80 protein-coding genes, 1 tRNA gene and 1 pseudogene (1 of these 82 only partly in view) are annotated in these 115,343 nt (G+C 68.9%); 46 read left to right on the top strand and 36 right to left on the bottom strand.

All coding sequences use genetic code 11. The features are described 5' to 3' along the window. Window positions 1-299: 299 nt before the first annotated feature. The 4 genes from AAFU51_02895 (at window position 300) to AAFU51_02910 (ending at window position 3,963) form a co-directional block, all read left to right on the top strand. Window positions 300-1,799, top strand: coding sequence for a M1 family aminopeptidase (locus tag AAFU51_02895; protein ID MEO1570194.1), 1,500 nt, complete (start codon window positions 300-302; stop codon window positions 1,797-1,799). Window positions 1,800-1,942: 143 nt separating this feature from the next. Beyond that, window positions 1,943-2,701, top strand: coding sequence for an HAD hydrolase family protein (locus tag AAFU51_02900; GenBank protein ID MEO1570195.1), 759 nt, complete (start codon window positions 1,943-1,945; stop codon window positions 2,699-2,701). Window positions 2,702-2,755: 54 nt separating this feature from the next. Beyond that, window positions 2,756-3,640, top strand: a complete 885-nt coding sequence (locus AAFU51_02905) for a L,D-transpeptidase (GenBank protein MEO1570196.1) — start codon at window positions 2,756-2,758, stop codon at window positions 3,638-3,640. Then, the gene (locus AAFU51_02910; GenBank protein MEO1570197.1) at window positions 3,637-3,963 is read left to right on the top strand and encodes a hypothetical protein; all 327 of its coding nucleotides are present in this window, start codon (window positions 3,637-3,639) and stop codon (window positions 3,961-3,963) included. Before AAFU51_02905 ends, AAFU51_02910 begins: the two co-directional genes overlap by 4 nt. A gap of 24 nt (window positions 3,964-3,987) precedes the next feature. Here AAFU51_02910 and AAFU51_02915 read toward each other — a convergent pair whose 3' ends face one another. The 9 genes from AAFU51_02915 to argB all read right to left on the bottom strand — a co-directional run bounded on the left by AAFU51_02915 (window position 3,988) and on the right by argB (window position 16,168). Next, complete coding sequence (locus AAFU51_02915) at window positions 3,988-4,578, bottom strand: ABC transporter substrate-binding protein (GenBank protein MEO1570198.1); 591 nt, start codon at window positions 4,576-4,578, stop codon at window positions 3,988-3,990. A gap of 149 nt (window positions 4,579-4,727) precedes the next feature. Beyond that, window positions 4,728-5,360: a response regulator transcription factor gene (locus tag AAFU51_02920; protein MEO1570199.1), complete on the bottom strand. Its 633-nt coding sequence runs from the start codon at window positions 5,358-5,360 to the stop codon at window positions 4,728-4,730. A gap of 72 nt (window positions 5,361-5,432) precedes the next feature. After that, complete coding sequence (locus AAFU51_02925) at window positions 5,433-7,235, bottom strand: histidine kinase (GenBank protein ID MEO1570200.1); 1,803 nt, start codon at window positions 7,233-7,235, stop codon at window positions 5,433-5,435. A gap of 173 nt (window positions 7,236-7,408) precedes the next feature. Then, window positions 7,409-8,977, bottom strand: coding sequence for a DEAD/DEAH box helicase (locus tag AAFU51_02930; protein ID MEO1570201.1), 1,569 nt, complete (start codon window positions 8,975-8,977; stop codon window positions 7,409-7,411). A 234-nt stretch (window positions 8,978-9,211) separates the two neighbouring features. Then, on the bottom strand, window positions 9,212-9,973 hold the full coding sequence (locus AAFU51_02935; GenBank protein ID MEO1570202.1) for a hypothetical protein: 762 nt from the start codon (window positions 9,971-9,973) through the stop codon (window positions 9,212-9,214). Further along, complete coding sequence (locus tag AAFU51_02940) at window positions 9,970-11,844, bottom strand: BatD family protein (protein ID MEO1570203.1); 1,875 nt, start codon at window positions 11,842-11,844, stop codon at window positions 9,970-9,972. The genes AAFU51_02935 and AAFU51_02940 overlap by 4 nt, the downstream gene beginning before the upstream one ends. A 17-nt stretch (window positions 11,845-11,861) precedes the next feature. Continuing rightward, the gene (locus tag AAFU51_02945) at window positions 11,862-12,605 is read right to left on the bottom strand and encodes a hypothetical protein (GenBank protein ID MEO1570204.1); all 744 of its coding nucleotides are present in this window, start codon (window positions 12,603-12,605) and stop codon (window positions 11,862-11,864) included. Window positions 12,606-12,720: 115 nt separating this feature from the next. Beyond that, on the bottom strand, window positions 12,721-14,040 hold the full coding sequence (gene argH / locus AAFU51_02950; protein ID MEO1570205.1) for an argininosuccinate lyase: 1,320 nt from the start codon (window positions 14,038-14,040) through the stop codon (window positions 12,721-12,723). 163 nt (window positions 14,041-14,203) lie between these two features. Then, window positions 14,204-16,168, bottom strand: coding sequence for an acetylglutamate kinase (argB, locus tag AAFU51_02955; protein ID MEO1570206.1), 1,965 nt, complete (start codon window positions 16,166-16,168; stop codon window positions 14,204-14,206). 140 nt (window positions 16,169-16,308) lie between these two features. Between argB and fsa the strand changes: the two genes are divergently transcribed. The 5 genes from fsa to AAFU51_02980 all read left to right on the top strand — a co-directional run bounded on the left by fsa (window position 16,309) and on the right by AAFU51_02980 (window position 21,049). Beyond that, window positions 16,309-16,977, top strand: a complete 669-nt coding sequence (gene fsa, locus AAFU51_02960; GenBank protein MEO1570207.1) for a fructose-6-phosphate aldolase — start codon at window positions 16,309-16,311, stop codon at window positions 16,975-16,977. Window positions 16,978-17,220: 243 nt separating this feature from the next. Next, on the top strand, window positions 17,221-17,829 hold the full coding sequence (locus AAFU51_02965) for a sigma-70 family RNA polymerase sigma factor (protein MEO1570208.1): 609 nt from the start codon (window positions 17,221-17,223) through the stop codon (window positions 17,827-17,829). Between the two features lie 164 nt (window positions 17,830-17,993). Next, window positions 17,994-18,860 (top strand): hypothetical protein, encoded by an 867-nt coding sequence (locus AAFU51_02970; GenBank protein ID MEO1570209.1) that lies wholly within the window; start codon window positions 17,994-17,996, stop codon window positions 18,858-18,860. A gap of 391 nt (window positions 18,861-19,251) precedes the next feature. Then, complete coding sequence (locus AAFU51_02975) at window positions 19,252-20,646, top strand: NfeD family protein (protein MEO1570210.1); 1,395 nt, start codon at window positions 19,252-19,254, stop codon at window positions 20,644-20,646. A 1-nt stretch (window position 20,647) separates the two neighbouring features. After that, window positions 20,648-21,049: a GNAT family N-acetyltransferase gene (locus AAFU51_02980; protein MEO1570211.1), complete on the top strand. Its 402-nt coding sequence runs from the start codon at window positions 20,648-20,650 to the stop codon at window positions 21,047-21,049. A gap of 1 nt (window position 21,050) precedes the next feature. On the opposite strand, the gene AAFU51_02985 is transcribed toward AAFU51_02980, so the two are convergent. From AAFU51_02985 to AAFU51_03010, 6 genes are all read right to left on the bottom strand, one after another. Beyond that, window positions 21,051-21,563 (bottom strand): PaaI family thioesterase, encoded by a 513-nt coding sequence (locus tag AAFU51_02985; GenBank protein ID MEO1570212.1) that lies wholly within the window; start codon window positions 21,561-21,563, stop codon window positions 21,051-21,053. 59 nt (window positions 21,564-21,622) lie between these two features. After that, on the bottom strand, window positions 21,623-23,089 hold the full coding sequence (locus AAFU51_02990) for an MBL fold metallo-hydrolase (GenBank protein MEO1570213.1): 1,467 nt from the start codon (window positions 23,087-23,089) through the stop codon (window positions 21,623-21,625). A 114-nt stretch (window positions 23,090-23,203) separates the two neighbouring features. Beyond that, entirely contained in the window at window positions 23,204-23,473 is a 270-nt protein-coding gene (locus tag AAFU51_02995; protein MEO1570214.1) for a hypothetical protein, read from the bottom strand. Window positions 23,474-23,766: 293 nt separating this feature from the next. Next, window positions 23,767-24,930 carry a Fic family protein gene (locus tag AAFU51_03000; GenBank protein MEO1570215.1) on the bottom strand — a complete coding sequence of 388 codons (1,164 nt, stop codon included), beginning with the start codon at window positions 24,928-24,930 and terminating at the stop codon, window positions 23,767-23,769. A 200-nt stretch (window positions 24,931-25,130) separates the two neighbouring features. Continuing rightward, window positions 25,131-27,281, bottom strand: coding sequence for a glutamine synthetase III (locus AAFU51_03005; protein ID MEO1570216.1), 2,151 nt, complete (start codon window positions 27,279-27,281; stop codon window positions 25,131-25,133). A 96-nt stretch (window positions 27,282-27,377) separates the two neighbouring features. Next, the gene (locus tag AAFU51_03010; protein ID MEO1570217.1) at window positions 27,378-27,866 is read right to left on the bottom strand and encodes an Lrp/AsnC family transcriptional regulator; all 489 of its coding nucleotides are present in this window, start codon (window positions 27,864-27,866) and stop codon (window positions 27,378-27,380) included. Window positions 27,867-28,292: 426 nt separating this feature from the next. On the opposite strand from AAFU51_03010, the gene AAFU51_03015 reads away from it, so the two are divergent. From AAFU51_03015 to AAFU51_03040, 6 genes are all read left to right on the top strand, one after another. After that, entirely contained in the window at window positions 28,293-29,177 is an 885-nt protein-coding gene (locus tag AAFU51_03015; protein MEO1570218.1) for a sugar transferase, read from the top strand. Window positions 29,178-29,476: 299 nt separating this feature from the next. After that, window positions 29,477-30,295: a TolC family protein gene (locus AAFU51_03020; protein ID MEO1570219.1), complete on the top strand. Its 819-nt coding sequence runs from the start codon at window positions 29,477-29,479 to the stop codon at window positions 30,293-30,295. Then, a complete protein-coding gene (locus AAFU51_03025) occupies window positions 30,292-32,772 on the top strand; it encodes a hypothetical protein (GenBank protein MEO1570220.1) in 2,481 nt (826 codons plus the stop codon). The genes AAFU51_03020 and AAFU51_03025 overlap by 4 nt, the downstream gene beginning before the upstream one ends. A gap of 124 nt (window positions 32,773-32,896) precedes the next feature. Continuing rightward, complete coding sequence (locus tag AAFU51_03030; protein MEO1570221.1) at window positions 32,897-34,222, top strand: glycosyltransferase; 1,326 nt, start codon at window positions 32,897-32,899, stop codon at window positions 34,220-34,222. Between the two features lie 3 nt (window positions 34,223-34,225). Further along, a complete protein-coding gene (locus tag AAFU51_03035) occupies window positions 34,226-35,737 on the top strand; it encodes a lipopolysaccharide biosynthesis protein (protein MEO1570222.1) in 1,512 nt (503 codons plus the stop codon). 54 nt (window positions 35,738-35,791) lie between these two features. Beyond that, window positions 35,792-37,306, top strand: coding sequence for an O-antigen ligase domain-containing protein (locus AAFU51_03040; GenBank protein ID MEO1570223.1), 1,515 nt, complete (start codon window positions 35,792-35,794; stop codon window positions 37,304-37,306). On the opposite strand, the gene AAFU51_03045 is transcribed toward AAFU51_03040, so the two are convergent. The 3 genes from AAFU51_03045 to aat all read right to left on the bottom strand — a co-directional run bounded on the left by AAFU51_03045 (window position 37,303) and on the right by aat (window position 42,659). Next, the gene (locus AAFU51_03045) at window positions 37,303-40,851 is read right to left on the bottom strand and encodes an AAA family ATPase (protein MEO1570224.1); all 3,549 of its coding nucleotides are present in this window, start codon (window positions 40,849-40,851) and stop codon (window positions 37,303-37,305) included. The genes AAFU51_03040 and AAFU51_03045 overlap by 4 nt on opposite strands. 89 nt (window positions 40,852-40,940) lie before the next feature. Continuing rightward, window positions 40,941-41,894, bottom strand: coding sequence for an N-acetylmuramoyl-L-alanine amidase-like domain-containing protein (locus AAFU51_03050; GenBank protein MEO1570225.1), 954 nt, complete (start codon window positions 41,892-41,894; stop codon window positions 40,941-40,943). Window positions 41,895-42,011: 117 nt separating this feature from the next. Beyond that, the gene (aat, locus tag AAFU51_03055; protein MEO1570226.1) at window positions 42,012-42,659 is read right to left on the bottom strand and encodes a leucyl/phenylalanyl-tRNA--protein transferase; all 648 of its coding nucleotides are present in this window, start codon (window positions 42,657-42,659) and stop codon (window positions 42,012-42,014) included. Between the two features lie 180 nt (window positions 42,660-42,839). Between aat and AAFU51_03060 the strand changes: the two genes are divergently transcribed. The 9 genes from AAFU51_03060 (at window position 42,840) to AAFU51_03100 (ending at window position 54,091) form a co-directional block, all read left to right on the top strand. Next, complete coding sequence (locus AAFU51_03060; protein ID MEO1570227.1) at window positions 42,840-43,838, top strand: SDR family oxidoreductase; 999 nt, start codon at window positions 42,840-42,842, stop codon at window positions 43,836-43,838. A 59-nt stretch (window positions 43,839-43,897) separates the two neighbouring features. Further along, window positions 43,898-44,818: a complex I NDUFA9 subunit family protein gene (locus AAFU51_03065; GenBank protein ID MEO1570228.1), complete on the top strand. Its 921-nt coding sequence runs from the start codon at window positions 43,898-43,900 to the stop codon at window positions 44,816-44,818. Window positions 44,819-44,964: 146 nt separating this feature from the next. Then, complete coding sequence (locus AAFU51_03070) at window positions 44,965-45,684, top strand: ferritin-like domain-containing protein (protein ID MEO1570229.1); 720 nt, start codon at window positions 44,965-44,967, stop codon at window positions 45,682-45,684. Window positions 45,685-45,688: 4 nt separating this feature from the next. Continuing rightward, on the top strand, window positions 45,689-46,516 hold the full coding sequence (locus AAFU51_03075; protein ID MEO1570230.1) for a ferritin-like domain-containing protein: 828 nt from the start codon (window positions 45,689-45,691) through the stop codon (window positions 46,514-46,516). 101 nt (window positions 46,517-46,617) lie between these two features. After that, window positions 46,618-49,200, top strand: a complete 2,583-nt coding sequence (locus tag AAFU51_03080) for a M14 family metallopeptidase (protein MEO1570231.1) — start codon at window positions 46,618-46,620, stop codon at window positions 49,198-49,200. A 183-nt stretch (window positions 49,201-49,383) separates the two neighbouring features. Next, window positions 49,384-50,337 carry a mechanosensitive ion channel domain-containing protein gene (locus AAFU51_03085; protein MEO1570232.1) on the top strand — a complete coding sequence of 318 codons (954 nt, stop codon included), beginning with the start codon at window positions 49,384-49,386 and terminating at the stop codon, window positions 50,335-50,337. A 271-nt stretch (window positions 50,338-50,608) separates the two neighbouring features. Next, complete coding sequence (locus AAFU51_03090) at window positions 50,609-51,136, top strand: hypothetical protein (GenBank protein MEO1570233.1); 528 nt, start codon at window positions 50,609-50,611, stop codon at window positions 51,134-51,136. A 45-nt stretch (window positions 51,137-51,181) separates the two neighbouring features. Further along, entirely contained in the window at window positions 51,182-52,126 is a 945-nt protein-coding gene (locus AAFU51_03095; protein MEO1570234.1) for a hypothetical protein, read from the top strand. A 45-nt stretch (window positions 52,127-52,171) separates the two neighbouring features. Continuing rightward, on the top strand, window positions 52,172-54,091 hold the full coding sequence (locus AAFU51_03100) for a hypothetical protein (protein ID MEO1570235.1): 1,920 nt from the start codon (window positions 52,172-52,174) through the stop codon (window positions 54,089-54,091). Between the two features lie 30 nt (window positions 54,092-54,121). Here AAFU51_03100 and AAFU51_03105 read toward each other — a convergent pair whose 3' ends face one another. Together AAFU51_03105 and AAFU51_03110 are read right to left on the bottom strand one after the other, a co-directional pair. Continuing rightward, window positions 54,122-54,583, bottom strand: a complete 462-nt coding sequence (locus tag AAFU51_03105) for a hypothetical protein (protein MEO1570236.1) — start codon at window positions 54,581-54,583, stop codon at window positions 54,122-54,124. Window positions 54,584-54,609: 26 nt separating this feature from the next. After that, window positions 54,610-56,352, bottom strand: coding sequence for a SpoIIE family protein phosphatase (locus AAFU51_03110; protein MEO1570237.1), 1,743 nt, complete (start codon window positions 56,350-56,352; stop codon window positions 54,610-54,612). A 758-nt stretch (window positions 56,353-57,110) separates the two neighbouring features. Here AAFU51_03110 and AAFU51_03115 point away from each other — a divergent pair. From AAFU51_03115 to AAFU51_03125, 3 genes and pseudogenes are all read left to right on the top strand, one after another. Next, window positions 57,111-58,028: pseudogene (locus tag AAFU51_03115) on the top strand (universal stress protein). 43 nt (window positions 58,029-58,071) lie between these two features. After that, window positions 58,072-58,311: a hypothetical protein gene (locus AAFU51_03120; protein MEO1570238.1), complete on the top strand. Its 240-nt coding sequence runs from the start codon at window positions 58,072-58,074 to the stop codon at window positions 58,309-58,311. A gap of 145 nt (window positions 58,312-58,456) precedes the next feature. Further along, a complete protein-coding gene (locus AAFU51_03125) occupies window positions 58,457-60,064 on the top strand; it encodes an NADP-dependent isocitrate dehydrogenase (protein MEO1570239.1) in 1,608 nt (535 codons plus the stop codon). An 11-nt stretch (window positions 60,065-60,075) separates the two neighbouring features. Here AAFU51_03125 and AAFU51_03130 read toward each other — a convergent pair whose 3' ends face one another. Next, window positions 60,076-60,567 (bottom strand): metallophosphoesterase family protein, encoded by a 492-nt coding sequence (locus tag AAFU51_03130; GenBank protein MEO1570240.1) that lies wholly within the window; start codon window positions 60,565-60,567, stop codon window positions 60,076-60,078. 88 nt (window positions 60,568-60,655) lie between these two features. On the opposite strand from AAFU51_03130, the gene AAFU51_03135 reads away from it, so the two are divergent. Further along, complete coding sequence (locus tag AAFU51_03135) at window positions 60,656-61,093, top strand: BLUF domain-containing protein (protein ID MEO1570241.1); 438 nt, start codon at window positions 60,656-60,658, stop codon at window positions 61,091-61,093. A 38-nt stretch (window positions 61,094-61,131) separates the two neighbouring features. On the opposite strand, the gene fabF is transcribed toward AAFU51_03135, so the two are convergent. Both fabF and AAFU51_03145 read right to left on the bottom strand, forming a co-directional pair. Further along, complete coding sequence (gene fabF, locus AAFU51_03140) at window positions 61,132-62,397, bottom strand: beta-ketoacyl-ACP synthase II (GenBank protein MEO1570242.1); 1,266 nt, start codon at window positions 62,395-62,397, stop codon at window positions 61,132-61,134. A 160-nt stretch (window positions 62,398-62,557) separates the two neighbouring features. Next, the gene (locus AAFU51_03145; GenBank protein MEO1570243.1) at window positions 62,558-62,797 is read right to left on the bottom strand and encodes an acyl carrier protein; all 240 of its coding nucleotides are present in this window, start codon (window positions 62,795-62,797) and stop codon (window positions 62,558-62,560) included. Between the two features lie 284 nt (window positions 62,798-63,081). On the opposite strand from AAFU51_03145, the gene metK reads away from it, so the two are divergent. The 8 genes from metK (at window position 63,082) to dld (ending at window position 73,317) form a co-directional block, all read left to right on the top strand. After that, entirely contained in the window at window positions 63,082-64,284 is a 1,203-nt protein-coding gene (gene metK, locus AAFU51_03150) for a methionine adenosyltransferase (GenBank protein ID MEO1570244.1), read from the top strand. 107 nt (window positions 64,285-64,391) lie between these two features. Next, a complete protein-coding gene (locus AAFU51_03155; protein ID MEO1570245.1) occupies window positions 64,392-65,669 on the top strand; it encodes an adenosylhomocysteinase in 1,278 nt (425 codons plus the stop codon). A gap of 206 nt (window positions 65,670-65,875) precedes the next feature. Next, window positions 65,876-68,260: a UvrD-helicase domain-containing protein gene (locus tag AAFU51_03160; GenBank protein MEO1570246.1), complete on the top strand. Its 2,385-nt coding sequence runs from the start codon at window positions 65,876-65,878 to the stop codon at window positions 68,258-68,260. An 89-nt stretch (window positions 68,261-68,349) separates the two neighbouring features. Continuing rightward, a complete protein-coding gene (locus AAFU51_03165) occupies window positions 68,350-68,949 on the top strand; it encodes a Uma2 family endonuclease (protein ID MEO1570247.1) in 600 nt (199 codons plus the stop codon). A gap of 149 nt (window positions 68,950-69,098) precedes the next feature. Further along, window positions 69,099-69,383 (top strand): hypothetical protein, encoded by a 285-nt coding sequence (locus AAFU51_03170; GenBank protein ID MEO1570248.1) that lies wholly within the window; start codon window positions 69,099-69,101, stop codon window positions 69,381-69,383. Window positions 69,384-69,440: 57 nt separating this feature from the next. After that, window positions 69,441-70,553: a radical SAM protein gene (locus AAFU51_03175; GenBank protein MEO1570249.1), complete on the top strand. Its 1,113-nt coding sequence runs from the start codon at window positions 69,441-69,443 to the stop codon at window positions 70,551-70,553. 221 nt (window positions 70,554-70,774) lie between these two features. Beyond that, on the top strand, window positions 70,775-71,524 hold the full coding sequence (locus AAFU51_03180; GenBank protein ID MEO1570250.1) for a tryptophan-rich sensory protein: 750 nt from the start codon (window positions 70,775-70,777) through the stop codon (window positions 71,522-71,524). Window positions 71,525-71,616: 92 nt separating this feature from the next. After that, window positions 71,617-73,317, top strand: a complete 1,701-nt coding sequence (gene dld, locus AAFU51_03185; protein ID MEO1570251.1) for a D-lactate dehydrogenase — start codon at window positions 71,617-71,619, stop codon at window positions 73,315-73,317. 63 nt (window positions 73,318-73,380) lie between these two features. Here the strand turns inward: dld and AAFU51_03190 are convergent, their stop codons facing one another. The 3 genes from AAFU51_03190 to AAFU51_03200 all read right to left on the bottom strand — a co-directional run bounded on the left by AAFU51_03190 (window position 73,381) and on the right by AAFU51_03200 (window position 76,932). Beyond that, the gene (locus AAFU51_03190) at window positions 73,381-75,726 is read right to left on the bottom strand and encodes a TonB-dependent receptor (protein ID MEO1570252.1); all 2,346 of its coding nucleotides are present in this window, start codon (window positions 75,724-75,726) and stop codon (window positions 73,381-73,383) included. A gap of 83 nt (window positions 75,727-75,809) precedes the next feature. Further along, on the bottom strand, window positions 75,810-76,160 hold the full coding sequence (locus AAFU51_03195) for a peptide chain release factor-like protein (GenBank protein ID MEO1570253.1): 351 nt from the start codon (window positions 76,158-76,160) through the stop codon (window positions 75,810-75,812). 64 nt (window positions 76,161-76,224) lie between these two features. Then, entirely contained in the window at window positions 76,225-76,932 is a 708-nt protein-coding gene (locus tag AAFU51_03200; protein ID MEO1570254.1) for a hypothetical protein, read from the bottom strand. Window positions 76,933-77,113: 181 nt separating this feature from the next. Between AAFU51_03200 and fdxA the strand changes: the two genes are divergently transcribed. Then, window positions 77,114-77,467: a ferredoxin FdxA gene (fdxA, locus tag AAFU51_03205; GenBank protein ID MEO1570255.1), complete on the top strand. Its 354-nt coding sequence runs from the start codon at window positions 77,114-77,116 to the stop codon at window positions 77,465-77,467. Between the two features lie 70 nt (window positions 77,468-77,537). Here the strand turns inward: fdxA and AAFU51_03210 are convergent. The 3 genes from AAFU51_03210 to AAFU51_03220 form a co-directional block, all read right to left on the bottom strand. Next, window positions 77,538-77,624, bottom strand: a tRNA-Ser gene (locus AAFU51_03210). An 85-nt stretch (window positions 77,625-77,709) separates the two neighbouring features. Further along, window positions 77,710-80,709: a S8 family peptidase gene (locus tag AAFU51_03215; GenBank protein MEO1570256.1), complete on the bottom strand. Its 3,000-nt coding sequence runs from the start codon at window positions 80,707-80,709 to the stop codon at window positions 77,710-77,712. A gap of 435 nt (window positions 80,710-81,144) precedes the next feature. Continuing rightward, window positions 81,145-84,720 (bottom strand): S8 family serine peptidase, encoded by a 3,576-nt coding sequence (locus AAFU51_03220; GenBank protein MEO1570257.1) that lies wholly within the window; start codon window positions 84,718-84,720, stop codon window positions 81,145-81,147. A gap of 409 nt (window positions 84,721-85,129) precedes the next feature. Here AAFU51_03220 and AAFU51_03225 point away from each other — a divergent pair, with 409 nt between their 5' ends. Beyond that, window positions 85,130-89,845 carry an ATP-binding protein gene (locus AAFU51_03225; protein ID MEO1570258.1) on the top strand — a complete coding sequence of 1,572 codons (4,716 nt, stop codon included), beginning with the start codon at window positions 85,130-85,132 and terminating at the stop codon, window positions 89,843-89,845. A 186-nt stretch (window positions 89,846-90,031) separates the two neighbouring features. On the opposite strand, the gene dapB is transcribed toward AAFU51_03225, so the two are convergent. Continuing rightward, a complete protein-coding gene (gene dapB / locus AAFU51_03230) occupies window positions 90,032-90,793 on the bottom strand; it encodes a 4-hydroxy-tetrahydrodipicolinate reductase (protein MEO1570259.1) in 762 nt (253 codons plus the stop codon). A gap of 339 nt (window positions 90,794-91,132) precedes the next feature. Between dapB and AAFU51_03235 the strand changes: the two genes are divergently transcribed. From AAFU51_03235 to AAFU51_03265, 7 genes are all read left to right on the top strand, one after another. Further along, window positions 91,133-93,259 carry a caspase family protein gene (locus AAFU51_03235; protein MEO1570260.1) on the top strand — a complete coding sequence of 709 codons (2,127 nt, stop codon included), beginning with the start codon at window positions 91,133-91,135 and terminating at the stop codon, window positions 93,257-93,259. Between the two features lie 90 nt (window positions 93,260-93,349). After that, window positions 93,350-94,078: a hypothetical protein gene (locus AAFU51_03240; GenBank protein MEO1570261.1), complete on the top strand. Its 729-nt coding sequence runs from the start codon at window positions 93,350-93,352 to the stop codon at window positions 94,076-94,078. A 144-nt stretch (window positions 94,079-94,222) separates the two neighbouring features. Further along, window positions 94,223-94,930: an energy transducer TonB gene (locus tag AAFU51_03245; protein MEO1570262.1), complete on the top strand. Its 708-nt coding sequence runs from the start codon at window positions 94,223-94,225 to the stop codon at window positions 94,928-94,930. Between the two features lie 100 nt (window positions 94,931-95,030). Further along, on the top strand, window positions 95,031-95,531 hold the full coding sequence (locus AAFU51_03250) for a hypothetical protein (protein ID MEO1570263.1): 501 nt from the start codon (window positions 95,031-95,033) through the stop codon (window positions 95,529-95,531). Between the two features lie 232 nt (window positions 95,532-95,763). Then, window positions 95,764-98,970 carry an ATP-binding protein gene (locus AAFU51_03255; GenBank protein MEO1570264.1) on the top strand — a complete coding sequence of 1,069 codons (3,207 nt, stop codon included), beginning with the start codon at window positions 95,764-95,766 and terminating at the stop codon, window positions 98,968-98,970. Window positions 98,971-99,065: 95 nt separating this feature from the next. Next, a complete protein-coding gene (locus tag AAFU51_03260; protein ID MEO1570265.1) occupies window positions 99,066-99,578 on the top strand; it encodes a DinB family protein in 513 nt (170 codons plus the stop codon). 64 nt (window positions 99,579-99,642) lie between these two features. Beyond that, on the top strand, window positions 99,643-101,280 hold the full coding sequence (locus tag AAFU51_03265; GenBank protein ID MEO1570266.1) for a hypothetical protein: 1,638 nt from the start codon (window positions 99,643-99,645) through the stop codon (window positions 101,278-101,280). Between the two features lie 83 nt (window positions 101,281-101,363). Here AAFU51_03265 and AAFU51_03270 read toward each other — a convergent pair whose 3' ends face one another. The 6 genes from AAFU51_03270 to AAFU51_03295 form a co-directional block, all read right to left on the bottom strand. Further along, complete coding sequence (locus AAFU51_03270) at window positions 101,364-102,314, bottom strand: Rossmann-like and DUF2520 domain-containing protein (GenBank protein ID MEO1570267.1); 951 nt, start codon at window positions 102,312-102,314, stop codon at window positions 101,364-101,366. Window positions 102,315-102,610: 296 nt separating this feature from the next. Beyond that, window positions 102,611-103,393 carry an AmmeMemoRadiSam system protein B gene (gene amrB, locus AAFU51_03275; GenBank protein ID MEO1570268.1) on the bottom strand — a complete coding sequence of 261 codons (783 nt, stop codon included), beginning with the start codon at window positions 103,391-103,393 and terminating at the stop codon, window positions 102,611-102,613. A 259-nt stretch (window positions 103,394-103,652) separates the two neighbouring features. After that, complete coding sequence (locus AAFU51_03280; GenBank protein MEO1570269.1) at window positions 103,653-106,787, bottom strand: M36 family metallopeptidase; 3,135 nt, start codon at window positions 106,785-106,787, stop codon at window positions 103,653-103,655. A 798-nt stretch (window positions 106,788-107,585) separates the two neighbouring features. Then, entirely contained in the window at window positions 107,586-110,150 is a 2,565-nt protein-coding gene (locus tag AAFU51_03285; protein ID MEO1570270.1) for a S8 family peptidase, read from the bottom strand. A gap of 177 nt (window positions 110,151-110,327) precedes the next feature. Further along, entirely contained in the window at window positions 110,328-111,362 is a 1,035-nt protein-coding gene (gene gluQRS / locus AAFU51_03290; protein MEO1570271.1) for a tRNA glutamyl-Q(34) synthetase GluQRS, read from the bottom strand. A 145-nt stretch (window positions 111,363-111,507) separates the two neighbouring features. Further along, window positions 111,508-113,373 carry a T9SS type A sorting domain-containing protein gene (locus AAFU51_03295; GenBank protein MEO1570272.1) on the bottom strand — a complete coding sequence of 622 codons (1,866 nt, stop codon included), beginning with the start codon at window positions 113,371-113,373 and terminating at the stop codon, window positions 111,508-111,510. A 197-nt stretch (window positions 113,374-113,570) separates the two neighbouring features. Between AAFU51_03295 and AAFU51_03300 the strand changes: the two genes are divergently transcribed. Then, window positions 113,571-115,343, top strand: the 5' portion of a protein-coding gene (locus AAFU51_03300) for an FtsX-like permease family protein (protein ID MEO1570273.1). The gene runs 630 nt beyond the window's last position; 1,773 of the gene's 2,403 nt are visible here — the first part of the coding sequence; its start codon is at window positions 113,571-113,573; its stop codon lies beyond the right edge, outside the window.

The raw sequence follows: 115,343 nt of genomic DNA on the forward strand, positions 1-115,343 counted from the left end.
GAATCCCTGGACAGCGAATCCCTGGACAGCGAATCCCTGGACAGCGAATCCCTGGACAGCGAATCCCTGGACAGCGAATCCCTGGACAGCGAAGCGGCGTGACGGCTCCCCCCGTTCTTGTACCGCTTCCGCGCTCGCCTCTAGCGAGGACGAGCGCCCCCCTCCTCAGAACTGTCCCCCTCACCCATGAGGGGGACAGCTTCTCGACCCTTCAGGGGGAGAGAAGCAGGGGGAGCTGGGCAGCCCTCCTCCTCACTCTCGTCCTCCTGCTCGCCGCGTGCGACCGCGACCCGCAGGCGGTGCGCCCTCAGGACGGCGTAGACGTGGAGAGCTACGAGGTCTTCCTGAACGTCGATCCTGGCGAGCGAGTCCTCCACGGGCTGTCGCGCATCGTCCTACGCGAGGTGTCGGGACAGGACACGCTGCGCATTCGCTTCGACGACGAGCACGCCGTGCGTTCTGTCCAGGTCGACGATTACGAGGTGAACACGACCTACGAAGCAGGGCATCTCTACGTCCCATTTCCGAAGGGCAGCACCTTCATCGACGTGGAGTACGTCCTCGAAGGGCCGCAAGCTGGGCTGTTCTACGAGGATGCCCACGGGCAGACTGTTGTATTCACCGACTCGCAGTTCCTGCGTGGGGCATCGTGGCTGCCCGCCGTCCACCACCCTGCCGACCCAGCGACGCTAATCCTCGAAGTCACCGCGCCCGACTCCCTCGATGTCGTTGCTTCCGGGCGCCCTCGACCCGCGCCGCCGTTGAGCGTGAGCGCCCATGAGCAACGCTGGACCTACGCTGTCGATGCCGCCGTGCCCGTCTACACCTTCGCCTTCGCCGTGGCCGACTTCGCCACGACCGAGCAGGCGGTCACGCTGCCCTCCGGCACGACGGTGCCGATCCAGCACCACCTGCTCGGGGCCGACACGACCGACGCGCGCTGGCTCGTCCGCACGCCCGAGGTGCTCGCCTACTTCGACTCGACGCTCGGGCCGTACGCCTTCGACACCTACGCCACCGCGCAGGTGCCCATCCCGTTTGCCGGCATGGAGAACGCGGCGACCTCGTTTCTACGGCATGACCTCTACGGTCAGAGCTATCGCGGCCAGAACGTGGTCGAGGAGGTCAACGTCCACGAGGTCGCCCACATGTGGTTCGGCAACCGTGTCACGATCCGCGACTACGCCGACCTCTGGCTCTCCGAGGGCATCGTGAGCTACCTCACGACGATGTTCTATGAAGCCGCCGACGGCCCCGCCATGGCCCGCGAGCTGCGCGTCCGCATGGCCGAGTTCAGCGCCTCCAACGACCTCCATGATGCCCGCCAGCCGCTCGTGCCCGGAACCGTCACGGACCCGATGGACCTGGTCGGCGCGACGGTCTACCTCAAGGGCGGCTGCGTGACGCACCTGCTGCGCCTCACGCTCGGCGACGACGCGTTCGCCCGCGCGCTCCGCCGCACCTACGCGGAGTACGGTCTCGCCCAGCGCCCGCTCTCGACCGTCGCCTTCCAAACACTGCTCGAAGCGGAGTCAGGGCGCGACCTCGACGCCTTTTTCGACTATTGGGTCTATGGGACGCAGGTCCCTACGCTACGCACCGGCTGGGATAACACAACGGGCCTGCTCACCTGGAGCATCGAGGACGATGCGGGCCTGCTCGACGGCCTCGCCGTGGACCTGCAGATCCTGCAAGAGGGCGAAACCCAAGCCGTCGCACTTGCCGACGGCGAGGTGACGCTCACCGGCGAACGACCGCCCACAATCCGGCCCGTCGGTGTCCCGATGCGCCTACGGTGATCAGCGACGGCGCCAGGAAGCAGCAGGACGACCAGCTGAGGAAGAGACGAAGAGCCGGGGAGAAATGCCACGAGGCTTGACCCGCCTCCGAGGTGTCCACACCTTTTCGACCCTCGACCCTCGACCCTCGACCCCCGGCAGGCGTGATCCAGCTTTTCCTCTCCGACATCGACGGCTGCCTCTCGGTGCCGTACCAGCCCTGGGACCTCGCCCGGCTGGCCGAGTTCGCCGCCCTGGCGAGGGAGCCGCACGCGCCACGCCTGGGCCTCTGCACGGGCCGCTCCTACAGCTACGCCGAGGCGATGGCGCAGGCGATCGACGCGCGCGGCCCGGTGCTCTTTGAAAGCGGCGCCGGGTGGTTCGACCTGGCGAGCGCCGCCACACGGTGGCACCCCGCGCTCACCGAAGACGTCCGCGCTGCCCTCGCCGAGGCCCGGCGGTTCCTCGAGCACACGCTCGTCCCGCGCTTCGCGGGGCTCTCGGTGGACGGGGCGAAGCAGGCCCAGGCGGGCTTCGTGGCGCCTAGCGAGGCCGTTATCGAGGCGACGCTGCCTGAGGTGGAAGCATTCGTAGCGGACCAACTGGGGGGCGGCTTCCATGTGTTTCACACCGAGGTGTCCGTGGACGTGGTCCCACACGCGCTCACCAAGGCCCAGGCGATGCGGTGGGTGGCCGACGAGGAACAGCTACCTCTCGACGCCCTCGCCTTCATCGGCGACACCGGCGGCGACATCGAGGCACTGGAGACCGTTGGCCATGGCTTCGCGCCAGCAAACGCGACACAATCGGTGCGATCAAGTGCCGCACGGCTGCTTGATGGTGCGGTTCTTGATGGGGCGCTGGAAGCCTTCCGCTGGTGCATGTCGTATAATGCGTCAAGCTCCACTCCTATCGCGGGTTAGATCCTGGTCTTCGGGCCTTCGCATACCTGCTTCCCTTCTAGCGTTTCGGTCGCCATGCGACGCCTTCCTGCTGCCAGCGCCCCGCTGGTCGTCGGCTGCCTCGCCCTCCTGCTGAGCGCGCTCCCGCTGAGCGTGCCCGCGTCTCATGCCCAGGACCGCGCCTCCGGTCCCGCTGAGGTGGCATCCGCCTTCCCCGTCCCGCTCCTCCAGGGCACCACGAGCGCGACGGCCACCCCGCGCACGCCCCACCCCAATGACATCGTCGAGGGGGTCAACATCAACCTCCCCGTCTACTACCCCGTCGATCGGGGTGTAGGGGTCTTCGACGCACCCGGCGGGCAACGCATCGGCACGCTCGAATACCGCTACGCGGTGCAGGGCCTCCGGCGCTCCGGCGGCTTCCAACTGGTCCGGCAGGGCTTCGTGGAAGGCTGGGTCCGCACGAACGACCTCTCCAACCTCTGGCTCAAGGTGTCGAAGGAGCAGCGCCTGCTGTTCGTCTACGAGGGCCACGAGCTCGTTCGCACGATGGAGATCGACGTGTCGATGAACCCGACCGACGACAAGGTCCGCCGCTCTCGCCTCGGCGAGCACGAGCACTACCGCATCCCCGAGGGCACCTACTTCGTGACGCGCCTCAACGGCCGCTCGAAGTACTACCGCGCGTTCGTACTCAACTATCCCAACGCCGAGGATGCACAACGAGGCCTCCGCGAAGGGCTCATCTCGGCGCAGCAGTACGCCACCATCGTACGCGCCGAGGAGGAGTTCCGCGAGCCACCGCAAAACACAGCGCTCGGTGGGCTGATCGAACTGCACGGCCACGGTTCCGGCAATCAGCGCGCCTGGACGCGCGGCTGCGTCGCCCTCCGCAACGTGCACATGGACATGCTCTGGGACAACGTTCGCCCCGGCACGCCCGTCGTGATCGAGAAGTGACCGCAGCGTGGGTCGAACGGTTCGATCCGCCGTGGCTCTCGGTCGACGGGGAGCACGCCCGGGCCCTGGAGCGCGAACTCGGTCGGGAAGTCCACCCCGACCATGTGCTCTTCGGGCGGTGCACGGCCGCACACGCGTTTGCCCAGCGCACCGACTGCGACGATGTGGCGTTTGCCCTGGACGAAGGGTTTGCCATCGTCCACCTGACGTGGAAAGGGCGGGCCGAGCAGGGCGTCTGGCCCGGCACGAGCCTCTTCGAGACGCTAGAGGCTCTGCAGGCACAGATGGCCCTCGACCACGAGGACTGGACCCGCGACGACTAGCGATGCTCCAGGCTCCGGGTAGGGCTACCCGCGGGCGAGGCGGCGCTCCAGGCTGCTGAGCAGCGCGTCGTAGCCGCGGCGGGCAAGCACGCGCTGGAACGAGCGGCGGTAGTTCTCCGCCGTGCTCACGCCGTCGATCGAGAAGTCGGTGATCACCCAGGCTCCTTCGCGTTTGGCGAGGTCGTAGACGACTTCGGTGCGCACGTCCTGGAGCGACGCCGTCGTCGTGGCGGTCGCGGTCGTGCCGCTCACGTCGATGTCGCCGTAGGCCACGGTGGCGCGGTAAAGGTCGAGGTCGGCGAGCGACTGGGCACGGATGACGCCGGAGAAGACCTCGACGAAGCGCGTCTTTTGCTCGTCTGTGAGGGTCTCCCAGGTGTCGCCGAGGGCGAAGGCACTCATCGCGCGGAAGTCGATCACGTCGTTGACGACGGTGCGGAGGCGTTCGCGCTGCGCGTCGGTGTACGACGTGCCGGTGCCGAGGATGGCCTTGATCTCGCCATCGCGGTCTTGGAGCATCTGCCGGATGGCAACGCTGTCCTGGGCAAACGCAGGCAGCGCGAGAGCAACGGCGAACGCAGCGAGGCCGAACAGGCGGAGGGTCATACGGAGCATGGAAGCGAGCAAGATTGGTGGGGGGTTCAACCGAGCACCAAGCCGCCGGTTCAGCGCAAGAGGTCACACGGGGAACGTCGAGCGCGTCGGGGAGCGCCTGGACATCGCGGGCCTGTCCGAAAGAGGAGCGAGGCTCACTGAACCTGGGTTCACTGAATCAGGTCGTTTTCGAGCGCGTAGCGCGTGATCTCGGCGTTGCTCTTCATGTTCATCTTCTGGAGCAGCCGCAGCCGATAGGTGCTCACCGTCTTCGGGCTGAGCGCAAGCTCTTCGCTGATCTCGTTGATGAGCTTGCCCGAGGCGAGCAGCCGCAGCACCTGATACTCGCGGTCGGAGAGCGCCTCGTGGGGGGCCTCCTCCGGGTCCGAGTCCATCGCGTCGAGGAGCGTCTCGGCCATCTGCGGGCTCACGTAGCGCCGCCCCTCCGCCACCTTGCGGACGGCGCGCACGAGGTCGGTCGGGGCGCTGTTCTTGGTGAGGTAGCCCGTCGCACCTGCTCGCAGCACCCGCACCGCGAACTGGTCCTCCGGGTGCATCGACATCACGAGGATGGGCATCGCCGGAAACTCGTGGCGGAGCTGCTTCACGAGATCGAGGCCGTCGAGGCCGGGCATCTTGAGGTCCATCACCACGAGGTCGCCCTGCCCCCCCCGGAGCAGTCCCACGAGTTCCTCGCCGTCGGCGGCCTGGCCGGTCACCTTCAGGTCGAGGGCTTCGTTGACGATCTCGGCGAGGCCGCGGCGGACCACGGCGTGGTCGTCGGCGATGAGGACGCGCGTCATGGGGAACGAAGGGGAGAGCGAGAGAAGCAGCGCGGTAAGATGCGGCGAGCCAGGCGGATCCGCAACGAGAAACTAGCCCGCCGCCGAAGCCGACCCAGGGAGCGGCACCGTCGCGCGGACGTGCGTGCCCTGGCCAGGCACGCCGTCGAAGGTGACCGCGCCGCCGAGGATGCCTGCCCGCTCGCGCATGCCGAGCATACCCAGCGAGCGGGTATGCGCGATGGCCTCGGGGTCCAGACCCTTGCCATCGTCACGGATGTGAAGAACGAGGGCCTCGTCCGTCTCTTCGAGGTGCAGTGTCACCGCCGAGGCCTCCGCGTGGCGCGCGACGTTGGTGAGCGCCTCCTGCGCGATGCGGAAAAGCGCCGTCGCGGCCTCCTCGGGGAGGTCGGCCTCGTCATGGCGGAGGTCGTCCGTGACCGAGCAGGCGAGGCCCGTGCGCTGGGCGAACTGGCGCGCCTGCCAGTCGAGCGCGCTCGCCAGCCCGATGTCGTCGAGGATGCCGGGGCGTAGCGCCTGCGCGATCTGCCGGACGCGCTGGATCGTCTCGTCCACCTGCACGTCCACTCGGCCCAGGCGCTTCAGTACGGTGGCGTCGTCGGCTGTGGCGAGGTGGCGGACCACCCAGGCGGCGTCGAGGCGGATCGAGGTGAGCATCTGGCCGAGGCTGTCGTGCACCTCGCGCGAGATCACCGTGCGCTCCTCCTCGCGGATGTGCTGGAGGTGCGCAGCCAGCTCACGCAAGTCGCCCCGCGACGCCTCCACGGCCGCCTGCGCTGCAACGAGGTCCGTCACGTTGGCCGCGATACCGATGACGCCGGTCATCAGCCCCTCGTCGTCGAAGACCGGGTTGAACCAGAGGTCGAAGGCGTGGTCGTTGAGGGAGACGAGCGACTTGCCCGACGCGCCGTCGAGGGCCGCGCTGAGTGCCTCCATGATCTCCACGTTGTCGCCAAAGAACTCGGGCACGAGCGCGCCTTCGAGCTCCTCCCGGGTGCGCCCGATGTCTTCGAGGCCCTTGCCTTCGATCAACTCGAAGCGGGCGTTGCCGTCGAGCGCAAACACGATCACGGGCATCGCCGAGACGATGTGGCGCATGAGGCGCTCCTGCCGCCGCAGCGCCTCCTCGGCTTCGACCAGGACGGTCTGATCACGGACGAGCGCGAGCACCTCGTCGGTGCCGATGGAGACGCAGCACACTTCGTGGTGGCGCGGGAGGCTGTCCACGATGGTCGTATGCCGAAACGTTACGGGCAAGCCCGTCATGAACGCCTCGATGGCCGCCTTCGCGTACGGCGGCTTCATGTCGTCCGGGAGCACGTCCTGGGCGTACTTCCCGACCACGTCGGGCGGCAGCAGCGCCGTGGGAAACAGGTCCGGGACATGGAAGTCGCGGATGAGCCCCGTGCTATCGATCCGGACGATGGCGTCCGGGAGCGCCTCGATGAGCGCCCGCAGCCGCGCCTCACTCTCGCGCAGGGACACAACGTTATGTCCAGGAGCCTCGTCGCAGTCGAAGCGCGCCCACGCCCGGGCGAGCGTCCGCTCCACGGTAGCAGCGTCGGCGTTCGCGGCGAGCACCTCGGCGGCCCCGGCCCGCAACGCCCGCAGTTCGCGGGCCTCTGCGTTCTCGTCACCCAGCAGCGCCACCACAGGGGCTAGCCCGCTTGCGGCGTTGAGTGCTGCCTTGAGCGCACTGCCGACGCCCGTGCCAGGGGCGACAACCACCGTGGGCGTGCCCGCCGCGAGTGCCTGTCGTAGCGGTTCCGCGTCGGTGTAGGCGTCCGTCGGGTAGACGCTCGCTAGCGCCTCCGGCGGTGCCCCATCATGTGCAGCAGCAGGCGCAAACCAGGCGAGGCGTCCGACGGGTTCCATGCGGAGGGGGCGTGGGTCTAAGGTCCAGAGTCGCAGGTCGGCTCCCCCTGTCTCGCTCCCCCCCTAAGGGGTCGCGAAACTGTCCCCCTCACGCACGAGGGGGACAGCCTGAGGAGCGGAGCGAACGTACGTGAGCGGAGGCGACGCAGGACAGGGGGAGCTGACGAGGCCCATCAGTCGCGGCGGCGTCCGCGTCCTCGGCCCCGGTCGTTGTCGCGGCGGCTCTTGCGCTTTTCCTTCGGGTCGTCGTCGAGGAGGTCGTCGGCAACCTCAGGGGTGTAGGCGTCCTCTGCGTCTTCGCCGTCGGGCGTGAGGAGCGTGGCGGGCTTGCCGTGGAGCGAGGCGCGGTAGAACTCGTCGAGGAGCAGCGCCAGGACTTCCGGCTCGCCCTCCTTGACGAGGTTCTGCACGAGCGGGATGAAGCGGCCGATGCGCTCCTGCTCCAGGCGCGAGAGCTCGCGGTAGGCGTCTTCCAGCTGCGCGAGCGTTCGCTCAGCCACCTTGGCGGCCACGTCCTCGTCGGTCGGGATCTCGATCTTCTCGAAGTCGATCTCGTACTTCCGCTCGACGATCTTGAGTTGGTTGATGTCCTCCTTCGTGGTGAGCGTGACCGCGACGCCGGTGTTGCCCGCGCGGGCGGTGCGCCCGGCGCGGTGGATGTAGTACTCCCGGTCCTGCGGGACGTCGTACTGGAAGACGTGGCTCAGGTCCGAGATGTCGATCCCGCGCGCGGCCACGTCCGTGGCGATGAGGAAGCGAAGTTCGCCGTCGCGGAGGCGCTGCATCGTCTTCTCGCGCTGCTTCTGCGAGAAGTCCGACGAGATCGGCGCGGCGTCGTAGCCGAAGTTGGCGAGGAACTGCGCGAGGTAGTCCACGTCGCGCTTGGTGTTGGCGAAGATGATCGCGCTCTCGGGGTTCTCCAGCTCGATGAGCCGGGCGAGGACGCGGTCCTTCTCCATCTGCGTCACGTGCACGTAGCGGTGCGTCATCGCGTCGACGTGGACGGTGCCACCGGAGACGCCGATGAAGCTCGGCTCGCGCAGGAACTCGCGGGCGACGCGCTGCACGCTGTTCGGCATCGTAGCCGAGAACATGTGGCTCATGCGGTCGTCGGGGAGGAAACGCTTGAGCTGCCTCATCGCCGGGTAGAAGCCCATCGAGAGCATCTCGTCGGCCTCGTCGAGGATGAGCACGCGGAGCGCGTCGAGGCTGAGCGTGCCTTTGTCGAGGTGGTCGAGGATGCGCCCCGGCGTGCCGATGACGAGGTGGGCGCCGGCCTTGAACGCCTCGATCTGCGGGCCGTACTTCGTGCCGCCGTAGACGGCCACCACGCGGAAGCGCTCGTCCTCGGGCTGGGCGTTGTTCATCTTTTCGAACTCCTCGAAGATCTGCCGCGCCAGCTCGCGCGTCGGGCAGAGCACGAGGGCCTGCGTGGCCGCCTCGTCGGGCATCAGCAGGTCGAGGAGCGGCAGGAGGAACGCGCCCGTCTTGCCGCTGCCCGTGCGGCTCTGCACCACGAGGTCGTGGCCTTCGAGCATGTACGGGATCGTCTTGGCCTGGACGGGCATCAGGCTGTCCCAGCCGAGGCCTTCGAGGCCGGTCTGGAGGAACGAGGGCACGGACTCTGTGGTCGCCTCGGGCAGCTCAGGGCTGGGTTCGGGGAAGGGCGACTGGTTGGCGTCCTCACCTTTGGCTTCGGCCTGGGCCTTCGAGGTAAGGTCGATGACGAACGTACGGGACATGGAACAGGGTGGCTCAGCGATGGAGATCTCGGTCGGGGGGTCACGCAGGCTCGACCGAGCACCCCGCCAGGCACTCCTTCCGCGCTACGCAACGGCAACTACACCCCGCTACTCGCCAGCGTGGCGATTGCAGCCAGGGCACATCAGCCGTTCCGTACGCCTCACTCCTGGGTTCGTTCGGTGAAGAGCACAAGCGGGTGGGTCCGCTTCCGGTCAGGCCTGAATCGACCTTCGCTACAGCCGTCCGAGTGCCGCCGCTGGCAGCCAGCCCTGGGTGCCGTCGGGGAGGCGGACAGCCTGCCAGGAACCGCGCGCGTCGCCGAGGCGCACGGTCACGCCCTCCGCTACAGCAGGGCCCTCGGTGCTGCCGCCGAGCGTGGCCGCGAGCGGAATCGGGTCGAGCACGACGGCACGAGGAGCCTGCCGCTCCGCCGAGGCGAGCGCGGCCGTCGCGAGGAGCAGCACGGCCAGCGGAAGCACCACGACAAGGCCGCGCCGGATCGCGGTCTTCTGCGTTTCGGGAAGGGTGTCGCCGCGCCAGAGCCGCCAGCCAAGCAGGGCCAGCGCACTGAGCCACAACAGCAGCCCGAGCACGAGCAGCGCGCCGAGCGTCACCGCGTCCGCGATGCGCGCCGCCGTGCCCCCGAGGGGATCAGCGAGAACCGTCGTCTGCTCGGCGTCCACCAGCGCCCGCGCCTCGGCGAGGTGGACCGCGACGGCGCGGTCGTGGGGCAGCAGTTGCCCGGCGCGGGCGAGGTGCAGCACGGCCCGCCCCAGGTCGCCCGCCGCGAGGTGCACCTGCCCGAGGTTGTGGTGTAACGCCCCGCTCGCCACGCCCGCGTCAAGCAGCGAGGTGTACGTCGCTGCCGCCGCTGCGCAGTCGCCCTCGTCGTAGAGCGTCCCGGCGAGTTCGAAGAGCCGATCCGCCTCGTCTGAGTCGAGAGGAACACCCGGCAGCACTTGGACAAGAACCAGAGCGATCAGGAGCACCATCATGCGGACTCCTCCTGATGGGCTGGCGTCGCCTCGTGGACACTCTCGATGGCGGCGCGGGTGCGAGCCACGACGGCGTCGGCGGCGCGGGCTTGGTCGGGGGCATACTGCACCCGCTCGGCTGCGGCGAGCGCCTCGATGAGCGCACGACGATGCGAGTCGGTGAGGCCCTGCGCGCGGAGAGACATTCTGTCAAGCGCGTCGTCGAGGACGTCGCGGGGGAGCGCTTGCGCGGGCACGGCGAAGCGAGCAGCGAGATAGCCGCGCACGGCGCGTTCGGCTTCGGCGCAGGCCGTGCGTGGGTCGGCTGCCTGCCGGGCCGCATCGAGGCGAGTGGTGGCATCGGCGAGCGCCTCGCGGCGGCGCGCTTCCGGCGAGGCGGCGCGGGCCTCACGACGACGAACGAAAAGGGCGAGGCCGAGCAGCGCCAGCAGCGGCGTTCCGATGGCGCCCCAGAACCACACCGACCGGTGCAGCGGCCGCGCCAACCGCGGCGTGATCCAGCGCGCCAACGGCAGCAGGTCAGCGATGGGTGCCTCCGCGCCCGAAACGATCTCCGCGTCGGCGAGGCCCGCCTCCGGGATCGTGCCCGCTGGGCCGTTCACGTCAAGCGGGACGGGGTCGGAGACGAGCGTCTGGTAGCGCTCCGCCTCCGGGTCGAAGTAGGTCCAGCGCACGGGCGGTAGTTCGAGGCGACCGCCGCGCTGCGGGACGAGCGTGTAGACGAACACCTTGCGTCCGCGAAGCGGAGCCGAGCGTCGGTCGAAGAATTCCTCGGCCGAAGGTGGATAGACCGCGACACCGTCGGGCGCGTCCCAGGCGGGCGCGGACAGCGTGGCCAGGTTGCCCGTGCCGCGCACCTCGACCTCCATGCGGATTGGCTCGCCCGCCTCGATACCGTCGCGCAGGGCGTGGTCGTCCAGCGAGATCTGCATCGTGAACGCCCCAACCCCCCCGTTGAACGACGCCGGGGCCCCAGCGGGCAACGGCACCGCCTCGATGGCAATCGGCTCCGATTCGATCGTCTCGCGCTCGAAGTCGGAGAAGAACGGGCTGCGGAAGAGGCCGCGCTGCGGCGTCCCGCGATAGGTACCCACCTCGAAGGCGACCGGCTCGATGGTGAGCGTGCCCGTGCGTGCGGGGAAGAGCGCCACACGCTTGGCCGTCACGACGCGAAGCTCGCGCCCATCGATGGTGTCCTGGCGGGGCAGCGTCGCGCGGTCAGGCACCTCGAGTTCCTCGCGCCAGAGGCCCTCGGCGTCCCACGGCCCGAGGATCTGCACGTCGCGCGGCTGCACCGTGACAGGGTCGTAGGCGAGCACGTAATCGACCACGACCTGCTCGCCGACGTAGGCCCGCACTCGGGGCGGCGTGGCGCGGACGAAGAGGTCGGCCGTGGCGTCTGTCGGCGGCTCGTCGGACTGCGTGAGGCCGTGCTGGCTGCTCGTCGCGCCGCTGTGGGCGGCGGGCGGCGGACGCTGGCCCTGCGGGACGATCTCGACGGTGATCGGGTCGGTCGTGTAGCGCTCCTTGCCGATGGGCACCTGCACCGCGCTGAAGGTCGCGCGGCCCGGCTTGAGGGGGCGGTAGATCCACGTCAGCGTGAGGACGTGCTCGGTGCGCCCGTTGTAGTTCTGGTAGGTGTACGACTGCTGCGGCGTCGGCAGCGCGAGCGACAGCCCCTGCGTGCTCGGCGGCTCGATCTCGCCGACCGAAGTGAGGTCGCCGCGCAGCTCGACGCTAAAGAGCACCTGGTCGTTCTGCCCCGCCGGGTTGGGCGACGCCGACGCGCTCACTCGCACGTTCTGCGCCAAGGCGCTGCCTGCCAGCACCATGCCACCGACCAGCACCAGCCACCACGAACTACGGACCACGGACAACACGCTCCCCCTCACCAGTCCTTCTCGATGCGGCGGGGCGGCGCGCGGCGCTGCTGCACTTCCTGGAGCAGTTCCTCCTCGTCGGCTTCGAGCGCGCCGAGGATGCGCAGGGCCTCGGCCTCGCTCATCGTGCCGGGCAGTACCTCGGCGGTACCGGCAGGCGTCGCGTTGCCGTCCGTCTCCTCGCCGTCCTGTGGGTCTCCTGACGCCCCCGCTTGGTCGTCCCCGTCTTGCTCGTCGCCATCCTGCGGGTCGGTGGGCTGCTGGTTCGTCGCGTCCGACTCCGCCTCGCTGTTCTCGTCCTCGAACTCCGGTTGCGGCTGTTCGTCAGGCTCGCTTTCATCGGGCTCCCCCTCGTCGCCGGGTTGTGGCTGGCCGTCCTCGCCCGGCTCCTGCTCGCCTTGCTCGGCGTCCCGTTCGTCCTGCTGCTCGCTCTCGCCGCCGCCCTGCTGGTTCTGGGCGTCCTCGTTCTCGCCGTCCTGGCCGTCTTCCTGCTCGGCCTCGTCGCCGTCGCTACCCTGCTGCGGGTCTTGCTGCTGCTGGCGGATCAGTTCGAGCAGCGTCTCCAGCTTCGGGTGCTCCGGCGTGTTCGGGTTCGGTGCCTGCGCGAGAGCCTCCATTGCTACGGCCTCAGCCTGCGCCCCATCGCCGTCGATGTAGAGCTGCGCCGCACTGTGATAGGCGTCCGCGAGCGACGTTTGCGCTGCCGCTGTGGGCAGAACAAGAAGCGCGAGCAGGACAACGAGGTGACGCACGAGCGGGGGGAGGTTTCAGGAGCGACCAGAGAACGAGTGGGCCGCGGCGAACCGTATGGACGCGGATGAATGCGCGAGCGCCGAGGTGGGTTCGCGAGCGTTTGTCTGGGCGAGCCTACTCAAACCGCGCAGCAAGGTCGGCGAGCGCCGCACGCAGCGGAGCCGTCACGACGTGGCCCGGCGTGCCCGGCGTGGCGTAGGCGGCCAGCGCCTCCGCATCGGGCGGCGTCGAGAGGGCGTCGAGGCGACCAGCTACGGCGCGGTAGGCGTTGCGGAACGGCACGCCGCGCTGCACGTCGGCCAGCGCCTCGTCGGTGGCGAACAACTCGGGCGAGAGGGCCGCGCGCATCCGGTCGCGGTCGAAGGTGAGGGCAGGCAGCCCCGCGGCGAGGGCGGCGAACAGGTCGAGGCTGAGCAGCGTCGCGCGCATCGTGGCCTCCTTCGTGAGTTGGAGGTCGCGGTGGTAGCCGCCCGGCAGGTTGGCCGGCAGCGTGAGCAGCAGGTGCAGTTCGGCGGTGAGGCGGTGGTAGGTCGCCCGCGCGAGTTCAAGCACGTCGGGGTTGCGCTTCTGCGGCATGATCGACGAGCCCGTCGTGTGCGCCTCGGGGAGCGTGACGAAGCCGAACTCGGCCGTGGCGAAGAGCACGAGGTCGGACGCGAGCCGGTTGGCCGTCGCGCCGAGCTGCACGAGCGCGTGGACGACCTGGGCGTCGAGCTTGCCGCGCGAGAGCTGCACGGCCGGCGTATGGACTTGCATGCCCTCAAGTCCACCGCCGAAGCCCAGCCGCTCGGCGACGCCTTCGCGCGGAAGGTCGAGGCGTGGCACGCCATACCCGGCGGCGCTGCCCCACGGCGAGACGTTGGTGGCTGCCCGCGCTTCGGTGAGCGTGCGAAGATCGGCGACGAGCAGTTCGGCATAGCTGGCCGCCCAGAGGCCCGCCGTGGTCGGCATCGCGCGCTGGAGGTGGGTGTAGCCCGGCATCAGCGCGTCAGCGTACGTGTCGCCATGGTTGAGGAGGGCTTCCGTGACAGCCGCAGCCTGCTCGGCGACGGCGGCGAGCGCGTCGCGCAGCCAGAGGCGCAGCGCCACGAGCACCTGATCGTTACGGCTTCGCCCCGCGTGGATCTTCTTGCCCGCATCGCCCAGACGGGCCGTGAGCTCGCGTTCGAGGACCGTGTGGCAGTCCTCGTCCTCCACACGCACGATGAGCGTGCCCGCCTCGGCCTCAGCTTTGATCGCGTCGAGCGCCTCGGCCACCTGCCGATGCTCGTCCGCCGTCATTACGCCGATCTCGGCAAGCGCCCACGCGTGCGCCTCGCTCCCGACGCAGTCGTAGGGCAAGAGCAGCGTGTCCCACCGCCAGTCGTCGCCGACGGTGAAGCGGACGACCCAGTCGTCGGGGGTAGCAGCGGAGGTCTTGGACCAGATAGCCATGGGAAAGCAGAAGTGAGAAGTTCGAAGGGTGATGTGGGAGGTGCCGGCTGGCCACTTCGTAAATCGACGCAGTCCCCCTACCCAAGTCATCCCCGAGCACGCGGAAAGCGAAGCTTCACGGAGTAAACCCATGAGGGAGCGCGGCGTCAGCGCAGGATAAAAATCAGGACGCCCCCCCGAAATAGGCTTCGACAATCGCCCGGTAGACGGTCACCGCGCGCTCGACCTCAGCAGCCTCCACGTGCTCGTCGGGCGTGTGCGAGAGCTCGCTGCGGCCGGGGCCGATCTTGACCGTCGGCACGTCGTGGAGGAAAATCCAGTCCGAGGCTGTGGGCGACCCGAACGGCGTGGCGTCGGCGACGAGGCCGGGCAGGGCGCGCTGGCAGGCCTGGGCGATGCGCGCGTCGGCGGGCGTGGCGCACGGGATCAGGCGACGGCTGTAGACTTCGACCTCGCTCTCGACAGCGTCGCTGATGAGAGCGATGAGACCGCCATGGGGGTAGGTCGGCGTCGAGCGGATGTCGAGCGTGATCGTGCAGCGGTCGGGCACGACGTTCTTCGCGCCGCCCGCCTCGATGAGCGTCGGTGTGACCGTCGGGAGGCCGAGGAACGCGTCGGGGCGGTCGAAGGTGAGCGCCTGCAGCGCGGCGAGGTCACGTGCGGCGACGTGGATCGCGTTCTCGCCGAGGTGCGCGCGTGCGGCGTGCGCGGTGCGGCCCGTCGCGTGGAGGCGGAGGATGAGCAACCCCTTCTGCGAGAGGCAGGGGCGCAGCCCCGTTGGCTCGCCCACCAGTGCCGCAGCCGGTTGCGGCATGGCGGCACCAAAGAAGTCGCGGCGGAGGTGTTCGACGCCGTTGTAGTCCTTGCTCGCCTCCTCGCACGCGGTCAGCGCGACGACGAGCCGCCCGCCCGCCGGCTCGAAACCGTCGCGGGCGAGCGTGAGGAGCGCCGTCAGCATCGCCGCACCGCTCGCCTTCGCATCGACGGCCCCGCGCCCGTAGACCTTGCCGTCCACGAGGGTCGGCTCGAAGGGGGGATACGGGTGGTCCGACGACGGCGGCACTACGTCGAGGTGCGAGTTCAAGAGCAACACGTCGTCGCCGGTGCCGAGGCTCACGACCACATTGTCCGCCACACGGTCCACCGTCACGCACGAGCCGCCGTGCTCGCGGGCGTACGCCTCCACGAAGTCGGCAGTCTCCCGCTCCCGATTGCTCAGCGACGGGAAGCGGATGAGGGCAGCGTGGAGGTCGAGGATTGAGGGTCGCAGGTCGAGGGTCGTAGGTCTGCCGAATCCCTCTTCCAGCCCTTCGCCCTTTTGTTCGTCCGCCCCTTCCAGTGCAAGCCTTGTCCCCCCGCCCAGTCCTGTCGGAGCCGCAATGCGCACAGTGCCAACGCCGCGCCGCAGCGCCTCGAAGCCAACGTCGAGCTTGACGCGCATCCCGGCGTTGAGCCAGCCGTCGCGCTTGCCGGCCTCGGCACCGTCGGGCGTGATCGCGTCGAAGCGCGTCGTGGGATCGCTGAGGTTGCGGTAGACGCCGCCCGCCTCGGCGGCGAAGACGAGCGCCTCGGCTTGCAGCGCCGCGGCGAGTTCGAGCGCGATCGTGTCGGCGTTGACGTTGTAGAGCGCGCCGTCCGCGTCCATGCCGATAGGGCCCATAACCGGCACCAGCCCTGCGTCGAGGAGCGTCGTCAGCAGGTGTGTGTCGACCTCCTCGACCTCGCCGACGTGCCCGAAGTCGATGGTTTCGCCGTCGACGGTCCACGGGGGACGGCGGCGGACCCGCACGAGTGCCCCGTCAGCGCCAGTCAGCCCGACCGCGCGAACGCCCGCCGCCTGCGCCGCCGCGACGAGCCGCGCGTTGAGCCGTCCGGAGACTTCCCAGAGCAGTACGTCGAGGTCGAGTGCTGTCGTGACACGTCGCCCATGGACCATGCGCGGCGTGTGGCCGAGCCGTTGCGCCAGTGCCGTCGCCTGTGGCCCGCCGCCATGCACCATCACAATACGGTTGGGCACGACGCGGTCGAGGCCCGCCACCGCGTTCCAAATGGCGGCAACGGCGGCCTCGTCAGCGAGCAGCGCGCCGCCGAGTTTCAGCACGGTCGTGAAGCGTGGCGTGGCAGTCATGAGTCGTCAGAGGCGAGGAGTGCGAGTATAGACACCCTACGCGTGACGAGGCCGCGAACTCGCACGCCGCGCCTGCGTGTGCCCCGTCGGACGTACCATGTCTCTACCCCTTTCCGCTTTCATCGCCTCCTCCGACCGCCATGCAGTTCTTCATCGACACCGCCTCCCTCGACGAGATCCAGGAAGCCGCCGACATGGGCGTCCTCGACGGCGTCACGACCAACCCCTCGCTCATGCGCAAGGAGGGCGCGAGCGACTTCCACGCGCATATCCACAAGATCTGCGAGATCGTCCAGGGCCCGGTTAGCGCCGAGTTGGTCGCCACGGAGTACGACGCGATGGTCGCCGAGGGCCGCGAGCTGGCGAAGATCCACGAGCATGTCGTGGTGAAGGTGCCGCTCATCCTCGACGGCATCAAAGCCATCAAGACGTTCACGGAGGAGGGCATCCGCACGAACTGCACGCTCTGCTTCAGCCCCACGCAGGCGCTCATCGCGGCGAAGGCGGGCGCGAGCTACATCAGCCCCTTCATCGGCCGCCTCGACGACATCTCGACCAACGGCATGGAGCTGATCCGGCAGGTCGTGACGATCTACGAGAACTACGGCTACGAGACGGAAGTCCTCGCCGCCTCGATCCGCCACCCGATGCACGTGGTGGAAGCCGCCGAGATGGGCGCGGACGTGGGGACGATGCCGCTGGGCGTGATCAAGAAGCTGCTCAAGCACCCGCTCACGGACAGCGGCCTAGAGCGCTTCCTCGCAGACTGGCAGGCCTACCTCGACGCGACGGGCCAGGAGAACGCGTGAGGGCTCGTCCCCGGCGGACACGCCCACGCTGCTGGACGGGGCACGGCTGGCGAGCGGGGTCTACGTGGTGCGGGCCGAGGGCGCGACGTTCGCGGCGACGCAGCGGATCACGCACCTCAAGTGAGGCTGGGGCGGATGACGCAAGGCGCTCGCCCCCAGCGATCTCGGGACTGCGTAGCGCGGTCGGGCCTGTGTCCGTAGTTTCGCGGGTCCACCGTCCCTCGTTTCGCGACCGCGCCCCGCATGGCCCGCCCGTCCGACACCGCTCCGTCCGCGTCCAGCGAGCAGGACCGCACGCTCGTGGAACAGGCGCTCGGCGGCGACCAGCGTGCCTACGAGCAGCTCGTCGACAAGTACCAGGGCGCGCTGCGGCGGCACGTCGGGCGCATGGTGCGCAATCAGCGCGAAGTCGAAGACCTCGTCCAGGAGGCGTTCATCAAGGCGTTCTCGTCGCTAGAGTCCTACCTCCCGACCTACGCCTTCTCGACGTGGCTCTACAAGATTGCCACCAACCACACAATCGACTACCTCCGCAAGAAGAAGCTGCCGACGTTTTCGATCGACAAGCCGCTGCAGGCCAAGGACGGCGAGATCCACTACGAGCTCCCGGACCAGACCTACCGGCCAGACCAGCACGTGGTGCAGGATCAGCGCCGCGAGTTGATCGAGGCGGCCATCGCGCAACTGCCAGAGAAGTATCACCGCGTGATCGTGATGCGGCACCAGCAGGAGCTGAGCTACGAAGAGATCGCGGCGGCGCTCGACCTGCCGCTTGGGACGGTGAAGGCGCACATCTTCCGCGCCCGCGCCCAGCTCTACAAGTTCCTCAAGGACCAGCGGGCCGATCTGTAGTCAGGATTATCGGCTGATACGCTCAGCGTTCGTCAGCGCCGACGGCTGACCGGTGCCCGGTGGTGACCGTTTCGAAGAACGTGGGGAGGCGCAACAGGGTGTAACTCTCACGAACGGCACCTCGTAGCGCTCAAGCTATGACCCACATTCTAGCCTTTCCCGCTTTGTCTCTGCTCCTAGCAGCCTGGGTGCTTCCCGCGCCCGAGGTACACGCGCGGATGCAGCAGCAATCGTACACCTTCGAGGCCAGCGCAGGCGACGAGCGCTCCCTGGAGGCCTCGCTCGACATCGGCCTCGGAAGCGTGCGGCTGCGGGCCATGAACGACCGCGCGTTCATTTTCCGGGCCGAGGGCGTGCTGCGCGACGAGGCCCTCCGCCCGTCGTTCGAGTACGATGCCGACGGCGCACACGGCGAGGTCGTCCTCGACGTGGACACGGGCGAGGGCGTGTCGCTCGGCGGGTTGCGCGGCGCCGAGGAGAACCGCTGGGCGCTCTTCGTCTCGGACGATGTCACGCTGGACCTCGACCTGGCCCTGGGCGTCGGCGAGGCCGACCTCGACCTGACCGGCCTGCGCGTGGAGCGCTTCGAGGTCGCAACCGGCATGGCCCGCACACGCGTCCTCTTCGACCGGCCCAACGCAGTGCCTATGAAGATGCTCAGCGTGGAGGCAGGCATGGCGCCTGTCGAGTTGCTCGGGCTGGGCAACGCGCGCTTCGAGCGCCTCGAGTTCGAGGGCGGGATGGGCTCGTTCCGGCTCGACTTCTCCGGCGACGCCTTCCTCGCAGGGGCCCGTGCCGATATCGAGGTCGGCATGGCAAAGCTGCACCTCGTCCTCCCGGACAACAAACCCGTCGTGCTCGTGGCGCCCGACTCGTGGGTGTCGCGTGTGCGCATCCCCAACGGCTACATCAAGCACGACGAGGGCGTCTGGCACAGCCCGTCTGTGCGCGACCCGTCGGACGCGCTCCGCATCGAAGTGGAGGCCGGCATGGGGAGCATCGAGTGCGTGCTGGCCTCGGACGCGCGGTAGGGCTGGCGGCGCAGGCTTAGCACAGCAGCGCGTAATCGGATCTTGGCGGCCTCGTAGTCCAGGCTCTACACGGTTGCACCCTACCCTGCGACCCATTTGCCCAAGACCGACCGCGCCGCTCTAGCGCCTCTCTACCCTGCGCAATCGACGAAGCCGCGTGCCGACACGCGCACCAGCACAAACGCCACTGCACCCGGAACCGGGATCGAGGTGATCGTAGGCGGGGTGCTTGGATACGCGCCCGGTGACGTAGCCGTTGGTGCCGGCTCCGGGCTGCCAGTCGGGGCGCTTACAGGCTACCTCGGCAGGCTCGTGCAGCGATGACGCCCGAATCTTCGGGCCGGTGCGAGCGTAGCAGAACGCCCTGTTTTGTCCTGAGTCCCTTACCGTCATGCGCGCCGTCTTCGTTGCTCTGCTTGCGATGCTCCTGAGCGTCCCCGTCGTCACTTCGGAGGCGACGGCCCAGGACGCTAACCTCGCCCCGCTCGCGTTCGCTGAACCGCTCAGCGACGGGTCGGTCTACGAGGTGCCCATCGAGGGCATGATCGACAACGCGCTCGCGCGCTACCTCGACCGCGCACTCACCGACGCCGAGGCAAACGACGCGGCACTCGTCGTGATGCACATCGACACGTTCGGTGGGCTGGTCGACGCCGCCGACGAGATCCGCAAGCGGCTCCTCGACACGCCCATCCCGACGGTCGCCTTCATCGACCGCAACGCGGCCAGCGCGGGCGCGCTGATCTCGTTCGCTGCTGACAAGATCGTGATGGCGCCGGGCTCGTCCATCGGCGCGGCGACGGCCGTAGACGGCGCAGGCGAGAAGGCCCCGGAGAAGATCCAGAGCTACATGCGCGGGCTGATGCGCTCCACGGCCGAAGCCAACGGGCGCGACCCCGACCTCGCCGAGGCGATGGTGGACGAACGCATCGTGGTGGAGGGCGTCGTGGATGAGGGCGAGCTGCTCACGCTCTCGACCAGCGAAGCCGTCAGCCTGGGCCTCGCCGACGCGGAGGCCCCGACGCTGGACGCGCTCCTGAAGCTCCTCGCTGTGGACGACCAGGCGTTGGTGGAGCACCGCGCGAGTCGTCCGGAGCAGATTCTGCGCTTCCTCGGCTCGCCCGTGGTCGCGTCGATCCTGATGCTCATGATGATGGGCGGGCTCTACTTCGAACTGCAGACGCCGGGCGTGGGCTTCGCGGGCGCCATGGCCTTCGTCGGCGCGTCGATGTTCTTCGCCCCGCACTACCTGCTCGGCCTCGTCGAGAGTTGGGAGATCGTGCTCTTCTCGGTCGGGGTGTTGCTCTTGTTCGCCGAGATATTCGTCGTGCCCGGCTTCGGCGTGGCGGGCATCCTCGGCATCGTGTGCACCGTCGGCGCGCTCTTCGCGGCGCTCGTCCCCAACGTGGGCCTCGACTTCCCCGATGGCCTCGCCATGGCCCGCGCCTCGGCGACGCTCGCCGCGACGCTGGTGCTGCTGGTCGCGCTCGCGTTCTCGCTCGGGCGGATGCTGCCCACCTCGAAGCGGTTCGGCGCGCTCGTGCTCAACCCTGAGCTCACAGCCGCCGAGGGCTACACCTCCGCCGCGAGCGACGACGGCCTGCTCGGCCTGACGGGCCGCACGCTCACCGGGCTCCGGCCCGCCGGCGTGGCCGAACTGGGCAGCCAGCGCGTGCAAGTCGTCTCGCAGGGCACCTTCATCGACGAGGGCGTCGAGGTGGAGGTCGTCAGCGTGCGCGGCGCGCGCGTCGAGGTGAAGCCGGTGGTCCGCGAGACCCCGGCGTAGGATGCCGCCGCTTGCCCTCGCTTTGTCTGCGGAGCCCACGGCGCAACCCGCCGAGGTGCAGGCGCTGCTCGGCCAGACCGATTGGGCCGATGGGCGTTCCCTCGACGGGATCGAACGCCTGCTTGCAGCCGGCCCCTACGTCACGGCTCGTGCCCACGGGCAGCTCATCGGGTTTGCCCGGGCGCTGTCTGATGGGCGCTACCGGGCGCTGATCGAGGACGTGATCGTCGACGCCGAGTGGCGCGGGCGCGGCGCGGGCGAGGCACTCGTGCACCTGCTCCTCGACACGCACCTGAGCAATGTGGCGCAGGTCCACCTCGGCTGCGAGGAGGCCAATGTGGCGTTCTACGAGCGCTTCGGCTTCGAGCGCACCACAGGGCCGCGCATGATGCTGATTCGCTAGCTCACCCGAGCCGCGCCAGGCCGCGCTCGCCGAGCACCGCGAACGTGCCTGTCCCCTCGGCATGGAGCGTGCCGTCGGGCCCCACGAGGCGGACCGTGACCGCCATGCGACCTTCGCCGTCCGGGAGGGACGCTGAAGCCTCCGCCGTGGCGACGATGCCTAGCGGCAGCATCGCGAGGAACCGGCATGTGATCTCGGCAGCGACCGAGGGCTTGCCACGCAGCAGCGCCGCCGTACCCATCGCCTCGTCGAGCACCGCCGCCATCGCGCCGCCGTGGACGTGGCCGGGCGGTCCCTCCGCGCCGGGACCAAACCACACGCGGACGACCGTGTGCCCGTCACCACGCGCGGGGTCGTGGTAGTAGCGCAGCAGCAGCCGGTCGGGGTCGTCGTCCAGGAACGAGCGCGTGCCGAACATCTGGTTGAACTGGACGAGCGGGGTCCAGCCCGGCTCACCGTCCAGGGCCTCCGGGGCGAGGTCTACCGGCCACGGCGCGGAGTTAACAGTGTTCATCGTCTGTGGACAAGCCGAGATGGATAGGGCACCAGGCCCCAGTGGATGGAGGACATCCGTCAGACCTCGTAGACCTCGCCGTGCGCGGGGATAAGTACGTCCGTCTCGGGGTGGAAGAACCGGATGTTGTCGGCCATCCACTCCTTCGCCTCGGCGTCGCCGTGGACGAGCAGGACGCGCGCTGGGCGCAGGTCCTCGACCACCTTCAGGAGATCGCGGCGGTGAGCGTGGCCGCTGAACCGGTAGCGCTCGACCTCACAGCGCAGCGGCTGCGGCCCCTCGAACGTGTCGATCACCACCTCGACGTCTTCGCCCGTGCGCGCCCGTTCTTGGGCGGCGGCGAGCATCCGGCCGCCCGGCGAGTCTTCCTTCGAGAAGCCGACGAAGTAGATGCTGTGCTTCTCGTGCCCGGCCACGAGCGTGGCGAGCTTGTTCGAGAGCGTGCGTTCGAAGAGCATCCCGCTCGACACCACAAAGATGCCAGGCTCGTTGAGCAGCTTCGGGAGGCGGCTGTCGCTGCGCGGAACGCGGCGCTGGTCCACGGCGGCCACCTCGAAGTCCTCGTCGAGGCGCGGCGAGGTGTGGCGCGTCTGATCGTAGACGTTGGCGAGCGCCCGCATCGACCCGGCGGTGTAGACCGGGAGGTCGGCGGGGAGCATCTTGCGGCGCTTGAAGCGGTCGACCATCGCGAGCACCTCCTGCGCGCGGCCGAGCGCGAACACGGGCACGAGCGCTACGCCGCCCCGCTCGATGGTGCGGGCGAGTGCCTCGCCAAACGCCTTTTCGGTCGCCTTGCGCGAGCGCAGTTCGGCATCGGGATCGGCCCCGAGTGTGGTTTCCAGGACGAGCAGGTCGAGCGGGCCGCGCGGGAACTCGGCGCCGGGCTGAATGACCTGATTCTGGAGGCTCACGTCGCTCGTGTAGAAGATGCGCCGGAGCCCGTCGGGCGTGTCCAGTTCGAGGAAGACGCCGACTGCGCCGAGGACGTGTCCTGCGTGGTAGAGCCGCGCCGAGATCGCGTGGCCGGGCGGAGTTGCGGCGGCGTTGAGCGAAAAGTCGGTGTCGAGCGGGTGCGTCTCGTAGAGGTACGACAGTGCCTCAGCCGTCTCGACGTCGAAGACAGGCGCGGCGGTGGAGGAGCCCTCGCGGAGGCGCCGCTTCTGGAGACGGGCCGAAGACGGCAGCAGGATGTCGGCGAGGCGGGCCGTCGGGCCGGAGACGTGGACGCGCGCTTGCGGGAAGCGCTGGATAAGCACCGGCAGCGCACCGAGATGGTCGTGGTGCGCATGCGTCACGATGACCTGCTCTACCGGTCGCCCGTCGAGCAGCTTGAACGCGGGCAGCGCGCGGAAACCGTCTTCCTCCGGGTCCATGCCCGCGTCGAGGACGATGCCCGTGTCGGCCAGTTCGAGGTAATGGCACGACGCCCCGATGACATCGTCATCGCCAAGGTTGAGGTAGCGCACCCGGAGCGAGGCGGGGATATCGGACGCCGTGCGAGGCGTGTTTGCGGAAGTCGGTTGCATTCGTCGTCCAACCGGAGGAGCCGGGGGCGGTTTCATCGCCGTCCGCCTCTGCACGACATCTGCACGGGTGGGGTTACACGACCACAGCCTAAACCCCTCCGCGAGGCAGGGCGGCTACATTCCCTCGCGTGGTGGCTCGGGCATGGCGTCGGCCTTCTTGTAGATCGCACCCGCGCGCGCCTTTTTCTTGGCAGCGCTCCACCTCGCCCTCCAGACGGGGCCGAAGCCATAGCTCGGCGCCACGATGCGGCGCGGTCGACCTGGAGCGGGACCGCGCTTCTCCCGGTGCTCGCGCATCCAGCGACGGCGCTGCTCGCTGGGGGAACGGACGCTACGGGGAAGCGCTAGCCAGACCACGGCGCACAGCGCAACGGCCAGACCCATGCACACCAGCATGGACACAAGTGCTGATACAATCATAAGAGCGACCGAAATGTTTGGTGGCCGTGCCTACGGCAATGCCCTACGGCACCGTGACCCCCTACGGTTACGCCCTGACGCGGCGCGGCCCGTCCCAGCCGAAGCCAGAGCGGGCCGCCCGAACCGTACAGTGCGGCGGTTGATTGGTGTCGCGGTGAGGCCACCGCCCCACAGTGGCACTCAAACACCGCTGCACTTTGCTGCCTCACGAGCCGTATCCCATGGTGAAGGTGTTCAACCGAGCGAGCCGCGTCGTATCACAGCGGTTCCGTGCCGCGTTCCAGGATGGCGAGGTACGGGCTATAGAGATACGTCATCCGATACGAGCCGCCCGTGACCTCGCGGGTGATGCCGAGCCGAGCCATATGATCGAGCGCGACCCGTGCCGTCGGTTGAGAGAGGCTACTCCGACGTGCTGCCTCCTTGATGGTGAGCAGAGGTTGACGCTGCAGCACCTCATGAACGCGGAGGGTAGAGCTAGCCGCGCCACCTGTCCCTTCGCGAATGCGAGCGCGGTCCCGCTCGAAGAGCGCGAGGATGTCGCGCGCGGTATCGACGGCCTGTTTCGAGGTTTCCTGTACGCCCCGCAGGAAGAACCGCAGCCATGCCTCCCACTCGCCATGCGTGCGGACGCGCTGGAGGCGCTCATAGTATTCGTCGCGGTGGGTCTTGAAGTAGAGGGAGAGGTAAAGCAGCGGCTCAGCGAGCACGTCCTCGGCGCAGAGCAGAAACGTGATGAGGAGCCGACCGACGCGCCCGTTACCGTCGAGGAACGGGTGGATCGTCTCGAACTGGACGTGCGCGAGCGCCGCCTTGATGAGGACCGGCGTACCCGGCTCATAGAGGTAATGCTCGAAGCGATCGAGGCACACCATGACCTCGCTGACAGGCGGCGGGACGAAGCGGGCTGTGCCTGGGCGGCTTCCGCCGAGCCAGACCTGCGAGCGTCGAAATTCGCCAGGTGTCTTGTCTGCGCCGCGACCGTCCTGGAGCAACACGCCGTGGATCTCCCGGATCAACCGGAGCGAGAGCGGAAAGCCGCTTCGCAGCCGCTCCAGCCCATGATTCAGCGCGGCGACGTAGTTGGAGACCTCCCGAACGTCATCCAGCGGGACGCCGGGCGTGCGATCATCTTCGAAGAGCAGCAGGTCGCTCAGCGACGACTGAGTCCCTTCAATCTGTGAGGACAGGACGGCTTCCTTGCGAACGTAAAGGTAGAGGAACAGCTCGCGATCAGGGAGTAGGGTTGAGATACCGTCGAGGCGTCCCAGAGCGCGGTTGGCACGCTCCATCAGGTCATAGTCCGCTGATCCGAGTTCGAGCTCAGGCGGGAGCGGGTCGGGAATAAACGCGCGCACCGTCTCCCCGCCAGCCGTGAGCGAACGGTAGGTGCCGGTCGGCGATGTGGTCTCTTCGGACATAGCGAACACAAAAGACTTTCGAATCGGAGCGATTAATTTAAAAGAATGCGACTCTTCTTTTAAATACGACGCCTAAAACGCAGCGCGGCCCGCCCCAGCCGAAGCCAGAGCGGGCCGCCCGAACCGTACAGTGCGGCGGTTGAGTGGTGTCGCGGTGAGGACACCGCCTCACAGCAGCACGGCGACGCCGCCGCCCTCTCCTACTTGACGAACAGCATCTCGCGATAGGTGGGCAGGGGCCAGAGGTCATAGGGCACCTCGCCCTCCAACTCGTCGCAGGCCGCGCGGACCTTCGCCATCGCTGGGACCACCTTCGTGACCATGTAGCGCGACTCGTCCTTGGCCTTGTGCGCACCTGCGATAGCCCGCTTCAATGCCGTCGACGCCTTCTGGAGCGTGTTGATGGCAGTGTTGACGTCCTTCGCGATGGCCGCCATGCCGTCGAGCTTGAGGCCGTCGCCCGCCTCGTCCATCGTCTCGACGAGGTCCTTGAGGTAGCTGATCGCTGCCGGGAGCACCATCGTCTTGGCGATGTTGAGCGTGGTCGCCGCCTCGATGTTGAGCGTGATGGCGTACTGCTCCGAGAACACCTCGTGGCGCGAGGCAAGTTCGGCCTCGGAGAGCACATCGTAGGTCGAGAACACGGCGACGTTCTTCTCGGCCATCATCTGGTCGAGGGCGTCCGGCGTGGTGCGGAGGTTGAGCAGGCCGCGCTCCTCCTCGGCCTCCTTGTGCCACGCGTCAGAGTAGCCATCGCCGTTGAAGATGACCGGCATGTGCTCGGCGATGGACTCGGCGATGACGGCCTGGAGCGCGGCTTCGAGGGCCTTCTTGCTCTTCTTCTTGCCGAGCGTGTCCTTGAGCTTCGTCGCGAGGTCCTCGATGGCTTCCGCTACGATGGTGTTGAGGACCGTCAGCGGGAAGCTGATCGACTGGCTCGACCCGACGGCGCGGAACTCGAACTTGTTGCCGGTGAAGGCAAACGGCGAGGTGCGGTTGCGGTCGCCCGCGTGGCGCGGCAGCTCCGGCAGGACGGGCGTGCCGAGGCCGAGGAAGCCCGACTGCTTGCTCTCGGTGGCCTTCCCGCTCTCCGCGATCTGCTCGTAGACATCGGTGAGCTGGTCGCCGAGGAAGATCGAGATGATCGCGGGGGGCGCTTCGTTGGCACCGAGGCGATGGTCGTTGGCCGCCGTCGCGATCGAGATGCGGAGGAGATCCTGATGCTTGTGCACGGCCTGGATGACGGCGGTGCAGAAGAAGAGGAAGACGATGTTGTCGTGCGGCGTGTCGCCTGGCTCCAGGAGGTTGAGGCCGGTGTCGGTCGCCATCGAGAAGTTGCAGTGCTTGCCGGAGCCGTTGATCCCGGCGAAGGGCTTCTCGTGGAGCAGGCACGCCATGCCCATGCGCTTGGCGGTGCGCTGCAGCGTCATCATCATGACCTGCTGGTGATCCGCGGCCACGTTGGTGTCCTCGAAGATCGGGGCGATCTCGTACTGGCCGGGCGCGACCTCGTTGTGGCGCGTCTTGACCGGGACGCCGAGCCGGTAGAGCTGCTCCTCGACGGCGTTCATGAACGTCATCACGCGCTCCGGAATCGAGCCGAAGTAGTGGTCGTCGAGTTCTTGGCCGCGCGGCGGCTTCGCGCCGACGAGCGTGCGGCCAGCTGTCATCAGGTCGGGGCGCTGCTCGTAGAAGCCCTCGGCGATGAGGAAGTACTCCTGCTCCGAGCCGCAGGTCGAGTAGACGCGGCCGACCTTGTCGCCGAGGATGCCGAGCGCGCGGGTCGCCTGCTTGTTGAGCGCCTCCATCGAGCGGAGGAGCGGGATCTTGTGGTCGAGCGCCTCGCCCGTCCAGGACGTGAAGGCTGTCGGGATGCAGAGCGTGCCGACGCCGTTGTGCTCCACGATGAAGGCGAAGCTGGTCGGGTCGTAGGCCGTGTAGCCGCGCGCCTCGAAGGTGGCGCGGAGGCCGCCCGACGGGAAGCTGGAGGCGTCCGGCTCGCCCTGGAAGAGCTCCTTGCCCGAGAACTCGGCGATCGCGCCGCCGCCCTGGTTGGGCGTCACGAACGAGTCGTGCTTCTCGGCGGTGCGGCCGGTGAGCGGCTGGAACCAGTGCGTGTAGTGCGTCGCGCCGTGCTCGACGGCCCACTCCTTCATGGCGAGCGCGATGGCGTCAGCGACGGTCGCGTCGAGCGGCTCGCCCTTTTCGACGGTCGCCACGACGCGCTTGTAGACCGACTTGGGCAGGCGGGCCTTCATCTGCGTGAGGCCGAAGGAGCGCTCCCCGAAGATCGAGGGGATGTCGAGGGCGGCTTTGCCGTTTTTCGAGACGGCGGTGGAGGTGGCGGGCATGGGCTTCTGGGAGTGTGAGGGTCTGGGAGGACGTGGGTCGGGAGGACGCCGGGCGAGGTCGGGCGTGCACGTTCACGCGTGCGCACCTCTTGTACCTCATTCGCCGTTTTGGTAGAGGATCATCGGCTCGACGTGGAGCTGGCTGGTCTCCTTGAGCGACGTGAGGACGATGGAGGTCTGGGTGCCGCGCACGCCGGGGATGCGCTGGAGGCGTGCGAGCAGCTTCTCCAGCGTGGACGTGTTGCGGGTGCGCGCCTTGATCATGTGCGACCCCTCGCCGGTGATCGAGTGCAGTTCGAGGACCTCAGACATCTCGCTCACGCGTTCGATGAAGGCCTCGTAGTGCTTCGAGCCATCCACGGAGACACGGATGAAGGCGGTGATGTCGAGGTGGAGCCGCTTAGGCGTGAGGACGGCGTGGTAGCCGGAGATCACGCCCCGCTCTTCGAGCTTGCGCATGCGCTCCGAGACGGACGGCACCGACAGCCCGACGTGCTCGGCGATCTGGTTGCGCTTGATGCGGCCGCTCGCCTGGAGCAGCGCCAGGATTTGGGCGTCGATCTCGTCGATTTTTTCTACGGACATACGGGCCAGGGCACTAAACGGTGGCTTAAGAGGAAAACGGCGGCACTGAAAAACTAGGCGTGCCGCGAAGACTTATCCAGAGGTCTGCCTAAAAAACAAAGGCGATCCACGATAGGTTCACAAAATCCAGGAGCGCATACCTGGACAAATCGCATGGAAGCGCTACCGGCGCGTACCTCCGTGGAGAGGCGGTCCGGGGAGGGCCGCTGCAGACGCCAACGGCGGAGCCTATGGGTTACAAACCGGCACGGTGAAACCGATGGGGGCACCCAGCGCTCGTTTCCGCTTGGAGGGGAGCGGTGGCACGCCGATACCAGCGGCCACTCACCACCGCGCCCTACCACCGCGCACACCACCATACCTACTCCAATGCTAGCTGCTCACGCCAGAGAAGCTTTGCCGCTCTCTGTGCCCTCACCTTCTGCTGTGCTCCCTCGTCGCCCTGACCATCTCGCGAAGGCCTTCCGGGCTCCCCGGGACGGCAAGGCCGTGGAGCACCTCGCCTTCCGCGAGGCGCTGCCCGAGGCGTCGGCGCCCAACTCGTCCTGGCTTCGCCGCAAGGTCAAGCGCGCGCTCGACATCGCCCTGGCTGGCACCGCCTTGCTCATCCTGAGCCCGATCCTCCTCGCCGTCGCGGCAGCCATCCGTCTCGAGTCTCCGGGGCCTGTGCTCTACGCCTCGAAGCGCGTCGGCAGCCGCTATCGCGTGTTCAAGGTCTACAAGTTCCGCTCGATGTATCAGGACGCCGACCAGCGGCTCAAGGACCTGATGCACCTCAACCAATACACCGCGCAGGAGGAGGGAGATCAGGTGGTTCCTAGATCGCTGGACACCTGCGCCGAGTGCGAGCGTCTCGGCACGCCGTGCTCGTCGCAGATGATCGACAAGGACGGTATGCCTGTCTGCGAGAAGCTCCTGCTCGCGCGCAAGAAGCAGCAGGCGAGCAACGTCTTCGTGAAGCTTCAGAACGATCCCCGCGTGACGCGCGTCGGTCGCTTCATTCGCAACACCTCCATCGACGAGCTGCCGCAATTGCTCAACGTGGTCAAGGGCGACATGAGCCTGGTCGGCAACCGACCGCTGCCGCTCTACGAGGCCGAGCAACTCACCGCCGACCCGAGCGTGCTCCGCTTCGACGCGCCCGCCGGGCTGACCGGCCTGTGGCAGGTCACCAAGCGCGGCAAGTCCGACATGTCGCCAGAGGAACGGATCGCCCTCGACAACAGCTACGCCGAGGATCATACCCTCGGCGGCGACTTCAAGATCATGTTCCAGACTATCCCCGCCATGCTTCAGAAAGAGGACGTGTAACAGGTCGTTTCTACCGACCGTCCGTATTACACATTCACCGCCCCGCTCCACGATTGGTAATCGAGGGGCGGGGTGTCGTTGGTCGGCCTCTGGAGGAATCAGGGCCGCGCAACCGGCGAAAAGACGCCAAAAAGACCACTGCCGGTCCTATCTCGTTGTCAAGGACCTAGCAGAACTGGGCAACGCTGGAACGCGGAGGATGAGGTCCACTTGGTCATGGCGGAGCGGAATGGGGTTTGCCAAATCAGAGGTCCCGCCATCCCGTCTCGTCCGTGCTACGTCTCTTTTCCCGGCTGCGAATGCCCCTCCGGCGCGCGGTGCTGCTCCTCGGCACCGCGCCCGTGCTGTGCGCGATTGCCACCGCCCAGCCGCTCCCGGCGCCGCCCCTGCCCGCTGCGCTGACTACCAATTCCGGGCCGATGCTCGCCGCAGACCTAGCCCCTTTGCCTCCCTTGGACGTGGTGCTCCTGGCAGCACGGGACCACTCGCCGCGCCTGCGCATGGAGGCCGCTGCGGTCACCCAGGCTAGCGCCAACCTGCGGGGCGCGAGCGCGCTCTGGCTCCAAGGCATCACCGTCGGCGCCTCGACCAACTATGGCTCCACCGGCAACGCGACGCTTGACGAGGTCACACTGGGCACCCAGACCACCATCGGGATCCGGCTTTCGCTCTACGACCTCTTCGGGCGGCGCCACGACGTGCGAGCCCAGGAAGCCCGCATCACGCAAGCGCGCGAGCAAGAGCAGATGGTCCAGATCGAGGAAGACCGGTTTGTGACGCAGCTGTACCACGAAGTCGTGCTGGCCGAGCGGCTGGTCGGCGTCCGCAGCGAGGCGCTGCAGGCTGCACGCAGCCACTATGCCGTCGCCGAGCGCGCCTTCTCGCAGGGGCACCTCTCCGTTGCTGATCTCGCGCAGGTCACGCAGACCAAGGCCTCCGCCGAGGCCACCTATGAGTCCGCGAGCGCCGAGTACCGCAACGCCTACGCGCAGCTCGAGCTCGTCGTCGGGACCTCGCTGCGCGCCCTCACCGAAGAGCCGGTCGTGCTGCGGAGCGGGAGCACGCCCCCCCACGAGCACGGCGGCGGGCAGGCCATCACCGAAGACGACGGCCGATGACGCCCCGCTCTATCCTGCGCATGCTGCGGCAGCGGTGGCTCTGGCTGCTGCTCGGCCCCGTCGTAGCCGTGGCATTGGTGCTCTTCGCCACACGCAACGCGCCCGACACCTATGCCTCGGAGTCGGTGCTCTACACCGGCCTCGTCTCGGGCTACACCATCGAGTCCTCGGCCAACGACCGCGTCGACTACCTCACCGTAGCCAACGCCTTCGACAACCTCGTCAACCTCGTCAAGGCGCGCACCACCGTCGAGGAGGCCGCGCTGCGGCTGCTCGCCCGGCAGCTGGTGACGGAGCCCGAGCGCCTCGCCGTCTTCGACTCGGAGCGTGCGCCCTACATCCTGGCTCTCATCGACGGATCGCGGAGCGAAACACGCGTGCTCGAACGCCTCCGCGCGGCCAAGCACCGGCCTGAGAGCGAGGTCTACGAGTTGCTCCTCCAGGGCAACACCCCTTTCGCCGTGGACGAGATCCAGAAGCAGCTCGGCGTGTCGCGCGTGGGGGCGTCCGACCTCATCAAGATGCGCTACGTGTCCATCGACCCGCAGCTGTGCCAGTGGACGCTGGAGGTGCTGCTGGAGGTAGTCACGGCACGGCACCAAAGCATGAAGACGCGCGAGACGGGCAACGTGGTCGCCTTCTTCGAGCGCGAGGTCAGCCGAGCGGAAGACGAACTCGCCAACCGCGTCGAGGCGCTGCGGGCATTTGGCGTCGACAACCGCGTCATCAACTACAACGAGCAGACGAAGGCCATCGCGGGGCAGAAGGAGGCCATCGCGGCCGAGCTTCAGCAGGAGCTGCAGCGCCAGGCTGCCGCCGAGGCAGTCGTGCAGGAGTTGGAGGCACGGATGGTGCAGCAGCAGACGCTCGCCGTGCGCAGCGACACCATGCTCGTGCTGCGCAACCAGCTCGCCGAGGCCACCACGGCCGTCGTGCTCGCCGAGGCAGGCGGCGTGCCGCGCCCCGACCTCCGCCGCCGTGCTGACAGCCTGGAAGCCGAGCTTACCCGGCAGGCCGCCGCGCTCTATGACCTCGCCAGCTCGCGCGAAGGCCTCAACCGCGAGAACATCGCTGACGCCTGGCTCCAGAAGCTCCTCGACGCCACAGACGCCCGCGCTCAGGTCGTGCTCCTCGAACAGCGCCTCCAGGAGTACGGCCGGTACTACGACGAATTCTCGCCGCTCGGGGCTACCCTCACCACCCTGGAGCGCGAGGTCAGCACGGCCGAGCAGACCTATCTCGAACTGCTCAACAGCCTCAACATGGCGCGGATGCACGAGCAAAACATCCAGATGGCCTCGCGCCTCGACGTGGTCGATGCGCCGTTCTTCCCGGAGGAGCCGGAGGGGTCGAACCGCCTCCTCCTGGCCGTCGGCGCGATGGTGGGCTGCTTTGGATTGCTCGCGACGATGTTTGTGCTGATCGAGCTGTTCCACCCGACGATCCGCTCCATCGAGCGCGCCCGCTCGATCACGAAGCTTGAGGTGGCCACAGCCTACCCGCCGATCCAGGTGACCCCGCCCCGCCTGCTTGCGCGGCTGCGCAGTCGGCTTTCTCGGCAGGAACCAGACGAGCACGACGCCTTCGTCTACGAAGAGGAGCACGACGCTGAGAGGGCGTCGGCGCGCTCGCGGTTTGGGTGGCAGCGCCTCCTCCGCAAGACCGACCCGCTGGAGACGACGCTTGCGGCCTCGCCCGACGTTCCCAGGCGTCGGTCGCCACACGACGACCTCCACGACGTGCTGCGGAGGCTCGACCTGCACCTCGTCCGTGCGGTGAAGCTGCACCTTCTGGACCGAGAGCGCCCCGAAGCACAGGGCGGACCTCTGCGCCTGACGGTCGTGGGCGCGCTGCCCGAGGACGGCGTCGCCCTCATCGCCACGCGCCTCGCGATGATGCTCCGCGATGACCACGAGCGTGTTCATCACGTCGCCCTGACCACGCGCACCGACCCCAGCCAGGCCCCAGTCCCGGGCGACTTGCTCGGCCCTGGCTTTGCCACTGATGTGGCACGCTCGGTGGTGTCCGACCTCCAGGTCTACGAAGGAAGCTGGAGCCCGCGTGCAGGCTCGGTCGAGGCGAAGCACTCCCATCCCTCGGAAGCCAAAAACGGCACCAGGGCGAAGCGTCGTCGCCGGAAGGGTGGGAACGCCAAGACCGAGGTCCTGGCCGCGGACTCGGCCTCAGCCTCGCCGGCCCCCGACGTGTCTGGAGCCGATGTCGTCGTGATCGAGCTGCCGCCGATGGTCGAGCATGCGGCCCCGCTGCAGGTCGTCCGCGATGCCGACCTCGCCCTGATGGTGCTCCGCGCCGACCGCACCTGGACCGATGCCGACCAGCACGCGCTCAGCGCGCTCAAAGCCGCGCACCCGCACCCCATCCTGCTGGTGCTCACCGAGATGAACCGCGATTTCCTTAACGGCCTCACCGCACGCGGCCTCCCGATCCCGCCCTTCCTACGCCCCATCTTCGGCTAAACGCAGCGGGCTGCTCCCCCCGCATACCCAATTGGGCCAAGAAAATCGCCGCCGCCCATCGCCTCAGACGCAGGCTGACACGGTTTTTGCCCAAGGACGAACTCACCACAGGCCTCGCTCCGCCATGTTCGACTCGTTTTCCTCCTCGGCGCCGGAAGCCGCGCGGCTAGCTCGCGCCCCCGGGGCGCTCGCGCCTCCGAAGCACACCGGGGACATCCTCGACGCCGACCTCGTGTGCGTCGCGCTGCCAACGTGGGACGGCGACTATATGAAGTCGACCGTGCACCTCGTGCGAGCGCTGGCCGCGCGCCACCTCGCACCGGGGCGGCAGGCGCTCTACGTCGACTATCCGTTCACGGTCAAGGATGTCGTCCAGACGCTCCGGGGCCGCCAACGAGCCCCGCTGCAGCGGATGGCTGGGCCGCTCATGCCGGGCGGCGAGGACCGCCTGCGCCGCATCGAGATCGGCGACGGGAGGGCGGTGCACGTCCTCACGCCTCCCGTGACGGCGCCCGTGAACGGGCTGGCGCCAGGCATCGCGTACGACGCGCTGCTCGGCCTCAACGGGCGCGTCGTCGGGGCCGCGATCCGGCGGGCGATGCAGCGGCTCGGGATGAGCGCGCCGGTGGTGGTCAACGCGTTCAACCCGTTCCTGGGTGTTCCGCTTGCAGGGCGCCTCGGCGAGCGGCTGCTAGCCTACTACTGCTACGACGAGATCAGCGCCGCCTCGTGGAACCGCCGCCATGGCACCCGCCTCGAAGCGCGGTTTCTCACGCAGGCCGACGTGGTCGTCGTGTCGAGCGAGGCGCTTCTGGCCAGCAAGCGCGAACACCACGACCGCGTGCGCCTCGTCAAGAATGGCGTCGACTTCGATCTCTTCCACGAGGCCTACGACGCCGATCCCACTGCCGAGGCCGACCCCACTGCGCGAGCCGAGCGCCCGTGCGTGGGCTATCTCGGCAGCCTCGACGACCGGCTCGACTACGACCTGCTCCACGCCGTCATCCAGGCGTCGCCGGACTGGCGGTTTCTCTTCGTCGGGCGCCTCGTCGACGAGCGGGCGCACGCGCTGGACTCGCACGCGAACGTCGACCTCGCGGGGGCGCAGCAGCCCGCTGCGCTACCGGGCTTTCTCCGGCAGATGGACGTGGGCACGATCCCCTTCGCACGCACGGCCTTCACGGCGAACATCTACCCGCTCAAGATCAACGAGTACTTGGCGGGCGGGCGGCCTGTCGTCATGACGCCGTTTGCCGACCTGCGCGAGTTCGCCGGGCTGGCCACGGTGGCCGAGACGGCGGAGGCCTTTCGGACGGGGCTCGCCGAGGCGCTTGTGCCCGCGGCCCTGGAAGTCGTCGCCGCGCGCATGGAGGCAGCCCGAGGCAATGCATGGCCGGGCCGGGCCGCGGCGTTCGCGTCGGTGCTTCAGCGGGCTCTCCCCCCTGCCTAGCCGATGCCGTCCTTCGCCTCCATCGTAGCGCTGGCTCAACGGCCGCAGGTGCTCGCCATCGTGACACAGCTCACGGGGGCCGGCTTTGCGTTCGCGAGCTTCGTGCTGCTGGCGCGGACGCTCGCCCCGACCGACTTCGGCGCGTGGGTGCTCTTCCTGACGGCCGTGACCTTCCTCGACATGGTGCGGCACGGGCTGGTGCAGTCCGCGCTCGTGCAGCGCTCGGCGGGCTCCACGCCTGCGCAGGAGCGCACGCTCATGGGCGGCGCGTGGGTGCTCGGGCTGGTGACAACGTCGGTGCTTGCGCTCGGCGTCTTCGCGATCGGGCGGCTGCTCCCCAGCGCGGGGGCGTTCTGGCTCTTCTTCGACTGGTACCCGCTTCTCGCCGTGGCGGCCCTTCCCCACCTCGTGGCGACGTGGAACGGATTGGCGCGTGAGCACTTTGGGCGGCTGCTCGTGCTCAAGGTGATCCTCGCCGGAGGCTTCGCCGTGTTCGTGGTGGCCAACTTCCTGGCGCCCCACCTGCACTGGGCACAGGCCGGCCTCAGCGGCATTGCCCGGGCCTACGTCGGCATCCACCTCGCCGCCAGCACGCTCATGCTGGCGCTCGGCTGGACCCGCCTCCGCACGCTGCGCCTTGCCACACACCGTGCCGTACGGACGCTCTATCGCTTCGGCCGCTACAGCGTCGGGACGGCGCTTGGGAGCAATCTCCTCCGCAGCGCCGACCAGTTCATCCTCGGGCTCTGGCTCGGCCCGGCCGCCGTCGCGTTCTACGGCGTCCCGCAGAAGCTGATCGAGATCGTCGAGATCCCCCTGCGAGGGCTCGCGCAGACGGCGATGCCGTCGCTCTCCCGCAAGGCGCGACGCGGCGACACCGAGACGTTCGCGCGCTATCTCCACGCGTGGGTCGGTGGGCTCTCGCTCGCGCTGGTGCCGCTGCTCGTGGTGGTGTTTGTGTGGGCCGAGGCCTGCTGCGTGGCGCTCGCCGGCGAAGCCTACCGCGACGCCGCCCCGCTGCTGCGGCTCTTCGTCGTCTATATGGCGCTGCTGCCGCTCGACCGCTACCTCGGGCTCGCGCTCGACGCGCTCGGTCGCCCGGCGCTCAACATGATCAAGGTGGCCGTGATGGTGACCGTCAACATCGGCGGCGACATCGTGGCGCTCGCCGTGCTGGGCTCGGTGGAGGCCGTCGCGGGCGTGACGATTGCGATGACCCTCGTGGGCGCCACGCTCGGTGTCGGCTTTGCGAAGCGGTTTGTGCCCTTCAGCGTCCGCGCGACGATCAAGGCTGGCCCGCCCGCGCTGCTCTTCCTCCTGCGCGGCCGGGCTGCCGCCGATGACCTCGACGACGAGGCAGACATCCCGGCGGAGAACCCTGAGCCTACGCCGCTGGACGACGAGGCCACACGTCCTTCGGCCAAGCCGTCGGTTCTGAGCGATGGGCGTGCCCCACTGAGCCACATCCATCCCGCCCCCCCAAGCCCTCCTCTCCAGGAGGGGAGCTTGTCCTAGGCGACACCCGAAGTCGCCCCATCCGATCCCTGCGTCCCGCACCGTCCGCCAACGATGCCTGCGCTTCTTCCTGCACCACCGCCTTCGCGCCCGCGCCTGCTCGCGGGGCTCGACGCGGCCTTGCAGACGGCCTGGCTTGGGCCGCTGCTGACGGTGCTCGTCACGTTCGGCGGGTCGCTGCTGACCGGATTGCTCGTCATCAAGGCGGGATTCGTGATCGGGATCGTGCTCGGCGCACTGCCGGCGGTGCTGATCGTGGTGGGCATCGTCTACGCGGTGCCGATCTCGGGGCTCTACGCGGCGGTGGCCGTGAGCTTCTTCGGGCCTGGGCTCTCGCGCTACGTCCCCGCGCCAACCGGGCTGATGCTCGACGGCTTCCTCGTGCTCACGCTCGCCGTGATCGCGGTACGTTGGCGCGAAGGGCGCTACGACGCCGATCGGCTCAAAAACGTGTTCGTGTTCATGGCGGTGGCGTGGCTCGGGCTTACGGGGCTGCAGATCGCCAACCCGCTCTCGCCGGGGCCGGTGGCGTGGTTCTACGCCGGGCGCGGGACCACCTTCTACGTCATCCAGACGGCCCTCGTCGCGCTGCTGCTCATCCAGCGGCAGTCGCAGCTGCAGCGGCTCATCTGGATCTGGCTGGGGCTCTCGTTCGTGGGCACGCTCTGGGGCGCGAAGCAGCTCTTCCTCGGCCTCGATGCTGCCGAGCAGGCGTGGCTCAGCGTGCCGGGCAACCTCTCCACGCACGTCCTCTTTGGCAAGCTGCGTGTGTTCTCGTTCTACTCCGACGCGGGGCAGTTCGGCGCAGCGCAGGGCTGCGTCGGCATCGTCGGGCTGATCCTCGCAGTGGGGCCGTATCCGCTGAAGAGGCGCCTCCTCTACGGCGTGCTCGGGCTCGCGGGCGTCTACGGCTTGCTCATTTCTGGCACGCGCGGCGCAATGGCCGTCCCGGCGGCCGGGGCGCTGACCTACCTCGTGCTCAGCCGCAACATCAAGATGATGGTGGCGGGCTCGCTAGCGATCATCGCACTCTACAGCGTGCTCATGTTCACGTCGATCGGGAGCGGCATCTATGCCGTGCAGCGCTTCCGGGCAGGGCTGAAGGAGGGCGGCGAGAACAACTCGCTGAAGGTGCGCCACGAAAACCAAATGCGGCTGAAGGGATGGCTCGCCGGCCACCCGCTCGGCGGCGGCGTTGGCTCGGCAGGGTCGTGGGGCCAGCGCTTCGCGCCGGGCACGTTCCTCGCAAATCTCGCGCTCGACTCGTGGTACGTCCGCATCATGGCCGAGTACGGCGTCTTCGGGATGCGGCTCTACATCCTGGGGCTGCTGATCGTGCTCGCGGTCGCGGCGCGGCGCATGCTCGCCGTGAAGGACCGCGCACTCCAGCACACGCTGCTGGCGCTCCTCGCAGGCGCGTGCGGCATCGCGGCGGCGAGCTACGGCAACCAGGTCCTCGGCCAGATGCCGACCTCACCGTTCATCTACGTGAGCGTGGCGGCGTGCTACCTCGCGCCGTACTTCGACCAAGAGATCGAGGACAGCGCCGAGGCCAACCAGGCGGCTTAGCTGCCCGCCCCGATCAGGTCGAAGTGGCCGTCGAGGACGCGGTCGAGGCGGCCGGTGCGCCAGCCACGGACGGCGTCGCGGACGAGCGGCGACGGGGCCTCGCGGTAGCGCCGGACGATCTCGGGGCGCCCCGCCTCCGTGGCGGCGGCGAGCGCGGCGTGGCAGACCGCGGCTCGCTCCGCAGGCGCGGCGGGCAACGGCTCGGGGCAAGGCACGACGGTCACGCGCGCTACGGTGCGGTCGTAGCCATTCTGGTTCCCGTCCTTTGGCGTCTCGTGGACGTGCAGCCCGGCCTCGGCATCGAGCAGCCGCCACGCGCCGAAGCCCGACACGGCGAACGTCCGTTGGAAGGCAGGGCCGGACCCGTTGCCCTGCGCATCGTCGGCGATCACGTCCAGGCGCATGCGGCGGTGGACGGCCCAGCGCTGGTACATCCCCGCCACCTCGCCTGCCCAGGCCGCGTCGGTGACCTCGGCCTCGATCCGCACGACGGCGGCGCGCGGGGCCTGCTCCTCCAGCGTAGCCAACGCCTCCCTCAACAAGAAGAGCTGGTGCGCCACGCGCTGCATCACGGAGCGCGGGAGCGTCGCGTTGCCCTTCGCACGGACATCTTCGAGGCGCTCCAGCAGCGAGTCGGCCGTGTCGAGCCCGGCCTCGATGCGGTCCATGAACTCGGCGCGGCCCAGCGTCTCGAAGCGGCCGGGGTCGCTCCAGAAGGCCCCATCGGCCATGCGGGCGTAGGCCTCACTCTTCGCCTGCGCCCAGGCATCGTCGTCCACGGCGGCGGCGAGGGCGTCGTACTGGTCGAGCACGAGCGCGAGTTCGGCGGGCGTGCCCTGCGCGTCGAGCGCCACAGCTTCGAGCGTCTCGCCCACGTCCTCGGCGTTCGGCAGCGGCGTGCCGTCGTCCGCGTCGGGGTCGACGAACTCGACCTCCAGGCCACCCCTCCCCTTGGCATCGGTGGCGCCGCGTACGAAGAGGAACTGGTCGCCCTCGGGCGCGGCGTGCGCGACAATGGTGCGGGCCAGCGGCGTGAGCAGGTGGCGCTCGACCGCACGTTTTAGGGGCCGCGCTCCCAGGTCAGGCGTGAAGCCCTCGTCCAGCAGAAATTCCAGCGCGGCGGCGTCGAACTCGACGGCCCAGCCCCGGTGGCGCAGCCCGCGCCGGTCGAGCGCCTTGGTGAGTTCGAGGTCGAGCAGCTTGCGCATCACCGGGCGGCGCAGCGGCTGGAACACCACGATCCGGTCGAGGCGGTTGAGGAACTCCTTGCGGAAGGTCCCCGCGAGGCGCTGCTGGACGGTGTCGGCCGTGAATGCCTCCGGCGCGCCGCCGAAGCCCAGCCCGGGCCGCGTCGCCACGCGGGAGCCGACGTTGGAGGTGAGGATGACGATGGTGTGGCGGAAGTCGGTCGTCGCGCCGCGGCGGTCGGTGAGGCGGCCATCGTCGAAGACCTGCAGGAAGAGGTCCCACACGGCGGGCGCGGCCTTCTCGAACTCGTCGAGCAGCACGACCGCAAACGGCTGCTTGCGGACCTGATCCACGAGCGCCTCGGGGCCGTGCGCGCCCTCGGCCGTGCCGAGGAGCCGGTCGAGCGCGTCGGCGGTCTGGAACTCGCTCATGTCGAGCCGGATCATGCGGTCTTCGGCGCCAAAGAGGTAGGCGGCGAGTGCCTTCGCGATCTCGGTCTTGCCCGTGCCTGTCGGCCCGACGAAGAGGAACACACCGTACGGGCGCGTCGGGTCGGTGAGGCCCGCCTTCAGGAGCGCGACACGGTCCACGAGCGCGTCCACGGCTTCGGGCTGGCCGAGCACACGCCCCTCGAAGTGCGTGCGGAGCCCGGGCAGGTCGAGCCCCGCGCGGTCGTCGAGGAGCGCCGTTGGGAGGCCCGTCAGGCTGGCAACGCCCGCGAGCAGGTCCTCACGCGTGATGCGAAGCTTCTTGCGCGTCTTCGAGACCTCGTCGGGAGGCTCCGCCTGCCGGCGTTGAAGCACCAGCTTGACGATGTCGAAGAGCGCACCGGGGAGCACTTTCGGATGCATTTGTTCGGCGAGCGCTCGGGCTTCCGGCAGCACATCGGCATCGGCAAAGGCCCCCTCGCCATAGGTGAACAGCATCCACCGCGTCACGAGCCCCTGTGCGTCTTTAGCTGACATCGGCTCGATCTCGACCGTGTCCATGAGTGTGCGCACGCGGGGCCGCTCGCGGACAAGTTGGCGATACGCCTCGGGCGTGACCTCGCCGACGAGCCGCACCGTCCCGCGCTGGATGGCCGGGAGCAGCATGTCGAGAGCGCCGGTGGGCTTCTCGCGGTACTGCCCCGCGTGGACGAACTCGCCGAAGCGCGGCGCGACCCACAGCACCGGCCGATCGGCAATCTGCTTGACCACGTTCGTGACGCGCTCTTCGAGCTGGCCGATGTACATCTGTCCGGCGAGGAGGTCGGTGGCGTCGGCCTCGAAGATGGTCCAGCCCTGTTTGCGCAGCCGGGTCTCCAGCGCCCGGATCGTCGTCGTGCGCCCGCTGCCGCTCTCGCCGGTCACGATCACCGAGCGCGGAGTGGGCGCGGTAAGCGCCCGCACCATCGCGTCCACGTCGGCGGTCAGGGCCGGATGCCCAATATGTGGCCCGGACTCGGTGACGACGCGTCCGACGCCCCCCAGAAAGGCCGTATTGACCTGCTGCTTTTCCCACGCATCGAGGCGGGCCTCCACGCGTGCGACGGCCTCGCCGAGGGCGTCCGGTGCGTCAAGGCGGTTGAGCAGCGGCAGCGTTTCCTCCCGCACGTCGTACGGCGTGAGGCGAGCCAGCGTCCCGTCGTCTACGGTGAACGGATCACCCGCGGTGTGGCGAGCGTCGAGGAAGGCGAGAAGGTGTAACCGGTCCGGCTCTGAGGCCCAGGAGTCGTCGAGCTGTGCGAGAAGGTCGCCCGCCACGGCACGGTCAGCGCCGTGCGCCGCGATGGTGTCGAGCGTGAAGAGGGCGGCCACGGTGCCCTGCTGGCTCACGAGCGGCACGAGGCCCGCCGCGAGCGTGGGCGACACGTCGGGCCGCACGCGCAGCGCGTCGAGCGCGAGGAGGCCCCGGTTGCGCTCGCGGTCACTGCTCCGCGCGCTCTCGTCGGCCATCGAGCGCAGCTTCCCGAGCGGCTCGTCAGCCAGCAACGCCACGCCCGCCGCGAACGCCGGGTGGCTCCGCACCGACGCGGGCGTGCTGTTGTAGGCGATGGCGTCTTCGAGCGCCGCGAGGCAGGCTTCGAGGGTAGGGAAGGGTGCAGCGGTGTCGTGGCTCAGCGGTGACGCGGTGGGTCGGTCTTCCTCGGGCTGCGGCGGCGCGGCGGTGTCGCGGTGCGGCGGTGACTGCTCGTCGCCGTCTCCTCGCTTTCCAGTCTCTCCGTTGCCTTCCCCATCCCCTATCCCCGATCCCCTATCCCCTGCCTCCTCTGCGACGATCACCAGCGGCCCACGGGTAGTGCCGAGAATCCAGCCGAGCACCGTTCCAAGGATCAGGGTGACGAGCGCGATGAGTAGGGCGACGTGGATCGGCACGTGGAGCGGCGAAGGTGGAGGTACGAAGGCCGAAAGGTGCGGCCCATCGCTCCATAGGTCAAGTCTCGTGTATGGGGGACTGCCAGCCCCTAGGAATCCGTGCGCGGATCGACAGGGCGGGCCACGAGCAAGCCCGTCTGGACGCGGTTGCCCTCAACGTAGGCCGCGAGGTCGGGCGCGACCTTCACCGCGCCCGTGCTCGACGCATGGAGGAATCCCGTCGCGCCGCCTTCGAGCTTCACCACGAAGCCGGTGTGCGTCACGTCGAGGCCGTCGATGGAGGTCGTCGTGGCGAGGACGTCGCCAGTTTGGAGTGCGGCGTAGGCGTCGGCGATGCGCTCCTGCGGGAGGTAGGTCAGCCCCGGCGCGGCGTTGAGCCGCGCCTCGGCGTCGCCGAGGGCGGCCAGGAGGCTGTCGGCGCGGGGCGTGTCCGGGGCAAGCTTGGCGTAGCTCTCGCGGTGCGCTGTCATGAAGGCGATGCGCTTCGGGTAGGCCTCGACGCCGGGTAGGTCGTCGGTGACGAGGCGGACGTGGTCGCGCGCGGCGTTATCGCGGAGCCAGTCGGAGAAGTAGTGCAGCCGGGAGGCGTAGCCGTCGCGCTGGCCACCGCGGTAGCGGAGCGCTTCGAGGCGCGCAGCGAAGCCTGCGAAGGTCGTATCGCCGACGGCGACGCCGTGGGCGAGGGCGAGCACGTTCTCGACGTAGAGCACGCAGTCGAACGCGCGCAGGTTGAGCACCAGCGTTTCGTCCTCGGCTGCGTCGAGCAGCCCATCGACGTAGGGCGTCCCCACGAACGCCTCGCCGACCGCTGTCACGAGGTCGCCCATCGGTAGGGCCTGCCAGTCGCCCGCCTCGGCGCGGTTGAGCAGCGCGCGGAAGACGGCCCGCGTGGAGTCATCGAGGCGGACATCGGCCGGGAGCGCGCCGTCGACCGAGGCCACCGTGCTGGCTGGGACGACGGGCGCAGGCGGCGCGTCGGTCGCGGTCTGGCAACCCATGAGCAGGCTCAGCGCGAGTGCACAGCAGGCGAGGCGAGGCAGCATAGCAGCGGAATCGTTTAAGGCAACGGAATCGTTCAGGGCAACGGACTCGTTTGGGCAAGGGGCATCGTGTGGGAGAGGGGCGAAGCAGAACGCCCGACCGACTCCTGGGTGCCCGACCTAGGCCTCGCCCGCGAAACCGCCGTGGCGCACATCGTCCGTCCAGCCGGTCATGTCGATGTCCCAGCGGGCGGTTGCCACTCGAAGCGCCTGGTCGAGGCGGCGCTCGTAGTGCTCGCGCGAGACCTCGGTGTTGCCGAAGCGCGCGAGGTGCTCCGTCTGGAGTTGCGTGTCGAGCAGCACGAAGCCGCCCCGCCGCAGCCGCGCGACGAGGTGCACCAGGGCCACCTTGGACGCGTCGCGAGCGCGGTGAAACATCGACTCGCCAAAGAAGGCGCCGCGCAGCGCCACGCCGTAGAGCCCCCCTACGAGCACGCCGTCCTGCCGCACCTCCACGCTGTGCGCATGGCCGAGGCGGTGCAGTTCGCAGTAGGCCGCGATGATTTCCTCTGAGATCCACGTCGTCATGCGGCCGCGCGCGGGAGCGGCGCAGGCCCGGATCGTCGCCTCGAAGTCCTCATCCACGGTCACCTCGAAGACCTGCTGCCGGACGCGCTTGGCGGTGTTGTGCGGGACGTGGAAGGCGTCGAGCGGCATCAAGGCACGCGGGTCCGGGGCGTACCAGTAGATCTGGTCGTCCTCGTCCGGGTCGGCCATCGGGAAGAGGCCCGTCCGGTAGGCGTAGAGCAGGAGATCCGGGTTGAGCACGCGCGTCGCGTGGCGGTGTGGAGGGCGGCGAGGGGAACGTATGAAAGGGCGAGGCTTCGTGCCTCAGACGGCACGTGAAGAGTAAAGGGGGAAGAGTAAGAAAGCCGTGCGCGTGCCCGACGTGTTCCGGGAGCCGCCCACGTCCATACCTTCTCAGTTCTACACCCGCCCCCGCCACATATGCTCCTCGTCACCGGCGCCACCGGCTTCCTCGGCGCGACGCTCGTCCATCAACTCGTCACAGCAGGCGCGTCCGTCCGCATCCTCCGCCGCACCACCTCGCGCCTCGACCTCCTCGGCGACACGGCCGGTGCCGTCGAGCATGCGATCGGCGACGTGACCGACCGCGCCAGCCTGGAAGCGGCGCTAGACGGCATCGACGGCGTCTACCATGCGGCGGCCTACGTTGGCTTCGGCGGGGCAAAGGACGCCGATCAGTTGCACCGCGTCAACGTCCGAGGCACCGCGCACGTCGCCGATGCGGCGCGCGTGGCGGACGTCGGGCGGCTCGTCCACGTGTCGAGCATCGCCGCGCTGGGGCGCTCGGAGGCACACGCCGGGCCCGGGGGAACACCCATCGACGAGACCGCGACGTGGACACCCTCGAAGCTCAACACGGCCTACGCCGAGAGTAAGTACCTCGCCGAACTCGAAGTGCAGCGCGCCATCGCCGAAGGGCTCGACGCGGTGCTGGTCAACCCAGCGGTGATCTTCGGCCCCGGCCGGCCGGGCGAGAACACGATGCAGATCGTCGAGCAGGTGCGCGACCGCAAGCTGCCCGCGGTGCCATCGGGCGGGACGTGCGTCGTCGATGTCGAGGATGTGGCCAGCGGTATGCGGCGAGCGATGGCCGACGGCGCGACCGGCGAGCGCTACATCTTCGGCGGCGAGAACCTGTCGTGGCGCGCCCTCATCGACACGCTTGCGGCGGCGCTCGGCGTGCCTGCACCGAAGCGCACCCTGCCGCCTCGCCTCGCGCTCGCGGCGGCGACCTTGATGGAGGCCGGATCGTTCGTCACGCGGCGGCACAGTAACATCACGCGCGAGTCGGTGCGTATGGCCTCGCGGTCGTTCCGCTACAGCAATGCCAAGGCCCGCGCCGACCTCGGCTGCACCTTCCGCCCCTTCGCCGCCACCGCCGCACGCATCGCCTCAGTGGTCGCCAGTCCTGGGGCCTAGGCCCTGCGACCCTCGACCTGCGACCCTCGACCTGCGACCCCCGACCTGCGACTCCGACCATGCGTCTTCTCCTCACCGGCGGCACCGGCTTCGTCGGCACCTACGTCTCCGAAGCGCTGCTCGACGCGGGCCACACGCTGCGCTGCCTCGTCCGCGGCTCAGGGGACAGGCTCGACGTGTACGGACGGGACGGCGTCGAGATTGTCCAGGGCGACATCCTGAAGCCCGACACGCTCGGCTCGGCCATGGCGGGGTGCGACGGCGTCGTCCACCTCGTCGGCATCATCGAAGAGCGCCCAGCGCGCGGCATCACCTTCGAGCGAATCCACCACGAGGGCACCGCGAACATGGTCGCGGCAGCCAGGACGGCTGGCGTCGAGCGGTTCGTGCACATGAGCGCCAACGGGGCCGCGCCGGACGGCGTCTCGGCCTACCAGACCTCGAAGTGGGCGGGCGAGGAGGCCGTCCGGGCGGCGGGCTTCGGCCATGTCGTCATCTTCCGCCCATCGGTGATCTTCGGCGACCCCGGGCGGGGGCGTCCCGAGTTCTGCTCGCAGCTCTGGCGCGACCTCGTGAAGCCCTTTCCGATCCTCCCGATCCTCGGCGACGGGCAGTACGAGTTGCAGCCGATCCACGTCACCGAGGTCGCGGCGGCCTTCGCGCAGGCCGTCACGCTCGAAGCGGCGCATGGGCAGGCCTACTGCGTCGCCGGGACCGAGCGCGTCACCTTCGACGAGGCCGTAGACCGCATCGCGCGAGGTGCGGGCATCGAGCCGAAGCCGAAGCTGCACCAGCCGTTGTGGCTGGCGCGGCTGGCCGTCAACACCGCTGGGCGCGCGGGGCTGCTGCCGATCTCGCCTGCGCAGTTCGCCATGCTGATCGCGGGCAACACCTGCGCCGCCGACCGCCTGAGGGCTGACTTCGAGACGGTGGAACGCCCCTTCACGCCGGATTCGCTGGCCTACCTGCGTGGCAGCTGAGGCTCCGGCTGGTCCGGCCTTAGATTTGCGGGCGCTGGCCCAGCCGCCGAGTCCGCTCCAGATTCCGCCAGCGTCCCCCCGCTTTTTGCCCGCCGCGTTCTCGCCCGGTGCCCTTCGTTCGTCGCGTCCGCACACCGCCCCGCTCGATGCCCTCCTCTTCTGTTCGCCCCGACGGCTCTCCGGCGTTGAGCCGCCGCCGCTTCCTCCAGTTCGGTGGCGTCGCCCTGACCGCTGGCGCCCTCGCCGCGTGCGACTCCGACGACCCCAGCGTCGACCTCGACGATGAGGCCGTCGTGTTCGACTTCGCGGACGACTTCGGCGTGCTCAACTTCGCCTACGCGATCGAGCAGCTCCAGGCCGCCTTCTACACCACCGTCGTCTCAGCGCCACCGCGCGAGGCTGCCGAGACGGAGGTGGAGACGCTCGCGGCCATCCGGGATCACGAGATCGCCCACCGCGACTTCTTCCGCGGCGCCATCACCACGGCGGGCAGCACGCCCATCCCCGCGCTGCGCCTCGACCTGCGGACGGTCGACTTCACCAGCTTGGCCTCGATCCTAGCCACCGCGCGGGTGCTCGAAGACCTCAGCGTGGCCGCCTACAACGGCGCAGGCCTCCTGCTGCAGGACCCCGACCTGCTGCTGATCGCGGGCAAAATCGTCTCCGTCGAGGCCCGGCACGCGACGGTCATCCGCGACCTCCTCGCCAACGACACGGCCTTCGCCGTGGGCGCCGAGGCCAACCCCGCCACACAGGCCGTCGACCCCGCGACGGGCTTCGATGCGAGCCTCAGCGTAGCCGCCGTGCTGGAGGCCGCGGCCCCGTTCTTCATCGCCGACCTCTCCGCCGTCAACCTCTCCAGCTAGCCCGATGCCTACGTCTTCCGACTCCCTCCTCGGCCTGCTCGACGAGGACCACCTGCAGGCGCTGTCTGACGCGGTGGTAGACCGTCGCCGCGCGCTCGCGCAGGCAGGGCGGCTTGGCGCGAAAGCGCTCGTGGCGTCCGTGCCGCTCGCGCTGGCGTCCGTCGCGCGCCCGGTCTTCGGGCAGGCGATGCCGCCGACGGTCACCGAGGTGCTCAACTTCGCCCTGGTGCTGGAGCGCCTCGAAGCAGAGTTCTACCGCCTCACCAACGCCGCTGGCGTCGTCCCCTCGACCCGCGAGGCGGCGTTCGAGGCCATCGCCGCGCACGAGGCGGCGCACGTCCGCTTCCTAGAGGGCGTGCTGGGCAGCGACGCCGACCCGGCCCCGACGTTCGACTTCACCGCCCAGGGCCGCTTCGACCCGTTCAACCCCAACGATCCGCGCGTGAACCCGACCTACCTCGTGCTCGCGCAGGTCTTCGAGGACACCGGCGTGCGGGCGTACAAGGGCCAGGTCGCCAACCTGTTCAGCACCGACGTGCTCGGGGCGGCGCTGCAGATTCACTCCGTGGAGGCACGACACGCCGCCTTCATCCGTACGCTGCTCGGCTCCGAGGCCTGGATCGCTGGCAATACGAACACCACGGAGATCCCCGACTTCGACCCGGTGTACGCGCGCGAGCAGAACGTGCGCCAGGACGTGCGCTCGCTCCAGCTGCGCCTCGACGTGCCGGACCTCACGAGCGTCTCGCGCAGCGCGGTCGAGGCGGCCTTCGACGAGCCGCTGACGATGGACGAGGTGCAGGCCATCCTCGCGCCGTTCATCGTCGGCTAGGTCCGCGCCGTAGATCGAGGGTAGCTGGCCCACCAGGGAGGCAAAGACTGCGAGGGTTCCGGCGTAGATTCGGGCGCTCATCTCACCTCGCCCCTCGCCTCATGCTACGCCGCCTCCTCGCGTTCGCTGTCCTCGCCGTTCTCGTTGCCCTTGTGCCCGCAGCGGCGCAGCCCGTCCCGCTGACGGTGCCGTTCACCGCGCCAGGCACGACTGGCTACGACCCCGCGGTCCCCACACCGGAGCAGGTGCTCGGCCACGCGATCGGCGAGCGCCACACGCGGCCCGCCGACGTGGTGCGCTATGTCGAGGCCGTCGCGGCGGCGTCGGACCGGGTGAGCGCCCTCGTCTTTGGGCAGACCTACGAGGGGCGGCGGCTCGTCATCGCGCACGTGGGCCGGCCGGATCGCATCGCCGACCTCGCGAGCGTGCAGGCGGCCAACCGGCGGCTCTCGGACGATCCCGGCTCGGTCTCCGACGCCGACCTCGACGCGCTGCCCGTGGTGGCGTACATGGGCTACGGCGTCCACGGCAACGAGGCCAGCGCCACCGAGGCAGGGCTGCTGCTGCTCTACCACCTCGCCGCCGGGCAAGGCCCCGCCGTCGACGCCGTTCTCGACGACGCGCTCGTGCTCATCGACCCGATGCTCAACCCCGACGGGCGCGACCGCTTCACCGACTGGGTCAACAGCCAGCGCGGCGGCGTCGCCACGCGCGACCTCCAGGACCGCGAGCACAACGAGCCGTGGCCCAACGGGCGCACCAACCACTACCTCTTCGACCTCAACCGCGACTGGCTCCCGCTGCAGCACGTCGAGTCGCGCGCGCGGATGGACCTCTGGCACGGCTGGCGCCCGCAGCTCTCGACCGACTACCACGAGATGGGCCGCAACGCGACCTACTTCTTCCAGCCGGGCGTCCCGTCGCGCACGAACCCCAACACGCCGCCGCTCAACCAGGAGCTCACCCGGCGCATCGGCGAGTTCCACGCCCGCGCGCTCGACCGCATCGGGCAGCTGTACTACGCCGAGGAGTCGTTCGACGACTACTACTACGGCAAGGGCTCGACCTACCCCGACGTGAACGGGGCCGTCGGCATCCTCTTCGAGCAGGCGTCGAGTCGCGCGCTGAAGACGGAGTCCGTGAACGGCCCGCTCGACTACGGAACGACGGTGCGCAACCAGTTTGCCACGAGCCTCTCGTCGCTGGAGGCCGCCGTGACGATGCGGACGGACCTGCTGCGCCACCAGCGCGACTTCTACGCCGGTGCCGACGCCTTCGCCGGCGACGCCGACGTGCAGGGCTACGTCGTGGCGACCGAGCCGTATCCGACCCGCGCAGCGGCGCTCCAGGAGGTCTTGCAGCAGCACCGCATCCGCGTGCACGACCTCGCGCAGCCGGTGACGGTCGATGGTGTGCGCTTTGAGCCCGGCGAGGCCTTCGTGGTGCCCGTCGCGCAGCCGCAGGCGCGGCTCGTCAAGGCCGTCATGGAGCGCGTGAGCACGTTCCCCGACTCGATCTTCTACGACGTCTCGACGTGGACGCTGCCGCTCGCCTTCGGCGTGCCGCACGGCGAGGTGCCCGAGGTGACCGCGCGCGTGCTCGGCGGAGAGCGACCCCGGACAGCCTTCCCTGCCGGACGCCTGACGGGAGGCAGCGCCGCCTACGCCTACGCGATTCCGTGGGGCCGTGCGCTCGCGCCGCGGGCGCTAGGCCGGCTCCAGCAGGCAGGCGTCCGCGTGCGCCTCGCGACGGCACCGTTCACGGCCGATGTGTCGACGGGCATCGAGGGCGGCACGCGCCGTGAGCGCTTCGACCGAGGTACGCTCATCGTGCCCGTGGACCAGGCCGACATCGACGGGCTGAGCGTGATCCGGCTCGTGCAGCAGGCCGTGGCGGAGGACGGCGTGGACGCCTACGCGCTCCCGACGGGGCTCACACCCGAGGGCCCCGACCTCGGCGGCCCCAGCGTGCCTGTGCTCGACGCGCCAGCGATCGGCCTCTTCGCGGGGCCAGGCACCTCCGTCTACCGCGTCGGCGAGGTGTGGCACCTACTCTCGGAGCGCTACCGCCTCCCCGTCTCGCTCCTCGACGCCGAGGACGCCGCCCGCCTCGACCTCGACGACTACGACGTGCTCGTGCTCTCGGGCTTCATCTTCGCGTGGGGCGAGGCCGAGCGCGACGCGGTGGCGTCGTGGGTACGCCGCGGCGGGACGCTCGTCACGATCGGGCGCGGCATGGTGACCGCCGCCCAGGCCGACTGGCTCGACGCGACCGTCACCGAGGCCGACGACGACTCGACCGTGGTGCCCTACGAGCAGCGCGACCGGCAGCGCGGCGCGCAGGCGCTCGGCGGCAGCATCTTCGCCGTGGACCTCGACCCGACACACCCGCTCGCCTACGGCTACGGCTCCGAGATCGCCCTCTTCAAGCAGGGCGCGTTCTTCCTCGCCGCCGACTCGTCCAACGCCGAAGCCGTCGTCGGGCAGTACCTGGGCGAGCCGCGCCTGAGCGGCTACGTCTCCGCGCAGAACCTCGACGCGCTGCGCAGCGGGGCTGCCGTCGTGGCCAACCGCATGGGCCGCGGCCGCGTGATCGGCATTGACGGCGCGCCGAGCTTCCGCGCTTTCTGGTGGGGCACGCAGGGGCTCGTCGCCAACGCCGTATTCTTCGGTCAGACGTTCTGATTCTGAATCAGAACGGCACCGCTCCCCCCGTTCGGGTTGACGGTCGCTACGCTCCCAGATCAATCCAAACTGTCCCCCTCACGAATGAGGGGAGGGGGACAGTCTCACGACCCTTCATGGGGAGTGAGACAGGGGGAGGCGAGCAGGGCTCTGCCCGCCTTCCGCACACCAGCGCCGCACGACATGGAAGCAGTCGCCTCCTGGTTGATGGACCAGCTGAGCCTCGACTCGATGCAGAGCACGACGGTGGTCAAGCTCCTGCAGACCGTCGCCATTCTGATCGGGCTCAACGTGGCGCGGTGGCTGACGCTGCGGGTCGTCTTCCGGCAGACCGAGGACGTGCGCGTGCGCTACACTTGGCGCAAGGGCATCGGCTACGTCTCGGCCCTCCTCGGCGCGCTGATGCTCGCCTACGTCTGGTTTGGGCTGTTCGACAACCTCGGTACGTTCCTGGGGCTGCTCTCGGCAGGCATCGCCATCGCCCTTCAGGACCTGCTCATCAGCTTCGCCGGGTGGGTGTTCATCCTCTGGCGCCACCCGTTCCACACCGGCGACCGCATCCGCGTCGGCGAGCACATGGGCGATGTCATCGACGTGCGCATGTTTCAGTTCACGCTCCTCGAAACGGGCACCAAGGGCGGCTCGGGGCAGTCCACGGGGCGCATCATTCACCTCCCCAACAGCAGCGTCTTCCGCCAGCCGATCATCAACGAGACCGCAGGCTTTCCCTACGTGTGGAACGAGGTGCCCGTCGTGGTGACGTTCGAGAGCGACTGGCGCGCGGCGAAGGAGATCCTCGTCGAGATCGCCCAGGCGCACGCGACGCACCTCTCCGAGGACGCCGAGCGCAAGGTGAAGGCCGCGGCGCGGGAGTACCTCATCTTCTACGCCAAGCTCACGCCGACCGTCTACACGACCGTGACTGACTTCGGTGTGCAACTCACGCTGCGCTACATCGAGGCGCCGCGCCGGGTGCGGGGCAGCGAGCAGGCCATCTGGGAGGCCCTCCTCGACGCCCTCGCCGCGCGGGACGACATCGACCTCGCCTACCCCACCTACCGCACCTACTTCAACGCGACGGAGGGCAAGCCAGGGGCCCGCGTGGACCTACCGGGGCTGGGGCCAAGCGACGGATAAGAAGCGCACGTCGACGCGGTGCGAAGGGACGAGACCACCTCGGTCCGCGCTGAGGAGGCCACGCGGGCGTAAGGGAGCCCGGCGTCTCCTCCAAGCTCAGCGGGATGAATCCCAATCTGGACACGCGGCCCCGGAAACGTTCTGCCAGGCGCAATACGTCAGGGAGGCCATCCGCCAGCATTACCAAGTCGAGTCGCAAATCGATATCGGCTGAGACGGGAAGCAGGCTTGCCGCGGGCCGCGGACTCTAGCCAACACCCTGCTCTCTCTTATGCCGCAAACCCTTGCTGCCCTTCTCGCCATCCTCGTACTCTCGCTCTACGCCCTCGGACAGCACCGCTCCGAGGCGGAGCTGGAGCGCGGCGCCATCAGTGGCCAGCTGGAGTTGACCGTCGCCGAGGTGGCGCGGGAGATCCTGACGGAAGCGTCGCAGCACGCGTTCGACGAGGCCGACCTCGCCCGCGATGAGCTGCGCTTCGACACGCGCGGCCTCTCCACCGTGCTCGGCCCCGAAGCGGGCGAGAGCACGAGGGCCGACTTCGACGACGTGGACGACTTCGACGGCTACACCGCCCTCGTCTCGCGGCAGCGCAACGGGCAGCCCCTCGACGTGCGGGTCCGCGTGACGGTGCGGTATGTCCAGCCCGACGCGCCCAGTACGGTTTCTGCCAACCCGACGCTCGCCAAGGAGGTCGAGGTTACAGTCACCGATACGCTACCGGCGCAAGCAGGGCGCCCGCCCGTCGGCGTGACGCTCAACACCTTCGTGACGCCCTCGTGGCAGACGATCCACGGCTGAGCTCGTCCCCTGGTCTCCCGCGCTCGACTCTTTCCCTTTTGCCCGATGGCGTTTCTCCTCGACAACCTCACCTCGATCCTCGTCGGCGCGACGCTGCTCGTGGCCTTTGTGTTCGTGCAGCAGCGTTCGAGCCAACGCGCCACCGACGTGGCCGTGAACCAGATCACGCAGCAGCGCACGCTGGCCTTCATGGATGTGCTCGAACGCGACATCGAGAACATGCGCACCGAGCGGCAGGCCGTAGCATCGCTCGGGAGCTACACGCACCGCCTCGAAGCGGCGGGTGGCCAGACCACCCGCTACAGCTTCCCCACGCTGGCCAACCCTAGCCTCGGTGCCGCGTCGCCCACGGTGCTGGTGAGCTATGCCGTGACGGAGTTGCCTGACAGCGTCCGCGTCGGCGACCAAGCCTACCCGATGCTCCGCGTGCAGCGCTTCGAAAACGGCGTGGCGCTCGGCGGCAGCTCCGAGCCCATCGTCGGCTTCGAGGTCGAGGCCTTCGAGCGGGGCAGCACGGCCGGTCGGCAGACGGCGGGCGTGCTGAGCGACCTGGACCGCGTGCGGGTCGAGGTGACGACGGCGCTCAGCGCTGCGGAGCGCCGCGCCGGGGACCAGGCCAACACCTCGCAGACCAACGCCATGCGGCACGGCTATGTCTTCCGGCCACGCAACCTCTCCGTCGCGGAGAACGGCCGTGGCGTGATGCCTGCGGCGCCCACCACCTTTCCTCCGGAGCCGCCGCCACCCCCCACACCGCCGCCGCCCCCACCGCCTTCGCCGCCGCCGGCAGCGCCCCCGCCGGCCTCGCCGTCGTCGCCACCCCCGTCTCAGCCGCCTGCGAATCCCGGCGGCGACAGCGGGAGCCCCAGCAGCGGCGGGGGGAGCGGCGGGAGCAGTTCGTCCCCATCGCCCTCTACGCCGCCGCCTTCCCAGCCACGACCGCACCAGCCTGCTCCACCGCCGCCACCGCCGCCACCGCCGGTCATCTAGCCTGATGGCTCCCTCGCACTGCCTCCGTTCCGCTTCTGAATCTCCATGGGTAAGCTGACCCTCCTCATCGCCCTCGCCACGGTGCTTGGCAGCACGCTGGTGGTCTATACCGCTCGCACCAATGCGTTTGCAGCCGCCTCGGACCGCGCCGAGGCGCAGGCCGACATGATCGCACGGCAGGCCGCCCAGGCAGGCCACAACCTCGTCCTCGGCGCCATGCTCGACGACTATGGGTTCAAGGGCGCCCTCGACTTCCAGCAGCAGGCGTTCCAGGGTGGGGCGTTCGAGGTGGACTACCAGCCCACCACCGACGGTCAGTCGCTCACCTTCGAGGTGACGGGTGTCTTCGACGGGGCCACGCACCGCGTGACGAGCCGCTACAACTGGATCCCGGCCGACTTTCCCGGCCCGATCTGGATCGACGCGCCCTACGTCACGGCGGACCTCACCGGCAGCACCATCACGGGTGGACCCGGGCAGAACAACGTCTACTACGCCTTCGACCGCTTCGAAAAGCTCCGGCTCAGCCCGCTCGTCTCCTTCCAAGACATGCGCGACGCGTTCGCCACCGAGTTGGACGCCGTGCGCTCTTCCGGCGCGAGCCTCCGCCTCGAAGACACGATGGACGCCATCGTGGAGTACACCGGCGCGCTCTCGCTCGAAACCCTCTACATGACCGCTCTCGGCGCTATCGAGCGCGGCGACGTGGTGCTGGACACGAGTTCGCCGGTCGTGACGGGCTCGGCCACCTACGGCTCAGCCGCGGAGCCCGCGATCGTCTACAAAGAGAACAGCATGGAGCTCACCGGCACGATCCGCGGCTACGGCCTGCTCATCGTGGACGGGACGCTGGAGGTCACCGGCACGCTCGACTGGGACGGCCTCGTGCTGGTGCGCAGCTTCGAGGACTTCCTGCCGGTCCGCTTCCCCGGCCGCGTCACCATCGACGGGGCGCTCCTCATCGACCAGTACGCCGCCCCGCCCGGCGGCCACATCGACCTGACCGTCTTCCGCGACCCGTCCGGCCTGTGGACTGACCCCCATGGCGACCTCTCGCAGAGCCCGTGGCAGGTGCACTGGGCGCGGTTCGGCCAGTACCCCTGGCACCAGCACACGCACAAGTTCAACGAGAGCGTTGCGGAGGAGAACACGATCTACTTCGCCGAGCAGGGCACCGACCGCCACGAGACGCAGACCGCGTTCCGCGCCACGCTCAACTCGCTGGGGGCCGAGGAGGTCTACCTCGAAGTGGCCAACGCGGACAACGCGAGCGGCCTCGCCGAGTACACGCTCAACGTCCAGGGCGAGCCGACGAGCACGGGGCAGATCAAGGTTGGCTTCGACGGCACGGTACGCAGTCCCACCTTCCGCGCCAACCGCCTGGACGACTTCATCCTCGACGTACGCAGCATGCGCATGCTACGCGAACTCGTCGACGAGGAGGGCGACTGCGACGAGTGGCCCAAGTGTGTAGGCAACCAGCGAGACCGAGCAGGAGCGCTCAGCGTCCGCCTGCGCCGGGCGTCCAACGACGGCATGGTCTACGAGGCCGCGATCTACTGGCACCAACGCGGCGCCGAGCGCCAGAGCGACGCGCAGGAAGAGCGGCGCTGGCGGAGGCGCATCAACAACGGGCAGGACTTCGGTGCCCGCCTGGAGATGGGGGCCAACGACGCGATCCACTTCGACATGGGTCCGATCATCCAACTAGGACGCCGCCTCGGCTTCGCCAGCCCCGGCGTGCAGCACCTCGGCACCAACGTCCAGCACCAGACACCCATGGAACTGCGCAGCGCCGAACTCGACGACGCGGATGCCCTGAAGCGCACGATGTGCGTCAACGGCACGACCCGCGAGGTCTACCGTAGCGTCGTACAGACGTACCTCAACCAGGGCGCCACCCTCGGCACGTGCTCTAGCAACCGCAACGACGACAACCGTCCGCCACGGAACGACGACGACTAGCCACGCCTGAGCACCGATCCGGCGGCCTCGTCAGTCGAGATCGTACTGCTGTATGGCAGCGAGATACGCGGCCGAGCCCACGCCGACCTGCGCGTAGACGAGCCGCCGCTCTCCGCCTCTGTAGTCGTACTGCCGGTCGGCTTCCCAGAGTGTGACGATCTGGTCCGGGAAGCGGTACTCCGCCCGGTCGAACCGATGCGCCCCGGACTCGAACGAGGCGATGTGCCGGAAAAGCATGCGCGCTGCCGTATCGAACGGGTCGATGCCGCGGAACGCGAAGGCTACGTCGCGCGAGTGGGATGCGCCGATGAAGCTCGCCTGGCCGCCTTCGTATTCCACCTGGAGCGCGTTGTCGGTCAGGAAGTAGTCGACGTCTCCGTGGCTGGCCTGCAGCCCGCCGTGCGGCGCCATCGCGGCGCGAGCCTCGGCGGGGGTCATGCCCAGCAAGATGGGGCCGATTCCGTGGTGCGGGACGATTTCGAACGTCTGCATGGAGGCGAGAAGTAGAGAACGAGGGGCTACCCCCGCTTGAGCACGAGTGCCGTGAGGTCGTCGGAGAGCGGGGCGTCGTCGGTGTAGGTCCGCACGTCGGCGTGGAGGGCGTCGAGGATGGCCCCGGCAGACTCGGCGTGGTGCGCGCGGAGGATGGCTTCGAGGCGGTCCTCGCCATAGTCTTCCGCCTCGGTGTGCTCGCCGCCCGTGGTGAGGCCGTGCGCCTCCGTGACGCCGTCGGTGAAGAGGGCGAGCACATCGCCCGGCGCGAGCGTCGTCGTGCCCTCGTCGTAGGCGAAGTCGGCGAGGACGCCCAGGATGAGGCCGCCGTCTTCGAGCAGGTCGAGCGTGCCGTCCGCGCGGAGCAGCATCGGCGGGTTGTGGCCCGCGTTGACATAGTCGAAGCGGCCAGTGACCGGGTCGTAGATGCCCCAGAAGAAGGTGATGAACGACGCCGCGCCCGTGTTGCCGTGGACGACGCGGTTGATGCGCGCGGTCGCCGCAGCGAGGTCGAGGCCGGAGCCGCGCAGCACCTGCAAGCACGCCTGGAGATTGGCCATCAAGAGCGAGGCGGGCATACCCTTGCCGGACACGTCCGCGATGGCGACGAGGAGCGTGCCATCGTCGAGCGGGATCAGGTCGAAGTAGTCGCCGGCGACGTGGCGGCTCGGGAGCGCCAGCGTGGCGATGTCGAGCTTGTCGGAGGTCGGCGGAGCCGTCGGGAGCAGGCGCTCCTGGATCGTCCGCGCGAGGCGCATCTCCTCTTCGAGTCGCTCCTTCTCCACGCGCGCCTCCACGAGTTCGGCGTTCTCCAGCGACGTGAAGGCGAGCGTGCCGAGTGAGGTCACGAACTCGACCTCGCGGTCGGTGTAGGGCCGGTTGGTGGCGTGCGTGAGGGCGAAGACGCCGCGCGTGACGTCGCGCCCACCGATGGGCACGAGGACGCGGAAGCCCGCCTCGCGCAGCGCGGTCCAGTCCTCGGCGCAGTGCTCGTCGAGGAAGACCGGCGCATGGAGCGCTGAGAGCCGGGCGAGCAGGTCGGCGGGCAACTCGGTTGTCCCGCCGCGCTCGATGGCGCGTGCGAGCTGCCCCGTCTCGTTGCGCACGAGGATGAGGTGGCGCTTGGCGAGGAGCTGCCCGAGCAGCGTGAACGAGAGCAGCTTCACGGCCTCGTCGCGGTCGAGCGTCCGCCCGAAGGTCTGCGACAACTCGAAGAGCGTGTTGAGCTCCTGCACCCGCGCGGCGAGGTTCTGGTTGGCTGTCTCAAGCTCTTCGGCCACGCGCGCGTTGTGCACCGCCGGGGCTGCCATGTTGACGAGCGAGCGCACGAAGGCGACCTCGCCCGCCTGGTAGTCGCCGCCGCGGGCGCGCTTGCCGAGGCCGAGCAACCCAATGACATCGTCCTTGTAACGCAGCGGCAGCGCGAGGTGCAGCCCGGCCTCGCGGAGCGGCAGCGGCACCTCGTCGCCGACCCACGCCGCCCCGTCCGAGGCGTCGAGGTGGACGGTCTGCTCGGCGACCAGCCCGCCGGGGTCGCGGCCCATCCCCTTGGCCGCCGCCACCCGATAGTCCCGGTCGGTGTGCGCCGTGCGGTGCTCGTCGAGCAGGAGCGCGCCGCGCGTGGTGAGCATCTTGCTCATCGCCACGAGCAGCAGGTTGTTCAAGACGAAATCGAGGTCGAGCGACGTCAGGAAGCCGCTCGTCTCGTAGACGGCACGGAGGTCGAGGCGGTCGGTCCGCGAGCTGTCGCGGAGGTCGGGCATCGGCATGGCTGGGGAAGGCAGGGAGCTGAGAGCGAGAGGGGGGCCGCGTCGGGACCGCCAGCGCCTGCACGATACGACGACCGTGCAACCGACGGGGCCGTGAACCGGCAGCCGCGCGAATCGCTGCGGCATGTAGGACCCAGGAGGACACCCCCCTTCCGATTCCTCGAAATCGGCGGCAGGCTACCGATTTTCCGAAACCCGTTGTGACCCTAGGCGCCCACTGATTCATGCGCGTATCTATGGCCCGATATACCTAGGTGTTGGTGTAATTTTTTACATACCAGCATCGCGCGCTGACTCCTTGCACCATTCCGCTCTGCACCGCCTCCGGTCCCGGCACCCTGATGCGTAGCCGTCTCTTTTGGATCTCTGCTCAGGCGCGCTCGTCGCGCGCCCGCTGCCCGCGCGCGACGTGGCTCTGGCTCCTCACGCCGTTCGAACCGAAGGCCTGAGGCATACTCGTCAGGTCCTTCAGGACGCTACGTCCTGTCTGCAGGCGACTGCAACGGTGTGACAAAGCGCCCTCGGACATCCCGCGCCGACCTAGGCTCTCCCCTGCACGATGCCATCGCGCTATGCAGACTGGGTCGCCACGAAGCTAGCGAACAGGTCGCTAGCCTACCCTCCCTCGTCTATGTGTCGCCGTGTGCCAGCGCTCTGCCCTAGTACGGTGGCCTAGCACGGCTAGAACGGCTTAGGCACTCGACTCATATAGCATCTTTTTACCTAAGGTTTTTGCCATGTATTAATATAAGAGTTTACTAGTCATTCTACGCGACGATACGCAGGACGACCGCCTAATTGACCACGCCGCGATGGTGGCCCACCTCGCGCAGGCAGGGCGCGTGCAGTTCCTACACGTCATACCGGAGATCCCGGCGCTCTCGGACCGGCATCCGGACGTGTTGCCGTTCCTCCACGAGGCGTCGGCGGCTCGCCACGCCGCGCTCGCCCGCCGGGCTACTGCGCGCTTCGCCGGGCCCTGGCACACCTCCGTCCATATTGATGTCACGGATGGGACACCGCTCGTCGAGGTGCAACGTGTGGCCCAGGAGGGCGCGTTCGACCTGCTGCTGGTCGGGCAGGGTGCCCTTGCCGAGCACCTGACGCGCCGCGCGCCGTGCTCGGTGCTGGTCGTGCCGGACGACGTACCGGCCCACATCGAGCGGGTGGTGGTGTCCGTGGACTTCTCGGCGCACGCGGCCGAGGCCGTCGACGTGGCGCTCGCGTTCGCGCAGGCCTCCGGCATCGAGACGGTGCATCTGCTGCATGCCTACGTGACCCCGACGGCCTACGGTGCGCGGTCGGACGCCCGTGCCGAGGTCGACCGCGAGGAGGCACACCGGTGGGCTGCGCAGCGCTTCGCGGCCTTCCTCGACCGCCTCGACCTGCGTGGCCTGGTGGTGGAGACGCACCTCATCGAGACCGCGAGCGTGGCCGAGGCTACGCCGGCGGAGATCGCTGCGCTCGGCGCGGACCTCGTCGTGGTGGGGACGCGGGGCCGCAGCCTGAGCGCGGCGATCCAACTCGGGCGCGTCGCCGAGGCCATCCTCAAGGGCACCCGTGTGCCTGTGCTGGCCGTGAAGCACCGCAGCACGGCGACCAACCTCCTCGACCGGCTCCTCGCCCAGCACGTCACCCGTGCCGGACCGCGTCTCTACCCGTCCATACCCGCCTGAACCCGACTCCCCTTACTCCTTCCAACTCCCAACCCTTGCACTCATGCCGCTTCTCGAAATCACCCTCGGCTCGCTCATCATCTTGGCCGTCGCGGCCTTCACGCTCTGGTTCATCCGCTGGGTAAGCCTCGTCGATGCCGCCGAGTTCGCCCAGCAGGCCACTCCGAGCCTCCCCGTGTTCTCGCATCCTGGCACGGTGCGCGGGTCCTCCATTCCAACGCTGGCACCGGAGCCTACCGTCGAGACGGAGCTCAGGGAGTCGCGGGAGTTGGTGCCCGCCTGAGTACCCGCTCACCCGTCTCGACCGGCGATGCGGCGCGTCTTGGTCGGCCCGACGTTCCCGCCTGCTCCCTCGATGGGCGGGCGGGGCCCGACCTCGCCGTAACGCTTCTCCTTCCCCCTCTCCTCCGCACGCTGCTCCGACCTCCATGTCTACCCCTGAATTGCGTACGCTCCGTCGCCCCGATGCCCTCGCCGATGGGTTTGCCCGCCCTGTCCCGCGCCCGACGTCGTTTCCCGACGGCCGAGATCGTCGCACCGCCTCGACCCCGATCCCGGTCGCGGTGTGCCACGGCGACGGCATCGGCCCGGAGATCATGGACGCCGTCCTCCGCATCCTCGACGCGGCAGGCGCGCCGCTCCGCGTCGAGCCCGTCGAGATGGGCGAGCGGGCCTATCGCGAGGGTCACTCTTCGGGCATTGCGCCGGAGACGTGGGACCTGCTGCGCCGCCACGGTGTGCTCCTCAAGGGGCCGATCACGACTCCGCAGGGCGGCGGCTACAAGAGCCTCAACGTCACGCTCCGCAAGACGCTCGGCCTCTTCGCCAACGTACGTCCTTGCAAGAGCTACAGCCCGCACGTCGCTGCGCTGCACCCGCACCTCGACCTCGTCGTGATCCGCGAGAACGAGGAGGACACCTACGCGGGCATCGAGCATCAGCAGACCACCGAGGTCACGCAGACGCTCAAGCTCATCACGCGGCCTGGCAGCGAGGCCATCTGCCGCTATGCTTTCGACTATGCACGGGCCCACGGTCGCCGCCGCGTGACGTGCATGACGAAGGCCAACATCATGAAGCACACCGACGGCCTCTTCAAGCAGGTCTTCGAGGAAGTCGCGGCCGACTACCCCTACATCGAGAGCGACCACCGCATCATCGACATCGGCGCGGCGCTGGTGGCGGCCCGCCCCGAGCGCCTCGACGTGATCGTGGCGCCGAACCTCTACGGCGACATCCTCTCCGACATCGCCGCCGAGGTGTCAGGCTCGCTCGGGCTGGCGGGGTCGGCCAACCTCGGGCCGTCGTTCGCGATGTTCGAGGCCGTGCACGGCAGCGCGCCGGACATCGCGGGGCGCGGCGTGGCGAACCCGTCGGGGCTGCTGCGCGCCGCGGTGATGATGCTCGTCCACCTCGGCCAAGCGGAGGTCGCCGCGCGCATCAAGAATGCCTGGCTCGCCACCGTCGAGGCGGGGCTGCACACGCCGGACCTCTACCGCCCGTCGGTGAGCCGCCGCCAGCTCCCCACCGACAACTTCGCCGACGCCGTGATCGCGCGCCTCGGCACGGAGCCGCGCGACCTCAAGCCGGTGCACTACACCGGAATGGGAGGCCGTAGCACTGCCAGTCTCGATCTCAGGGTGCGCCCGACGCCGCCCCGTCCGAAGACGCTCGTGGGCGTCGATGTCTTCCTTGACTGGAACGGCCCCGACCAGAGCCGCGACCCCGACACGCTCGGCATGGCGCTCCGCGCGCTCGGCAGTGACAGTGACGACGACAGCGATGGCACGCCGGACCGGCTTGCGCTAACGCTCATCACCAACCGCGGCGTGAAGGTCTTTCCGAGCGGCCTCCCGGAGACGTTCTGCACCGACCACTGGCGCTGCCGCTTCACCGCGCCCGACGACGAGGTGGCCCCGCAGCATGTCGTGGCGCTCCTCGGGCGGCTCGTCGAGGCCGGCTTCGACGTCATCAAGACGGAGCACCTCTACACCGTCGAGGGCACCCGCGCCTACTCGCTCGCGCAAGGCGAGTAGAGGGTGCCGATCTACCCGTCGAGGTGCACCACATCGGCTTTTGTCGCCGCGCCGCCTTCGACGGTGAGCCGGACGCAGGTCTTGACCTGGTGGAAGCCCTGGCGACCTGCAGCGCCGGGGTTGACGTAGAGCATCCCGCCGAGGTGCGGCACCCGCTCGATGCGCAGGATGTGGCTGTGGCCGCAGACGAACACGTCGGGCCACTCCGCGCGCAGCCTCGGGCCGATGCCCTTGGCCCAGCGCTTCGGGTGCCCGCCGATGTGCGTCATCCAGAGATTCACCCCCGCAACCCTGATGCGCAGGTGCTCCACCGAGCGCTGCCGGATAGGTCGCCCGTCGATGTTGCCCCAGACGGTCTTCGTCGGCGCGACGGCTTCGAGCGCGTCGAGGATGTCGGGCGTGCCCACATCGCCCGCGTGGAGGATGAGGTCGACGCCGGCGAGCGCGTCGCAGAGCGCGGGGTGGAGCCAGCCGTGGGTGTCCGAGACGAGGCCGAGCGTCATGGGTGTAGGAGGTCGGTGTGTTAAGGAATGGGGAACACGAAGAAAAACGGCGGGGTTTGATCTGGCCGCAGGCTCAACCCCCACCGCCATGCCGCAGCCACTCATCCAGCTCATCTACACGAGCAAGGCGACTCGTCTGGTCGGCCTCCCTACGCTCACCGATATCCTGCGCGTCAGCCGCCGCAACAACGCACGCGACCAAGTCACCGGCCTGCTCCTCTACCACGAGGGCAGCTTCATCCAGGTCTTCGAGGGCCTCTCGGGCGATGTCAACGCGGTCTACCGCCGGGTGCTCGACGACCCGCGCCACCGCGACGTGAATCTGCTCGTCCGGCGGCAAGTCGCCTACCGCTCGTTCCCGCACTGGGCGATGGGCTTCCGCAACATCGCCGAGTTGACCGACGAGCAGCAGCGGTACGTGAGCACGTTCCTTCAAGACGGGACGCTGCGCGGCGTCGCGCGGCCAGGGCTGGCCCATCGTTTCCTGGACGCGTTCCGGGAGAGAGCGCAAGAGCCGGACGAGTAGCAGCCTTTGTCTGATAGCCTGCGTCCGGCGACCGACGCCTAGCGCGGCACGCCGAACACGACAGACGTGTTGTGGCCGCCGAAGCCGAACGCATTCGAGAGCGCCACCTTCACGTCGCGGTCCTGTGGGCTGTTGAACGTGTAGTTCAGGTCGCACTCCGGGTCGGCGTTCTCGAAGTTGATCGTCGGCGGGATGCGGCCGTGCTGGATCGCCAGGATCGAGGCGACGGCCTCGATGGCACCGGCGGCACCGAGCAGGTGGCCCGTCATGCTCTTCGTCGAGGACAGGTTCATGCTGTAGGCGTGCTCGCCGAAGACCTTCTTGATCGCGTTCGTCTCCGCGATATCGCCGAGGGGCGTCGAGGTGCCGTGCATGTTGATGTAGTCCACGTCCTCGGGCGCGAGGCCGGCGGTACGGAGCGCGCCGTTGAGCGCGAGGCGGACGCCCTCGCCGGAGGGATCGGGGGCCGTGAGGTGGTAGGCGTCGGCGCTCATGCCGATGCCGAGGATCTCGGCGTAGATCTTCGCCCCCCGGGCCTTCGCGTCGGCGTACGTCTCCAGCACGAGCGCGCCGGCGCCCTCGCCGATCACGAAGCCGTCGCGCGTGGCGTCGAAGGGGCGGCTCGCCGTGGCGGGCGCGTCGTTGCGCGTCGAGAGGGCCTTCATCGAGCCGAAGCCGCCCACGCCGATGCCAGTCACGCCTGCCTCCGAGCCGCCGCAGAGCATCCGGTCGGCGAGGCCGCTGCGGATCAGCATGAAGCTGTCCACGATGGCGTTGTTGCCCGTGGCGCACGCCGCGACGGTGGCGTAGTTCGGCCCGCGCAGCCCGTGGCGCATCGAGATCTGCCCGGCGGCGATGTCGAGGATCATCATCGGCACGAAGAACGGGCTGATGCGCCGTGGTCCGTTCTCGTGGTAGTTGATGGTCTGGTCCTGGAAGACCTTCATGCCGCCGATGCCGCTGCCGAAGACGACGCCGAAGCGGTCCTTGTCGGCCTGGTCCATCGTGGCCGGGTCGAGGCCCGCGTCAGCGAGCGCTTCGTCGGCGGCGACGAGGCCGTACTGGCAGAAGGGGTCCATCCGCCGCGCCTCCTTGCGGCCGAGGTAGTCGTTCGGGTCGAAGTCCTTAACCTCGCAGGCGAACTGGGTCGAGAAGCCCTCGGGGTCGAAGTGGGTGATGCGGGCGCCGCCGCTGCGGCTGGCCATCATGCCGTCCCAGTAGGCTTGGACGGAGTTGCCGATGGGGGTGAGGGCGCCGAGGCCGGTGACCACGACGCGGCGGTCGGAGGTGGGAGACAGAAACATGAGAGCGAAGCGCGGCTCGGTGGGGGTCGGCGGAGCGGTGTCGAGACGGGACGAGGCCGTCCGGACGAGGTCGTCGGGAGGGGACGCAAAAAAACGACGGCTCCGGTGCACGTCGGTGCCGCGAAGCCGTCGGGGGTAAAGGCTGTGGGGGGCGCGGCGCTTACGACGCCTTGCTCGACACGTAGTCGATGGCGTCGCCGACGGTGGCGATCTGCTCGGCGTCCTCGTCCGGGATCGTGAGGTCGAATTCCTTTTCGAACTCCATGATCAGCTCGACCGTGTCGAGGGAGTCCGCGCCGAGGTCGTTGGTGAAGTTGGCGTCGCGCACGACGTCGGCTTCGTCCACGCCGAGCTTGTCGACGATGATGGCGGTGACTTTCTGGGCTACTTCGGTGGCCATGAGCGTACGATTGCGGTGAGGAAGGGGGAGTGTCAGGGATAAGAGCGTCCCGCAAATTACGGCATCCGGCGGAAGCGTGCAATGTGAGCGAGGCGGGGTCGAGCCGGCCTCGGTGGTCCGGCACCCTGCTTGTAAAGCCTGTGAAGCGCTAGATGTGCCCGGAGGGCGCGCTTATTTTCGCCCGCCTCATCATGCCGCCCATCCTCGGTGGCGGCCCAACGCAGTATCCCTCCTGCGCCCCGGGGCACGCACACCCTTCGCCCTCTCCATTTCGATTCTACTTCATGGCTTACCTATTTACCTCCGAGTCGGTCTCGGAAGGCCACCCCGACAAGGTCTCCGACCAGATCTCCGACGCGCTCCTCGACGCCTTCCTCGCAGAGGACCCGGGAAGCCGCGTCGCGGTCGAGACGCTCTGCACGACCGGCCTCGTGGTCGTCGCGGGCGAGGTCACCTGTGACGGCTACGTGGACGTTCAGAAGGTCGTCCGCGAGACCATCGAGGAGATCGGCTACACGGACCCCGCCCTCCAGTTCGACGCGGCGTCGTGCGGCGTGCTCTCGGCCATCCACGAGCAGAGCCCCGACATCGCGCAGGGCGTGGACGAGGGCGCGGGCGTGGACCAGGAGCAGGGCGCGGGCGACCAGGGCCTCATGTTCGGCTATGCCTGCCGCGAGACCTCGAGTCTGATGCCGCTGGCCGTCGCCGCGTCGCACGAGATCCTGCGCCGCCTCGCCGAGATCCGCAAGGCTGGCGAGATCATGACGTATCTCCGTCCGGACGCGAAGAGTCAGGTCACGCTGGAGTACGCCGACGACCGCCGCACCATCAACCGCGTGGACGCCATTGTCGTCTCGACGCAGCACGGCGAGGACGTCACCCGCGCGCAGATCGAGGCCGACCTCCGCACGCACGTCATCCCGCAGGCCTTCGAGGCGCTCGGCGCGGCCGACGTGCTCGACATGGCCCCACCTGAAGATGGGGGTGTCACGCTCTACGTCAACCCGACGGGGCGCTTCGTCATCGGCGGGCCGCACGGCGACGCTGGGCTGACCGGCCGCAAGATCATCGTCGACACCTACGGCGGCAAGGGCGGCCACGGCGGCGGCGCGTTCTCCGGCAAGGACCCCTCGAAGGTCGACCGCTCGGCCGCCTACGCCGCGCGCTACGTCGCCAAGAACATCGTCGCGGCCGAGCTCGCCGACGAGGTGCTCGTGCAAGTCGCCTATGCGATCGGTGTGGCCAAGCCCGTCTCGATCACCGTCGACACCTACGGCACCGGCAAGGTGGACGACCGCGCCATCGTGGATGCCGTCCAGCAGGTCTTCGACCTTAGCCCGAAGGGCATCATCGAGCGGCTCGGCCTGCTCGACCCGGCCCGCCGCCCGGCCTACCGCTCTACCGCCGCGTATGGCCACTTCGGCCGCGAGGACTTCCCCTGGGAGGCCCTCGACGCGGTCGACGCGCTCAAGGGGGCCGTTTCGTAGGCTGCGTGAATTGTCCCTAGGTTCTAGGCGGAGTGTTTCCACATCGAAACCTTCGCCCCAGCCCTGCTATTCTGACCTCCCCGAACTAACACACCCCTCTATTTCAGATGGATCACAAGGAAGGACACTACAAAGTCGCGGACCTCGGCCTCGCCGACGCCGGACGCAAGCGCATCGAGTGGGCGGAGAGCCGCATGCCGGTGCTCATGAAGCTCCGCGAGGAGTACGCCGCCACGCAGCCGTTCGCCGGCTACAAAATCACGGGCTGCCTCCACGTCACGAAGGAGACCGCTGTGCTCGTCGAGACGCTGCAGGCCTGCGGCGCGGAAGTCGCCTGGAGCGGCTGCAACCCGCTCTCGACCAACGACGAGGTCGCTGCGGCCCTCGCCGAAGGCGGCACCGAGATCTACGCCTGGTACGGCCAGAACACCGAGGACTTCTACTGGTGCATCGACCGCACCATCGACAAGACGCCCTCGACGACGCTCGACGACGGCGCAGACCTCATCTTCCGCGTCCACAGCGCCTTCCCGGAGAAAGCCCAGGACATCATCGGCGGCTCGGAGGAGACGACCACCGGCGTCCACCGCCTCCGTGCGATGGCCGACGACGGCAAGCTCCTCTACCCGGTCTACGCCGTCAACGACTCCGCCACCAAGCAGGAGTTTGACAACGTCTACGGCACCGGCCAGTCGACGCTCGACGGCATCCTCCGCGCCTCCTCGATCCTGATCGCAGGCAAGAACTTCGTCGTGGCGGGCTACGGCCACTGCGGCTCCGGCGTGGCGATCCGCGCCAAGGGCCTCGGCGCCAACACCATCGTCTGCGAAGTCGACCCGGTGGCCGCGCTCAAGGCGACCCTCGAAGGCCACCGCGTCATGTCGATGGCCGAGGCCGCCAAAGTCGGCGACGTCTTCGTGACGGCCACGGGCATGAAGGACATCATCCGCGGCGAGCACTTCGCCCAGATGAAGGACGGCGCGCTCGTCTGTAACACGGGCCACTATGACGTGGAGCTCAACCTCCAGGAGCTCGCCGAGATGTCGAACGACACCCGCGTGATGCGCCAGGACAACCGCGAGTACACGCTCGAGAACGGCAACCGCATCTACGTGCTCGGCGACGGCCGCCTCATCAACCTCGCTGCTGCGGAGGGCCACCCCTCGGAGGTGATGGACATGAGCTTCGCCAACCAGTTCCTGGCGCACCTCAACCTGATCCAGAAGCACGAGGCGGGCGAAGACCTCGCGAACACGGTGTTCACGCTCCCGGCAGAGTTCGACACCGAGATCGCGCGCAAGAAGCTCATCACGATGGGCATCCACATCGACGGGCTCTCCGACGACCAGGTCGTCTACGCCACCGACTACTCGGCCGGCACCTGAGTCTCGATGTTCGAACGGTGACGTTCGAGCGCCGAATGAAAAGCCGAGGGCCGTTCCGCATTGCGCGGGGCGGCCCTCGCTCTGTCTGGGCCGGACTTATCCACGCGGGCACAACGGTTATCCACGATCGTTGAGGACGGCGTGAGGTCCCGGTACCTTTCCGTCCGCCTCCTCCCACCGGTCCCTCGACCAGCGCCCCTGCTCCGATGCGCCAGTTCGCCATCTCCTTCGACGACCAGCCCGCCGCGAATCCGTCCGATCCCGACGCCATCCTCGCGGGGCTGAACCCGGCGCAGCAGGAGGCCGCCGCCGCGCTCGACGGCCCCGTCATGATCATCGCCGGGCCGGGCTCGGGCAAGACGCGCACGCTCACGCACCGCATCGCCTACCTGCTCGCGACGAAGCGGGCCAAGCCGTGGGAGGTGCTCGCGCTCACGTTTACCAACAAGGCTGCGCGGGAGATGAAGGCGCGCGCCGTGGCCCTCGTCGGCGAGGGCGCAGGGAAGGGGCTGTGGATGGGGACGTTCCACAGCACGTTCGCGCGCATCCTGCGCATGGAGGCCGAGCACATCGGCTTCACGAAGGACTTCACGATCTACGACTCCGACGACTCCGAGAAGACGCTCAAGGAGTTGATGGGGCGCTATGGCGTCGACGCGAAGAAGTTCAAGCCGCGCGCCGTGCGGGGCCGCCTCTCGGGCGCGAAGAACCAGATGGTGAGCCCTGACGACTACGCCCGCCTCGCCGCCGACCCGTTCGAGGAGGCCGTCGCTAAGCTCTACCGCCCCTACCAGGAGGCCCTCCGCCGCGCCAACGCGATGGACTTCGACGACCTCCTCATCTGGCCCATCCGCCTCTTCGAAAACCACCCCGAGGTCCTCGCGAGGTACCAGGCGAAGTGGCGCTACCTCCACATCGACGAGTACCAGGACACCAACCAGGCGCAGTACCAACTCGCGAAGCTGCTCGCGGCGAAGCACAAGAACATCTGCGTCGTGGGCGACGACGCGCAGTCGATCTACGCCTTCCGCGGGGCCGACATCCAGAACATCCTCTCGTTCCAGAGGGACTACCCCGCCGCGACGGTCGTGCGGCTGGAGCAGAACTACCGCTCCACGCAGCGCATCCTGAAGCTCGCCGACGCGATCATCAAGCAGAACCGCGACCAGCTCGACAAGACGCTCTGGACGGACAACCGCGAGGGCGACCCGGTCCGCGTCACCGAGGCCCTGTCGGAGCGCGACGAGGCGCAGCGCATCGAACGGGCGGTCCGCGACCTGAACGCCCGGGCGGGCGTGCTCCCGCGCGACGTGGCCGTGCTCTACCGCACCAACGCGCAGAGCCGTTCGATCGAGGAGGCGCTCCGGCGCGGCGGCATCCCGTATCGGCTCGTCGGGGGCATCTCGTTCTACCAGCGCGCCGAGATCAAGGACGCGCTCGCCTACCTCCGCCTCGCCGTCAACCCCAACGACGTCGCCTCCATCCGGCGCGTCATCAACACGCCCACGCGCGGCATCGGCCAGAAGACGATGCAGCGGCTGGAGCAATACGCCGCCACCGAAGGGCTCACGCTCTGGCAAGCCATCGAGCGCGTGCACGAGACGGGCCTCTCGGCGCGGGCCGGAAACGCCATCGAGAAGTTCGGCTTCCTCGTCGCGCACCACGCCGCGAAGGCCGAGACAGCGCCCGCGCACGAACTCGCACAGAGTCTTCTCCAGGAGTCGGGGCTGATGACCGACCTCCGCAACCAGAACACGCCGGAGAGCCTCGCCCGCCTGGAGAACATTCACGAGTTGCTCAACGCCATCGCCGAGTTCGCGGACACGCCGGCTGCCAGGCCGGATGGGGCCGAGGACGCCCCGGCGCGCACGCTGTCTGAGTTCCTGCAGGAGGTGTCGCTCGTGACCGACCTCGACAGCGTCTCGGACGACGACAACCGCGTCACGCTGATGACGCTCCACGCCTCGAAGGGGCTGGAGTTCAAGGTCGTCTTCCTCGTGGGCCTCGAAGAGGGGCTGTTCCCACTCGCGAAGGCCGCGCAGGACCCGAAAGAATTGGAAGAGGAGCGGCGGCTGTTCTACGTCGGCGTGACGCGCGCGGAGGAGCTGCTGCAGCTGAGCTATGCGCGCAGCCGCTACCGCTACGGCGAGTCGCAGGGTGCCGTCCGAAGCCGCTTCCTCGACGAGCTCGACGGCCTCGACGACGTGCTGCGCACCGACACCGGCCGCGCCTTCCGCCCGAAGAAAGGCCGCTTCGAGTTGGGCAATGGTGGCACCGGCGGCTATGGCGACGTAGACCCGCACTACTACCGCCGCAACCTCCGGGGCGACGCCGGGCAGAAGAAGCCGCGTCGGACCAAGCGCATGCCTGCTGCCGAACCGGAGCCACAGGGCCGCCGCATTGTCTACGACGAGGGCGAAGGCGGCGAACTCCGGCCCGGCATGCAGGTCGAGCACCCGAAGTTCGGCGTCGGCAAGGTGATGGGCGTGGAGGGCCGCGGCGACCGCGCCTCAGCGACGGTCTACTTCCAGCGCGTCGGCCAGAAAAAGCTACGGCTCAAGTTTGCCCGGCTCAAGGTGGTGGGGATGTGAGGCGAGTGCGGCCGTGTTGCGGCGAAGGGAACGCTTCGGGCGCTCTCGCCTTCACTCTCGAGTCCTTTCCGACAGCAGTACCTACGGTCATGTCGAATCTCGCGCCGCCGCACCCTTACCGATTTACCGTCGAGGAGTACCATGCCATTGGAGAAATGGGCGTGCTCGACCGCGAAACCCGTGTCGAACTCATTGACGGTCAGATTCTCACCATGTCACCCGTTGGACGGCCTCATCTTCTCACAGTAAACCGGCTCACTCGCCTTCTGGTACGTGCCGTCGGCGAGGAAGCCATCGTGAGCGTGCAGAACCCCGTACGTCTAGACGATGGGACTGAGCCTGAGCCGGACCTTGCGCTCCTGCGCCCCGACTCGGAAGATCACTTCCCGACCGCCGCTGACACGCTTCTGGTCATCGAGGTAGCTGATGCCACCGAAGCGTTCGACCGCAACGTGAAGCTGCCGCGCTACGCCGCTGTAGGTGTTCCGGAGGTGTGGCTCGTGCTCGTTGGCGATGACCACGGCCCGGGGCGCGCGGAGATCCATCGTCTGCCGGGACCGACAGGCTATGGCATCGTCGAGCAGCATGGGCCCGACGGCGCGCTCACCATCGCGGCCTTCCCCGACCTTGCGCCGATCCCGGTCGCGGATGTGCTACCGCCGCCTGCTGCCGAGAGCCAGAGCGGATGACGGAGAGGAACACTGCCGCGATATTCTTCGGTGCCGCAGCGCTGGTGTTCTGGCTCGCGTTCTCCGTCGTAATTGGTGGACCTGTCTGGTGGCTCATCGTGCCAGGTACGATGGCCGCTTCGTGCGTAGCCTGGCTCGTCGGCCCCACCATGGCCCGCGACGCGCTACGTGCCCCAGACGAGTGGCAAGGAATCATGCCGGGGCTAGGCATCACCCTAATGAGCTACGGCATCGGGGCGGTGCTTTTGACTATGGGCATGAGTACTATCCAGGCAACTGAGCAGATTCGAGACGGCGAACCTTTCAATCTGTTCGGAAGCCTGGACGTGCTTGCGCTAGCTCTGATGTTCTCGTTCTACTTCAGTCCTGCCTTACTGTTTGGGGCAGGAGCAGGCTGGCTCTTCTACCGCACCGTCCGCCGCAGGGAAACGTGAGCCAAGCGGCGGCGCTCTTCCGATCTTTGGGTCCTTCGATCCAACCGTCCCGCCCGGATGCGCCCTGTCCTCTGCAACTACTACGTCACCTACCGCTGCAACGCGAAGTGCGGGTTCTGTGACATCTGGGAGCAGCCCTCCCCGCTGATCGACCTCGCGGACGCGGCGCGCAACCTCGACGACCTCCGCCGCATCGGCGTGCGCGTGATCGACTTCACGGGCGGTGAGCCGCTCTTGCACCCGCAGCTGCCGGACCTGCTGCGCATGGCGAAGGAGCGCGGCTTTCTGACTACGGTCACGTCGAACGGCCTCCTGTACCCGAAACGCGCCGAAGCGCTGCGGGGGCTCGTCGACCTCCTGCACTTTTCGATCGACGCGCCGACGGCCGAGGAGCACGATGCCTCGCGCGGGGTGAAGTGCTTCGGCAGGCTGATGGAGTCCATCGAGGTGGCACTGCAGCTCGGCGAGCGACCCGACCTACTCTTCACCGTCACCAACGAGAGCGTCCGGCACCTCGACACGATCTACGAGCAGTTTGCGCTGCCGAACAAGCTGATCCTGATCGTGAACCCGCTCTTCGAGTACCACGGCCTCGGCGCGGAGCTCTCCGACGACGTGATGGCGCGGATGCGGACCTTTGCCAAGCAGCCGTACACGTATCTCAACCCGGCCTTCCTCACGCTGCGCGCGCGCGGCGGCAACGACCCCGCCGACCCCGTCTGCAAGGCCGTCAGCACGACCGTCGTGATCTCGCCGTTTGACGAACTCGTGCTGCCGTGCTACCACGCCGGGCTGGAGAAGCTGCCCATCGAGGGGCGGCTCTACGACCTCTGGCAGGGCGACCGCGTAGCCTACCACCGCGCGCACGAGGGCCGCCTGGAGGTGTGCCGCGGCTGCACCGTCAACTGCTACTTCGAGCCGAGCTTCGCCACGACACCCACGAGCGGCTACTTCTGGGAGGCGCTCCCCTCGAAGGTGCGCTACAGCTGGACCAAGTTTGTCGTGCAGCGCCTCCGCGCGAAGCTCCGCGGCCCGCGTACTGCAAGCCTACCCAACTTCGAGGCACTCGAAGCGGCCTCGACAGGCGACGGTGCTGCAACGCCGACTGCCGAAGCTCCCGCGATCGCGCTGCCGGTCCTGAAGTCGGTGCCTGCGCACGGGCCGAAGTAGACACGGTGAGGAGAAGTCGGCGCGGTGAGGAATGATGCCAGTGCGGCTCCCCCCGATTCCCTCCCCATGAAGGGTCGGGAATCTGTCCCCCTCACGCGTGAGGGGGACAGTTCCGAGGAGCAACGCTCGCGGCAGCGAGCAGAGACGACGCAGGAACGGGGGGAGCCGAATAGCTTCCCTGCCCGTTGACGGTCTGCTCGTCCCACTCGATCTCTCTCGCCATGTCTGGACTCGCTCGTCAACTCGCTGTGATCGCGGCGGCACTCTTCGCTATTGTGCTCAATGGGCTGGCTGGGGCGGGCGTGCTCTTCGGCACGAACACGGGCGAGGTCTCCAACGCGATTCCGACGGGCGTGACGCCTGCGGGCTGGGCATTCGCCATCTGGGGCATCATCTTCTTGGGCGTGCTCGCCTTCGCGGCGTGCCAGGCGCGGCCGAGCGCGCGCGGCGCGCGCTACGATGCCCTCGGCGTCCCGTTCGTGAGTGCCACGGTGCTAACGGGGCTGTGGCAGATTCCGTGGCTCACAGGCCATCTCGCGCTGGCGGCCGTCGTGATCGTGGGCATCCTGGTGAGCCTGATCTGGCTCTACGTCCGCCTCGACCGCATGGGCATGACGACGGCGGAGCGTTGGCTCCTCGGCGTGCCGACGTCGCTCTTCCTGGCATGGCTGACGGTGGCGACGCCCCTCAACATCACGGTCGCGCTAGCCGATGCCTTCGGGACGAGTGGCGCGTTCTGGCCGCCGCTGCTCGCGGCTATCGTCGCGGGCATCGGCGCAACGATCCTGAGCCGCACGGGCGATATAGCGTTTGCAGGCGTGCTCGTGTGGGCCTTCGCCGCGATCTATGCGCGCAACGGAGCCGCCGCGCCCCTGCTCACGGGCGTGCTGGCCATCGGCGTGCTCGGCTTCTTGGTCGCAGTCGTGGTGGCGCTGCGTCGAGGCCGCTCGCCGCTGCCGGTGACGACCTAGGGGCGCCCGGATCGGTATGACACTCGGTTGCCGAAACCGTACGCGGCGTCGGGCGTGCCGCGTGTCCTCCCTGTCTCACACGCTACCTCGCCATGTCTGCCTCCAACCTGATCGCTGCGCTCCAGAGCGTCGTCGGTGCCAAGCACGTCCTGACTGACGAGGGCGACACGGCCTACTACCGGACGGGCTTCCGCTACGGCTTCGGCGGGGCGGCGGCGGTCGTCTTTCCGGGATCGCTCCTAGAGCAATGGCGCGTGCTCCAGGCATGCGTCGACGCCGGTGCGGCCATCCTCATGCAGGGGACGAAGACCGGGCTCACAGGCGGCTCCGGCCCCAGCGGCTTTGACTATGACCGGCCGCTCGTGATCGTCAACACGCGCCGCCTCAAGGGCCTCCTCCCGATTCGCGGCGGCGAGCAGGTCGTCGCGATGCCCGGCGCGACGCTCCACGAGCTCACCCAGCTGCTCGCGCCCATCGACCGGGTACCGCATTCGGTGATCGGCTCGACGACCATCGGCGCGACCATCGTCGGCGGGATTGCCAACAACGCGGGGGGGGCGCTCTGCAAGCGCGGCGTGTCCTACACCGAGCTGTCGCTCTTCGCGCGGGTCAACGAGGCGGGCAAGCTCGAACTCGTCAACCACCTCGGCATCCGGGGCCTCGGCGAGACGCCCGAGGAGATCTTCGCGGCGCTGGAACGCGGGCGCATCCCCGAGGACGCCATCGAGGCCTTCGACACGCCCGCGTCGGACCGCGAGTACGCCGCGCGCATCCGCAACCTCAACGCCGACGTGCCGAACCGCTACAACGCCGACCCGCGGCGGCTCCACGACGTGAGCGGCAGCGCGGGCAAGGTGGCCGCCTTCGCCGTCCGCGTCGACACCTACCCCAAGCCCGAGCGGACGCAGGTCTTCTTCCTCGGCACCAACGACCCCGCCGACTTCACCGCGCTGCGCCGCCACATCCTGACGCACTTCGAGGAGTTGCCCGACAAGGTCGAGTACATGAACCGGAGCATCCTCGACACGGCCCAGCGCTACGGCAAGGACGTCGTCCTCTCGATCAAGCACCTCGGCACGAAGCGCCTGCCGAAGCTCTACGCGCTCAAGTCGCGCGTGGAGTACCTGACGAACAAGGTGTCGGCCCTGCCGCGGTTCCTGCCGGACCTCGTGCTCTACCACGCCAGCAAGCTCTTTCCCGGCCAGATCCCGGAGCGGATCCGCCAGTACCGCGACCGCTTCGAGCACTACCTCATTCTCAACGTGTCGGACGACGGCATCGAGGAGACGCGGCGCTACCTCGACGACGTGTGGAGCACCCGCAACGGCGTGGACTTCTTCGCGTGCACGGAGGCCGAAGCCGAAGCGGCGCTGCTGCATCGGTTTGCGGCGGCTGGAGCCGGAATCCGCTACCAGAACGTCCACCAGAAGACGACCGAGGAGGTGCTCGCGCTCGACATCGCGCTCCTGGGCAGCGACCCTGACTGGATCATCGACCTCCCGGACGACGTGGCCGACCAACTCGACCACGCGCTCTACTGCGGGCACTTCATGTGCCACGTCTTCCACCTCGACCTCGTCCCGAAGAAGGGGGCTGACGTACAGGCCATCAAGCAGCGACTGCTGGCGCTCCTCGACGCCCGGGGGGCGAAGTACCCCGCCGAGCACAACGTCGGACATGTCTACGAAGCGGACGAGGCGCTGCGGGCACACTACGCCGCGCTCGATCCGACAAACGCGTTCAACCCGGGCATCGGCCAGACTGACAAAGCGCGACGGGCGATGGTGACGTGAGGATGGCAGTCCGAGCTTCCCTACGTCTCTACGTTCACCCCTGCGTACGTCTACACCCCGTGCTCAGAACTCGACGCTGAAGCCGATGGTCGGCAGCCGCCCGACGTTCGTCTGCTCCACGAGGCGGTCCGGCTCGGCAGGGTCCTCGGTGTAGCGCAGCGCGAACACGTTCTCGCGGCCAAGCACGTTCTGTACGTCGAGATAGACGACGGCGTTGACGCCGCGCGCGATGCCGAAGCGGCGGTCGACGCGCACGTCCCAGCGGGCGTAGGCAGGCGTGCGCTCGGCGTTGAGGCGATCGAGGTCCTGGACGCCGCGCCGCGTGAGGGCGTACTCGCGCTCCGATGCTTCGAGGTCGAACGGCGTAAACGGGCGGCCCGACTGCACGGTGAGCCGCGTGCCGACCTCCCAGTTGCCCAGCCGGACGCCGCCTGCGAGCGAGACCGTGTGGCGCACGTCCCACGAACTCGGACGGTAGACGCCGTCCGCGCCCGTGAATTCGCTCCAGCCGAGCGTGTAGGCCCCCAGCCCGTAGACACGCCCGACGAGCCGTTGCTGCGCCGACACCTCGACGCCGTAGGCCCGCCCCTCGCCGACCAGCGTGAGGTCCTCGGCCCCGATGATCCCAAAATCGCCGCCGAGGTTGGCGAGCGAGACGCGCGGGTCGGACGCCGAGACGGGGTAATCGTCGTAGGCCTTGTAGTAGCCCTCGATGCCGACGCGCAGGCCCTCGGCCACGTCCACGGCCACGCCGCCGACCGCCTGCCCGACGTCGATCCAGCGGAGGTCGCGGTTGACGTACGCCCCATTCTCCTGCACCGCGAGCGAGATCAGCTCCGGGGCCTGCGTGAAGCGTCCGAGCGCGGCGCTGAGCTGCACGCGGTCCGTCACGTCGAAGGCAAGGCTAGCGCGGGGCGAGAGGACCGCGCCCTGGTCGAGGAAGTCGGTGCCGTCGGCGCGGAGCCCGCCCGTGAGCGCGAGCGGACCAAGCTGCGCGGTGAGCTGCGTGTAGCCGAAGCCTTTCCAGAGCACGAGGTCGGTGTCGAAGCGGAGATCGTCGTCAAACGGCGTCGCGGGCGTGGCGCGCTGGAAGAAGACGGACGTGATCGTCTCGCGGGAGGCCCCACCGCCGACGCCGAGCGTGAGACGCGGGCTGAGCTTGAAGTCGGCGTCGGAGCGGATGCGCCAGGCCGTCTCCTCAGCGTCGTTGGTGAGGAGCGCGACGTCGTCCTGGTCGAGGTCCTGGAAGGCGAACGTCTGGAACGAGCGGCTCACGGCCGTGGTGACGAAGCCACCCGGCAGGAGCCGCCGCCACGAGACGCCGGTGGTGTAGCTCCGCTGGTCGTTGTCGAGCACGCGGTCGGCGATCTCTTGATTCTCGAAGTCGTCGTCCGGCCCGGGCTCTTCGATGTCGAAGTCGTCCACGGCCCAGAGGCCGAAGTAGACGAAGCGGTCGTCGCGGGTGGGCGTCCACTCGACGCGGCTCTGGAAGTCCCAGTACGCCGGGCGGATCGGGAGGTCGAGGAGTTGAAAGAGCAGCTGGAGGTAGGAGCGGCGGGCCGAGAACGTCCAGTTGAAGTCAGGCCCGGAGGAGCCGTCGAGCGAGAGCGCCGTCTCGGTCGCGCCCACGGTGAAGTCGCCAGCGAGTGTCTCCGGGCTGCCGGGGCGGTTCTCGACGACGAGCACCGAGGAGGCCGCGTCGCCGTAGCGGACGGGGAAGCCGCCGGTGTAGAACGTCGTCTCGCGGATGAAGTCGACATTCAGCAGCCCGAGCGCGCCGCCCGCGGCACCTTGCGTGGCGAAGTGGTTGATCTGCGGGATTTCGATGCCGTCGACGATGTAGGCGTTCTCGCTCGGCCCGCCGCCGCGCACGAGGAGGTCGTTGCGGTTGTCGACGCCGCTCGACACGCCGGGCAGCGTCAGGAGCGAGCGCGAGATGTCGTTCTGGCCGCCGGGCGTGCGGCGGACCTCCTCCGGCCCGAGCGTCCGCGCCGAGACAGGCGCATCCGGCGCGTCGTCGAAGAAGTCGCTCTCGACCGTCACGCCCTCGCCGACGATGGCCGCGTCCTCACGGAGTTCGAAGAGGAGAAACGTCGGGCGGCTGCCCTGCACGACCACGTCGGTGCGCTCCTGTGGGGCATAGCCCACGAACGAGGCGCGCACGCGGTAGACGCCCGGCGGCAGCGCCTCCACCTCGAATGCCCCGTCAAGGTTGGTGGCCGCTCCGCCGATGAGCGTGCCGTCGGCACCGAGCACGGCGACGTTCGCACCCGGCAGCGTTTCCTGGGTGACGGCATCCACGACGCGCCCCGTGAGCGACTGCGCGTGGCTCTCAGATGCACCGACCGCGAGAAGAAGCGAGGCAAGCGCAACGGCCCGAAGGACCGCGCGAGCGGAGAGAGGTAACATGGGGAAGGGCGATGGAGATGGGACGCGTGGCTGGATGCCGCCGCGCGCTTTCTCTCCACGTTGGACGGGCCGCGCCGTTCCCCTCAGTCGTCCAGCCGTGGCTTGCGGCGGCGCTTCTTTTTCTCCGACCGCTTGCGCTTGGCCTCCACGCGGCGACGCTTCGAGGCCTTGGTGGGCTTCGTCGCAACGCGCTTCTTCTCGGGCTTTGCGGCGTCGGCGAGGCGCTTGCGGAGCCGCGCGAGCGCGGTCTGCTTGTTGGTGTGCTGGCTACGCGAGCGGCGCTCGGTCACCACCGTCCCCGTCGGGCGGTGCGTGAGGCGCACGGCCGTCTCGACCTTGTTGGCGTGCTGCCCGCCTGGCCCGCCGCTGCGGAACGTGTCCACGTCGCACTGCGCCAGGAGCGCGTCGTCGTCCAGCAGGTGGTAGTTGCTCATGGGGACAACGTATGAACACGCGGCGCTATGTGCACACCTGCATACGTCCACACCGATATCCCTACTATCGTCGTGCGGCGTAGTAGTCGTCGCGGAACTCCTGCGCGATGCGGTCGGCGGTGAAGTCGGCGAGGCGTTCGAGGCCCGCGCGCATCTCGGCCTCGGTGAGCCGGGCGAGGGCCCGCGCCGTGACCACGTTGCCGATGGGCGTCGGCATACCGAAGATGGAGGCGTCGAGCGTCTCCCGCTCACGGACGCGCTGCTCCCAGTACTCCCGTCCCGTGCGCCGGTCCACGAGCAGCACGTCGGCTTCGAGCGCAAAGAAGACCGCGCCCTCGAAGGAGTCGGCAACGAGGCCGTAGTCGTAGACGCGGAGGTCGAGCAACAGGTCGGCGTCCGCGGGACGGTTGACCGGCGCGAAGGCGAGCTGCTCGGCGGCCTGCACGAAGAAGCGACGGGCGACGCGGTCGGCCACGTCGAGGCCGCGTGCCACGGAGTCGAGCCGGGCCTGTGCCTCGCGCGCCTCTTCCCACTTCCCGATGGCGGTGCCCACGCGCGCGGCCGTACCGATGGGGTCCCACGGGTTGACGAAGGCCTCGTCCGGCCCCGTCTGCACGCGTGGCGCGGGCGGCACCGCTGCGATGATGGCGATGCGCGCCTCGTCGAGCGACACCTCGTCGAGGCGGTTGGTGGACGCGCAGCCGGTGGCGACGGTCAGCAGCAGCGGGAGCGCGAGGAGCAGCGGCAGAGCGCGGGCGGTAGAGATCGACATCGGACGCGGGGAAGGCAGAGACGACAGGGTTGGAATCCGGCGTGGCGGGAGCCTCGGCGCAGGGTGGCCCGTATCTTGCCCCACCAGGTGGCTCGCACGCTCGTACAGCCGCCCGGCCCCGTCTCCGAGTAACCTCTCTGCGAGCAACGCTACGCTCGCGTCCAGCCTATCCCCGCCCGCCATGCCCTACGTCGTCGCTGAACCCTGCATCAACTGCAAGCATACCGACTGCGTCGAGGTCTGCCCCGTCGACTGCTTCTACGAAGGCCCCAACTTCCTCGTCATCAACCCCGAGGAGTGCATCGACTGCAACGCCTGCGTCCCGGTCTGCCCTGTCGAGGCGATCTACGCCGACGACGAACTCCCGGAGAAGTGGACGCACTACGCCGAGTGGAACGCCTACCTCGCGCAGCAGTGGGCCGACCTCGGCTACAACATCACCGAGAAGAAGGAGCCGCTCCCCCACGCCGAGGAATGGGCGCAGGCCGAGAAGACCGAGGAAGACATCCTCACCTGGGACACCGGCGAAGGGTGAACGCGCCACGCTGCTGACTGAAACACCACGCGGCGCGCTGAACGAGTCGGCGCGCCGCGTGGTGTTGGAGCGGAGGGGGAGGGATTCGAACCCCCGGTACCTTGCGGTACGTCGGTTTTCAAGACCGGTGCGTTAAACCAGACTCCGCCACCCCTCCGGGGCAGACAGCCAAGATACGACGCGGGCGGCGACGCCTCCCAAGAGACCCCACCGCCCGCATGTGATCCTGACCGAGGGCGATTCTAGCTGCAGTCACTGGGGGCACGCCGCACGGCCTCGGCCACCGAGGCGCTGCCGCTGACGGCCTCCACCGAGCACGGCACCGTCGACAGCCCGTTGACGGTGATCTTCCACGTCCCGTCGTCCTTCACCCGCTTCGTCCCGACAAACGCCCCCGTCACGGCGTGCCGCAGCTCGACCGTCTCGCCCGGCGTCCCGTTGCCCTTGACGATGAGACGGCTCTTGCTGCTATTCCACTTCGCACGTGTGATCTCGATGACGGCACCGAACGGGTTCTCACCGCCCCCCCCCGTCTCGGACTCACCAGTTCCAGACCCGCCCGTCCCCGGCATGCCGGCTCCGGAACCGCCCGCAGGCTCTTCGGTCCGCTCCACGTACACGAAGTTGGGGTCGCAGTCCACATTGAGGGCAATCTCGTCGGACACGCCGGTGGCATCCACCGCGCGCAGGCGGCACGGAGGCAGCGCATTCATCTCGGGCCGCAGCAGGATCCCGTAGCTCCCGACCGGCCCCGCCGACGCCGAGGCCAGGAGGACGCCGTTGTCCGGGTTGACGAGCGAAACGGCTGTCCCGCCGGTGGCCAGTCCGGCCACGGTGAGTTCGTGCGCCAGCCCATCCCACAGGGCTCCGGTGATTGAGATAGGCTTCTCGCACGACGGCGGTGCGTTGATCACCGTCCGCTCGATGGTGATGTCGCCCTGGGTCACCACCACCTCACATGGGGCTTCGCTCAGGCCCTCCACGTGGACCGTGTAGGAGCCGAAGAACGGCGTAGTCGTGCCGAGCTCCTCCATGGTCGTCGCGTTGAGCACACGCACCTGACTCCAGTTCCGGGAGGTGCCCCACACATAGAGTGCGCCCTCCGTCCACGCCACGATCTCCACAGAGAGCTCGGGCGCGTTCTCGATCGTCGTGCCGATAGAGCCTAGGATGCTGCAGCCCGGGACGCCGATGGCGGGGAGCACGACGGAGCGCGACTCGTAGGTGAAGCCCTCGTAGACCGCACGGACGCGGCAGGACGTCTGGTTGGCACCGGAGAGGTTCAGCGAGAACTGGCCGTCTTCCATGATGACGACGCTACCGATGAGCGCGTCCGTTTCATCGTCGTAGAAGCTGACCTGGTCGAGGCGCGGGCCGCGTCCGCTGAGCACCAGGGCGTTGTCGGTCCGATTCCACCACGCTCCGGTGAAGAGGAACGGCTCCTGGTCGGCGGTGCTCGCAAAGTCGCCGACGTGGAGCGTGCGCGTGGTCGTGTTGGCGGGGACGCCGTGGACGCCCTCGCGGCTGTAGCCGAGGAGCGCCGCCTTCACTGCCAGCGGCGTGGCGTTGGGGTGCTGGTGGAGGTAGAGCGCGGCCGCACCCACCGCGTGCGGGGTCGCCATCGAGGTGCCCGACATAAGGATGCTCTCCCCAGCGCTGGCCTCCGCGGGCAGGTGCGTGAGCGACACGACGAGGTCGCCCGGGGCGAGCAGGTCCACGCTTGGGCCGTAGTTCGAGAACGACGCGAAGCGGTTCTCCTGGTCGTAGGCGCCCACCGTGATCGCCTCGGCCACGTGCGCCGGCGAATAGGTCGAGGCGTCCGCCCCGTCGTTGCCCGCCGACACCACCGCCACCACGCCCTGCTCGGTGGCCCTCTTGATGGCCTCGTCGAGCGCGTTGTAAGCCGTCGTGCCGATGTCCATGCCGAGCGAGAGGTTCATCACGACGGCATGGCCGGGGTTGCGCCGCTTGTAGTCGGTGACGTAGTCCACGGCGGCCACGACGGTCGTGACGTCGGTGCGGCCCTGGTCGGTGAGCACCTTCAGGCTGTGGAGCTTCACGCCGGGGGCCATGCCGAGCGTGCCCTCGTCGTTGTCGCTCGCCCCGACCGTGCCGGCGATGTGCGTGCCGTGCCCCGTGGCGTCGGACGGATCGCCCTGGGCCTCTGGGTCAAAGACGGGCATCTGCTCGAACTCGGAGTCGTCCCACGTCTCCTGGTCGCGGTTGACGAAGAGCATGGTGAAGTCTTTCGCCTCGACCACGTTGAGGTCGCGGTCGTAGATGCCGGAGTCGAGAATGAAGGCATGCACGTTGCCCTGCGCGTCGAAGTTGGTGAAGGCCGCGCCGACGCGGGCGATGTTCCAGGGGAGCATCTGGCCGCTCTCGAAGAGCCCCTCGCGGAGGAAGAAGTTGCCGCCCTGCATCTCGGGGTCGGGCTCGGCAAACTCCAGGTCGGGGTCGTCCTGGAACTCCAGCAGGAGGGTGTCGAGCAGGCCGGAGCCGAACGAGACGGAGATGCCGGGGCGCGCGAGCGAGACGCGCAGCCGCAGCCGGATCACGCTGGAGCGCGTGTCGAACTCCTGCTGCAGTTGGGACTCGGTGACCCCATACTCCTGCAGCACCCGGCTGGTGATGCCGTAGGCACGGAGTACATCCATCGTGACCCCACCGTACTCCTGCAGCACCCGGCTGGTGATGCCGTACTCCTGCAGCACCCGCCGCGTGACGCCGTACTCCTGCAGCACCCGCCGCGTGACGCCATACTCCTGCAGCACCCGCTGCGTGATGCCCCACTGGTCGAGGATGCGCGGCGTGACGCCGTCGGCCTCATACTCGTGGAAGCCGAGAAACAGGTGCGTCTGCTCGTCGCCGACGCTGCTGTGGGAGACCACGGTGGGCTCGGCGAGGGCGACCTCCGGGCCATCGGTCACGGCGTCGCTTTCGAGGCGCGCGGGGGCGAAGGCGCGCGCCTCGCGGGCCTGGCGCGTGCTCTTCAGTGGCGACGTGGCACGGTCCATCAACTGGGGATGGCGCAGCATGGGGCGGTCGGCCGAGCGCGGCGCCTCACCTGGAGCCTGGATTGTCTGCGTGAAATCGGTCGCCACAGGGAGCGAGGCGTCGATCTCGGCCTCCTGGAAGAAGTCGTCGGAGCAACCTGCGAGCGTCAGGACCGCGACCAGGGCAACCGCCAGACCTTGGAGTGGCGATGCGTACGAGACAGCGCGGGCAGTGGGGGTGAGCATGCCTGAGCAACGGGAGGGTGATTGGGAGGTACCCTCTCCCGCAAAGGGAACACCGCACCCATGGCCTACCCTTCGCAGGGCGAGCAACCCAGGCCGATTTCCGGGATGACTGGGCATATTGGTAGACGGTGCGCGGTCGATCTCACTGTGAAACAGCCACCTCTCAGAGTGAGATTAGGGGGCCACGTGGAGAGACGTACCCGCCTCGTGCACCCATAGGGCGTTCGTACCCGGAGCCTCAACCTCGCCCTGCCCTTCGTCCTCAGCGCCATCCAAGCTTAGCGCTATCCAAGCACGGCGCGATGCTGCGGGCGCCGGCGCTCCCAATGGAACGCCGCCGCCCGCCCGCGGCCCCATACTTCGAGGCCCAATCGGTTCGGGCCTCTGCGCAGCTACCGCGCCTTCGATTCGCCCAGCAGTATCGCCGTGCCTAACCTACACGTCACACCCAGGGGCGCGGGCCACGGGCGCGATGAGGGTCTCCGTGCCAATCTCGACCGTCACCGAGCAGGGGATCGTGCCAGGAAAGCGAAGACTGAAGCTCCACGTCTTGTCGTTCATGACGGCGGCGGTGCCGAGCAGCGCACCAGCCTCGTCGTAGACGGTGACGGGGTCGCCCTCCTGAATACCGCGGCCACGCACGACGAGCCGACTTCGGGGCGCTTCCCACCAGCGAGCCATGTCCACGCTGGACACCCGGGTCGAGCAGGTCGGCGGAGCCCCAATGACGACACGGGTGTCGGAATCCCCGTCCATGGTCACCTGAACGGCACAGGGAACGATGTCTGGGCGCCGGACTCGCAGCGTCCAATCTCCGCTCGCGTCGGCTGTGGCTGTCCCGAGGGCCGTACCGGTCTCGGAGTCGCGGACGGTCGCGGTGACGCCCACGGTGCCGTGCCCCGTAACGACGAGCCGCTCGTTACCTGGTGTCCACTCGGCCGTTTTGATCTCGACCGTGGAGGAGGTGGTGGGCCCACTCGCAGCCATGCAGTCGGACGGGGCGTCGCGGACGTCTGTCCGGTCTACGCGTCCGTCGAGCCGGATCTCGACCTCGCAGGGAATCGTGGCGAGGTCGTTGAGCCTAAACTCCCAGTCCTCGTCTTGGCCAGCGAGCGTCGTGGCGAGCACGGCGCCGGTCGCGGGATCGATCAGGGTGACGGTCATGCCCGCGTAGCCCTGCCCACGGACGACGAGGCGGTCGTGGGTGGCCCACCACCGCGCCCGCTCGATGCGGACATGGGAGAGCGGATGTTGATCCACATCCGGGGGCCGCTCGACATAGACGAAGCCGGGGTCGCACGACGGAACGCCGACGTTGACCTCGAGGGCCTCGCCGAGGTTGCCTTCGGCGCGGAGGCGGCACGGCGGCAGCACGTCCGGGAGGAGACGCATCGTGATCCCGAAGGCCCCGACCGACCCCGTGGTCATCGTGGCGAGGAGCACGTCGCTGTCGGCGTTGTAGAGCGACACCGTCGCCCCGCCCGTGGCCAGGCCGCCGATGGTCAGGTCGTTCGCGTTGGCGTCCCAGGTGGGCGGCGCGAGCGTGAGCCGCTTGCTGCACGACGGCGGCGCGTTGAGCACCGAGCGGATCGCGGACTTGCCCGCCGTCTCGATCTCGACGGCGCACGGAGGCTGGGTCATGGGGAACTCCGACTTGAACTCGTCCATCGGGTTCGGCAGCGTCGTGGTCACGACCGCGTCGTTGGCGATGTTGCGGATGTAGATGGTGGTGCCCTGGTGGAGGCTGATGCCCTCCACCTCCAGACGGCCGCTCTTCCACTCGACGCGGTCGACGCGGAAGTCGGTGCCCATCTCCTCCTCGGCCCAGTCGCACGACGAGGGCGCGTTTTCTGTCGCGACGGACGTCGCGACGGGGAGCTGCGTATAGCCGAGGTAGACGGCCTGCACGGCGCAGGGCACCGTCCCGAGGGGGAACTCGAAGTCGAACGTGCCGTCGGCGCGGATGACGGTCTGCGTGAGTTCGCCGCCCGTCACGGCGTCGTAGAACGTGACCCGGTCGAGGCGCGGCCCCTCGCCCTTGACGAGGAGAGCGTCGCCCTTCCAGTCGGCCTTCTCGAAGTAGAACGCCTTGAGGTCGTCCGGCGCGGCGAAGTCGGCGACGTGGACCGAGCGGTCGGTGGTGCGCGTCGGCACGTTGGCGATGCCCGGGCGGCTATAGCCGAGGAGCGCCGCCTTGACCTCGGCGGGGGTGGCCTGCGGCTCTTGGTAGAGGAAGAGCAGCGCCGCGCCGGTCACGTGCGGCGCCGCCATCGACGTGCCGGACATCAGGACGTGCTCGCCCGCGTCGGCCTCGGCCTCGACGTGCGTCAGGGAGGGGACGAGGTCGCCGGGGGCCAGCACGTCCACGCTCGGGCCGTAGTTCGAGAACGGCGCGAAGCGGCCCTCCTGGTCATAGGCGCCCACCGTGATCGCCTCGGCCACGTGCGCCGGCGAATAGGTCGAGGCGTCCGCCCCGTCGTTGCCCGCCGACACCACCGCGACGACACCGGCGAGCGTCGCGCGCCGGACGGCCTCGTCGAGCACGTTGTAGGCCATCGAGCCGATGTCCATGCCGAGCGACAGGTTCATCACGACGGCGTGGCCGGGGTTGCGCTGCTTGTAGTCGGTGACGTAGTCCACGGCGGCCACGACGGTCGTGACGTCGGTGCGGCCCTGGTCGGTGAGCACCTTCAGGCTGTGGAGCTTGACCTCGGGGGCGACGCCCACCGAGCCATCGCCGTCGTCCACCGCCCCGACGATGCCCGCGACGTGCGTGCCATGGCCGGTCTCGTCGGCGGGGTCGCCCTGCGTGCCGGGGTCGAAGACGGGCATGTGCTCGAAGTCCTCCTCTTCCCACGTGGGCACGTCGCGGCTGACGAAGAGCATGGTGAAGTCTTTCGCCTCGATCACCTTGAGGTCGGCACTGAGCACCCCCGAGTCAAGGATGAAGGCGTGCAGCGGGGCGTCCGGCTCGTGGGCCGGGAACGCCGCGCCGATGCGGGCGGTGCTCCACGGGAGGATCTGCCCGTCTTCGAAGAGGCCGTCCTGCGAGAAGAACGGAGTGCCGCCGAGTTGCGGGTCTGGCTCCGCAAAGTCGAGGTCGCGGTCCTCGCCGAGTTCGAGCAGGAGGCGGTCGAGTAGATCGGAGCCGAACGAGACGGAGATGCCGGGGCGCGTGAGCGAGACGCGCATCCGGAGCCGGATCACGCTCTCCCGCGTGTCGAAGTCCTGCTGGAGTTTTGCTTCGGTGACGCCGTAGTCCTGAAGCACGCGGCTGGTGATGCCATGGTCGCGGAGCAGGCCCATCGTGAGACCGCCATACTCCTGCAGCACCCGCTGCGTGATGCCGTATTCCTGCAGCACCCGCTGCGTGATGCCGTACTCCTGCAGCACCCGCCGCGTGATGCCGTACTCCTGCAGCACGCGCTGCGTGATGCCCCACTGGTCGAGGACGCGCGGCGTGACCCCGTCGGCCTCGTACTCGCGGAAGCCGAGAAACAGGTGCGTCTGCTCGTCGCCGACCTGGAGGGCCTCGGTCACGCCGGGCGCGTCGAGGGCGACGGCGGCGTGCACGGCCGTCCATTCGCTGGCCGACTCGTCCGTGGCGTCGAGGCGGGGGTGGTTGAGCGACGCGCCGGGCGTCTGTGGGTCGAGTGACGGGGTGTAGAGGGGAGCTGGGGCGTGCCGCCGGGCGTCCAAGCTGCGCCCAGCCTGGGCGACGCGCGAGCGCTTCAGCGGCGAGGTAGCGCGGTCGAGGAGTTGCGGGTGGCGCAGGAGCGGGCGCGCCGTCGAGCGCGGCGCCTCCGCACCGACACCGGAGGCGGCGGTGAGGTCGGGCGCAGCCATGGCATAGGGCGCCTCAGAGCCGGACACGAGGTCGTCCGCGCAGCCCGCGAGCAGCACCGTGAGCGCCAACGCACCAAGGGCAGAGAACGATTGAAGCCACCGCAATGCGTGGCTTCGTTGCCAGGAGCGGGCCTGTTGAGAAGCGCTGGAGTAGAGACGGGCCATGGGGGTGCGCACCGGCGGGTCGGAAAAAGACGCCGCAGCGACTCGCAATCCGTCCACCAGACTAGCGGACCAGGTCCCGGGTCCACGTCTAGTCCATCCACGAGGGCAACAGGCACCAGGAAGGGAATCCCCCCGTAGCAAAACGGGGCACCGATTCCAGGTAGGCGATCGCTCCACGAGGGTACCCTTTGGGAAAAGGATGCCGCTATCGCCCGACACCTACCACGCCAGGTGCCCGCATTCGGCCGAAGAGCCCCATATCTACCCGTCGAAAAACTAGTTAGGGAACAACTACCAGCGGAGGTATAGCGCCTTTCTCGACGGCTGCCGACCGTCTGGCTCTGTTTTTGTACACGACTGGTGTGTACCCAGGCCACGCGCATCCAGGCCGACGCTCGCCCTCTCACCCATGCCGACTCGCCTCCATCCTGCTCTCCGGTCCCTGCGCTCGCGCGTGTGGACAGGGCTTGGCGCGGTCCTAGTCGCCATGCTGGCGGGCGCGGCGAGCGGGCGGGCACAGACCTCCACGCTCGCCGCCGACCGCGTCACGCTCGACCCGGCCAAGGCGATCACGCAGTACCAGCACCGTACATGGAGCACGCGGGAGGGCCTGCCGCAGAACAGCATCTTGTCGATCGTCCAGACGACCGACGGCTACGTCTGGCTCGGCACGCAGGAGGGCCTTGCCCGCTTCGACGGGCTCCACTTCACGGTCTATGACGAGGCCAACACGGAGGCGCTGACCACGAGCAACGTCAACCGGATGCTCGCCGCAGACGACGGGACGCTCTGGCTGGCTACGCGCGGCGGCGGCCTCGTGGCCCACCGCGCTGGGCAGTTCACCGCCTACACCCAGGACGACGGCCTCGGCAGCGACTTCGTCACGGCGCTGACGCAGGACCGCACCGGCGCGCTCTGGGTAGGCACTTTTGAGGGCGGGCTCACGCGTGTTGCCGACAGCACGTTCGCTACCTACGGCGCTGAGGCGGGCCTGGACGTGCGCATCGTGAGCCAGATCGTGGAGGACAACCGCGGCACGCTCTGGGTCGGCACCGAGCAGGGCCTGCGTGTCCAGAACGGCGACCGGTTTGTGCCCGTGGCCGACCTGCTGCTCGCCGAGGCGTTCGTGAGCGCCCTCTACGAAGACGCCGACGGCACGCTCTGGATTGGCACGCGCGACGGGCGGCTCTTCAGCCTCACAGGTGGCACCCGGACGGAGCACCCCATCCCGCTGACCGAGCCGGGGCAGTACGTCAAGGACTTCGTCGAGGACGCCGAGGGCACGCTCTGGATCGGCGCCGTCGGCGGGCTGTTTCGCTACGACCAGCGCGCGGACACACCGCGCTTCGACGCGTTCGGACGCGCGGAGGGCCTCTCCAACGACGCCGTCTTCGCGCTGCACGAGGACCGCGAGGGCGGCCTCTGGATCGGCACGCAGGACGGCCTCAACCGGCTCCAGGACACCAAGTTCACCGTGCTGACCCCCGCCGAGGGGCTCCCGCACGACCTCGCGCTGGCCGTCTACGAAGACGCCGCCGGAGCGCTCTGGGTCGCCACGCAGGGCGGGCTCGCGCGGGTGCAGGGCGGGACCGTACGCGCCTTCACCGAGGCCGACGGCCTACCCAGCGCCCATCCCCTCTCGCTCGACGGCACCGCCGACGGAGACCTCTGGGTCGGGACGAGCGGCGCCGGGGCCGCTCTCCTGCAAGACGACGCCGTGCGCGTCTTCACCACGGACGACGGGCTCGCGGGCACCACCGTCTTCGCCGTTTACACGGACCGCGCGGGCACCGCCTGGTTCGCCACCGAGGCTGGCGTGAGCACCTTCGACGGCGCCGCCTTCACGACGCTCCCCGACAGCATCCTCGGCACCCCCTTCGCCACGGCCTTCCACGAGGACGCCGAGAACCACCTATGGATCGGGACCTACGACGCCGGGCTCGTCCGGCTGGCACCGGCGGAAGCTGGAACGCCGCGCGCGGTCACACGCTACGGCGCCGACGAGGGGCTGCCTGCCGACGCTGTGCTCGCGCTGCACGAGGACGCAACCGGCGCGCTCTGGATCGGCACGATGGGCGGCGGCCTCGCCCGCTACCGTCCCGACGCGGCCGCAGGCACGCCGCAGTTCGACACGTTCGGCGTCGCCGAAGGGCTGCCGAGCGCTTCGGTGATGGCCGTGCTTAGCACCGACGAAGCGGTGTGGCTGACCTCCAACCGCGGCGTGGCCCGCATCACGCGCGCGTCGCTCGACGACCACGCCTTCAACCCCGACGCCGCCCTCGATGTCACGCTCTACGGCCTCGCGGACGGCCTGCGCAGCGTCGAGGCCAACGGCGGGCAGCAGCCTGCCGCCTGGGCCGCCCGCGACGGCACGTTCTGGTTCCCCACCACCGAAGGCCTTGCCGGCATCTCACCGGCGCGCATCCGGCGCAACACCCTGCCGCCGACGGTCGCCGTGGAGGCGCTGCGCGTGGACGGCGCGGACGTCCCGGTGGGCGCTCCCATCGCGCTCCCGCCGGGCAGCGACAAGATCGAGGTGCGCTACACCGCGCCCAGCTTCCCCGCGCCCGAAACGGTCCGCTTCCGGTTCCGCCTCGACGGCCACGACGACGCTTGGTACGACGCCGGGACCCGGCGCGAGGCCTACTACACCAACCTCGGCCCCGGCACCTACGAGCTCCGCATCCAAGCCGCCAACAACGACGGCGTGTGGAGCCCTGTCGGGACGACGCTCGCCTTCCAGGTCGCCCCGTTTTTCTGGCAGACGGGGTGGTTCCTCGTCGTCTGTGTGCTGCTCACGCTGGCTCTCGCCTACGCCGCCTACGCGACCCGCGTGGCCCGCCTGAAGGCCCGCCAGCGCCACCTCGAACAGGTCGTGGACGAGCGCACGCGCGCCCTCCGCGAGGAGAAGGAGAAGGTGGAGGACGCCCACGCTACCATCCAGGCGCAGGCCGACCAACTCCGCGAGCTGGACCGCTTCAAGACGCGCTTCTTCGCCAACATCTCCCACGAATTCAGGACCCCGCTCACGCTCATGCTGGGGCCGCTCGACAACCTGCTCGGCGGGAGCCAGGGACCGCTCGCCACGCCCGTCCGGACGCAGCTGGGCATCATGCAGCGCAACGCGAAGCGCCTCCTGCGCCTCATCAACCAGTTGCTCGACCTCGCGCGCCTGGAGTCGGGCCGGATGGAGCTGCGTGCCCGCCCGCGCAACGTCGTCCAGCTTGCCGAGGGCATCGTCGCCTCGTTCCAGACCTACACCGAGCAAAAGGGCATCGCGCTCACCCTCGACACGCCCGACGAGGCCGTGTGGCTCTCGTACGAGCCCGACAAGCTCGAAAAGGTGGTGTTCAACCTGCTCTCCAACGCGGTTAAGTTCACGCCTGCCGACGGCACCATTGCCGTGGCGGTGGAAGAACACCCGGCCAACGCCGACGCGCCCGACGGGTGGGTGCACCTGCGCGTGACCGACACGGGCCGCGGCATCCCGCCGGAGAAGCTGCCGCTCATCTTCGACCGCTTCCGGCAGGTCGAGGACAGTGACGCGCGTGAGCATGAGGGTTCCGGCATCGGCCTCTCGATGGTCCACGAACTCGTCCAGCTCCACCGCGGCGAGATCGACGTCGAGAGCACCGTTGGCGAGGGCACCACGTTCACCGTGCGGCTCAAGAAGGGCACCGCCCACTTCCACCCGGACGAGATCGACGCCACCTCGGACATCGACGGGGACGAGAGCACTGACGGCACTGCGCACGGCCTCGAAGGCTGGATGGTGGACCAAGCAGCACCGGCCGAAGCGGCTGGAATGGTCGACGACGCCAGCTCCCCCGACGTCCCCGATACGGGCGCGTTTGCGCCGATGGACACCCCGATGGTCACCGACCCGGACGCCCCGACGGTGCTCATCGTGGACGACAATGCGGACATTCGCGCCTACATCGCTAGTTGCCTCGCCGGACGCTACCACATCGGCGAGGCCGTGGACGGGCTCGACGGGCTCGACAAGGCGCGTGCGCTCCGGCCCGATATCATCGTCTCCGACATCATGATGCCGCGGCTCGACGGCAACGGCTTCGTCCAGCGCCTCAAGACCGACGATGCCCTCCGGCACATCCCGGTCATCCTGCTCTCGGCCAAGACCTCGCAGGACACCATCGAGACCGGCCTGGCACACGGCGCCGATGAGTACCTCGCGAAGCCGTTCAGCGCCCGCGAATTGCTGCTGCGGCTGCGCAACCTACGGCGGCTGCGCGACCAGGAGCGTGCCCTAAAACAACTCAACGACCACCTGGAGCAACGCGTCCAGGACCAGGTGCAGGTCATCCTTCGAGAGCGGCAGGCGAACGTGGAAGCCCTGGAGACCGAGAAGGCTCGGACCGAGCAAGCGCTCGCCTTCCGGTCCATGCTCATGGACAACATGAGCCACGAGTTCCGGACGCCGCTGACCTCGATCATTGGCTACGCCGAGATCCTCGAGGTCGAGACAGACGCGCACCTTCGTGAGTTTGCTGCCTTCATCCTGAAGGGCGGCCGTCGGCTGCTCCGCACTCTCACAGCGCTCATCGAGTATGCTCGTATTGAGTCTGAGACGCCTGAGGAGGGCGGGCTTTTGCTTGCGCTCAACCGGGAGACCGAACGCGTCACCGAGCACTACCGCGCTCAAGCCGCCCAGCGCGGGCTGCGCCTCGCCCTCCATCTCCCCACAACGCCAGCGTGGGTGCTCGGCGACAGCGGAGCGCTCCAGTTTGTTCTCGCCACCCTCCTCGACAACGCGGTCAAGTTCACTGAGGCGGGAGCGATCGAGGTGTCGGTCGAGGCCGAGGGGCCCGACGCCGTGCTGCGTGTCCGCGACACGGGTCTAGGGATCGGCCAGGCGTTCCTACCTCGTCTCTTCGAGCCGTTCCAGCAGGAGAGCACCGGGATCAGTAGGGCCTACGAAGGCAACGGGCTCAGCCTTGCCATTGCCCACCGCTACGTCCAGCTCATGCACGGGAAGATTACGGTCGAGTCAACTCCGGGGGTTGGGAGCACGTTCACCGTGCGGTGGCCTCGGGCTTCGTGGCCGAAAGGGATGACGCCCATCGACACGGCCGCGGCGCAGCCTTCTCGGCTCCGGACCAACTAGGGCGTCGTGACATTCAGCAAGTCAGACGCGCACGCCGCAGCGACTTCGTTACCGCAAGGCGGATGAGGAGTGCGATCCTGTGGGATCGGGCGACGAGTCGAACGCGGCGGGGGCGGAATCGAAGCCGAGAGCGGCCATCGGCTTGCGTGTCGCTACGGCCTTGACTGCGTGCCGGGCTGGGCGCACTCACCGCTGGGTCCGCTGCACGTCGTCGAGCAGGTCGTCGAGCGTGAACAGGCCGTGGCGCTCCTCAGCGCACAGCCACTCGGCCGCGCGGACGGCCCCCTCGGCGAAGACCGCGCGGCTCTTGGCGACGTGCCGGAACGAGAGGTGCTCAGCCTCGCTGTCGAAGCCGACCGTGTGCTCGCCGAAGACCGCGCCCACGCGCGTGGACGTGACGTGCAATACCTCGGCATCGATGCGCCCGTGCTGCGTCTCGGGCTCGATACGGGTCTTGCGAGCGAGGCCGCTCAGCACGTCGTCTGCGAGGAGGAGCGCGGTACCCGAGGGGCTGTCCTGCTTGCCGGTGTGGTGCAGCTCGTGGACGTAGGCGTCGAAGCTGGGGAGGTGGTCGAGGAGCGGGAGCGCGGCCTGGAGCGCGCGGCGCAGCACCGCCACGCCGAGCGAGAAGTTGGGCGCGTGGAGCACCGCGTTCTGCCCTTCGTCGACCCAGCCTTGCACCTTGGACACCTCGTCCTGCCAGCCCGTGGTCCCTACGACCGCGTCGAGGCCGAGCGCGGCGTAGCGGTGGAGGTTGTCGAGCGCCGCGCCGGGCGTCGAGAAGTCGATGGCGAGGTCGGCGTCGTGCAGGTTGGCGTCGTCGCGGAGGTCAGCGATAGGGTTCGCGGAGCCAAAGTGCGCCACGATGGCGTGTCCTGCCGCTGCCGCTACCGTCTCGACGGCGGCGCCCATGCGGCCAGTCCCAACGAGCGCGATACGAAGTGGCATGAGAGGTAGATGGTTCGCATGGGGCAGCGCACACGCTCCCGTGTCATCCTGAGCGAGCGGCAGCGAGTCGAAGGATCTGCGGACCAGCTTACAGGTTCCGTTCTGGCCGCCGGATACGACCAAGATCCCTCGACTTCGTCCGCTGTGCGGATGGCGCTCGGGATGACAAGAAGGAGGTGGATCTACGTGAGGGCAACGCCAAGGGTCGCGCGACTAAGGCATGCGCAACGGCACGGCCGCACGTTTTCGGGTGCGGCGAGGCCTCCCCAGTTCTGGGGAGCGCGCACGTCGACGCGGCATCCCTAAGTTGAGGGCTACACCCCACCAGATCCGTTGCCCATGCGCTGCCTCGCGCTCCTGCTTGCTGTTCTCGCGGCTCCCGCAGCCCTTGCCGTCGCCCTGCCCCCATCCGCGGTGCCCGATGCGCCGACGAAGCGCGCGCTCGTCGTGGCCGTGGCCGACTACCCGGACGCGAGCGGCTACAGCGACCTCAACGCCGACAACGACGTGCCGCTGATCGTGCAGGCACTCGCCGCACAGGGCTTTGCTGAAGACGACCTCGTCGTTTTGCAGGACGCCGCTGCCACACGCGACGGCATTCTCGACGCCCTCGACGCGCTCACCGCCGCGAGCGCGCCCGGCGACGTGGTCGTGCTGCACTACTCCGGCCACGGCGTTCGCATCTCTGACGACGACGGCGACGAACTCGACGGCTACGACGAGGCACTCGCGCCCTACGACGCCGTCACGGCCCCGCTCGACCGCGCCACGGCCACGCACCTCCGCGACGATGACCTAGGCGCCGTGCTCGGCCGCCTCCGCCGCACCGTCGGCCCGACCGGCAGCGTCACCGTCTGGCTCGACGCCTGCTACTCCGGCACCGCCACGCGCAGCGACGCCCCGCAGCGCGGCCACCCGACCCCCATCGGGCCCCCCGCCGATGCGGATGGCGACGGCGTGCCGGACGAGGCGACGCCGCTCCTCGACGCGCCGTCGTCAAGGACCCGCGGAGCCCCGGCGGCCGACGACGCCGCGCTCGCGCCGATCGTGGTGCTCAGCGCGGCCGGCCCCAACGAGCCGAACTGGGAGTACAAGCACTTCTACACCGAGGGCGGCCGCCGCCGCGCCAAGCTCTACGGCTCGCTGTCGTACGCGCTCAGCCAGGCCCTCCGCGAGGTCGAGCCGGGCGAGACGGTGCGCGCCTTCTTCGACCGGCTTGCGGTGCGGATGAACACCCTTGCCGCGCAGCAGACGCCGCAGGCCGAGGGCACCCTCGACGCGTTGCTCTTCAGTGGCCAGACCGTCACGCAGACGCCGTTCTACCGCGTTCGCGCCACCGACGACACGGCCACCGACGACACGGCCACCGACGGCGCCACTGCGACGCTCGACGGCGGCACGCTCAACGGCCTGCTCGCCGACGCGCGGGTGGCGTTCTACCCGCGCGGCACCCCCTCGCCGGACGCCGCCGACGGGCCGGCGCTCGCCACGGGCCGCGTCACGCAGGCCACGCCCACCGAGGCCACCGTCACGCTCGACGCAACCTCAGACACTGCGCTGGACGATGCCTGGGTCTTCGTCACCGCGCCCGGCTTCGGACCGCTGGAGCTCTACGTCGAACTCGATCCCGCGCTGGACGCCGAGACGCGCGCGGACCTCGCGCTTGTCTTCGAAGACACCCCGGCGCTCGTGGCTGTCGAGGACGGCGAGACGGGCGACCAAACGGGCGGCCAAGTGCGGCTCGCGCAAGAGGGCAACGCCTTCGTGCTGACAGCGACGCAGAGCGGCATCCCCATCGGAGACCCAATGCTGGCCGGGCCGACGGCGCTCCGCGACGTGCAGCAGCGGCTCCTCGGCTACGCGCGCAACGCCTACCTCAAGCAGGTCGAGCTCACCCACGACGGCATCGACGTGACGCTGGAGCTGGTGCCGGGCCGCTTCTACCGCGACGCCCAGAGCCTGTGGCGCATGGACACCTCGGCCGCCGTCGCCAAGAATGCGGGCGGGCTGTGGCAGTTCACACCCGCCGCCGAGGACGCGGGCGGCACGCCGGGCTTCGTCTTCCGCCTCCACAACCGCGGCGACACCGACGCGCACGTCGCGCTCCTCGAACTCTACCCCGACGGCCGCATCGAGCAAATCGCCCCGGCCGTGGAGGGCGGCGAATACCTCCTCACGGCCGGGCAGACGAAGCTGCTCTCCGTCGAGGAAGCACTCGGCCACGCGCGCATCCCTGAGGCGCCGTTCGGGACCTACGTCTTCAAGCTCTTCGCCACGGAACAGCCTATCGACTTCACGCCCGTGCTCACCGACCTCGCCCGGACGCGCTCGGCCAGCCCCCCCAGCGGCGGCCCGCTCGACGCGCTCATGGCAGGCGCGCACTACGGCACCCGCTCCGGCGGCCTCGCGCCACCCCCGCAGACGGGCGCCACGGCCACGCTCGTGATGGAGGTGGTCGATGAGTGACGCTGCATTGCGGTGCGTACCCGCCCGCTGGCTCTTCTCTTCACTCGTGACTCATCCCTCTTCGCTCTGTTGAGCCAACCCGCCAGACCCATGAACCGACTGCTTTCTCTCGCACTCGTGCTCCTGCTCGCGGTACCCGCGTTCGCGCAAGACGCCGATTCCACGATGACGGACCGCAAGGGCGTCAATGGCAAGGCCGAGTCGATGGCCGCGATGACGAGCCCGCAGGCGCTCGCCGTGCAGCTTGCGCAGTATGGCCGCGCCACCGACGACGCGCAGGCGCTCGCGACCGCCGCCCAGTTGCTCCTCGACCACCCCGCCGCCCCGCTCGACGGCGAGGTCGATACAGAGACGATGACGGAGACGATGGACGACGGTGGCCCGGTGGGCGACAAGGCCGACGACAGCGTGTCCGACTTCACGGCTGTGGCGCTCCTCGCCGAAGCCGCGGCCCTCGCCGAAGCCGACTCGCCGCTTGCAGGCTTGATCGAAGATTTGCAGGCCCAGGCCGCACAGCCCGTGCCCTATGGCCGCGTCGGCGGCTCGCTGCTCGGCGTCTACCGCGTCTCCGCCTACGGCACCAACACGCACTACCTCTCCTTCCGCGGCGGCCAGCGCGCCACCATCGCCATCACCGGCGACCACGACTCCGACCTCGACTTCTACCTCTACGACGAGAACGGCAACCTCGTCGCCTCGGACACGGACTACACCGACGTCGGCTACTTCTCCTTCCGCCCGCTCTGGACGGGCCCCTTCCGGCTCCGCGTCCGCAACCTCGGCAACGTCTACAACGAGTACGTCCTCTCGACGAACTAGATGAGGCGTGAGACAACGCTCTGCACGGGCTATCCGGCAGGATTTCGCACGCGCTCCGTCCGACTAGACGGGGCGCGTGGTACGTTTCTGAGCCAACCCACCGCCTGCGCTTCACCGACCGCGCTCCACCGACTGCCTACCGCCATGCGCTTCGCTGCTTCGTTCGTGCTCGCTGCGTCCCTCGTCGTCCTCGCCGCCTGCGGGGGCACCGGAGGGGACCCGCTCACGCCCCCGGAGGGCTGGACCTCCAACGGCGCCGACGCCGCGCTCGCCGCGTGGTGGCACGCGGACGTCGACACTGCGGTCGCCTTCCGCGACCTCTCGACGCTGGAGACGATGGGCGTCGACGAGGGCGAGGGCCTCGTCGCGCAGGTCAAGCGCGGCCGCCTCGACGGTGCGGAGGAGGCCGACCCCGACGGCGGGCTGATCGGGCTCTTCCGCAACAACCCCGAAGCCATGGACTCGGTCTTCAACGCGGTCGCCGTGCCGCTCATCCAGCAGGAGAACGCGAGCAGCGTCGAGGACGTGCGCAGCCTCCGCACCGACGTCTACTACCGCGTGTCGCGTGAGTATCGCAAGTCGGGCCCGCTCGGCGACATCGACCCGAGCCTCGTCATCTACCCGGACAGCCTCCGCCAGAACCGCGTGGAGGGCCGCGTGACGATGCAGGTGCACGTCAACCGCCAGGGCCAAGCCGTCGCGGCGAAGGTGCTGGAGCCCGCACACCCGACCCTCGACCGCCTCGCGCTCAACGTGGCTGCCAACCGGCGCTACAATCCCGCCACGGCCGGCCAGGACTCCGTGGCCTCGTGGCTGCGCATCTCGATCCCGTACTACGTGCCGGGCGGCTGAACCTGAGCGTCCAGCCCGACACCTGAGCCTGGCTGGCGCGGGCTTTGCGGGACACCGCCGTGTTCACTCACGAACCGATGCCCCGGTGTCCTCCTTCGCCTTGTCTGCTGACGCGACCGACCGCCTCCGCCTCTGGGGGCCGACGGCCCTCTTCGCCCTCGCGGCCGTCTACGTCCTCGCCACCTGGGGGTCGTACATCCGCATTGTGGACGACTTCAACCTGATCGTGCACGAGGCTGGGCACTGGTTCTTCGGCTTCTTCGGCGACTTCGTGACGGCGCTCGGTGGCTCGCTGATGCAGCTCATCTTGCCGGCGATCTTTGTCTGGTCGGCGCTTCGCTACGACAGCCGGCTCGGCACGCAGGTGTCGCTGCTATGGTTTGGACAGAGCGCCGTCAGCGTCTCCGTCTACGCCGCCGACGCCCAGGAACGCGCGCTGCCGCTCATCGGGGGGCTGGGCGAGACGGCGCACGACTGGTGGTGGATCCTGCTCAAGCTCGGCTGGCTCCAGCACGACGACCTCGTGGCGGCAGGCTTCGTCGCCCTAGCCGTGAGCGCGTTCGTGTTGATGGTGCTCACCCCGCGCTGGATGCCGCACTGAAGGCACACAGGAGACCGTTGCATTCGAGGCACGATTCTCGCCAGGGGGTTCTTGGTTGCCGCAAGACTCGTGTGGGACGCCATAGGGGCCTTGTGCGACCGGCTTGCCCCACGCCTGCGTGTTAAAACGACTACTCCTGCTTACCCTTGGTATGACCTGCGCCTGGATTGGTGCGGGAGAGAGCGTTGCGCAACCGTCTGCGGACGACCTGCACACCGTTGGGCGGTATCCCTTGCGCTACTACGCGCCTGCCGAGCACGGCCTCGCCCGGAGCAACAGCCACGTCACTCAGACGCCTGACGGGCTGATCTACGTCGCCAACGCGAGGGGCGTCTTGGTCTACGACGGCCACAGCTGGACCCCCATCGAAGACCCGCTGCTCACGGGGGTGCAGGCGCTCTCGTACGGCTTCGACAACCTCCTCTATGTCGCCGCGGAGGGCCACCCGGGCTACCTCGCCCCCGACGAGGGGGGGCAGCTCCGGTTTCATTCCCTAGCCGAGCACCTGCCCGCTAGCTACCGGGCTCTCTCGACGCTCTGGGACGTGTCCGCGACGGCGCACGGCGTTTACTTCACCGCGCACGAGGGCTGGCTCCTGCGATGGGACGGGCAGGCGCTTCAGATTATCGAAGAGGGCGGACCCTTCTTCTACCACACCGTCATCGACGGGCGGGTCTACGCATCCGATCTGGACGGCCGCGTGCTCGAAATAGCACCGACGGGTACGGTCGAGGTGCTCTACGAAACAGGAGGAGCTGTGATCGAAATCGTCCCAGACGGGACTGACGGGCTGACCGTGCTGGGGCGAGACGACGGGCTTCTGCGCTGCAGGCAGGAGGCGGGCAACCTCTGCGAGGCCTGGCCGACGGAGGTGGACCCCTGGATTGCCGAGGGCAAGCTCTATGCAGGCCTGCGCCTCGCCGACGGCACGCTGGCGCTCGGCTTCGACGGCGAGGGCGTGGTGCTCCTGGACAACGACGGGCAGGTCCTGCGCCACCTCGACGTGGAGGCGGGCCTCCTCAACACCGAGGTCATGGAGCTCAACCAGACCGCCGACGGCGCGCTCTGGATCTCGCTCTTCGGCGGCATCGCGCGGGTCGACGTGTCCCGGCAACGCACCCACTTCGCCCGCTCCGAGGGGATCGAGTCAGCCGTGAACGAAGTCTACCGCTACGACGGACAACTCTACGCCGCGACTGAAGTCGGCTTCGCCGTGCTGGACGAGGGAGCGCGCCCGGCCCGGTTTGTCCCGGTCCGCACCGCGTCGCGGCACGTCGAGTGCGCGCAGTTCATAGAGATCGGCGGCGTGCTCATGGGCGTGTGCAACTCGGCTCTGCTCCGCCTCGACCGGCAGGCCGCGACCGTTGCCTGGGCACCGCATGGCGGCACGAGGGTGGGCACCGGGATGGTGCGCTCGCCACGCAATCCGAGCCGGCTCTACGTGTCTGGCGAGTCCACGCTCTACGAGTTGGAGGTCGCCGAGCGAGGCGCGGTCACCTTGGTCGACTCGCTCGTCACCGACCATGTGCTGTTCGGCCTCGACCTCGCTCCGCAGGCTGCGGGTGGCTCTGAGGTCGTGCTCTGGGGCAGCACCACCAACCAGCGCGCGGTCGTTGTCTCGATCTCCGAGGACTCGGCGCTGCGCGACGCCCGCGTGTGGCCCGCCCTCCAGCACGACGAGCTCGGCATCCACAGCCGCCTCGTGCAGACGGAGAGCGGCTTGCACGTCGTCGGACGCACCGCGACCTACCAGGCCCGACTCACAGAGGGCGGCCCCCAGCTCGTCCCCGACCCGACGGTGCAGGTTTGGTCGGGCGAGGTGGACGTGCCCGCGTTCCTTGCGGACGGCCCCGACGGAGCCCGGTGGTTCACGGGCGCCGACAACGCGCTCTACGTCGCCCACCCGAAGGGCTCGGGGGGGTACGAGCCAGCCAAACGCATGCTCGTGCCGGAAACGGCGCGCACCCTCGACGGCCTCGTCTTCGATGAGGACGGGACGGGCTGGTTGGCTACCGAGACGGGCGTCGTACGCCTCGCCCCCGCCCTGACGCGCCCGCCGCCGCCGGCCCTTCGTCTGCGGCGCGTGACGACCCTCGCCCCCGACTCGGTCATGGCCGATGGCTTCGGCCAAGCGCTGCAGCGGAGTCACACCCTGCTCGTAGGCCACAACGCCTTGCGCTTCAGCTTCGCCGCGCTGGCCTACGAGCAGCCATCGGGCTCCACCTACCGCGTGCGCCTCGACGGCCTCGCGCCGCGCTGGTCCGACTGGACCCCGGAATCCCAGAAGGACTACACCAACCTCGACCCCGGCGCCTACACCTTTCGCGTCCAGGCCCGCGACGGCTATGGCCAACTCACCGACGAGGTGACCTTCGGCTTCCGCGTCCTCCCTGCCTGGTACCAGACCTGGTGGGCATCGCTGCTCTGGGCGTGCCTCGCCGTGGCCAGCGTCGTCGTGGTAACTGCTAGCTACAACCGGCGGCGCTCGCGCCGAATGCATGCTCGCTACGCTTTGCTGGAGACCGCCGTGGCGGAGCGCACCGCAGAGCTCCGCCAGCAGAAGCAAGAGGCCGAGCGCCAGCTCAGGGCGCTACAAGAGGCCAACGACGAGCTCCACCAGCTCAACCACACACTTGAGGGCCGCACGGTCGAACTGCGCGACGCGCTGGAGCAGAACAAGGAGTTCCTCGGCATTGCCGCCCACGACCTCAAGAACCCGCTGGGTGGCATCGCTGGCCTGGCAGACCTCCTCCTCGAAGGGCGGGAGACGATGAGCGTTGTCGAGCAGGCCGAGAGCCTAGCCACCATCCGCTCAGAGGCACTGCGGGCCGCCGACCTCATCACCGACCTGCTCGACGATGCGCGGCGCGAGTCAGACGACGGGATCCGCTTGCGAACCCGGAAGACAAACCTGTCTGAAGTAGCTCGAAGCGTGGTGCGCTGGAATCGGGCGCAGGCCACGCAGAAGCGCATCGCGTTGGAGGTCGCCTTCCCGGACCGGCTCACGGCTCGCGTGGACGTGTCGGCCGTGCAACGAGCGATGGACAACCTGGTGTCGAACGCGGTCAAGTACAGCCCCCGCGGGCGGTGCGTGTGGATCTCGCTGATCGTCGAATCGACGCCCTCGGAGGGCGACGGCCAGCGCGTGACGTGGGCGCGGTTCGCGGTGGCGGATCAGGGGCCGGGGCTCACGGAGGACGACAAGGCCAAGGTGTTCGGCAAGCTAGAGCGGCTCAGCGCCCAACCCACCGGCGGCGAGCACTCGACCGGCCTCGGGCTCTACATCGCCAAGGGCCTCGTGGAAGCCCACGGCGGCACGGTGGGCGTGCATAGCGAGCCCGGCGCGGGCGCGACGTTCTGGTTCCGCCTCCCGCTGGAGCCGCAGCAAGGCCGCCCGACCGTTCCAGACGCGATGGTTTCGGCACCGGCAACGCCCTGACAGCGCGCTTAGACTCGGCCTCGGCTCTCACCCTGGCAACCGGGGCGGGCGGCGTAGGTTGTGCCGCCCGGTTGTGCCACCCCGTCCTCCCCCTCGTGCCTCGCCCTTCGACTGCGCCCACCACTCCCGATGCGCGCCTCCGCGCCGAACTCGTCGCGGTCCTGCGCGGCGGGCACGCGCACGTCGCCACGACCGATGCGCTCGCGGCAGTCCCGCTCGACCGCATCAATGACCGAATCGACGGCGTGGCGCACTCGCTGTGGGACCTGCTGGAGCACCTCCGCATCGCACAGGCCGACATCCTCGACTTCACTCGCGTGCGCGGCGGCCCGGCCTACGTCGAGCGCGCCTGGCCTGACGACTTTTGGCCCGAGGCACCTGGCACGCCCACCTCGTGGCACGCTGCCCTCGACGCGTTCTTCTCGGACCTCGACGCCTGCGTGGCGCTTGCCGAAGACCCGAGCGTAGACCTCTTCGCGTCGTTCGAGCACGCGCCCGGCTACACAGTCCTGCGAGAGTTGCTCCTCGTGGCCGACCACAACGCGCACCACCTCGGCCAAGTCATCACGCTGCGGCGTCACCTGGGCTGCTGGCCGCCGGACGCTTAGACGCAGCGTAGATTCTGCCGCGCCGCGCTGCTCCGTTCGTTTCTCCCTGCTCGTCTCCCGTCCTGTGGCTCCGTTTGACCTGATCGACCCCGAGCCCCCCGGCACGCTTGGGAGCGCGCCGAAGCGCAACGCCTACGTGGAGCTGCACAACATGGTCGCCGCGGCAACGAGCGTCTACGAGTTCGGCCCCGCCGACACGATCCGCATCGGGCGCGACCACGACGTGGACTTCCTCGGCGGCGAGTCGGACAGCGGAGGCGACTTCGCGACGGAACGGGGCAAGATCTACGCCGACTTCCTCCGCCACCGCATCGCCGACGGCGACCTCACGCCTGCGGAGCGCGCCGACGCCGCGTACCTCGCCCGGACGCTCTTCCTCGAACGCGCGGCGCTCAAGCGCATCCACGCGCGCGTCTTCGGCCACACCGTCGCGCAGGTCATCTCCGACGACTGCCTCGACGCGGACGAGCAGTTGCTCCTCTTCACGCTCCAGCACACGCTCGGCCTCGACCCCGACGACGCGAAGGCGTCCTACGAGCGCGCCGCCCGCGAGCGGCTCCTCCAGCGCATCGCCCACGCGCTCTGCGACGGCGAACTCGACCCCGACGAGGCCGCGGAAATCCGTGCCATGGAGACCAACCTCGGCGTGACCGTCCCGGAGCGGGTCGCGGCCATGCTCGCCACCGCCGCCGAACGCCACGAACTCGTCCACGGCGCGCTACGCCCCATCGAGGAACCACCCCGCGTGCCGCTCCGCACGGGCGAGGAGGTCTACTGGACGGGCGTCGGGCACTGGATCGAAACGCCCAAACCACTCGGCGCGCGGGCCAGTAGCGTACCGTTTCTACGCCGTTCGTCCCTCCAGCGCTTCCTCAGCAGGCTGCGCGGACGCACTAGCAGCGCCGCCGGGCGCCTCGTGCTCACCAGCGAGCGCCTCCTGCTATCTCGCCATCGCGGCCAGAGCGACACGCGCACCGTCGTCCTCCAGAACGTGGCCGGCGTGACCCACGACGACGGGTTTGTGCTGCTCGTCCGCGACGGCAAGGTCGACTGGCTGCTCCGCCTCAACGGGGAAGCCTCCGTGTTTGCGACGATCGTCCGGCGGATGCTCTCCGAGCGAGACGCGCAGGGCGCCGCCAAGACCGAGCGCAGCGTGCGACGTCGCCAGAAACGCCGGTCGAAGCGCGAGCGATCCGTTTCGGCAGACGTGCAGGCGCGGCTTCGCGAGCACGAGGCGTATGCTGAACAGGTGCGCACGCGCATCGCCGAGCGAGAGCAGCAGGCGAGCCCGTCGCTCGGCAGCCTCCCTCGCTACCGCGGCCCCCTCCTCTTCCAGCCCGACCGCGACGAGACGGTCTATTTCTCCGCCACCGCCCGCTGGCACGCCGACGAGGCCGTGCGTCGCGCCGTCGCTTCCAACCCCCGCGTGCCCGGCGACACCATCGACCAGCAGCGCGCCATCCTTGACCGCCAGCACGACGCACGCGGCGAGGGCACGCTCTACCTCACCAACAAGCGCCTGCTCCTCATCGACCCACGCCGCGACACGGTGCTCTTTCCGGTACCCACGATCTCGGGCGCCATCGTGCGCAACGACAGCGTCGAGGTCGAGCGCCACGGCGCAATGGGCCGGGTGATCGTGCTCGACAACCGCATGGAGCTTGCCACGCTGCTCCGTCGCCTGGTCTGGGAGGCGACGTGAGAAGGTGTGAACGTATGGATGTTTGAACGTGTGAAGGTGACCTACGTCCACACCTTCATACCTGCATACGTCCACATACGATGTCAGCCGTCCGTGCCGGTGCGGCGCGGCGTGGCGGGGCGCGGGACGTTCACGAGGCGCTGCATCAGCCCGAGCACGTCCTCGGCGGCCTCGGGGTCGAGGGCACCGCTGCGGACGGCCAGGCGCGTCGTCTCGACGGTGAGCGCCGAGTAGACCGGGATCAGGTGCGGGAGGTGCTGCCGGAGCGCGAGAGCGTGGCGACGCAGCGTGTCGAGGTCGCCGCGCACGACGGGCCCGGTGAGCGCGTCCTCCGGCGTTGAGGCCGCGAGGTTGGCGAGCGTACCCTGCACGAGCGGCTCGATGACGGCGAAGCTGTCCGCGCGGTCGATGTCGAGCGAGAGGAGCGTCTCCTGGACGAGGCCCATCAGCGTGACGAAGAAGTTCGACGCCATCGACGCCGCGAGATGGTAGCGCGCCTTGGCCTCGGCGGAGAGCACGAGGTAGCGCATGCCGAGGCCCACAGCCAGTTCGATGCCCGCCGCAACCGCCTTGGCCTGGCCTTCGAGGCCGACGTAGATATCGTCGAGCGCAGCAGGATCACTCTGGCGGGTGATCGTCTGGAGCGGGTGGAAGCTGAGCACGTCCGCGCCGAGGTCGGCGAGCGGGTCGAGGACGGAGGCCGGGAGCGCGCCGGAGACGTGAGCTACGACGGTGCCCTGCCAGTCGTGACGCACCCGCGCGAGGTCGTCGGCGACGCGCGGCAGCTCGTCGTCGGGTACGCAGACCAGGAGGAAGCGCGTGGTGTCGGGTAGGTCGCGGAGGCTGTCCGAGGCGCGGGCGGCCTCGACCTCCCGCGCGAGCGCGTCGGCGCCGGAGCGCGTGCGGCTCAGGACGGCGCGGATCGGGTAGCCGTGCGCCCGCAGCCGGAGCGCGAGCACACGCCCTACGGCCCCTGCGCCGACGACGGTGACGCCGGGCCGGGCCTCCTTAAAAACTGAGGCATAGACCGCCATGGAGGGGGTGAGTAGTGGGCGGGTTTATGAGCCTCGGAGAGTACGCACGCCGCTCCTTCCGATGCCATGAAAAGTGCCACGATGTGCGTGGGTTTGCGCAACCCTCGACGCCCGCTCCCTGTCCCTACCCGAGCTAACAGCCGCTAGCTCCAACGCGCTTGGTGTTCGCGCTCGGCTCATCAGGCTGAAGCATGCCGGCTTGGACGAGCGAGCGTCTGGATACGCACGATGCACCTGTGCGCGCTCGACTCCGCCGAGCGTTGAGCCAGACCTCGACTATACTCCTCGATGGGACGTCAGTCGCGCCAGAGCGCGCAGGCGAAGGCGCCAATCTCGGTGTCGGTGGGCGGGTCGTAACGCAGCACCTCGGCTCGGCTCGCGCCCCGGTGCAGCGCCGCGATGATCGCCACGATCACGGCGCCCATGCCTTCGATCGCCAGCCGCTCCCCGCCGAGCAGGTGCATCAGCTCCGTCTCGTCAAACGCGCGCAGCGCCTCGGCAAACTCCTCGAACGCGGAGTCGTCCACGCGCAGCACGTCGGCCGTGGCGATGAGGAGGGCCTGCTGCCCGTACATCACCTCGCCGATGGCGACGCCGAGTTCGCGGCAGAACGCGGGCGTCTCCTCACCCATCACGATCGGCACGATGTCGAAGGCGCGATTCGGGAAGAGCACCTGGAGGAACGGCAGTTGCGCGCCGACGCCCTCGGTGTGGTAGTGCCCGGCGTCGTCGAGGAAGATGTCGTCGTCCTCGTCGCAAAACTCGTGGCGGAGGCGGTCGTTGACGGGCACGCCGCCGAGCGGGCTGTGGTACGTGTCGGCGCGGCAGATCGAGAGCCGCCCGAACTCGCCCTCGTGGCTCGGCGAGATGAAGATGACTGTGTTGAGGTCCTGGTGCTTGAGCAACCGGTACGCTTCGGCGGCGGCGGCGGCGCCCGTCAGTCGGTTGGAGTCCGGGACGATGAGCGCGAAAAGTTGCCCCTCCGTGGGCGTCGCGATAGCCTGGTCCAGGGCGTCGGTGACCTGCTTGCGCAGTTGCGCGGGCTGCGTGGCGTAGACCGCGCGGCGAGGAAGCGTCATGATTCGGATACGTCGAGGGAGAGGACGACTCCGCCATCGTGCGGAGCCGGACGATTACGCAGTTTACGAAAAGCGCTTTCGAGATGGCCAAGGGTGCACTTGACCGTGGCTGTCGACGAACCGCACGAGTGCTCTTGGCCCCGCTGCATGCCCCCCAGGCCATGTCGCGTGCTTCCCCGGCTCATAGCGTACCTCAAAGCTGCGCCCCGCCTAGCCGAAGCCAGACGGGGCGCATCAATCCAGACGAGAGGCCCGCGTGCTACCGAGCCACCACCACCCGGCGTGTCTCCGCACGCCCGTCGGCGCTCAAACGCACCACGTACACCCCGCTCGGCAGACCGCTCGCCTCGAACGTCGCCACGTGGTACCCCGCCTCCACGACGCCGTCCACCAACCGCGCCACTTCGCGGCCCGTCACGTCGTAGACGGCAAGCTGCACCGGCATCGCCATCGGCACCCCGTAGCGCACCGTCGTCGTGGTCCCGAACGGGTTCGGGTAGCTGCCCGCCAGCACCACCGCCTCCGGGAGCGCCGCGCTGCTCGCCGACGGGGCGAACTGCGCGCTGTTCTCCGAGTCGATGAAGAGTGTGCCCTCGTTGCCCTCCACGTCGGTCGCGATGACCGTGCCCGAGCCCGGCTGGCTGCGGTTCGAGAGCCGCACATCGAAGCCGACGCTTGAAGCGCCTGGGGAGAAGTTGTCCACGTCGAGGACGAGGTTGACGGCGTCGCTGCCGAGCACGACCGAGGCGATGCCGGAGCCGGAGTCGGAGGCGGTGCCGTCGAAGCGGTTGCCGCGGATGGAGCCGGTGACGCTCGGGGGCGTGGTGTCGTCGCCGCCGCCGGTACCGGGCGGGTCGCAGCCGTCGGAGCAGACCCAGAGGTCGGCGGTGTTGCCCGCCACGTCGGTCGCGACGACATAGCCCTTGCCCTGGTCGCGGCTGTTGACGAGCGTGATGTCGAAGTTCACGCTACTCGTGCCTGTTGCGAAGCCGTCCACGTCGAGGTCGAGGTTGGTGGCGTCGCGCAGCGTGACGGAGGCGATGCCCGAGCCGCTGTCCGAGGCGGTGCCCTCGTACTTGCTGCCTCGGATCGAGCCGGAGAGCGCGGGCGGCGTGGTGTCTTCTACGCCACCGCCGTCGGAGACGGCTACGGCCTGCGAGGCCTCGTCGGTCGCGCCGCCGTTGTCCGTGACGGTCAGCGTGACGGTGTAGGTGCCGTCCGCCGCGTAGGTGTGGCGCGGGTTGGTCGCCGACGCGGTCGCGCCGTCGCCGAAGTCCCACGAGCGGCCCGTGATACTGCCATCGGCGTCGGAGCTGGTGTCAGTGAAGTCGCAGGTCAGCCCATCGCAGTCGGCGGCGAAGCCCGCCACTGGATCAACGTTGCCGCCGCCCGGTGGGAGGTCGAACGCCTCGCGGTTGTCGGTCACGCTCGACGAGGTGCCCTGGACGGCCGAGAAGCCGAGGCCGCGCCGCGCAAAGGCTGCCCAGATGAGGTCCTTGTGCACGCCGCCGTAGAGCGCGTCGTCTGCCGCGAGGATGGCGTCGCGGCCGTCCACGAAGCCGGGGTTGCATCGCTGGAGCTTCATGCCCTCGGTGACGAGGTTGAGCGCGATCTGGTTGCCGGCGGTACCGTCGGCATCGTAGAAGTCCTCGCTGAAGCCGAACTGGTCGATGAGGTCCCAGGTCATGTCCCAGAGCATCGTCGCCCAGACGAAGCCGACGCCGTGCGGGACGGAGAGCGAGCAGAAGAGGAAGCACGCGTCGCGCGTGTCGCCGTAGGTGAAGTCGTTGACGGCGAAGCTGGTGTTGTAGGGCGCGGGGCGGATGCCGTCGCCCGTGATCGGCTCGCCGATGGAGTAGGTGCCGATGCCGCGGTTGGTCGTGCGCGTGTCACCGGGGCGCATCGTGAACATGGCGGCGTAGTAGTCGCTCCAGCCCTCGCCCATGCGCTCGTTGCCGTTGAGGCAGCCGACGTTGTTCGGGCCGCCGGTGAGGCGGTTGGAGAGGCCGTGGACGTACTCGTGGATGACGATGCCCGCGTCGAGGTCGCCGTCGCGGCGGGGGTTGGTGTCCTGCCAAAGGAACATCTGCATGCGCGGCTCGCTGCCGTCGGACGGCGTGAACATGTTGGCGTTGTTGATGCCGCCGCCGTCCTGCGCCTCGGCGCGCACGGCGTCACCGCCCTGGCCGCCGTTGCCATAGCTGTTGGCCTGGAAGTTGCCACTCACCTCGTCGAAGCCGTAGCGGTAGAGGAGGTCGTGGGTAACGTTGTTCCAGTAGAAGAGGTTGGTGACCGCCGCGTCCTGGTAGTTGACCGGGTCCTGGGTGAGGCTGATCGGATAGTCGAAGTCGAGGCTGGCGCCGCCGTCCGGTTCGCTGCCGGGGTCCGGCACGTTGGCGCTGCCGTCGCGGTCGAGGTAGGCGTGGACGTTGTTGCCACGCGTGATCGTGAACTCGGGGCCGGTCGCTCCATTGGTGTCGTGCCAGCCGAAGGGCGAGGCGATGGCGTCAGCGGGGTTCGTGGCGATGGAGCGGTTGCCGTGGTTAGGGCTTTCGAGCGGCAGCGCGTAGACGTTGTAGCTGCTGCCGTCGTTGACGCCCATCGGCGCGGGCGCACTTGTCACGGAGGGCGCGGTCGCGCTCAGCAGGCTCGGCGCGGGGGCCGAGGCCAGCGGCGCAAGCGAGGGCGCACGGCCCGTCGAGGGGAGCCCGGCGTGCTCGTCCACAGTGAGGTCGTCGCGGCGGACTTCGGCGCCCGTCGCGGCGTCGACGTAGATGTGGTAGAGGCGACCCGCCGAGCGGGGCGCGAGCTCAACGCGCCAGGCAAGCTGGTAGGCCGCGTCGCCGCCGGACCGTACGAACTCGGGCTGCACGAAGACGAGGCGGCTGAGGATGCGCGTCAGCACGGCGTCGGTCTGGGCGAACGTCGTCGCGCGGCCGGCGCCCATCGCCTGGGCGAGCTTCCGGAGGCGCGGGCTGTCCACGCCGAGGTGGCTCGCGGCCCGGCGCACCGATTCGGGCGCGTCGAGGCGGAGGCGTACGGCGGGCGTCTTCGCAGCGAGGTCGCGCGTGAGCGTCCCGGCACGGCTCACGACCGCGCCGCTGCGGTCGACGGCCACCGTCAACTCGGTGCCCAGCACTTCGATCCCGCCCACGGCCTGCCGGACGTAGACGTAGGTGAGGCCGCTGCGGCGGCTCGGGACGGCGTCCGTAACTACGAGGTCGGCCACGTCACCATCGGTGACCCCGAGCGAAGCCGCCTGCTGGGCCACGTGCCGCAGGGCAACGTCTACGGCTGCGTCGACCGCGTCAGCGGAGGCGGGCGACTGGGCCGAAGCGGGGGCGGAGAACGGCAGCGCTAGACACAGCGCGGCCAAGCATGCAAGAAGGCGCATCGAGTAAGGGGATCGAGAGAGCCACGGGCGAGCAGGACGAGCGGCGACACCGGGGACCTCCCGCCCGCACGGGTTTTGGTGGGGGAATCGCCGCTAGCAAAGCGCGTAGAGATACGGTCCAGCTAGGCGTATCGCAAATCTATCCTTCAACTTCTTTGGTGCGAACGATGTGCACAGGAGGCCGCCCCTCTACCGCCATGCCTGCTCAATGCCAGGAAGCGGCCGTCCATTGCCTCCTGGAACCTGACGCGCAGCCATATAGACGTGTAGGTTGGCGCAGACCTGACAAACCAACGAGTTATCTGCCTCGGGTTAGACAAGCGCATCGGAGGTAGCGAGAGCGTTCCAGAATACCGAACGGAATGGAATGCTTAAGCCACTCAGAAGATTAGCTGATATCATACAGGTATTCAGGCTCCTTCGTCCCAACTCATCACAGACCCACATCGCCATGCGACGCTTTATCAGCGCAACTCTTCTCGTGTTTGGCATCCTCGGAGCCTCGGCCTTTGCCTTCCAGGGAGAGATTGAGGCTCGCATCCATGCACACTACTTTTGCCAAGCCAACGGCGGCGTTGACTCTATAGACCAAACGGACACGGAACGCGTCGTGGAGTGTGAGTCTGGAGACGGATTTAGGACTCCGCTTGAATAGTCTGGGAGGACCCCAACATCCTCTGAAGAGACCTCCCATTAGCCGGAGTCATCCAATGAAACGCCCCGTCCAGCCGAAGCCGAACGGGGCGCAGGAATTGAACCTCAGGAATTGAACCTAAGGATTGAGCGGGGAGTCTTGAGCTAGTGCGCGAGCACCACCCGGCGTGTCTCCGCACGCCCGTCGGCGCTCAAACGCACCACGTACACCCCGCTCGGCAGACCGCTCGCCTCGAACGTCGCCACGTGGTACCCCGCCTCCACGACGCCGTCCACCAACCGCGCCACTTCGCGGCCCGTCACGTCGTAGACGGCAAGCTGCACCGGCATCGCCATCGGCACCCCGTAGCGCACCGTCGTCGTGGTCCCGAACGGGTTCGGGTAGCTGCCCGCCAGCACCACCGCCTCCGGGAGCGCCGCGCTGCTCGCCGACGGGGCGAACTGCGCGCTGTTCTCCGAGTCGATGAAGAGTGTGCCCTCGTTGCCCTCCACGTCGGTCGCGATGACCGTGCCCGAGCCCGGCTGGCTGCGGTTCGAGAGCCGCACATCGAAGCCGACGCTTGAAGCGCCTGGGGAGAAGTTGTCCACGTCGAGGACGAGGTTGACGGCGTCGCTGCCGAGCACGACCGAGGCGATGCCGGAGCCGGAGTCGGAGGCGGTGCCGTCGAAGCGGTTGCCGCGGATGGAGCCGGTGACGCTCGGGGGCGTGGTGTCGTCGCCGCCGCCGGTACCGGGCGGGTCGCAGCCGTCGGAGCAGACCCAGAGGTCGGCGGTGTTGCCCGCCACGTCGGTCGCGACGACATAGCCCTTGCCTTGCTGGCCGCGATCCTGAAGCGTGACCGTGAAGTCCACGCTGCCTGCGCCCGAGGCGAAGCCGTCCACGTCGAGGTCGAGGTTGGTCGCCTCGGAGAGCTCGATGGCGGCGATGCCCGACCCGGAGTCGGAGGCCGAGCCCTCGTACTGCGAGCCACGGATCGAGCCGGAGAGCGCAGGCGGGGTCGTGTCGTCGCCCCCACCGCTGCCGGTCCCCGTCAGGCTGATAGCCCGATCCGAGCCGTTGCCCGCCACGTCGGTCGCGGCGACGGTGCCGTTGCCGTCGAGCGTTGGGTCGATGAGCGCGAGTGCGAAGCCGACGGTGGCGTCGCCCGAGGAGAACGGATCGACGGTCAGCGCGACGTTGACGGAGCCCGGTTCGAGCGACACCGAGGCGACGCCCGAATCGGCCGCGCCGTTGTCGGCGACCGTGCCGTTGAAGGCCGTCCCCGTCGTGGAGCCAGCGATGACCGGCGCGGCGGTGTCGACCGGCGGGCCACCGCCATCGAGGGCGTCGAGGGCGGCGTCCACCTGGATGCGCGGCTTCGTGAGCCCGTTGCGGCTGTCGCGGATCGGCACGCCCGTGTTGGCAAGCGCGTTGAAGACCTCGTCGACGGTGGCGTCGGGCTTCTTGCCCTTCAGCAGGGCCCAGGCACCCGCCACGTGCGGCGCCGACATCGAGGTGCCCGAGTAGTTCGAGTAGCCGCCGTCCGGGATCGACGATTCGATCCAGCGGCCCGGCGCGAGCAGGTCGAGGAAGGTGTCGCTGTTGGAGAAGCTGGACACCACGTCGGTTCCCGTGCCCAGCGAGCCGTCGTCGGTCGAGCCGACCGTGATGGCCGTCGAGATGCAGCCGGGCGCGCCGATGCCGTTGCTGTTGCCGCCGTTGCCTGAGGAGATCACCGTGGCGATGCCCGCGCTGCGCAGGTTGTCGATGATGGGCTTGGTCGGGTCGCTGTCGCAGGGGACGGTGCTGGTCCCGCCGCCGAGGCTCATGTTGGCCGCGGCCACGTTACGCTCGGTGCGCTGCGCGTAGACGAACTCGAGGCCGCTGATGATGTCCGAGGTGTAGGCGCCCACGCACGGCGAGGGGCTGGGGAAGCACGAGGAGAAGCCCTCGAACTGGGTGAAGACCTGCACCGCAATGACGTCGGCGTCCGGCGCGACGCCGGAGAAGCTGGAGCCGCGCCCCGCCGCGATCCCGGCGACGTGCGTGCCGTGATCACAGCCAGAAGTACCGCGGGGACAGTGGTCGCCTGCACCGGGGCCGGTCTGCGACCGCTGGCCGTTGGGACAGACCGAGGTGCCGCCTGCGCTCGCCGAGTAGCATGCCTCGGCGACGACCTTGCCCTGGAGGAAGGGGTGGGTGCCATCGACGCCCGTGTCGAGCACGGCAACGGCCTGGCCGGCCCCGCGGTAGCCCGAGGACCACGCGGCCGTCGCGCCGACGATTTGGGTGCTCTCGGCGAGGTTGAGGCGGACTACCTCGTCTTCCTCGACAAAGCGGACGAGCGGACTCGCAGCGAGGAAGCGGAGGCCCACGTCGGTGACGCTCAGTGCGACTACCGGAACCGTCTCGAAGCGCGTCACACGCTCGACGGCCACCCCGTTGGCGGCGAGGGTGCGGAGCACCTGGTCGCGCCGCTCGGCGAGGCGGGCACGCTGACGCCGGACGTCGGCATCGAGCAGGCGGCCTTCGGGAAGAAACGCGACGTCGAGCCGCACGAGCACCGGGACGACACCGCGCTCCTGGGCGATGGCGGCGAGGCGGTCGAACTCGGGCACGACCTGTTGGAGTTGCGCAGCGCTGACACGCGGAGCTTGCGCATGGAGAGGCGGTGTCAGCGTGCCGAGCAGGAGCGCCAGCACGGCGAGGACACACAGACGATGGGGCATAGAGCTACCTAGATGGAAGGAGGAGGGAGCGCAGCGCGTGTACGCCATGACGAAGGAGTCCCGCGGGTATGAAGCGGGTGTGCGGAGTCCGAGGGTAACGATACCTCGGACCAAAGTCCACTATCGGGGTAAACACTATGTCGCCCGGTGCTCTACCCTGCCGCACGGGGCCCTTTCTCAGGCACCCAGTCGGGCCGAGAACGCCTCGGGGAGCCGCCAGTCGTCCCGACGTATTCGTGTCCATGCGAAGCCATCCACCAATGCCCTCGGCGTGAGCGGCGCGTCCGTCTCCGCCAGCCCCAGCGACTGCGCCAGCGCCCCGACGAGGCGCTCTGAGTCGACACCCGCGCCGCGGAGGCTCGCCAGCGTGAGCGCCTCGTCGCGCTTGGAGAGCTTCCCGCCGTCTGCGTTCACCACGATGGGGGCGTGGGCGTAGGTCGGTACCGTGCCGCCGAGTGCCCGGACGAGTTGGATCTGCCGCCCCGTCGAGTCGAGCAGATCGGCGCCGCGCACGACCTCCGTGACGCCCATCGCGATATCGTCCACCACGACGGCCAGTTGGTAGGCGTAGATGCCGTCCCGGCGCTTGAGCACGAAGTCGCCCGTCTCGGCCGCTACGTCCTGCGTGAGCGGTCCCTGGACGCGGTCGTGAAACGGGACGGGCGCGTCGTCCACGCGGAAGCGGAGCGCCGAGGCCACGTCGCGCGGGGTCGGCGGGTCGGAGCGGTAGCGAGCGTACCAGTCCGGCGCGAGGTCAGCCGGGCGCAGCACCTTCGGGTAGGCGGGCATCCCCACTCCGGCGTGCGGCGCGGAGGCGAGTTGGAGGAGGTCCTTGCGCGAGCGGTCGCACGGGAAGAGGCTTCCCGCGGCAGCGAGGCGGTCGAGGGCGGCCTCGTAGCGGTCAAAGCGATCAGACTGCGCGTAGGGGCCGGCATCGCCCTTGGCTGCGAAGCCCATGCCATCGGCCGTGGCAAGCGCGGGACCCTCGTCCCAGTCGAGGCCCAGCCAGGCGAGGTCGCGCATCTGTTCGGCCGCGATACCCGGCACCACCCGCGGCCCGTCGAGGTCTTCGAGGCGCCACACGAACGCCCCCCCCTGGCTCCGCGCCGAGAGCCACGCCACGAGCGCCGTCCGCGCGCTGCCGACGTGCAGCAAGCCGGTCGGCGAGGGGGCAAAGCGACCTCGGACTTCGGGGTTGGGGACCGCGCTCATCCGCACCCCCTGTCCTGCGTCGTCTCCGCGCTGCGCGCTCCGCTCCTCGGACTGTCCCCCTCGAAGTCGAGGGGGACAGTTTTTGGTGATGGGGGAGCGCAGCGACCGTCACCAAAAACGGGGGGAGCCGACCTAGCTTCAATCCTCATCGCACCACCGAAAGCCGCTGCGTCGTGCGCTGGCCGTCCACCTCGGCGACGAGCACGTAGACGCCCGCGCTGGCGCGGTTCGGCGTCCACGACAACGCATGCGTCCCCACAGCAAGCGAACCGTCGTGCAACGTCGCCACGCGACGGCCGAGCACGTCGTAGACGCTCACCCGTGTCTCCGCTACGGTAGGCACCGTGAGACGCACCGTGGCGACCTGGGCAACCGGATTCGGAAACACCTCGACGGCAAGGTTCGCCGTTTCCGGCGCGGCCTCGGTACTAACGGCGCGGCGGCGGTCGTCGAGTTGGGCGAGGTAGAGCGAGCGGGGCTCCAGCGTTCCGGCGCGGTTGGTGCCCTCCTCATAGCACGCGGCTCCGGCATAGGGCACCGACGGGCCGTCGTGGATCACGAACGCGGCGCGCGTGCCGATGCTGTAGTTCTGCGCCGTCGGCGGCTGCTGGCAGAGCAGCCAGCCCGCGCCGAGGTCCACGTTCCACGCGACCGAGTGCGCCGCCGACCAGCCATGCGCCTCGCCGAAATCGCCGCGGTTGCCGATCCAGAGGAGGCGGCTGTCGATGATCGGCGCGGAAAGCTCGCGGTGGTTGTCGTAGAGGATGCCCATGCTCCAGCGGCGGTGCGGCTCGCTGGCGAAGAGCGCGCCCTCGGAGCGGTTGTCGAGGAAGACGTTGCCGGAGGTGAGCGCGCCGCCGACGGTGGCGTAGTGGTGCCGCCCGTTGCTGGCGTAGTTGTCGCGCACGAGGACGTGCTGCGAGGCTACGTCGAGGTTGAAGCCATACATCCGCTCGCCCGCGATCTGCGCGAGCGGGTCGAGCGCCTGGCTGTCAGTGATCGTCGCGCGCGTGGTCGTCCGCGTCCGGATCGCTGAGCCGCCGTAGCCCTTCACCGCTACGTCGCGCACCCAGGCGTCCTCGACTGTCACGAGGTTGACCCCGATCCACGCGTGGTCCTCGATGGCGTCGCCCGGCTGGATGTCGATGCGGAGGTGCTCGACGCCGACCTGCGTCACGAGGTTGTTGCGGTTGTGCACGTAGACGTACGACTCGCTGCGGCGGCGGTCGAGCGTGTAGAACACCGGCACGTCCACCGTCACGCGGTTGCCGTCGAGGGCCGTGACGACGCGGTTGAAGACGATGTCGTCGTCGCCGGGCGTCCAGGCTGGATCGAGGTCCACCCCGCCGCCGTCGATGGCGTCGAGCCAGGTCTGCGTGCTCGGGTGGACGAGGATCAGGTTATCGCCCACCGAGAGCGCCGAGGCGTCGGCGACGGTGAAGCTGCGCGCCCCGGCGGGGATGCGCTCGGACGTGACGGCCGTGCGGGAGCCGCTTACCTCGCCGCCCCAGAGCGTGTTGCGCCGCGCGCCCACACGGAGGAAGATGCGCTGCGCGGGCTCGTTGCCGGTGACGCGCAGGATGGAGGCCGCCGCGGGGTCGTCGCCGCTGCCTGCGCCGCGAAGCACCACACCGCTATGCTGGAGCCAGAGCTGCCCGGCGATGTCGTAGGTGCCGGCCGCCAGTTCCACCGCGCCCCGGAAGCCCTCTCCATTCAGAGGCCGCGCCCCGGCCTCGTCCATCGCTGCCTGGATGCGCGCGGTGTCGTCGCCCGGCCCTGGTGCTACGGTCACGACGGTCGGCACGTCGGGCAGCGGGACGAGGCCGCCGCGGTAGCCTGCGTGGCTGAAGTCGGGCAGGAGGAAGCCGTCGGGGTCCGGCGCGTAGGTCAGACGCCCGTCGGCGTCGGGCGCGGCGAGTGGGGACGACCAGGGCTGCGCGAGCACGGGCGCCGCGACTAGCATGCAGAAGAGGAGCGGCACAGCACAGCAGAGCAGACGTCGGAAGAGCATCGGGAAACGCGGGTGAGGAACGCGAGAGGGCGCGACGTGTGCGGTGGGCAACATACACCCATGCTGTCGCCTAGCAGGGCGAAACGCACGTCGTCAAGGCCAAAACGTAGGGGCAACTTCCAGGCCAGGCGTCCCGTAGGGCGGTTCTCGTCCGTCGCTCGTCGTCCTGCTGTCGCTTCCCGTCGTCTCGCCGCGCTATGCTCTCGCACTACCTCAAGACCAGCCTCCGCGCCTTCCGCCGCACCAAGACGCACACGCTGGTCAACCTGCTCGGCCTCACGCTCGGGCTGCTCTGCGCGACGCTCATCTTCCAGAAGCTTCGCTACGAGGCCAGCTTCGACCAGCACCACCCGAACGCCGAGCAGACCTTCCGCGTCGTCCACGAGAGCACCGAGTTCGGCAACACGAGTCATCAGCGCGGCATCGCCTATCCGTTCGCCGCGACGTTCCGCGAGGAGATGCCCGAGGCCGACCTCGTGGTCCTCATCGACCGCAACTTCGGGCGGCCCGTGATTGCCGTCGAGCAGGAGGACGGGGAGGTGGCCCGCTTTCGAGAGCGGGGGACCGTAGCCATCGTGGAGCCGGGCTTCTTCGAGCTCTTCGACTACGACTGGCTCGCGGGCGACCGGGCGACCGCCCTCGACGGGCCGTACACGATCGTGCTCTCGGAGACACTCACGGCGAAGTATTTCGGCGACGACGCCGTGCCGACCGATGTGATCGGGCGGGTCGTCACCTTCGACAACGACTTCGAACTGACGGTGACGGGTGTCGTGACCGACCCCATCGAGACGAACTCGCTGCCCATGCACGCGCTCGTCTCGGCCAACCTCGGCGAGGAGCACACGCGCATCAACGACAACTGGGGCAGCGTCTCGTCGGGCGTCCAGACGTACGTGCGGCTCCCTGAGGGCGTCGATCCCGAGACCGTGAACGCCAAGCTCGTCGACTTCGTTGGGCGGCACTACGACGAGGACGACTCCGGTGAGTTGACCTACTTCCTGCAGCCGCTCACGGCGATGCACTTCGACGACCGCTTCGGCAGCGAGAATGGCGGCATCACCACGCCCGGGGAGATGTACACGCTCGGGCTGATCGGCCTCTTGCTGCTGCTCACGGCATGCATCAACTTCGTTAACCTCAACACGACACTCGTTTTCCGGCGGGCGAAGGAAGTGGGCGTCCGCAAGGCGCTCGGCGGCACGCCGCGCGAGATCCGGGGCTACTTCATGACCGAGACCGCGCTCTTGACGGCCATCGCGCTGGTCGTGGCGCTGCTGCTCGCCAACCCCGTCCGCCTCCTCATCAGCGACTTTTTCGGCGAGAGCTTCGCCGTCAACCCGTTCACCGACCCGCTCCTCTTGGCGTTCGTGCTGGGTGCCGGGCTACTCCTCACGCTCGCCTCGGGCCTGTATCCGGCGTGGCTGATGAGCCGCCTGCGCGCGAGCGAGGTGGTCAAGGGGCAGGTCAGCGCGCCGGGGGGCTTCCTCTCGGTGCGGCGCGGCCTCGTGGTGGTGCAGTTCGCCATCTCGCAGGTGCTCATCATCGGCACGCTCGCGGCGGTCTACCAGACGCAGTACCTCCGCTCCGCCCCGCTGGGCTACGACACGAGCGCGGTCGTCGAGTTCGAGATCCCTGACAACACAGTCGACCTCGCCACGCTGGCTACGCGCCTCGAAGCGCACAGCGCCATCGACGAGGTCACGTTCTCGAACTCCGGCGCGACCTCCGGCAGCACCTGGGCGGGCAACTTCCACTACGAGAAGGACACCACGCGCATCGAGAACAACGCGCAGATCAAGCTTGTCGAGGAGGACTACCTCCGGACCTACCGTATGCCCCTCGTGGCGGGCCGCGACTTCGTCCGGGGCGACAGCAGCAGCTTCATCATCAACGAGGCGCTGGCCGAGCTGATGGGCTACGAGAACCCCGCCGACGCGCTCGACACGCCGATCGACATGTGGAACTGG

It is taken from the genome of Bacteroidota bacterium, assembly GCA_039821555.1.
Taxonomy (GTDB): Bacteria; Bacteroidota; Rhodothermia; order Rhodothermales; family Rubricoccaceae; genus JBCBEX01.

Excerpts from the sequence above, each read along its gene's own strand:
- AAFU51_02905 (MEO1570196.1), top strand. The coding sequence starts at position 2,756 with ATGCGACGCCTTCCTGCTGCCAGCGCCCCGCTGGTCGTCGGCTGCCTC.
- AAFU51_02915 (MEO1570198.1), bottom strand. The coding sequence starts at position 4,578 with ATGCTCCGTATGACCCTCCGCCTGTTCGGCCTCGCTGCGTTCGCCGTT.
- AAFU51_02920 (MEO1570199.1), bottom strand. The coding sequence starts at position 5,360 with ATGACGCGCGTCCTCATCGCCGACGACCACGCCGTGGTCCGCCGCGGC.
- AAFU51_02925 (MEO1570200.1), bottom strand. The coding sequence starts at position 7,235 with ATGGAACCCGTCGGACGCCTCGCCTGGTTTGCGCCTGCTGCTGCACAT.
- AAFU51_02930 (MEO1570201.1), bottom strand. The coding sequence starts at position 8,977 with ATGTCCCGTACGTTCGTCATCGACCTTACCTCGAAGGCCCAGGCCGAA.
- AAFU51_02935 (MEO1570202.1), bottom strand. The coding sequence starts at position 9,973 with ATGATGGTGCTCCTGATCGCTCTGGTTCTTGTCCAAGTGCTGCCGGGT.
- argH (MEO1570205.1), bottom strand. The coding sequence starts at position 14,040 with ATGGCTATCTGGTCCAAGACCTCCGCTGCTACCCCCGACGACTGGGTC.
- argB (MEO1570206.1), bottom strand. The coding sequence starts at position 16,168 with ATGACTGCCACGCCACGCTTCACGACCGTGCTGAAACTCGGCGGCGCG.
- fsa (MEO1570207.1), top strand. The coding sequence starts at position 16,309 with ATGCAGTTCTTCATCGACACCGCCTCCCTCGACGAGATCCAGGAAGCC.
- AAFU51_02965 (MEO1570208.1), top strand. The coding sequence starts at position 17,221 with ATGGCCCGCCCGTCCGACACCGCTCCGTCCGCGTCCAGCGAGCAGGAC.
- AAFU51_02975 (MEO1570210.1), top strand. The coding sequence starts at position 19,252 with ATGCGCGCCGTCTTCGTTGCTCTGCTTGCGATGCTCCTGAGCGTCCCC.
- AAFU51_02980 (MEO1570211.1), top strand. The coding sequence starts at position 20,648 with ATGCCGCCGCTTGCCCTCGCTTTGTCTGCGGAGCCCACGGCGCAACCC.
- AAFU51_02985 (MEO1570212.1), bottom strand. The coding sequence starts at position 21,563 with ATGAACACTGTTAACTCCGCGCCGTGGCCGGTAGACCTCGCCCCGGAG.
- AAFU51_02990 (MEO1570213.1), bottom strand. The coding sequence starts at position 23,089 with ATGCAACCGACTTCCGCAAACACGCCTCGCACGGCGTCCGATATCCCC.
- AAFU51_02995 (MEO1570214.1), bottom strand. The coding sequence starts at position 23,473 with ATGGGTCTGGCCGTTGCGCTGTGCGCCGTGGTCTGGCTAGCGCTTCCC.
- AAFU51_03000 (MEO1570215.1), bottom strand. The coding sequence starts at position 24,930 with ATGTCCGAAGAGACCACATCGCCGACCGGCACCTACCGTTCGCTCACG.
- AAFU51_03005 (MEO1570216.1), bottom strand. The coding sequence starts at position 27,281 with ATGCCCGCCACCTCCACCGCCGTCTCGAAAAACGGCAAAGCCGCCCTC.
- AAFU51_03010 (MEO1570217.1), bottom strand. The coding sequence starts at position 27,866 with ATGTCCGTAGAAAAAATCGACGAGATCGACGCCCAAATCCTGGCGCTG.
- AAFU51_03020 (MEO1570219.1), top strand. The coding sequence starts at position 29,477 with ATGCCCCTCCGGCGCGCGGTGCTGCTCCTCGGCACCGCGCCCGTGCTG.
- AAFU51_03025 (MEO1570220.1), top strand. The coding sequence starts at position 30,292 with ATGACGCCCCGCTCTATCCTGCGCATGCTGCGGCAGCGGTGGCTCTGG.
- AAFU51_03030 (MEO1570221.1), top strand. The coding sequence starts at position 32,897 with ATGTTCGACTCGTTTTCCTCCTCGGCGCCGGAAGCCGCGCGGCTAGCT.
- AAFU51_03035 (MEO1570222.1), top strand. The coding sequence starts at position 34,226 with ATGCCGTCCTTCGCCTCCATCGTAGCGCTGGCTCAACGGCCGCAGGTG.
- AAFU51_03040 (MEO1570223.1), top strand. The coding sequence starts at position 35,792 with ATGCCTGCGCTTCTTCCTGCACCACCGCCTTCGCGCCCGCGCCTGCTC.
- AAFU51_03050 (MEO1570225.1), bottom strand. The coding sequence starts at position 41,894 with ATGCTGCCTCGCCTCGCCTGCTGTGCACTCGCGCTGAGCCTGCTCATG.
- AAFU51_03060 (MEO1570227.1), top strand. The coding sequence starts at position 42,840 with ATGCTCCTCGTCACCGGCGCCACCGGCTTCCTCGGCGCGACGCTCGTC.
- AAFU51_03065 (MEO1570228.1), top strand. The coding sequence starts at position 43,898 with ATGCGTCTTCTCCTCACCGGCGGCACCGGCTTCGTCGGCACCTACGTC.
- AAFU51_03070 (MEO1570229.1), top strand. The coding sequence starts at position 44,965 with ATGCCCTCCTCTTCTGTTCGCCCCGACGGCTCTCCGGCGTTGAGCCGC.
- AAFU51_03075 (MEO1570230.1), top strand. The coding sequence starts at position 45,689 with ATGCCTACGTCTTCCGACTCCCTCCTCGGCCTGCTCGACGAGGACCAC.
- AAFU51_03080 (MEO1570231.1), top strand. The coding sequence starts at position 46,618 with ATGCTACGCCGCCTCCTCGCGTTCGCTGTCCTCGCCGTTCTCGTTGCC.
- AAFU51_03085 (MEO1570232.1), top strand. The coding sequence starts at position 49,384 with ATGGAAGCAGTCGCCTCCTGGTTGATGGACCAGCTGAGCCTCGACTCG.
- AAFU51_03090 (MEO1570233.1), top strand. The coding sequence starts at position 50,609 with ATGCCGCAAACCCTTGCTGCCCTTCTCGCCATCCTCGTACTCTCGCTC.
- AAFU51_03095 (MEO1570234.1), top strand. The coding sequence starts at position 51,182 with ATGGCGTTTCTCCTCGACAACCTCACCTCGATCCTCGTCGGCGCGACG.
- AAFU51_03100 (MEO1570235.1), top strand. The coding sequence starts at position 52,172 with ATGGGTAAGCTGACCCTCCTCATCGCCCTCGCCACGGTGCTTGGCAGC.
- AAFU51_03105 (MEO1570236.1), bottom strand. The coding sequence starts at position 54,583 with ATGCAGACGTTCGAAATCGTCCCGCACCACGGAATCGGCCCCATCTTG.
- AAFU51_03110 (MEO1570237.1), bottom strand. The coding sequence starts at position 56,352 with ATGCCGATGCCCGACCTCCGCGACAGCTCGCGGACCGACCGCCTCGAC.
- AAFU51_03120 (MEO1570238.1), top strand. The coding sequence starts at position 58,072 with ATGCCGCTTCTCGAAATCACCCTCGGCTCGCTCATCATCTTGGCCGTC.
- AAFU51_03125 (MEO1570239.1), top strand. The coding sequence starts at position 58,457 with ATGTCTACCCCTGAATTGCGTACGCTCCGTCGCCCCGATGCCCTCGCC.
- AAFU51_03130 (MEO1570240.1), bottom strand. The coding sequence starts at position 60,567 with ATGACGCTCGGCCTCGTCTCGGACACCCACGGCTGGCTCCACCCCGCG.
- AAFU51_03135 (MEO1570241.1), top strand. The coding sequence starts at position 60,656 with ATGCCGCAGCCACTCATCCAGCTCATCTACACGAGCAAGGCGACTCGT.
- fabF (MEO1570242.1), bottom strand. The coding sequence starts at position 62,397 with ATGTTTCTGTCTCCCACCTCCGACCGCCGCGTCGTGGTCACCGGCCTC.
- AAFU51_03145 (MEO1570243.1), bottom strand. The coding sequence starts at position 62,797 with ATGGCCACCGAAGTAGCCCAGAAAGTCACCGCCATCATCGTCGACAAG.
- metK (MEO1570244.1), top strand. The coding sequence starts at position 63,082 with ATGGCTTACCTATTTACCTCCGAGTCGGTCTCGGAAGGCCACCCCGAC.
- AAFU51_03155 (MEO1570245.1), top strand. The coding sequence starts at position 64,392 with ATGGATCACAAGGAAGGACACTACAAAGTCGCGGACCTCGGCCTCGCC.
- AAFU51_03160 (MEO1570246.1), top strand. The coding sequence starts at position 65,876 with ATGCGCCAGTTCGCCATCTCCTTCGACGACCAGCCCGCCGCGAATCCG.
- AAFU51_03165 (MEO1570247.1), top strand. The coding sequence starts at position 68,350 with ATGTCGAATCTCGCGCCGCCGCACCCTTACCGATTTACCGTCGAGGAG.
- AAFU51_03170 (MEO1570248.1), top strand. The coding sequence starts at position 69,099 with ATGGCCCGCGACGCGCTACGTGCCCCAGACGAGTGGCAAGGAATCATG.
- AAFU51_03175 (MEO1570249.1), top strand. The coding sequence starts at position 69,441 with ATGCGCCCTGTCCTCTGCAACTACTACGTCACCTACCGCTGCAACGCG.
- AAFU51_03180 (MEO1570250.1), top strand. The coding sequence starts at position 70,775 with ATGTCTGGACTCGCTCGTCAACTCGCTGTGATCGCGGCGGCACTCTTC.
- dld (MEO1570251.1), top strand. The coding sequence starts at position 71,617 with ATGTCTGCCTCCAACCTGATCGCTGCGCTCCAGAGCGTCGTCGGTGCC.
- AAFU51_03190 (MEO1570252.1), bottom strand. The coding sequence starts at position 75,726 with ATGTTACCTCTCTCCGCTCGCGCGGTCCTTCGGGCCGTTGCGCTTGCC.
- AAFU51_03195 (MEO1570253.1), bottom strand. The coding sequence starts at position 76,160 with ATGAGCAACTACCACCTGCTGGACGACGACGCGCTCCTGGCGCAGTGC.
- AAFU51_03200 (MEO1570254.1), bottom strand. The coding sequence starts at position 76,932 with ATGTCGATCTCTACCGCCCGCGCTCTGCCGCTGCTCCTCGCGCTCCCG.
- fdxA (MEO1570255.1), top strand. The coding sequence starts at position 77,114 with ATGCCCTACGTCGTCGCTGAACCCTGCATCAACTGCAAGCATACCGAC.
- AAFU51_03215 (MEO1570256.1), bottom strand. The coding sequence starts at position 80,709 with ATGCTCACCCCCACTGCCCGCGCTGTCTCGTACGCATCGCCACTCCAA.
- AAFU51_03220 (MEO1570257.1), bottom strand. The coding sequence starts at position 84,720 with ATGGCCCGTCTCTACTCCAGCGCTTCTCAACAGGCCCGCTCCTGGCAA.
- AAFU51_03225 (MEO1570258.1), top strand. The coding sequence starts at position 85,130 with ATGCCGACTCGCCTCCATCCTGCTCTCCGGTCCCTGCGCTCGCGCGTG.
- dapB (MEO1570259.1), bottom strand. The coding sequence starts at position 90,793 with ATGCCACTTCGTATCGCGCTCGTTGGGACTGGCCGCATGGGCGCCGCC.
- AAFU51_03235 (MEO1570260.1), top strand. The coding sequence starts at position 91,133 with ATGCGCTGCCTCGCGCTCCTGCTTGCTGTTCTCGCGGCTCCCGCAGCC.
- AAFU51_03240 (MEO1570261.1), top strand. The coding sequence starts at position 93,350 with ATGAACCGACTGCTTTCTCTCGCACTCGTGCTCCTGCTCGCGGTACCC.
- AAFU51_03245 (MEO1570262.1), top strand. The coding sequence starts at position 94,223 with ATGCGCTTCGCTGCTTCGTTCGTGCTCGCTGCGTCCCTCGTCGTCCTC.
- AAFU51_03270 (MEO1570267.1), bottom strand. The coding sequence starts at position 102,314 with ATGGCGGTCTATGCCTCAGTTTTTAAGGAGGCCCGGCCCGGCGTCACC.
- amrB (MEO1570268.1), bottom strand. The coding sequence starts at position 103,393 with ATGACGCTTCCTCGCCGCGCGGTCTACGCCACGCAGCCCGCGCAACTG.
- AAFU51_03280 (MEO1570269.1), bottom strand. The coding sequence starts at position 106,787 with ATGCGCCTTCTTGCATGCTTGGCCGCGCTGTGTCTAGCGCTGCCGTTC.
- AAFU51_03285 (MEO1570270.1), bottom strand. The coding sequence starts at position 110,150 with ATGCCCCATCGTCTGTGTGTCCTCGCCGTGCTGGCGCTCCTGCTCGGC.
- gluQRS (MEO1570271.1), bottom strand. The coding sequence starts at position 111,362 with ATGAGCGCGGTCCCCAACCCCGAAGTCCGAGGTCGCTTTGCCCCCTCG.
- AAFU51_03295 (MEO1570272.1), bottom strand. The coding sequence starts at position 113,373 with ATGCTCTTCCGACGTCTGCTCTGCTGTGCTGTGCCGCTCCTCTTCTGC.